The sequence below is a fragment of the Actinomadura craniellae genome (assembly GCF_003289645.1).
Taxonomy (GTDB): Bacteria; Actinomycetota; Actinomycetes; order Streptosporangiales; family Streptosporangiaceae; genus Actinomadura_D; species Actinomadura_D craniellae.
On record NZ_QLYX01000001.1, the window covers coordinates 172,218 to 287,560 of the forward strand.

Below are 115,343 nucleotides of genomic sequence, written 5' to 3' on the forward strand. Positions count from 1 at the left end.
GAAGCTCATGCGCACGTCCATCTGTGACCGCACGGCACCCTTGCCCATGGCCTTCTGAGTGGGACGTTGTGTCGCGGCGACGAGGGTGACGGCGACGGCTCGGCCTCGCCGGGCTATCGAGTCGGTGTCGCCGATGGTCTCGGGCGCGTCGTCGGCCAGTTCGGCGTACTCGTCGATGACGATCACGAGGGCGGGCATGTCGGGAGTGGGTTCCCAGGTACGGCGCCCTCGCCCGGCGAGCCACGCGGCTCGGGCTTCGAGGACGGCGACGGCATCGCGGAGCAGGACGCGGGCCTGGTCTGGTGTGGTGGCGAGCCGGTCGATGCAGCGGGCCCAGGGCCGTAGCTCCATGCCGCGCTTGAGGTCAATGGCCCAGATCACGACGTCACGGCAAGCCGAGAGGTTGCCCATGAGGACATTGATGCCACCGCTCTTGCCCGATCCGGCGATCCCGCCGATGAGCGCGTGCCGACGCAACAGCAGGACCCGCGCGGCCGTGGCGTCCTCGAACGGGCCCAGGTCGATCGGCTCGGCGATGGTCTCGACGGAAGGACCGGGCCACGCGATGGCGTCGGCGTGCGGGTCGGTGGTCAGGACGCGCAGCTCGAACCGGTCGGCCCGGTCGTCTCGGGTCGGATGGACGCGGACGGCTCCGCGATGCGTGCCGAGAGCGGACTCGATCGCGGGAATCTTGGCGGTCACCTCGGCGAGGGTCTGCCCGCGAGCGAGGGCGAGCCGGGCCCGCCACCCCCACACATCCACCACGGCCGATTGCACGCGGGAACCGGCCAAGCCGACCGCCTGGGCGATCTCGGGCCACGCGGCGAGCTGGCGGTCAACGCGCACCCTTGCGCGCCGTCGGCGATGCGCCCACCACGGGACGGCCAGTACGAGACCGCCGAGGGCGAGAGCGTGCGGCAGGTGCCACGCGGTGATGCCGTACGCGGTCGCGGCGGCGAGCCACGTTCCGACGGTCACGGTGACGGTTGCGGCGTAGAGGCGTTCGCCACGCGAGGTCAGGCCCAACCGGTCGCCGAACGCCCCCAGCGCCCAGGCCGTCGCCATGGCCGCACCAAGGATGTAAGGCCACCAACCGGGCCGCGTCGCGTGGAGAACGGTGCCGCCGATGGCCAACGTGCCGAGGATGTGTAGCGGCGCGAGTTCGGACCGGTAACGCCACAGTGCGCGGGCGATGACGACGGCGGCGAGGTCGGGCAACCGCTCGTCGTGGTTGATGACGACCATGGGCTGAAGTCCGTAGCCGCGCATCTTCCGGGCGTGACGTCGCATCTTCCGTCCCCGGTTCATGAGCGCCCCCGTAGGACGTGGCCTTGCGCGGCGAGTTCGTCTCGCAGATAGAGCAGCGGGTCGGGTTCGCCGTCGTGATGGGCGGCGAGGGCCGCGAGCGCGGCAGCGGCGAGGTTGGCCCGGTCAAGGCGGACGGTACGGGCCTCGTCGCGGAGCCGGGCGACCTCGGCGGCGAGGCCGGGCACGTCGGCGAGGGCGTCGGCGACGTACTGCCAGACATACGACGTGCTTGCGGCGGCGAAGCCGGCGATCACGTCACGGGCGACGGTGTTGCGGGTGGTGACCTCCTGAAGATCGGTCTCGGGAACGTTCGGGGCATCGGTCATGTAGGCATCACCTCCTGTCGTCAGCGGGGCGGGGAACCGGCGATCCAGCCGACGAGGCCGGTCACCAGACGGTCGATCTCGGGTGCGGCGCTCGTCGCGGCGAGGAAGAACCCGAACAGCAGGCACACCGCGGCGTGCCAGAGGCGCAACCCCATGTACCGCCATGCCACGAACGCCACGGCGGCCAGGATCACGACGAGCGGAACGGAGACCGTCAAGCCGTCTCACCTCCTTCCACGGGTCTGAGAGCGACGGATTATGAGTCCACTGCTGTGACCGGCCAGTGGGTCACAGGTCGCCATGGCGCGACCTGCGACGCCACCAGCGGGCCCGGGCACGGCACTTGCGGCACCGCCTGCTCCCGGCTTCGAGGGCCGCGCCGCACGGGCAGACCAGACGGGTCAGGGTGTGGGGAAGGCGCATGCTCACCGCCGTCCCTGGTCGGCCAGACCCGAGGACAGCAGCCGGTGCGACGCCGTCCCGCAGGGGCTCCGGTCGTCGGCGTCCGTGCGGCTCGCGCGGCGCTCTTCGGCGTGAATGCCGATGACGATGAGCGCGAACGCACCCACGGCGATACCGGCGAGGAAGACGGCGGCGATCGTGATCAGTAGTGACATGGGGATCACTCCCTCCCGTAGCGGCCGATCGGGGGTGTCGGCCTCACGGATCGAGAATCCGCCGAGAGGGCGGGACGGGATCACTACCTGACTGGACGTGTTCATGACGTCCTCGTAGGGTGGTGCGCGTCCTAAGACGTCCTGTTGATCCGGTCGGGTGCATGCCGAACGAACGTCTCCGCGCGGCCCTGCTACAACGGGGGCTGACGATCGCCGCGCTCGCTGACGACATCGGCGTCGATCAGAAGACCGTCGAGCGGTGGATCACCCAGGGCCGCACCCCGTACCGGCGGCATCGTTACGCAGTGGCTTCGCGTCTCGGTGCGGACGAGACCTACCTGTGGCCCGACGCTCTTTCGTCCGAGCAGACGGCATCGGCGTCATCGAGTGAACTCGTCACGATCTACCCGCACCGCTGGGCCGTTCCCCGGGACGCGTGGGGACGTCTCTTCGCGACAGCCGAACGAGAGATCGGCATCCTCGTCTACGCCGGTCTCTTCCTCTCCGAGGACAACAGCGTCATCCGCACCCTCGCAGAGAAGGCCGGCGCGGGCGTCCGCGTGCGCATCCTGCTCGGTGACCCGGACAGTCCCCAGGTCGCCGAACGGGGAGCCGACGAGGGCGTAGACGAGGCGATGGCGGCGAAGATCCGCAATGCCCTCGTGCTCTACAAGCCGCTCCGCAAGATCGACGGCATCGAGTTCCGCTTGCACAGCACGGTTCTCTACAACTCGATCTACCGCGCCGACGATCAACTCTTCGTCAACACGCACGTCTACGGCGTCACCGCGCCGCACGCCCCCGTCTGGCACCTCCGCAAGATCCCGGGCGGGGACCTCGCCAACATCTACATCGAGAGCTTCGATCGCGTCTGGGACGTCGCGACGCCGTTGGACGAGGGCTGAGCATGGGCCGCCGCATCGACTACTACGACGATCCCGACGCGCCCAGCGCCAACAGCCTCGTCCCGTCGGTCAACGTGATCGTCACCAACGAGCACGGCGACATCCTGATGATCCAGCGCACCGATAACGACCATTGGGCGGTCCCCGGCGGAGCCATCGACCTCGGCGAGTCGGTGAGCGAGGCGGCGATCCGCGAAACGCTCGAAGAGACCGGCATCCGGTGCGAGATCACGGGTCTTCTCGGCATCTACTCCGACCCGAAACACCTGATCCACTACACCAGCAACGACGAGGTGCGGCAGGAGTTCTCCATTGTCCTCACCGCCCGCCCCGTAGGTGGCCGGTTGACCACGAGCGACGAGTCACGCCGAGTGTGCTGGATGGCTCCCGCCGATGTGGAGACGTTGAGCATGGACCGCTCGATGCGTCTGCGGATCGGTCACTACCTCGAAGGACGGGACGCTCCCGTCATCACGTGACCGGAAGCCCGGCGGGGAGCATGCGGGACTGAACGGCTTGGACCGCACCGACGAGATGGGGCTCCGCGAGCCGGATGAACCGGGTGACGACGTGGCCCGGTCCGTAGCGCTCGCGGATCTCCGCAAGCCGCGCGCCGACCTCAATGAGCCGACCGTCGGGGGTCGTCGTCATGTCGCAGTAGATCAGCGCTTCCTTGAGCGGGCCGTCCACTAGGGGGAACTCGCGCGCAAGCTCGGCGCCGAGCCCTCGTTGTTCGGCCTCGATCAGCGCGCATGAGTGGTTGGCGACGAGGCGACACAGGATCTCGTCGGCTCGGTGGACGTCACGCAGATACCGGGCCCCGTCGAGCGGGTGAAAGCCGGTGCCGACGAGAGCAGGGGCGTAGCCGATGTCATGCAGCCATGCGGCGGCCTCCAGAAGGTCGGCACCGGCTCCCAGGATCGGGGCCAGCGTCCGGGCCTGACGGGCCACGCCTTGAGTGTGGGCCCATCGGCGGGGAAGCGGACCTTCGAGGACGGCGCGGGCGATCTCGCTCGCCCAGGCGGCTTGAGTGCTCATGACTCCGACGCTAGGCGTACGTCGGCAGACGTCCACGGACGCAGGCGGACCATCTAGGGACGTCTCCTCACGACGCGTCCCTTGCCGGGGACGGTCTCGACAAGACCGGCATCAAGCAGGACAACGAGCGCCCGATGAGCCGTCCAACGCGAGACCCCATGCCGCGCCGCAAGGGTCAACTCCCCGGGTACGGCGCCCCCGACCGGAAGCGTCCCGTCCTCGATGTCAGCGCGCACCCGATCGGCGATGCACCGATACAGAGCCTGCCTGCCGACCCGCGCGGACGATGAGGACCGGTCTCGGACGACCCTTCCCACCCCGGGAAGCACGGTGACCAACCCGTCGGCTTCCAAGGTGGCGAGGGCACGGCGGATCGTGTTCCGGGAAACACCGAACTCCGCGCACAACGCGGTCTCCGACGGCATGAGCGAACCGGAGTTGTAAGCGCCCTCGGCAACGCGCTGCCACAGTGTCTCGGCTATCCGCCGATACGCTCCCCACGGTGTCGCCGTCGGCACGTGCCTCCTCGATCGCTTCTCTGAATGGATGTCGCGGCCCAGGCCGCTCCCTTTCAGCCTGGGCCGCGACGGCTCATCACTCGCGGACGACGAGCGCACCGAGGATGCGTCGTGCGAGTCCACGGTCAGGCCGGGCATGTCGGCCTCTGGCGCCGGTCGGTGTCGACGGAGCCGGTGCGGACGGGATGAACCGCCCGTCTACCGCGTTGCGCGGGATCGGGGGCTCCGGCCACGTCGCGCGGGGAGGCGCATCCCGGGCGATACGCCGATGCCGACCCACAGGACGATTCATGCCTACCGCCGGGTGCTCGCGTGGTCGTGGCGCGGCGTGAGGTAGCCCTTGATCCGCGTGATGGCGTCCATCACCCGGTCGGCTTCCGCGATGGGCTCTTGCCACGAGGTGAAGAACCAGTAGCGGCCCGCGTCGCCCGGGTGCCGACGGCACGTGATCAGGTCGGACATCCTGCCACCCTCGTCGCAGCAGTCGGCGGCATGCGGGTTCCGCACGGCCAGTCCCTCGCGGAGCAGTCGAACGACGAAGCCATGAGCCTGGACGGGTTCGGCCAGCGCGGCGAGCCGGGCCCGCGGATTCACTGCGGCAGGAGGAACGTCGGGCCTGTTGTCGGTCTCTCGGGGACGGTCGAAGGACACGGGATCACCTCGGCGGGCAGTCACGATCAGGGCGTTTGTCGTGCTGTCGCCTGATGAACGCGAACAGCTTCGACGTTTCCGAGCCTCGCGCCAGCGCCGGGACCTCTCTACAGGCAACTAGGGACGTCTAGGGACGTCTTCTGTTAGCGTCGTTCGCGAACGCCGTAGCTGGAGGGCCACGTGAACGAACCACTCCGCCGCGCGATGACCGATGCCGGGATGGGCGAACATGACATCGCCGACAGGCTCGACGTCGATGTCAAGACCGTCCGCCGCTGGCTCGCCGGCCGAACTCCGTACCCACGGCACCGACGCGCCATGACCGCACTCTTGGGCGTGAACGAGGCAGATCTATGGCCTCGACCGGCGAGACCACGACTTCACGCCGCTGCGCAGACGAGCGAGGTCATCGCGATGTATCCGCATCGCTGGGCTGTGCCCCGAACCGTCTGGTATCACCTCTTCGCCGGTGCCCATCGGGAGATCGGCATCCTTGTCTACGCAGGTCTCTTCCTCGCCGAGGACACAGGCTTGGTCCGTCTCCTGGCCGAAAAGGCCCGCAGCGATGTGACCGTACGCATCATGCTTGGTGATCCCGATAGCCCACACATCCGCGAGCGTGGTGAAAACGAAGGGGTGGGCGACTCGCTGGCCGCAAAGATAAGCAACTCACTCGTCCTGTACCAGCCGCTGTATAACGTTGCGGGCGTCGAATTCCGACTTCATAGCACCGTGCTCTACAACTCGATCTATCGCGCCGACGATTGTCTAATGATCAATCCACACGCTTATGGCATCGCTGCCGCGCGGGCCCCTGTTTTGCACGTTCGCCAGACTGAATCAGGCGATATGGCGTCTACTTACCTCAATAGTTTTGAACGAGTCTGGGATACTGCGGTGCCGCTCGCATAGGTCCAAGAGTGAAATGCCATTCGCAACCATGTTGCAATCAGTGATCTTACATGCCCTGTCGAGAGGTCGCGGTAGCTGTATCTGTGTAACGGCGTAGACTACTCTATTTATTGTAGTGCTGGTGACCAAGGTCGTTGGGGGTGAGCCTAGGGAAGGTTACCCCGTTCTGCTGGGTAGGCATGTGGATGGTATAGAGTATGTGCTGCCCCATCGCAAAGCTCCCCTAGTCTTGGTCAGCTTATGTATGAAAATCTGATCGCTGTCGCCGAAGAGTGCTCACTTGAGGCGCGCTGCAACGAAGATTCGCTCAATATTAAACTCCCTCATTCGCCAATCTCATTGCACTTTGAAAAAGTTAGCGAAACGACGCTATTTGGTGCATTTTATCTTCGCACAAACTCATGGAATTGGCCCGGAGAGCGATCTGATCTAAATGATATATTGTCTATGCTGGTGGCGATGTTTTTTGCGGAAACTGGCACTGCTTCATGCGCCTTGATGGATGTTCCGCATCCTGCGGCGTATGTCCCTAGTGGGGAGGTTTACGCGCGATACATTTTGCTTTCCCAGCCTAGTAACGGGTATTTTCATGTCCAAGGTGAAAGCTTCCCTGAAGCCGAGAAGCTTATACATAAACTCCTTCTGCTGGAATACTTTCTTCATCAAGCTATTTCACCTCACCTCAGCCAAGAGGAGCTAGAGTCGTTGGTTGACTGGGAGGAGATTGAAGTATGGGGAAGGCGGGTGATGAAAGTGTTGGGTGGTCTAGCGAATGAATCTGAAGATACTTATAATATCAGGAATCCTCCTCGTTGGAAGTATTATCGCTGTGCTGGTGCGGATATCTCCATCATCCAGAGTGACCAAGTTTCAGATATCTTCGATTTTCTCTGGAGTATTGGAGAGCGCAAGCTGATTCAAGGAGTGACGGGAAATATTGTTCTGCGGGATGGTTTGTTTAATTTCACGCCAAGTGAAGATGTGGACCAGTTGGGCTTTCTCTTGAAAAAACTGGCCGGCGTAAGTGATCTTGGTGAGCTGCGCGTGATGCCACTGGAAAACTGCCTGGTGACTGCAAGTCAAGGGTTTGTGCTGTTTCTAGGCTCCAGTTCCGGTAGGCGTGCTTTTGACGGTGAAAAAGATAGAGTATTTCTTCGCCATCAAGATGAAGCACAATTCCTATTTCCTGCAGATTCGTACGTGTGGGCTGAACGGGTGGATGGTGAGCGTTTTGAGAGCCTTGTCTATGACTTGCTAGTTCGCGAACCTGGAGTAACGAAAGTGCGAACAGTAGGGCACGCTAATGAGAGGGATGGGGGTCGCGACCATATAGCAGCATGGCACACCCCTCCTCAGGCGGGCGGCCATGCCGTAGGCGAAAATTATCCGATAGCTCGCGCGCGTGAAGTGGTTATTCAGTGCAAGGCGCTTAACCGAACCGTCGGTAAGCGCCACGTCCTTGATATTCGGGATACGCTTGACCAATATGATGCTGAAGGCTACTTGTTGGTTGCTATGGGAAATGTTGGAACATCTGCAATAGGTTATCTTGAAGCGCTCCGGAGAAAGGGTGATTACTTTACTGACTGGTGGGGGTGTAGCGAGATTGAGCATCGTTTGCGCAGAAACCCTGATATTGTTAAAAGATATAGTGATATTGTAACGGTGGTTTCGCACTAGTTTGCATGCCTCAAGCTGGCTGCTTATTTCTTGTCTTTGTTTGATGGTCTAATGTCCTGTAGACAAAAGCCCCTATCGATCAAATGCTGATCGATAGGGGCCTGCGCCTACATAAGATTAGGTTTGTGCCGTAGCAGAGATGATCTGCTTAACTTTGCGACGGTCGATACCGTGCTTCTCGGCGAGGAACCGCTGCGACAGCGGCCGTCCGGGACCGTTGAGACTCGCAAGGTAGTCGGCGAGTACGGCTTGCTCCGGCGCCTGTACCGGTTCGGTCCGTGACTCGTCGGCTTCCTCGTCCATGCGCCGGTCTGGTTCAGCGGCCGGTTCCGCTGGCACCTTGGGAACGGCGTTGCGGGTCAAGGTCATCAGGAGTTCGAACGAGCCGACCAACGCCAGAGCCGGCCAAGCGCTGACCAGAGCACCGATGACGCCGTGGTTCAGGCCGTGCGCCACATTGGCGCCGATGGTGGCCACGATGCCGACGCCGAGACTCCACTTGGCGAGCACGGGGACGGGTTGGCGTCGGCGGTTGGCATCAAGGATGACCATGGAAGCGGCCCAGATGAGGCCGTCCACCGTGAATGGCACCAGCGTGGCGGTCACGCCGGTCTCGCCGTGGGCGCGCACCAGTTCGTAGGCGTGGCGGTAGGAGATGACGGCCGCTACCGCTGCGACCGTCACCACGGCGAGCGCCGTCGTGATTCGGGTGAGGCGGTCAGCCATGGGCCAACTCCTCACGCCAGGTGATCACGAAGGGGTCGTCGTCGCCGTGACCGGATGCGAGACGCTCGGCTAGCGTGAGAGCCGTGATCGCGGCGTTGTAGGTGAGGGGATAGGGCCACGTGCTGACGACCCAAACGGCACCAGTACGGGTGGCCGTGGCGATCTCGGTTCCGTCGAAGGTGGCCGTCATGCGGTCATCGTTGATCTTGAGCATGGGGGCTCCTCTCCCGCCCTGGGGAGGGAGCCACGGGAGCCAAAACAGGGAGCCAATGCCTTTCGGCACCCCCCGACCCGCCGCGACTCCATCAGGGCGTCGGTGCAGGTGAGGGGCTCCCCGTTCGACTCACTTCGACCTAGATCGACTTCTCTTCATTGCTTCACACCGAAGAGGTCACTGGTTCGAACCCAGTATCGCCCACCCAACGTTTTCCCAGGTCACGGACCCCATAGAGGGCCTTCTCCGATTACTCGGAGGGGGCCTTCAGTCGTTCGTGGGGCAGATTTGGGGCACGATCTTGCCCCAGGCCAAATGTGGTCATGAGAACCCATCCTCGTTTTGGTCACTCTCCGTGTTCATGTGCAGAGAAGGGACGCGGTGACCCGGTCGCTGCCGGGTCACCGCACCCCTTCGCTCGGGTGGTGGTCAGGCGCTCTTGTCGGTTCGATGTCCTGCCCCGCCCACCACAGCTCGATCCAGTCCGCGAGTAACGCCGCCCCGTCACGGGGGTCGTGCCAATCTTGTTGCCGCACCCGGGCTTCCTGGTCGTTGGCCCAGTCCAGCGCAGCCTGCTTGGTCTCGAACCCCGACTCTGATGTTGCCCCGGCCACCAGCGCCTCGTGCGGCATGGTGATCACCTGCGGTCGAATCGGGGTCTACCGGTCACGCGGTCGACGAGCAGGGGGTCATTGCCCGCGAGCATGTCGGCAGGGTCGCCGGTGCTGAGGTAGGCGTGGGTGTTGTAGCCGAAGCTCCAGCAGTCCGGCTGCTCACGGATCCGGCTGTCGTCGATGATGACGTCGTCCACCGTCCGGCGCCAGGTCTGGTCGAGCGTCCGTTCGGCGATGAGGCGCGCCTGCTCGAGACGGAGGCTGCGCTCAGGGCGTTCGAGTGCCCATCGGCGGAGCGCGGCGCGGACCAGTTCGAGGGTGCGCAGGCCGCTGTCGTTCACCAGCCACCACGACTGGGACCGCACGAACTCCGACATTTGCGCATCGGTGACGGCGGGGTCGTCGATCAGCGCATCGGTTTCGCGGACGGCGGTGCGCACCGCCAGGACGCCCAGCCAGTCCGCACCCGCGTGGACGAGTTCGTTCAGTTCGCCGTTGCTCCGGGTGAATTCCCTCAGCAGCCTGCTCAGGTTCGAGGCCCGCGGTGTGAACGGATGGGGCGGGGGCGGATGCCGCACAGTGCGGTCCAGGCGGTCGGCGACCTCCTGCAGCGTCCGGCGTCCACTGCCACCGATGAAGCGGTGGGCATGGGCCCGCACGAAGGCTGTCAGGTCGTCGTCGTCCACCCCGGGATCGGCGAGCAGCCTCTGGATCTCCTCGATCATGCGGCACGCGATGTCAGGACCTTCGGCGCTGTCCACGTAGTCACGGATCTCGTCGTCAAGCGACCCGCTGCCCAAGAGGACGGTGTCCATGAAGTGACCGATGCGGGGATAGCGGGGAGCGAGTGGGTGCGTCCATTCGTTCTCTATCCAGAATGGAAGCGGTCTGTCGGTTAACACCCTTGCCACGGTTCGGGCCTGGTCGGGGGTTAGCCTCCCGCCGGGGGCCACGGACCTGGGACCCCATTGGTTGTCGCAGACCAGAGCCCGGTTGCGGTCGTGGTGCCAGGACGGCCCTTCGTCACCGGCGAGCAGCCGGGCGGCCAGCCCGGCCGGTTCGGGGACGCCGACGCGTTCGAGCGCCTCGGCGACCGTGTCCACCGCGGTGCCGGGCATGGCGGCATCCCCCATGCACGGCAGGAACAGCAACAGCCGCCGCTCCCATTCGCTGATCCATCGGCCGTCCGGAGGTGGATGCTCGGCGATCCAGCACAATTCCGGCCAGCTCAGCCCCGGCCAGCCGGGATGGCCGTCCAGCCAGGTCACCGTGAAACTCCCTCGCCAGGCGGGATGCGAGAGTACGAAGTCGGTCCCGAAGTCGGGGTCGCTGTTGCGGTAGATCACCCGGAAGATGACACGGCCAGGCAGCTCGATGCGGAACACCGGCCACCGTTCGGTGTCCGCCAGCCGCTCGTCCAGCGCGCGGACGTCCTCGGCCTTAACACCGAACGCTGCTGGCTCGGCCTCGTCCACCTGATGCGTCCGGCTCAGATGGACGGCCCAGAAACCAGGCTCAGTCAGCAGGTCGGTGCCGTTGTAGTAGGGCATCCTCGTCTCCGGTGAGCGTCACGGCCCAATGGTGCCCCACCTACGCAAGCGTCGCTAGACCATTTGTGCGGGAATGCGGAGCTTGCGGTGATGGCCTGTTACGACGGCCGCCTGCGCTGATGGGTTCGAGCAAGGCGGTCCTGGCGTCGCACCTGTATCGCAAATATTAAGGTTGGCCACTGACACTTCTGGACTTCTTCTTGTTCCCCGAACGTCCGTTCGGGGAACAAGAAGATCATTGTTGCGGGACCGGTTGACCTGCTGATTCCTACTCGGATCTCGGGAGAAACTTGGGAGATGATGTTGCTGGTGAAGCTGCCTAAGGCCTGGTCGCTCTGGGTCAGGTAGAGGCTTGACCTGTACCTTCTTCGCGAATTCCAGGCGTGGGCGATGCAAGATCCTTGTTCACACCGAAGAGGTCACTGGTTCGAACCCAGTATCGCCCACCCGTATAACAGCAGGTCAGCACAGGTCAGGCCCCCCTTTCTGGGGCGGGCTTGGAGGGGAGCGTCTCTCTTTTTGGGAGAATTCTGGGAGGCGATCTTGGAATCGTCTTCCTTGCTCAATAGTTCGGGGACGCGCAGCTCGACCGTCAGGGTCTTGTGGGAGTGGCGCAAACCGTCCGGGGTGAGGCCAGGAGCGATCGGAGGCGGTGGCGACCGAGACACCGGCGTGCCGGGGACATCACCTAGCCGCACAACCGGCCTGCGGAGGCGTCGGCGCCCGGGCCGTGGAACACGTACTTCAGGTCGTGGCAGGGGCGGTGTCGAGTTCGGCTTTCCAGACCCGGAGCCGGTAGCTGTTGGAACCGCCCGCGTCCGCGGTGATCAGTAGGTGGGTCGCATCGGGGTGGTCGAGGCGACCGCGGGCCTGCCACCAGCGGCGGATCGAGGCGACCGCGAATGTTGAGGTGTCGTGGTCGATGCCGGTGTTCACCCAGCCGGTGTTCGCGCTGATGTCGTAGATCCCATATTGGTCGGACTTCGAAAAGGGTCACGCGATGGCCGTCTCACTTCACGACGCCACGCTTCTCACCGGCGCAAACTCATACACCGCCCCGTGGACGCAACCCCGGGCGGTGAGCTTCGGCTCACCCCTACCCGAAGGCGCACATCAGAGGCGATGCAAGACCAGACACCCGACCTTGCGTATCCGTAACCGGCCAGACACAGGGGCGTCAGGGCTTGACGATAAGACGAAGACATCCCCAAGATAGGCAAGGGTTACCTAACTAAGGCAAGCCTTGCCTAAGAAGCCGTGTCCAGGCCGACGATGGGAAGGCCCTTGAGCACCCTCGCGCTCGACCTGCCCGGCGGGCGCGTCCTGCCGGGCGCGAGTTCCGAACTGCTCGTGCGCTCGTGGAACTGCCCCTTTCGTGACAAGCGAGGCTGAGAAACGATGAAGTTGTGCATGGCGACCGTGTCGCTCGGCGGAAGTCTCATCGAGAAGATCGGTGCGATCGGGGCGGCAGGGTTCGACGGCCTGGAACTGCTCGACGACGACCTCCGGAAGTCCGGCATGACGCCGGAGGAGTGCGCCCGCCGCTGCGCCGACCTGGGCCTCACCATCGACCTCTACCAGCCGTTCCGGCGTGCGGAAGGGGTTCCCGGGGACGAGTTCCGGAAGGTCCTGGCCCGCTTCCGGCGGGAGCTCGAGGTGATGCGCAGACTCGGCGCCGACTCGATCCTGGTGGTGTCCAACACCGATGCGGACGCCGACGGCAGCCGCGACCTGTCGGCGAGCCAACTGGCCGCTCTGGGGGACGCGGCCGCGGAGCACGGGATGACGGTGATGTTCGAGGCGTTGGCCTGGGGCACCCACATCAGCCGGGTCGCCGACGCCTGGGAGACCGTCCGGTACGCGGATCATCCGAACGTCGCCCTGGTGGTGGACACGTTCCACCTGAACGCCGCGGGGGAGGACGTGTCGGTGCTGGCGGGGCTGCCGCGTGATTCCGTGGGCTTCTTCCAGGTGGCCGACGCGCCGTGGCTGTCGATGGACGTCATACTGTGGAGCCGCGGCCACCGGTGCTTCCCGGGGGAGGGGGAGTTCGACGTGCTGACTCCGGTCGCGTCGGCGGTCGCGTCCGGCTACCGCGGACCGCTGTCGCTCGAAATCTTCAACCCCGGATACCGGGAACGTCCGGCGACCGAGGTCGCCAAACTCGGCGCCGACTCCCTGCGGCAGCTCGTCGACGAGCTGGCGAAGCGGGCCGCGGGGCCGGTCGCGCCCGGGGGCGATCACGGCTGAGCCCGGTAGCGATCGAGGTACTCGGTCGGCGAGATGCCGAAATGGCTCTTGAACACGCGGCGGAAGGCGTTGGCGTTCGTGTAGCCCACCCGGTGCGCGACCGCCTCGGGGGCCGCGTTCGAGCGCAGCAGGATGGCGGCCGCCTCCATCCGGTTGCGGATCCGCCACCGCCGCAGCGTCATGCCGGTCTCGGCCTGGAACATCCGCTCGACGGTGCGCACGGAGGTGTGCACCGATTCCGCGAGTTTCTCCACGCCACGGATGTCGCCGGGGTTGAAGCGCAGCGCCTCGGCGATGGCCCGTGCCGGTTCGCTGGTCGGCATCGGCAGCACGGCGGACAGCACGGGGCTCTCCTCGATCAGGGCGAGGATCTGCCGGGCCAGGTTCGGCGTGGGCTTGATGATCGTGTTCCACGACACCGTATACGCCAGCATGAGCATCCGCAGGTCCTGGTCGACGGTGACCAGGGTGGGCTCGGTCAGCGTGGTGGCGGTGTCGGCGGCCTCGAAGAACAGCGGCATCGTCACCGAGTCGGCCCGGACCGTGAACTCGTGCCGTACGCCGACCGGGATCCACAGCGCGTACCCGGCCGTCAGCGTGCGGCTGTCGCCGCCGACGATGAGGTCGGTGTCTCCGCAGACCTGCCACAGCAGGACGTGCAGGCGGTCCTCGTGCTGCTCGGGAATGGTGACCGCCGGCATCCAGATGCGCCAGGGCGCGGCCGCGTCGCCATACGTGCGCTGAGACATTTCGTCTACCTCGGGTCCGGTTCTGTCGCATTCTGCGCGACGTCTGTCGGAATCGGTGCACAGTAGAAAGTTAGGTTCGCCTAACCTTACTTCGAGCGCATGTCGCGTAGGTACACACCAGACGGCCGGCGTCGTCGGACAACCGAGAGGACCCCCATGACCAGCTCCATATTCCGCCGCGGCAGACGGTGGCGTCTGGCCCCCGCCGTCGCGTTGACCGCGCTCCTCGCGCTCACCGGCTGCGCTTCGACCGAGGACGAGCCCAACCCGGCGAGCAGCAGGCCGGCGGGCCTGCTCCCGGCGGCCGAGGGCACCACGAAGTACCCGCTGACGCTGAAGACCTGGGCGGGGGAATCGACCCTCCAGAAGCGCCCCGAGCGGATCGCCGTCATCGGCATGTCCCCCAACCTGGACGCGCTCCAGTCGCTCAAGGTGACCCCGGTCTACACCCTCACCGAGGACCCCGTCGTCGGGTGGCGCGACAAGGCCTGGGCACAGAAGATCGAGAAGGTGGACACCGCCACCCGCAGGGACGACACCCCCTTCGAGGGCATCGCCGCGGCGAAGCCCGATCTGATCATCGCCGTGGGCGCGGTCGTGGACGAGGCCGAGTTCAAGAAGCTGGCCGACATCGCGCCGGTGCTCGAAACCGAGAAGGAAGAGGAGATCTCCTGGCAGGACCGTCAGCGCCTGGTCGGCACGACGCTGGACCTCGCCGCCGCCGCCGGCACGCTGGTCACCTCGGCCGAGCAGGCGATCGCCGCGGCCGCCAAGGCGCACCCGCAGTTCGCCGGCAAGACCATCACCATCGCCAATGACTACGGCCCCCAGCACGGCCTGTCCTACTACACCGTGGCCGGCAGCATCACCGAAGGCGTCATGACCAACCTGGGTTTCACGCCGAACCCCAACGCGAAGAAGTTCGTCGACGAGGACGTGGTCTCCGACGAGAACCTGGGCCTGCTGGACGCCGACCTGCTGGTGGTCGTCTACGCCAGCGAGGCGTTCCGCAAGACCCGCGAGGCCAAGCCCCTCTTCAAGGCGCTCAAGCCGGTGACCGAGGGTCGCTACGTCGCGCTCACCCTGGTGGAGAAGGACCCGACCAAGGTCACGAACGCCACCGGACAGCAGGTGGACAACGTGACCTGGATGCTGCGGATGGGCGCCAGCGCGACCAGCCTGCCCTGGGGCGTCAAGGTGATCGCCGACCAGTGGTTGGCCGGCGCCAAGCTGTCCTGACCCAGACCGCACGGGATGTCGGGACCAGGGGCGCCACCGCGGCCCTGGTCCCCGCCCCGACCGCTACCCGCAAGGAAGGCCGTGCCGCCCACCTCCACGCACCAGCCGCCCGTGCAGCCCGCCCTCCCGGACGCCGTGCCCGCGCCGTCGCTGTACCGCCGCCGCGCGGTGGGGCTCCTGGTCATCCTGGCGGCCCTCGGCATCGCCGGGCTGCTCAGCATCGCGTTCGGCGCCAACCCGCTGTCGCTCCCGACGGTGTGGGGAGCGCTGTGGGAAAGGGACGGGAGCGAGGCGTCCAACATCGTCTGGACCGTCCGGCTGCCCCGCACCCTGCTCGGTGTTCTCGTCGGCGCGGCGTTCGGGGTGGCGGGCGCGCTCATCCAGGCGCTGACCCGCAACCCGCTGGCCGACCCCGGCATCCTGGGCGTCAACGACGGTGCCAGGTTCGCCGTCACCGTCGGAGTCGGGTTCTTCGGCCTGACCAGCATCAACGGCTACATCTGGTTCGCCTTCCTCGGCGCGGCGGCGGCCACGGTCCTGGTCTTCCTGATCGGCTCGGCCGGGCGCGGGTCGGTCTCGCCGGAGACGCTCGTGCTGGCGGGGGTGGCGCTGGGCGCGGTGCTCAGCGGGCTCTCCAGGTTCCTGACGTTGATCAACGAGGAGACGTTCCGGGCGATGAACCTCTGGGGGCTCGGCTCGATCGCGGGCACCGGCCCGGACGAGATCCTCGCCGTCCTGCCGTTCATCCTGCTCGGCCTGCTGATCGCGATCCTGCTCGCCGGGTCGCTGAACTCCATCGCGCTCGGTGACGACCTGGCGGCCTCACTGGGCACCAAGGTCGGGCGCACCCGGGTGCTGGGTGTCGTCGCGGTCACCCTGCTGGCCGGCGGCGCGACCGCGCTGACCGGCGGGATCGCGTTCGTCGGGCTGATGGTGCCGCATGTCGCCCGCTGGTTCACCGGCCCGGACCAGCGGTGGATCATCCTGTACTCGGCCCTGGCCGCCCCGGCCCTGGTGCTGGGGGCGGACGTCGTCGGGCGGGTGATCGCCCGCCCCGGAGAGATCGAGGTGGGCATCGTGACCGCGGTGATCGGGGCACCGGTGCTGATCGCGCTGGTGCGGCGGCGGATCGCGAGCGGGTTGTGAGCGCGGGCCGCGTCGCGTTCGGGTACCGCACCCGGACCCTGCGATCGCGCTGGGTCTCCGGCCGCGTGGGCCTCCGGTCGGTGGTGGTCTCGACCGCCCTGTTCCTGACCGCCCTGGGCCTGGGCGCCGTCGCTCTCACCCACGGCGACTATCCGCTCACCCTCCAGCAGGTGTTCGCGGCGCTCACCGGCGCCGAGCAGGGCTTCGAGCGGACCGTCGTCCTCAAGTGGCGGCTGCCGATCGTGATCGCCGCCGTCGTCTTCGGAGCGCTGCTCGGCATCGGCGGAGCGATCTTCCAGTCGCTGACCCGCAACCCCCTCGGCTCCCCCGACGTGATCGGGTTCGACGCCGGCTCGTACACCGCGGTCGTGGTCACCATCCTGGTGATCGGGAAGGGCGGCTACTGGTGGGTCGCGTTCGCGGCGATCGCCGGCGGGCTGACGACCGCGTTCGTGGTCTACGTCCTGTCCTACCGGCGCGGCATCCAGGGCTTCCGGCTGATCATCGTCGGTATCGCCGTCTCGGCGATGCTCGTCTCGGTGAACTCCTACCTCATCACCCGAGCCGAGATCGAGGACGCGATGACCGTGGGGTTCTGGGCCGCCGGCTCCCTCGCCCGCGTCACCTGGACCCCGCTGGTCCCGGCCCTGGCGATCGCCGCGGTGCTCATCGTCTCGGCGGCCCTGCTCGCCCCCGCGCTGCGGCGGCTGGAGATGGGCGACGACGCCGCCGTCACGCTGGGCACCCGTCCCGGACCGGTCCGGCTGGGACTGATCGTGACGGGCGTCGCGACGGCCGCGGTGGTCACCGCCGCCGCCGGCCCGATCGTCTTCATCGCCCTGGCGGCACCCCAGCTCGCCCGCCGGCTGACCCGCTCGGCCGGGGTGGGCATCCCGGCCGCGGCCGGGATGGGAGCCACCATGCTGGCCGGCGCCCACCTGCTCTCCCTGCTCATCGCCCAGGCGTACCGGCCGGTACCGGTCGGGCTGATCACGCTGTGCCTGGGCGGCGGCTACCTGATCTGGCTGCTGATCCGCGAGACCCACCAACGGTACGGGCTCACCCGGTGAGCCCCGCGAAACCTGCGAAGGACGAGATGACCGACTCACCCGGGACGGCGGACCCCGCGGCCGGCCGTCCCCGTGTCGTCGTCGATGACGCCACCATCGGCTACGACAAGCGCACCATCTCGGAACGGCTGTCCATGGAGATCCCGGACGGGTCGTTCACCGCGATCATCGGCCCCAACGGCTGCGGCAAGTCCACCCTGCTGCGGGCGCTCGCCCGGGTGCTCGCCCCCAGCAGCGGGACGGTGCTGCTCGACGGCAAGGCGATCGGCGCCTACAAGTCCAAGGAGGTCGCCCGCCGGCTCGGGCTGCTGCCCCAGAGCTCGCTCGCCCCGGACGGCATCCGGGTGGCCGATCTCGTGGCCCGGGGCCGGGCGCCGTACCAGAACCTGATCCACCAGTGGCGCCCGTCCGACGAGGACGCCGTGGCGGCGGCCCTGGCGGCGACCCGCCTGACCGAGCTGTCGGGGTGGCTGGTGGACGAGCTCTCGGGCGGGCAGCGGCAGCGGGTGTGGGTGGCGATGCTGCTGGCCCAGGACACCCCGATCATGCTTCTCGACGAGCCCACCACGTTCCTGGACATCGCCCACCAGTACGAGCTGATGGAGCTGTTCCGCGACTTCCACGACCAGGGCAAGACCATCGTCTGCGTGCTGCACGACCTCAACCAGGCAGCCCGCTACGCCGATCATCTGATCGTCATGCGCGACGGGCGGATCGTCACCACCGGGACACCGCGCGACGTCATCACCGCCGAACTCGTCGAATCCGTGTTCGGGCTGCGGGCCCTCGTGGCGCCCGACCCGGTCACCGGCACCCCCAGCGTCACCCCCCTCGACCCCCGCACGGCGACGGTCCACCCGGTGGAGCCGCGCGACCCCGACACCGACCACGAACCCTCACCACCGCGCCGACAGGAGAAGGAGAGCACCCGATGAACCGCGAGAAACTCCCGAGGTTCACCGGCCCGAACCGGACCGGTGAACTCCAGTTCAACTACATGGACCGCCTCGTCGTCCGCGACCTGGAGGTGGCGCGGGCCGAGGACATCACGCCCCGGTACCGGCGCATCGTGCTGGTGGGCGACTGCCTCGCCGAGGGCTTCCCGCTGGCGCCCTTCGCACCCGACCACGTCCGGGTGTTCTTTCCCCATCCCGAGACCGGCGAGCTGGTGTCGCCGCGGGAGCAGCCCGACGGCCGGTGGGTCAACGTGGGCGGCGACGGCGACCCGATCCACCGCGACTACACCGTCCGGGCCTGGGACCCCGAGGCGCGTGAGCTGTCGCTCGACTTCGTCCTGCACGGCCACGGGTTCGCCAGCGTGTGGGCGAGCAAGGCGAGCGCCGGTGACCGGCTGGTGGTGAACGGCCCGAGCGCGAACTGGCTGCTCCCGCAGAACTACCCGCGCTATCTCGCCCTGGGCGACGAGACCGCCCTGCCGGCCATCGCGCGGATCATCGCCGAGGCGCCCGCCGAAGCCCACGTCACGGCCCTGGTCGAGATCCCGGACGCCGGTGAGCGGCAGCAGCTGACCGGCGCGGCCGAGGTCGACCTGCGCTGGGTCCACCGCGACTCCGCTCCGGTGGCCGAGGGGCATCTCAGCGCCCTGGAGACCGCGCTCCGGGCGTGGCGGCCCCCGGCGGACCCGGGCACCCTGTTCGTGTTCGCGGCGGGGGAGACGGAGTCCATGAAGCCGATCCGGCGGTACCTGCGGCGCGAGGTCGGCCTGACCAAGGATCAGGTCGTCGTCGACGGGTACTGGAGACGCGGTGTGGGTGGCTTCGACCACCACGACGCCGACATCGATGACAACTGACGCGCCCGCGGAGCGGAAGTGGGGCCGGTTCGAGGCCCCCGCCGTTCCCGACGACGAACCGCGGCTGCGCGTCGACCCGGCCGGGCCGCCGGCCCGGCTGACCCGGGCGATCATCACCTCGGCCTGGCAGTACGTCCTGGCGGGTTCTCTCCTGCGGACGCTGTACAACGTCACGAGCGTGCTGCTGCCCGTCGCCGTCGGCAAGCTGATCGACTCCGTCGTCGCCCCGGCGGTCGACGGCGCGAGCGCCCGGGAGATCGCCGGGCCGCTGGCCGGCTGGACGGGCGCGCTCATCGCCCTGTACGTGCTGATGAACCTCGGCTTCCGCTTCGGCGGGCGTCTGGGGTGGTACGGGGTGCAGCGCGCGCATTACGAACTCTCCCAGTACACCCTGAAACGGGTGCTCGACGAGCGGGATCTGGGTACCGCCGCGCACCCGCCGGGCCGGCTGCTGTCGCTGACGACCTCCGACACCTTCCAGGCCTGCCAGGCGATCTACGTCACGATCTACCCGCCCGGCGAAATGATCGGGCTGCTGGCCGCCGCGGCTGTGCTGTTCTGGGTGCATCCCGCCCTCGGCATCGGCGTCGTCCTGGTCCTGCCCGTCGTGCTGGGGCTGATGCACCTGGCCGCCCACCCGCTGCGCCGGCGCGGCAAGGACGAGCAGGCCGGTCTCGCCGACGCCGCCGCCGAGGCCGCCGACCTGGTCGCCGGCTTCCGGGTCGTCCAGGGCCTGCACGCCCAGCGCACCGCCACCGACCGGTACCGGAAGGTCAGCCAGGACGCGCTGCGGGCGAGCCTGGCGGCCCGGTCCGTGGAGGCGGCGTTCGGCGGCGCCAGCGCCGCGATCGGCAACCTGTTCGCCGCCGTGGTCACCATCGGGGCGGCGCTGCTGGCCTTCGGCGGGCACATCACCGTGGGGCAGGTGGTCATGGTGTCGTCCATCGCCATCACCCTGATCGGTCCGCTCGACGCGCTGATCTCCGTCCAGGGGGAGATCTGGGCCATGTCGCAGGCCTCCGCGGAACGCGTGCTCGACCTGCTCGCCACCCCCCGGAAGACGACCGGCCCGGCGACCGACGCGCCCGGCCGCGACGAGGAGCCGGCCCTGGAGTTCCGGGGCCTCGCCCTGACCGACGGCACGGTCCTGGACGGGCGGGTCGCCCCGGGCGAGTTCGTCGTCCTCGACCTGCCCCATGCCGACCGCGGGGCGCTCGGCGACCTGCTGGCGCTGCGGGCCGCACCCGCCACCGGAGAGATCACCTTCGCCGGCCTGCCGCTGGCGGAGCACTCCTCGGTCCGCTGGCGCGAGCGGGCGCTCATCGCCCCGCACACCCCGGCGCTCCTGCCCGGGACGGTACTGGACAACGTCCGCGCCACCGGGGACGAGCCGGTCCCGGCCGACGCCGCGCGGGCGGCCCTGGAGGCGGCGGCACTGGCCGCCGCGGAGCTGCCCGACGGGTACGACACGGCCGTGGGCTACGGCGGATGGCAGCTGTCCGGCGGGCAGCGCCAGCGCATCGCCCTGGCCCGCGCGGTCGCCGCCGACCCTGAGCTGCTGGTGCTCGACGAGCCCACCACCTCGGTGGACGCGGTCACCGAGCACGCGATCGCCACCGCCGTCCGGGCCTGCCGGGCCGGACGGACCACGCTCGTGCTGACCTCGGCGCCGGCCTTCCGGGCGGTCGCCGACCGGGTCATCACCGTCAGACGGGAAACGAGGATCGATGTCTGAGCCGGTCACCGCGGAAGCGCGCGAGACGCTGCCGGTCGCCTCGGGCCGCACCGTCGCGACCTGCGTCTGGCGGATGCTCGCCGGACGCCGCCTGGCGTTGTGCGGGATCGTGGCGCTCTTCCTGGCCGAGGCGGGCCTCGCGCTCGTCTTCCCGCTGGTGATCGGCAACCTGGTCGACACCGCGCAGGCCACCGCCGCTGCCGGCTCCGGCGTGCCGGGGTCGTTCTGGTGGCAGGTCGCGCTGCTCGCCGCGACCGCGATGGCGGCCGGGGCGGTGACCTGGGTCGCCGTCCGCGCCCTGGCCCGGCTGGCCGAAACGGTCGTCGCCGAGCTGCGGGAACGCTACGTCGGGGCGGCGCTGGACCTGCCGCGGGCCACGATCGAGGCGGCCGGCACCGGCGACGTCGTCACCCGCGCGTCCGACGACATCGCGCAGGTCTCCGGCACGCTGCCCGAGGTGCTGCCGCGGCTGACCGTCTCGATCCTGACGATGACCCTGGTCTCGGGCGCCCTCGCCGTGCTCGACCCCTGGTTCCTGGCGGGCTTCGCCCTCACCTTCCCGCTGTACGTCCTCACCGTACGGTGGTATCTGCGCACGGCCCCGGGCGTCTACGTCGCCGAGCGCGCCGCGGAGTCCGCCCGGGGACACGACGTCCTCGGCACCCTGACCCAGCTGCCGACGGTGACGGCGCACCGGCTCGAACACCGCCAGCTGGACCGGATCAAGGCGGCGACCTGGCTGACCGTCAGGTGGGCGATGCGCACCCGGATCGTCCAGAACCGGCTGTTCGGGCACCTCAACGTCGCCGAACTCCTCGGGTTGCTCGCCGTGCTCGGCATCGGTGTCCGGCTCGCCCTCACCGGCGAGACGACGACCGGCGAGGTCACCGCCGCGGCCCTGCTGTACCTGCGCACCATCGTCCCCATCGCGGAACTGCTGTTCCTGATGGACGAACTCCAGTCGGCCCTCGCCTCGCTCGGGCGCATCATCGGCGTCACCACCGCCCGCGCGGACGCCGCCGACGGGGCGGGGAGCGGCGCCGGGACGGAGACCGGCCCGGCCGTGGAGCTGACCGGCGTGCATTTCGCCTACCGGCCGGGCCGGCCCGTGCTCTCCGAGATCCACACCCGGATCGAGCACGGGACGACGCTCGCCGTGGTCGGCCCCACCGGGTCCGGCAAGTCCACCCTGGCCGCCCTGGTCGCCGGCGTGCACCACCCCACGGCGGGCGACGTCGTCCGCCGGGTCGATCCACGGCGGATCGTCACCGTCACCCAGGAGACGCACGTGTTCGCCGGCACCGTGCGCGACAACCTCACCCTCACCGCGCCCGAAGCCACCGACGACCAGGTGGCCACGGCGCTGAAGCAGGTCGGCGCCGACCACATCGTCGATCTGCTGCCCGACGGCCTCGACACCGAGGTGGGCGACGGCGGCCTCGCCCTCACGGCCGCGCAGGCGCAGCACCTCGCCCTGGCGCGGCTGGCGCTCGCCGACCCGCTCCTGGTCATCCTGGACGAAGCCACCGCGGAGGCGGACACGGCCGACACCGCCGTGCTCGACCGGGCGACGGCCGGCGTGACGGCGGGCCGGGCCGCTCTCGTCATCGCCCACCGGCTCTCCCAGGCCCGCGCCGCGGACCGGATCATCGTGCTGGAGGGCGGACGCCTGGTGGAGACCGGCGCCCATGACGACCTGGTCGCCGCGGGCGGCCGGTACGCCACCCTCTGGGCGGCCTGGGACGCCGGCCGGCGGTGACCCCGCCGGCCGGCGGGCCGGTCAGGCGTTCTGCAGCCCGCGCAGCACGGTGAGCCAGTGCGTCACGCGCTGGTCCTCCGCGAGCATGATGTAGTCGATCTCCATCAGCCCGGCCGCCCGCCACTTCTCCACGAGTTCCATGACCCGTACGGAGTCCATGCCCTGGTCGCGCAGATCGGCCTCGTGGTCGAGATCGCCGGGCTCCAGGTACAGCAGGTCGGCGATGTCGGCGAGAGCCTGGTCGTCGGTGATCTTCATTCCCCTTCTCCTTCAGTGAGCAGTTCGACGAGTCGGGGCACCCACCGTTGCGTGTGCTCGTCCTCAGTGATGACCTCCAGGTGGTCGGCGGGGACCGGCACCATCCGCAGCTTCGGCAGGAACGGCGACCACATCCCGGCGAGCTGCTCCGGATAGTCCTCGTGCTCACCGTCCTCCGTGGCCGCGACCAGCAGCGCCGGCACGTCGAGCACACCGGTCGTCGGTGTCGGTAGCAGCGCATCGGTGCGGGCGGCGGAGATGGCGATCGCGCGTCGCTGGGCGACGTTGAGCCCGCCGAAGAGGCGCTCGCCGAACTCCAGGCGTTCGTTCTCCTCCAGCTGGTCGGCGACGCGGTCCTGGAGGGTGACGTCGGCCAGCAGTTCCGCCATCTTCACCCCGACGACGTCGATCTCCTCCTGGAGCGGGCCCTCGGCGCTCGGGACGGCGTCGACGATCCCGAGACCGCGCACCCGATGACCGCGCGCGATCAGCTCCCGGGCGACACCGAAGGCCAGGTGCCCGCCCCAGGAGTAGCCGAGCAGGTCGTACGGCCCGGCGGGCCGCGTCTCGACGATCACGTCGGCGTAGGCGCGGCAGAGGTCCGCGAGGTCCGCGAAGTCCACCTGCAGGGTGGAGTGCGCCGGGTCCTGGAGGCCGTACACGTCCCAGTCGGCCGGCAGCAGGCCGAGCAGCCGCCGGTACATCGTGGCCAGGCCGGTGTAGTCGTGGAAGCAGAACAGCGTCCGGCCGCCTGCTCCCTCGCGCAGCGGAAGCACCACCGCGTCGTGCAGGGTGGGACCGGACGACGCCGCCCGGTCGTCCACGCTCTGCGCGAGTTCCGCCACCGTCTGGTGGGCGAACACCTGCTTCACCAGCAGGTTGTGGTCGCCCGCGGCGTTCACCCGCGCCACCAGGCGCATCGCGAGCAGGGAGTTGCCGCCGATCTCGAAGAAGTTCGCCGACGCGGAGACCCGCGCGACGCCGAGGAGCTCGGCGACCGCGTCCGCGATCAGCGCCTCGGTGCCGGTGCGCGGCGCGACGTACTCCGCGCCGGCGGTCTCGATCTCCGGCAGGGCGCGGGCGTCGATCTTCCCGTTGACGGTCAGCGGGATGTCCGCGACCGCGACCAGGCCCGCCGGGACCATGTAGTCGGGCAGCAGCCCGCGCACCCGCGCGCGGACGGCGTCGAGGTCGACGCTCGCGGGATCGCCGCCGGCGGGTACCAGGTAGCCGTACAGCTGCACGGTCCCGGCCGCGTCCCTGCGGGCGATCACGGCCGCGCGGGCCACCTGCGGGTCGGCCGCCAGCGCGTCCGCGACCTCGCCGGGCTCGATCCGGTAGCCGCGGATCTTCACCTGGTCGTCGGCCCGGCCCAGGAAGTCGATGTTCCCGTCCGGGGTCCAGCGCGCGAGGTCGCCGGTGCGGTACATCCGCTGCCCGGGCTCCCAGGGGCAGGCGGTGAACCGCTCGGCGGTCAGTGCCCCCTGCTCCCAGTAGCCGCGGGCGATGCCGGCGCCCGCCAGGTACAGCTCTCCGGCGACGCCCCGCAACGTGGGCTGCAGGTTCTCATCCAGGATGTAGGCACGGGTGTTGAAGATCGGCCTGCCCACGCTGGACGTGGGGCTGTCGGCCAGGTCGGCGCCGAGCGCGTTGATCGTGTACTCGGTCGGCCCGTACAGGTTGTAGGACTCGACGCCCGGCGCGTCGCGCAGTTGCTGCCACAACCGCTCCGGCACCGCCTCCCCGCCCAGCGACACGAACACCACGCCGGGCGCGTCGGCGGACACCGACCGGCCCGCAGGCCGGTCCCGCTCCAGCAGGCCGTCGTCGACGAGCAGCTGACCGTAGGACGGGGTCACGTCGAAACCGTCGATCCGGGCCTCGTCGTAGTAGGCCAGCAGCCGGGCCGGCTCGCGGCGCAACTCCTCGTCGATCACGTGCACCTCGTGCCCGTTGAGCAGCCAGAACAGCTGCTCCCAGGAGGCGTCGAAGGAGAACGACGTGGTGTGCGCGATCTTCATCCGCCGGCCGCCCTGGTGCGCGACGACCCGGTCGAAGATCTCCTCCACGTGGTTGGCGTACATGTTCGTCAGCCCCCGGTATCCGACCGCGACACCCTTCGGGCGTCCGGTCGAGCCGGAGGTGAACAGGACGTAGGCGAGGTTGTCCAGCGACACCGCGCCGCCGCGCTCGGCCACCGTGATCGGGCCGGTGCCATGCCCGGCGATCCCCTCCCGGACACCGGGATCATCCAGATTGACGATCCGACCGGCCCGGTTGCCGGGCTGGTGGGTGTTCCGGTCGTCGGGCTGGTTGTCGGGTTGGCGGGTGCCCTGGTCACCGAGGCGGTGGGCGTCGCGGTCGGTGACCAGGGTGACCGTCGGCCGGGCGACCGCCAGCATGTAGCCGATGCGGTCGTCGGGGTGCTCGGCGTCGATGGGCACGTACGCCGCGCCGACGGCGAACACGGCGAACATCGCGATCACCATCCGCTCGTCCCGCGGCAGCAGCAGGGCGACCCGGTGCTCGGGCCGCACCCCCTGGTCCAGCAGCATCCGGGCGTACCGGTGCACCTCGGCGGAGAACTCGCCGAAGGTGTAGCGGCGGTCACCGGCGACCAGCGCGGTCTCCTCCGGTGACAGCGCGACCTGCTGAGCCAGCAGGTCGCCGACCGTCACCTCGTCGACGGGACGCGCCACGGCGTCGCCGCCCCCCGCACCCGGCTCGTGGGGCAGCAGCGCGGGAACGCCGCCGACGGGTTCGGCGAGATGCTCGGTGAGGTACCGCAACACCAGCAGGTAGCGTTCCAGGACCGCGTCGGCCGCGTCCTTCTCGTAGGCGTCGCGGCGGAACGAGAGCCGCACGTGCACGGCCGGGACGCCCTCGGCCTCCCACGGGTTGACCGCGAACGTCAGCGGGTAGTGGGTCGCGTCGTTCAGCCCGCCGCCGGTCACCTTCGTGTCCGCGCCCTCGTCGCCGCCCACCTCGTAGGGGAAGTTCTGGACGACGAACAGGGTGTCGAACAGGGTGCCCAGGCCGGCGTCGTCCTGGATCCGGCTGAGCGAGGCGTAGGCGTGGTCGATCACGGTCGCCTGGTCGATCTGCATCCGGGACAGCAGGTCGCCGACCTTCTCGAACGGGTCGAGCCTGACCCGCAGCGGCAGCGTGTTGAACAGCAGGCCGACGATCTGCTCGGCGCCGGCGAGCTCGGGCGGGCGTCCCGAGACGGTGTTGCCGAACACCACGTCGCCGCTGCCGGTGAGCCGGCCCAGCGTGATGGCCCAGGCCGCCTGGAGCAGGGTGCCGACCGTGCTGCCGGCGGTCCGGGCGGCGGCGAAGACGCGCGCCGCGTCGGCCGGGTCGAGATCGCGGTGCAGGTCGCCGGTCTCGACCCGGCCGTCGAGGTCGCCCCCGGCCGGCCGGACGATCGACGGGCCGGCCAGGTCGGCGAGGTAGTCCCGCCAGGCCGTGTGGGTGGCCTCGGTGTCACGGCCGGCCAGCCAGTCCAGGTAGTTCCGGAACGGCACGGCCGGGACGCGGTCGGCCTGGTCCGGGTCGTGGTAGGCCGCGATCACCTCGGCCATGACCAGGTTCAGCGACCACCCGTCCATCAGGATGTGCTCGAAGGTCATCGCGAGCGTCCACGACGACGGGGCGACCTCCAGCAGAACGAACCGCAGCAGCGGCGGCCGCTCGTGGTCGAACGGCACCTCCCGCTCCGCGGCCAGGAAGGCCGCCGGGTCGCCCGCCTCCGCCTGCCACTCGGCCTGCGTGACGACCCGGTAGGGCAGCGGCGTGCCGGCCGGGACGACCTGCACCTCGCCCGCTCCCAGCGCCACGAAACCGGCGCGCAGGTTGGGGTGGCGCCGCAGCACCGCGGCGACCGCCGCACCCATCCGGGCCGGGTCGACGGCGCCGGACAGATCCCGGGTGACCTGCGAGACGTACGCGTTGTGGTCGTCGGTCTCCCGGGAGCGGAACATGTGGTACAGCAGGCCGCTCTGCAACGGCGAGAGCGGCATCAACTCGGCGTCGGCGCCGTAACGCGCGCGTACCTGGTCGGCCTCGGCCGTCGTCAGCGGCAGCCGGTCGGCCCGGCGCAGCGTGGGCCGGCCGGGCTCGGCGTCGCCGGCGACCACCCCCCGGGCCGCGAGGTCGCCGAGGACCGTCTCGGCGAACCGCCGCGCGTCGATACCGGTCCCGGACGCCACCTCGGCGTGCACCGACACCCGGCCGCCCGTCCCGACGAGCACCGTCACGGACACGGCGCTCGCCAGGGTGGACCCAATGCCTGTCGGGGCGGACGCGGGCGGGCCGTCCGGGGCGGAGCCTTCGGCGTCCGTGCGGAACAGGCCGATGCGCACACCAGGCTCGGGGACGTCGTCGAGGAACCGGCTCAGGGCAGGGTCGCGCAGCAGGGCCGCGTACTCCTCGGCGCGCCGCGGCTCCCACGACAGCGCCTCCGCCAGATCCGGCGCCACCCCCGCACCGGCCACGATGCGGTCGCAGAGGTCGCCTGTGACGGCTGCCGGGAAGCGCCGCAGCGCACCGGCCGGACCCGGCTCCTCGAACTCGATCACCAGATCGTCGGTGACCCCCAGCGCCCGCACCACCGCCTCCACCAGATGGGTGCGGACGGCGGCCCGATCCCCGGACCGCACCGGCGCCAGGCCCGCTGCGGTCCCGGCCGTACGGGACGTGCCCTCGCCGGAAGGCTCCCAGGGCTCGGCGTCGGCGAGGGCGTCGACGTGGTCGTCCCAGAACCGATCCTGCAGCGCCTCGCGCAGGGCGGCGGCGTCCAGAGCGGCTACACCGGCCTGCTCCGCCGGTATGACCGAGAGCACGGCGCCGGCCTGGTAGGACTCGACCAGTCGGGCGGCCAGCGGGGCCAGCGCGTCCAGCACCTCGGGGTTGCGGCTCGTGGTGGTGAGCCGGCCGCGTCCCTCGTCGTCGATGCTGAGGGCCAGCGTCCCGGAACCGGGCGAGGCGAGTGACAGGTGCTCGGCGGCGGCCCGCCACAACGGCGCGTCGGCGATGTCGAACCGCGGGATCGCAAGGCGATAGGCCGCCCCGAGATCCCCGGCCGCGAGGTCCCCGGCGGGGGTGGCGTCCGCGCCGTCCCGGGCCAGCCGGACCAGCTCCGCGAGCTGGACCACCGGCAGGGCCGGGTGGCGGCCGCCGAGCACCAGGAACAGCCGCGCGGTCGCCAGCAGGCGCCGCGTGGTCCGGGCCGACATCAGCTCCCGGGCGGCGTCCAGGTGCAGGCGGTACCCGCCGCCCGCCTCCCGGCCGAGGGCGAAGACCAGGTCGAACAACGCGGGCGGGGCGTTGTCGTCGTCGAGTTCGGTGTAGGTGGGCTCGTCGGGCGCGTACTGCGTGAGATGCCTTCCCGCGACGGCGTTCCACTCGTCGGTGGGGTCGAAGAAGGCGGCCATCACCTGGAAGAGCGGGCTCACCCCCGGCAGGCGCGGCGGGTTGACCGCCTCCACGACACTCTCGAACGGCACCAGCTTGTGCTCACCTGCCTCGATCGCCCGATCACGGACGGAACGCAGGGTCTGCTCGAAACCACGGTCCGCCGCGATGTCGGCACGGACGACGGCCGTGTTCACGAAGTACCCGACCAGGTCGTCCAGGACCGGGTCGTCGCGCAGGTCCACCGGGGTGCCCACCGGGACCGACGTCCCCGCCCCCTCCGACCACAACGCGAGCGCCAGCGCCCCGACGAGCGCGTGCAACGGGGTGGCCGAACGCTCGGCCAGCACGTCGAGCAGGTCACCGATCTCCTCGGCGGCGAGCTCGACCGACATCGAGCGGATCGTCCTGGTTCCGCTGTCGGCGCGTGCGTGATCGAGGGGCAGCTTTGTCTCGGCCGGCAGGCCGTCGAGTGTCTCCCGCCAGTGGTTCAGCTCGGCGGAGAACAGGGAGTCCGGGTCGTCGCGCTCGCCGAGAACCTGCCGCTGCCACACCGCGAAGTCCGCGTACTGCCCGGCCAGCGGAGCGAGTTCGGCCCGGGCGCCGCCGGTCTCCTCGGTGTAGAACGCATCGAGGTCCCGCAGCAGCGGAGCGCTGGACTGCTCGTCGGTGACGATGTGGTGGCCGTACACCGCGAGGATGTCGGCCTCCTCCGTCCGCAACAGCGTGAACCGCATCCCGGACTCTGCGGTGATGTCGATGGGCTCGTTCAGCAGCGCCGCCATCCGGTCCCGTACCGCTTCCGCCGGGACCTGTTCCACGTTCAGCAGGCCGGTGCCCGGCGCCGGGTGCACGACCTGGGCCAGCGCGCCGGAGCCGTCGAACGTGAACGTCGTGCGCAGCACCTCGTGGCGTTCGACCAGACGGCCGAGCGCCCGCTCCAGCGCGGCGACATCGGCCCGGCCGGTGAACCGGAACGCGTCACCGGTCCGGTAGATGCTCTCCCCGGCGACCTGCTCGGTGACCCACAACGCCTGCTGCCCGTAGGAGGCGGGCACCACCTCGGGCCGGGTGACCTCGGTGAAACGCTGGATGGCGGCGGCCGCGCTCCGCGCTGCTTCCGGCAGTGCGGCGAGTTTGGCGATGGTGGGGTGGTCGAACAGGTTGCGGAGGGTGAAAGACGTGTTGAGGCGGGTGTTGGCGCGGGTGATGGCGCGGGCGGCCAGGAGTGAGTGTCCGCCGAGGCGGAAGAAGTCGTCGTCCACGGAGACCGAGGGCATGTGGAGGATTTCGCTGAACACCTCGGCCAGGACTCGCTCGGTCTGGGTTTGTGGTGCTCGCCCGGTTGTGGTTCCGAGGTCGGGGGTCGGCAGCGCACGCCGGTCCAGCTTGCCGTTCGCCGTCACCGGCAGGGTGTCGAGCCGGGTGAAGGTGGTGGGGACCATGTAGTCGGGTAGCCGGGCTTCGGCGTGGGCGCGCAGTGCTTCTACCGGCAGGGCTTCTGCCGGTATCGGGGTGATGATGTAGGCGGCGAGGTATTTCCCGCCGGCGGGGTGGTCGAGTGCGATGACGGCGGCGGTGGAGACGTCTTGGTGGGTTTCCAGGACGTTGCGGATTTCGTCGAGTTCGATGCGGTATCCGCGGATTTTGACTTGGTCGTCGGTGCGGCCGAGGAATTCCAGTTGTCCGTGGTTGTTCCAGGTGGCCAGGTCTCCGGTGCGGTAGAGGCGTTGTCCGTAGTCGTCGGCGATGAAGCGTTCGGCGGTCAGGCCGGGGCGGCCTATGTACCCGTCGGCCAGTTGTACCCCGCCCAGGTACAGCTCGCCCACCACGCCGGGTGCGGTCGGTCGCAGCCAGGCGTCCAGCACGACCGCCCGCACGTTCGCGACCGGGCCGCCGATCGGCACGACCGGGACGTGCGCGAGGTCCACATCGGCGAGACTGATGCCGGTGGCGTCCACGGCCACTTCGGTGGGCCCGTAGGTGTTCCACACGTTCACACCAGGAACACCCTGCAGCCGCCGGCCCAACGCGGCGGGCAGCGCCTCTCCACCGACCGACAGGTGCCGCAACGGCGACGCGGCGAGGTCGAATCCGGTGTCCAGCATGGCTTGGAGCACGGTCGGGACCAGCTCGACGAACCCGATCGGCTCGCTGCACAGGATCTGAGCCAGGTATTCGGGGTCTCGTTCACCGCCGGGCCGGATCAGCCGGACGGTGGCCCCGGTGGTGAGGGGCCAGAAGAATTCGGGGACGGCGACGTCGAACCCGACGGAGGTCTTCTGCAGGACCCGTTCGGTCTCCGTGATGGGGAAGGTGTCCTGCCGCCAGGCGATCAGGTTGACGATGGCCTGATGGGACACGGCCACGCCCTTGGGCCGGCCGGTCGTCCCGGAGGTGAAGATCACGTAGGCGACGTCGAGCGGCGACAACGGACGCGGCGGCACTGGTTCGCCCGGAAGACCTTCCAGTGGTTCCTCGATCACCAGGGCGGGGGCGGCGTCCTCCAGGATGGTCCGCACCCGGCCCGCCGGGTAGGAGGTGTCGATCGGCACGAACGCCGCGCCCACCCGCACCACCGCGGCCAGGGTCACGACCAGGTCCACCGAACGGGGCAACACGACCGCCACCCGGTCACCGATCCCGACACCCCGGTCGATCAGAGCTTGGGCGGTCGCGTTCACCCGCGCGTCGAACCGCGCGTACGTCAGCTCCGTCCCGTCGTCGCCGACCACCGCGACCCCGTTCGGGGTCGCGGCCACCTGCTGCCGGATCAACCCGTCCAGGGTGAGCGGCTGGACTTCGAGCGCCGCGCCAGCCACCGCGACGGCGTTGCCGGTGGGCAGCAGTGGCAGCTCCGCGACCCGCATGGTCGGGGTCGCGGCGATCGCCGCGAGAACTCGCTCGAGTGTCGCGATGAACCGGTCGATCGTGGCGGGGCCGAGGATGTCGGTGGCGTAGGTGAGGTGGCCGTCGAGCCCGGTCGCGGTCTCGACGAAGTCGAGTTCGAGGTCGGTCTTGGCCGCGGCGAGGGTGGAGTCGATGTTCTCCACGACCAGGCCGTCGAGCACGACGTCGTCGGACTGCGCGTCGGTGTGATGGTCCACCAGGACCTGGAAGAGGGGGTTGCGGCCCTGGGACCGCTCGACCCCCGCCACCCGCGTCACTTCCTCGAAGGGCGCGGCCTGGTGGGCGAATCCTTCGAGCACGGTCTGCCGGGTGCGCAGGAGGAGGTCGGTGATGGTGTCGGCGGGCTTCAGCCGGTGCCGGACCGGGAGTGTGTTGACGAAGTAGCCGACGACGTTTTCGAGTTCGTGCTCGGTGCGGCCCGCGACGGGTGATCCGATCACGAGGTCGTCGCCGCCGCCGAGCGCCGACACGGTCAGTGCCGTTGCCGCGTGGACGACCATGAACATGGTGACGCCCAGGTCGTCCGCGACGGTCCGCAGGCCCGCCACGGTGTCTGCGGGGATCGTGAAGTTGACGTCGAGGCCCTGGTGGGTGGGTTCGGCCGGCCGGGGCCGGTCCAGCGCGATCGTCGACTCCGATGGTGCGCTGTCCAGCACCTCGCGCCAGTAATCGAGCTGCTGGGCGAGTTCGGACTGCGGGTCGGCGGGGTCGCCGAGGACTTTGCGTTGCCAGACCGCGTAGTCGGCGTACTGTACGGGCAGCGGTTCCCACCCGGGCCGGGCGCCCGCGAGTCTGGCCCGGTAGGCGGTCGACAGGTCGTCCAGCAGCACGGGGGAGGACCATTCGTCCACGGCGTGGTGGTGGATGGCCAGCACGAACACCCACTCCGCGCCGGTGACGCGCAGCAACGCCGCACGGACCGGGAGATCCACACCCAGGTCGAATCCGCCCTGAACGACCTCGTCCAACCGGGTGTTGCTGAACGCGTCCACTTCCAGGTGAAGCCGGGCGGTCGCGTCCTCGGCGGGGACGATGACCTGCTGTAGCCGCCCGTCCTCTTCGACGATCAGCGTCCGCAGCGCCTCGTGGCGGGCCACCACGTCGCGCAGGGCGGTGTGCAGAGCGGTTTTGTCCGGTGTGCCGGTCAGCCGTAGTACGAGCGGGACGACATAGCGGGAACCGGGCCCGCCGAGCTGTTCGATCAACCACAGGGACTGCTGCCCGTAGGAGGCGGGCAGCACCTCGGGCCGGGCGATCCCGGTGAAACGCGAGGCCATGGCCGATGACGCTTCCGGCAGTGCGGCGAGCCGGGCGACGGTGGGGTGATCGAACAGGTTCCGGAGGGTGAAAGACGTGTTGAGGCGGGCGTTGGCGCGGATGACGGCGCGGGTGGCCAGCAGCGAGTGCCCACCGAGGCGGAAGAAGTCGTCATCCACGGAGACCGAGGGAACCTGGAGGATCTCCCCGAACACCTCGGCCAGGACCTGCTCGGTCCGGGTCTGCGGTGCCCGTCCCGCCGTGCCGCCCAGGTCGGGCGTCGGCAGGGCTCGCCGATCGAGTTTGCCGTTCGCCGTCACCGGCAGGGTGTCGAGCCGGGTGAAGGTGGTGGGGACCATGTAGTCCGGTAGCCGGGCCTCGGTGTGGGCGCGCAACTCCTCTACCGGTAGCGCATCTGCCGACACCGGGATGATCACGTAGGCGGCGAGGTATTTCCCGCCGGCGGGGTGGTCGAGTGCGATGACGGCGGCGGTGGAGACGTCTTGGTGGGTTTCCAGGACGTTGCGGATTTCGTCGAGTTCGATGCGGTATCCGCGGATTTTGACCTGGTCGTCGGTGCGGCCGAGGAATTCCAGCTGTCCCTGGTTGTTCCAGGTGACCAGGTCTCCGGTGCGGTAGAGGCGTTGCCCGGAGTCGTCGGCGATGAACCGTTCGGCGGTCAGGCCGGGGCGGCCCACGTACCCGTCGGCCAGTTGCACCCCGCCCAGGTACAGCTCACCCACCACACCCGGTGCGGTGGGTCGCAGCCAGGCATCGAGCACGACCGCCCGCACGTTCGCGACGGGACCGCCGATCGGCACCACGGGGACGTGGGTGAGGTCCACGTCGGCGAGACTGATGCCGGTGGCGTCCACGGCGGCTTCGGTGGGCCCGTAGGTGTTCCACACGTTCACACCGGAAACGCCCTGCAGACGCCGGCCCAGTGCGGCGGGCAGCGCTTCCCCGCCCACCGACAGGTGCCGCAACGGCGACGCGGCGAGGTCGAATCCGGTGTCGAGCATGGCTTGGAGCATGGTCGGGACCAGTTCGACGAACCCGATCGGCTCGCTGCTCAGGATCTGGGCCAGGTACTCCGGGTCTCGTTCACCGCCGGGCCGGATCAGCCGGACGGCGGCTCCGGTGGTGAGGGGCCAGAAGAATTCGGGGACGGCGACGTCGAACCCGACGGAGGTCTTCTGCAGGACTCGTTCGGTTTCGGTGATGGGGAAGGTGTCCTGCCGCCAGGCGATCAGGTTGACGATGGCCTGGTGCGGTACGGCCACGCCCTTGGGCCGGCCGGTCGTCCCGGACGTGAAGATCACATACGCGGCATCGAGCGGCGACAACGGACGCGGCAATACCGGTTCGCCCGGAAGACCTTCCAGCGGTTCCTCGATCACCAGGACCGGGGCGGCGTCCTCCAGGATGGTCCGCACCCGGCCCGCCGGGTAGGAGGTGTCGATCGGCACGAACGCCGCGCCCACCCGCACCACCGCGGCCAGGGTCACGACCAGGTCCACCGAACGGGGCAACACGACCGCCACCCGGTCACCGATCCCGACACCCCGGCCGAGCAGCGCTTGGGCGGTCGCGTTCACCCGCGCGTCGAACCGCGCGTACGTCAGATGGAGGCCGTTGTCGTCGATGACGGCGATGCCGTCCGGGGTCGCGGCCACCTGCCGCCGGATCAATCCGTCCAGGGTGAGCGGCCGCACCTCCAGGGGCGTGCCCGTCATCTCGACCGCATCGCCGGCCGGCAGCAGCGCCAGCTCCGCCACCCGTACGTCCGGGGTGGTCGCCATCGCCGCCAGCACCCGCTCGAACATCGCGGCGAACCGGTCGACCGTGGCCCGGTCCAGCACGTCGGGCCGGTAGGAGAACTCGAGGACGGCCGAGTCGGGGCCCGGCACGATCGTGAGCGCGAGGGGGTGCGTGGTGGCATCCCGCCCGTCGGCATGCCGCAGCGTGATCCCGGTGCCCTGCTGCACCTCGGCCAGTTGCTCCTCGTCGACGGGGTAGTTCTCGTGGACGACGAGCGTGTCGAACAGCGGGTTGAACCCGGTGGCCCGCTGGACTTCCGCGAGCGGCACGTGGTGGTGGTCCAGAAGGGCGGTGTTCTGCTCCTGGACCTGGGCGATCAGCTCCCCGAGGGTGGGATTGCCGGTCACGGTGACGGGGGTCGGGACGGTGTTGATGAACAACCCCACCGCGTCCTCGATACCGTCGACCTCCGCGGGGCGGCCGGAGACCGCGGTGCCGAACACGACCGTCTCCCGGCCGGTGATGCTGTTGAGGAAGACCCCCCAGGCCGCCTGGATCAGGCTGCTGAACGTGGCGCCGGCCGAGCGGGCGGCCCGCTGCAACGCCGAGTGGGTCTCCGGGCCGACGACCACCTCGAACTCGTCCGGGAACACCGGGGACGTGATCGAGGCGCCGGGGGCGACGAGCGTCGGCTCGTCCACCGCCGCGAGCGCCCGGGCCCACCGCGCCAGCGAGGCGCGCTCGTCCCGAGCCGCCAGCCACGACAGGAACGCCGGGTAGACGCGGTCCGGCTCGGGCCGCGAGGAGGGGTTCCGGTACGCGTCCAGCAACGCCTCGACCAGCCTCGGGCTCGACCACCCGTCGGCCAGGACGTGATGCATCGTCCAGACCAGGGTGTGCCGGCCGGGCGCGGCGGTCAGCAGCACCGCGCGGGTGAGCGGCGCCGACCGCAGGTCGAACGGCTCTGCCCGGTCACGGCCGAGCACCTCGTCGAGCGGGATTCCGGGGCCGGTCGCGGTGAACGGCGTCACCGCGGCCGCGGGGATGACGGCGACGAGTTCCCCGGCGCCGGTGGCGGCGATCGCCGCCCTCAACTGCGGGAACCGTTCGAGTACCCGGTCCAGGGCGACCCGCAGCCGGTCGGGGTCGACCTCGCCGTCGAGGTGCAGGACGGTCTGGGTGATGTAGACGTCCACCGCCCCGTCCTCCGCGCCGAGGAGGGTTTCGAACGTGATGCCCCGCTGCAGGGCCGTGAGCGGCTGCACGTCGGTCAGCTCCCCGTACCGCGCCTCCCACGCGTCGACGTCCGCCTGGGTCAGGCCGGGGGAGGTCAGGTCCGACGGCGAGCGCCGCCGGTGCGCCGCCGTGCCCGCGTAGCGGCCCAGGGCGGCCAGCGCGGCCGTCCAGAACCCGACGAGTTCGCGGACGTCCTGCTCGCCGATGACACCGGCGGCATAGGAGACCGTGCCGTCCAGGACGAGGCCGCCCGCGCCGGGGACGGCGGCGATGTTGATGTCGATCACCGCCGGCAACGGCAGCTCGCCGGGGGAGTACCCGTCGAGGCCGCCGGTCTCCGGCGCCCCGCTCCAGGCGGCGGCCCGCTCCGATCCGTCGCCGCGGAACTGCCCCAGGTAGTTGAAGCCGAACTGCGGGACGCCGCCCGAGGCGAGAGCCGGAGCGGTGGCGGGGTTGAGGTGGCGCAGCAGGCCGTAACCGGTACCGCGGTCGGGAACCCGGCGGAGCTGCTCCTTGACCCGCAGCACCGCGTCCGCGGCGAGCCGCGGGTCGGCCAGGGCCCGCGTCGGATCGATGTCGTCGCTGGACAGCGCGACGGGGAACCAGCTGGTGAACCACCCGACCGTACGGGAGAGGTCCGCGCCGGGGACGAGGGACTCCTGGCGGCCGTGCCCCTCCAGCCCCACGACGGCGCGCCGGTGGTCGGTTCCGCGACGGGCACGCCAGGCGCCGATCGCGATCGTGAGCGCCCCGAGGAGGACGTCGTCGACCTCTGCCGACAGCAGGCGCGGCACCTCGGTCAGGACGGCCTGGGTGGCCTCCGCCGGCACCGACACCTCGACCGTTCCGGCGGTCCCCTCGGTGTCCCGTGCCGGGTCGAGCGGGCGCGAGCCGATCAGTGGATCGTCACCGGCGACCACGCCGGACCAGTGGGCGAGCTGGCCGGTGACGTCGGCGTCGGCCGAGCGACCGGCGAGGGCGTGCGTCCACGTGGGCACGCTCGTCCCGGCCGGCGGCAGGGGCTCGGTGGTCCGGCCGGTCTCCAGCTCCCACGCGTGCTTCAGGTCGTCGCCCAGGATGCGCCAGGACACGCCGTCCACCACCAGGTGGTGGATCACCCACAGCAGCCTGCCGCCGGACCCGGCGTCGCCGGTGAACCAGCGGGCACGCCACAGCACCCCGCCCGTCAGGTCCAGCGACTCGGAAAGCTCCGCCGTGGCGGATCGGACCCGCTGCGGCCACGCGGGTGCCGACCACGCGGCGGAGGACTGGCCGGCGACCGCTTCGGCGGAGGTGTGACCGGCGACCGATTCCGCGGAGGTCTGACGGGAGACTGCTTCGGCGGAGAACGGCCGGGTCTCGAAGCGCCACTCGTGCCCGTCGCCGCGCACGAGCCGCCCGCGCAGCGCGGGATGATGCTCGATCACGCGCCCGAGGATCCGGTGCAGGGCCGGTTCGGTCAGGCCGGGCGGGGTGACGAAGGTGAACGACTGCGTGAACGCGCCGAACCCGGGGAGATCGGCCTCGGCGGCGGCGATCGGCCACAGGCCGGACCCGGACTGCTCGGCCAGGACGGCGAACTCCCGCACGGCCGCGGCGTCGTGCCGCTCGGCCGCCCGCGCCAGCGCACCGACCGTACGGGCGGTGAACATCTCCGCCGCCGTCACTGTCACCCCGGCCCGGCGAGCCCGCGACACCACCTGGATCGACAGGATGCTGTCACCGCCGAGGCGGAAGAAGTCGTCGTCCACCGACAGCGCAGAGCCCGCCGGCAACCGCAGGACCTCCCGGAACACCTCGGCCAGGACCCGCTCGGTCTGGGTCTGCGGTGCGCGTCCGGCCCCGCCGCCCAGGTCGGGGACGGGCAGCGCACGCCGGTCGAGTTTGCCGTTGGTGGTCACCGGCAGGGCGTCGAGCCGGGTGAAGGTGGTGGGCACCATGTAGTCGGGTAGCCGGGCTTCGGCGTGGGCGCGCAGCTCGTCCACCGGCAGGGATGTGATCACGTAGGCGGCGAGGTATTTCCCGCCGGCGGGGTGGTCGAGTGCGATGACCGCGGCGGCGGAGACGCCTTCGTGGTCCTCTAGGACGTTGCGGATTTCGTCGAGTTCGATGCGGTATCCGCGGATTTTGACCTGGTCGTCGGTGCGGCCGAGGAATTCCAGCTGTCCCTGGTTGTTCCAGGTGACCAGGTCTCCGGTGCGGTAGAGGCGTTGCCCGGAGTCGTCGGCGATGAACCGTTCGGCGGTCAGGCCGGGGCGGCCCACGTACCCGTCGGCCAGCTGAACCCCGCCCAGGTACAGCTCGCCCACCACACCCGGTGCGGTCGGCCGCAGCCAGGCGTCCAGCACGAGTGCGCGCACGTTCGCGACCGGGCCGCCGATCGGCACCACCGGGACGTGGGTGAGGTCCACATCGGCGAGACTGATGCCGGTGGCGTCCACGGCCGCTTCGGTGGGCCCGTAGGTGTTCCACACGTTCACACCAGGAACGTTTTGCAGGCGGCGGCCCAGTCCGGCAGGCAGCGCCTCCCCGCCCACCGACAAGTGCCTTACGGGTGACGTGGCGGGTTGGAATCCGGTGTCCAGCATGGCTTGGAGCATGGTCGGGACCAGCTCGACGAACCCGATCGGCTCGCTGCTCAGGATCTGAGCCAGGTATTCGGGGTCCCGTTCACCGTCAGGGCGGATCAGCCGGACGGCGGCTCCGATGGTGAGGGGCCAGAAGAATTCGGGGACGGCGACGTCGAACCCGACGGAGGTCTTCTGCAGGACTCGTTCGGTCTCCGTGATGGGGAAGGTGTCCTGCCGCCAGGCGATCAGGTTGACGATGGCCTGGTGCGGTACGGCCACGCCCTTGGGCCGGCCGGTCGTCCCGGATGTGAAGATCACATACGCGGCATCGAGCGGCGACAACGGACGCGCCAACACCGGAGACTCGGCCCAGCCGGCATCGAGCACCGCCGCCACCGCAGGGTCATCCAACCGGACCCGACCCACGGTGACGTCCGCCAACCCGGCGGCGCCGGCCGAGTCGGTCACCACCAGAGCCGGGGCGGCGTCCTCCAGGATGGTCCGCACCCGGCTCGCCGGATACGAGGTGTCGATCGGCACGAACGCCGCACCCACCCGTACCACCGCGGCCAACATCACCACGAGATCCACCGACCGGGGCAACACGACCGCTACCCGGTCACCGATCCCCACGCCCCGGTCCAGCAGGGTCCGGGCCGCCGCGTTCACCCGCGCGTCGAACCGCGCGTACGTCAGCTCCGTACCGTCGTCGCCGACCACCGCGACCCCGTTCGGGGTCGCGGCCACCTGCTGCCGGATCAACCCGTCCAGGGTGAGCGGCCGCACCTCCAGCGCCGCGCCGGCCACCGCGGTGACGTTGCCGGTGGGCAGCAGTGCCAGCTCTGCCACCGGCATGGTCGGGGTCGCGGCGATCGCCGCGAGGACCCGCTCGAACGCCGTGATGAACCGGTCGATCGTGGCGGGATCGAGGATGTCGGTGGCGTAGGTGAGGTGGCCGTCGAGCCCGGTTCCGGTTTCCACGAGGTCGAGTTCGAGGTCGGCCTTCGCCGCGGCGAGGGTGGCCGGGATGTTCTCGACGATGAGACCGTCGAGCACGACGTCGTCGGTCTGCGCGTCGGCGTGGTGGGTCAGCATGATCTGGAAGAGGGGGTTGCGGCCCTGGGACCGCTCGACCCCCGCCACCCGCGTCACTTCCTCGAAGGGCGCGGCCTGGTGGGCGAATCCTTCGAGCACGGTCTGCCGGGTGCGCAGGAGGAGGTCGGTGATGGTGTCGGCGGGCTTCAGCCGGTGCCGGACCGGCAGCGTGTTGACGAAGTAACCGACCACGCTTTCCAACTCGTGCTCGGTGCGGCCCGCGACGGGTGATCCGATCACGAGGTCGTCGCCGCCGCCGAGCGCCGACACGGTCAACGCCGTTGCCGCGTGGACGACCATGAACATGGTGACGCCCAGGTCGTCCGCGACGGTCCGCAGGCCCGCCACGGTGTCCGTGGGGATCGTGAAGTTGACGTCGACGCCCTGGTGGGTGGGTTCGGCCGGTCGGGGCCGGTCCAGCGCGATCGTCGACTCCGGCGGCGCGTCGTCCAGCACCTCGCGCCAGTGGTCGAGATGCCGAGCCAGCTCGGACTGCGGGTCGGCGGAATCGCCGAGCGTCTCACGCTGCCAGACCGCGTAGTCGGCGTACTGTACGGGCAGCGGTTCCCACGCGGGCCGGGCGCCCGCGAGTCTGGCCCGGTAGGCGGTCGACAGGTCGCCCAGGAGAACCGGGGACGACCACTCGTCCACCGCGTGGTGATGCATCGCCAGCACGAACACCCACTCCGCGCCGGTGACGCGCAGCAGCGCCGCACGGACCGGGAGATCCACACCCAGGTCGAATCCGCCCTGGACGACCTCGGCGACCCGTGCGTCGCTGAACGCCGCCACCTTCAGCGGAAGCCGGGAGGTCGCGTCGTCCGCGGAGACGATGACCTGCCGTAGCTGTCCGTCCTCTTCGATGATCAGCGTCCGCAGCGCCTCGTGGCGGGCCACCACGTCGCGCAGGGCGGCGTGCAGGGCGGCCTCGTTCAGCGTGCCGGTCAGCCGCAGTACGAGCGGGACGACGTAGCGGGAACCGGGCCCGCCGAGCTGCTCGATCACCCACAACGACTGCTGCCCGTACGAGACCGGGAGTTCCGCGGGCCGGGGGACCCCGGTGAAACGCGAGGCCATGGCCGATGACGCTTCCGGGAGTGCGGCGAGCCGGGCGACGGTGGGGTGGTCGAACAGGTTCCGGAGGGTGAAGGAGGCGTCGAGGCGGGCGTTGGCGCGGGTGACGGCGCGGGTGGCCAGCAACGAGTGCCCGCCGAGGCGGAAGAAGTCGTCGTCGACGGTCACCGAGGGCAGCTGGAGGATCTCCCCGAACACCTCGGCCAGGACCTGCTCGGTCCGGGTCTGCGGTGCCCGTCCCGCCGTGCCGCCCAGGTCGGGCGTCGGCAGGGCTCGCCGGTCGAGTTTGCCGTTCGCCGTCACCGGCAGGGCGTCGAGCCGGGTGAAGGTGGTGGGGACCATGTAGTCCGGTAGCCGGGCCCCGGTGTGCGAACGCAGCGCCTCCACTGGCACGGATGCGATCACGTAGGCGGCCAGGAACTTCCCGCCCGCCGGGTGGTCCAGGGCGATGACCGCGGCGGCCGAGACGCCTTCGTGGGTTTCCAGGACGTTGCGGATTTCGTCGAGTTCGATGCGGTATCCGCGGATTTTGACTTGGTCGTCGGTGCGGCCGAGGAATTCCAGTTGTCCGTGGTCGTTCCAGGTGACCAGGTCTCCGGTGCGGTAGAGGCGTTGTCCGTAGTCGTCGGCGATGAAGCGTTCGGCGGTCAGGCCGGGGCGGCCTATGTACCCGTCGGCCAGTTGCACCCCGCCCAGGTACAGCTCGCCCACCACGCCGGGTGCGGTCGGTCGCAGCCAGGCATCCAGCACGACCGCCCGCACGTTCGCGACCGGGCCGCCGATCGGCACGACCGGGACGTGCGCGAGGTCCACGTCGGCGAGGTCGATGCCGGTGGCGTCCACGGCCACTTCGGTGGGCCCGTAGGTGTTCCACACGTTCACACCAGGAACACTTTGCAGGCGGCGGCCCAGCCCGGCAGGCAGCGCCTCCCCACCGACCGACAAGTGCCGCAACGGCGACGCGGCGAGGTCGAATCCGGTGTCCAGCATGGCTTGGAGCACGGTCGGGACCAGCTCGACGAACCCGATCGACTCGTTGCGCAGGACCGCGGCCAGGTATTCGGGGTCACGTTCTCCGGCCGGGCGGATCAACCGGACCGCGGCCCCCACGGTCAGCGGCCAGAAGAACTCGGGGACGGCGACGTCGAACCCGACGGAGGTCTTCTGCAGCACCCGATCCGACATTGCGATCGGGAAGGTCTCCTGGCGCCAGGCGATCAGGTTGACGATGGCCTGATGGGACACGGCCACGCCCTTGGGCCGGCCGGTCGTCCCGGACGTGAAGATCACATACGCCACGTCACGCGGCGACAATGGCCGCGGCAATTCCGGTTCTCCTGTGCCGCCCTCCAACGGTTGCTCGATCACCAGGATGGGGGCGGCGTCCTCCAGGATGGTCTGGATCCGGCCGGACGGATACGAGGTGTCGATGGGCACGAACGCCGCGCCCACCCGCACCACCGCGGCCAGGGTCACGACCAGGTCCACCGAACGCGGCAGGATCACCGCCACGCGGTCACCGATCCCGACCCCGCGATCGAGCAACGCCCGGGCCGTCGCGTTCACCCGCGCGTCGAACTGCGCGTACGTCAACTCCGTCCCGTCGTCGCCGACCACCGCGACCCCGTCCGGGGCCGCGGCGACCTGCTGCCGGATCAACCCGTCCAGGGTGAGCGGCCGCACCTCCAGCACCTCGCCGGCGCCGCGATCGTCCAGCAGGGCCTGTTCGGCGGGGGTCATCGTGGCCGGCAACGCGACGATCGCGGTGCCGGCGTCACGGTCGAGGGTGGCCGCCACGAAGCTCGCGAAGCGCTCCGCGTGCTCCGCCAGCTCGGCCGGCCCGATCAGCGACTCGTGGCCGGCGAGGTCGAGCCGGGAACCGTGCACCGGGTCCGAGTAGACGACCAGTTCGAGACGTCCCACCGGGCCGGCGTTGACGGTCTCCTGCCGGCCGGTCAGGTCGCCGAACCGGGCCGTGTAGTCGAACGCCTTGATGTTGATGACCGGGAGGCACAGGTAGTCGAACTCGCCGCCCGGCCAGGTGCGGGCCACCTGTTCCTCGGTCAGGCTCCGGTCGCGGCTCGTCGTGCGCAGCTGCCGCGCCACGCCGTGCACGATCTCGTCCAGCGACGACGTCCCGGACAGCCGTGCCACGACCGGCAGTGAGTTCACCAGCATGCCGGGCGTGCGGAGGGCTGCGGCGCCGTCGCGCATCATGAACGGGACACGCACGATCAGCTCGCGGCGGTTCTCGCCGAGGGCGGTGTAGACGCCCCACAGAGCGGTCAGGTAGGCCGCCCAGCTCACCCGTGACCGCCGGGCGCGGTCCTGCATCCGTTCCCACGCGCCGGCCGGCAGCGGGGCGGTGACCTGCTGCTGCGAAAGCGCGAACAGCTCGTCGACGCGGGCGTTCGCCGCGTGACCGAATGGCTCGGCCTCCCCGAACAGTGACGTCCATTCCTCGGGAAGGCGGTGGTCCGCAGCCGGTTCGGCTTCGGTTCCGGCGACGTCCGGCAGGCTGCCGAACCAGCGCGGTACGGGCGCGGCGCCGCGCAGCCGGGCCGTGTAGATCTCGGCGACCCGGCGGGTGAACAGCGACAGACCGTACGCGTCCAGCACGAGGTGGTGCGTCGTGAACGCCCAGGCCCACGCGCCGCCGTCCCGCCGGAACAGGACGGACTCGGAGCGGGACGGCTCGGCGACGTCGATGACCGTACGGTAGGCGGCCCGGACCCGGCGCCGGATCGCATCGTCGCCGGCCGGCTCGCCGACGACCGTCGTCGGCAACGACGCGGCCTCCTCGACGCTCTGGTACGCCGTGCCGTCCACCTCGGTGAACCTGGTGCGCAGCGCCTCGGACTCCGCGAAGGCGTGCTCGACCGCGTCCGCGAAGACCGCGGCGTCGATCGGGCCGTCCAACCACACCAGCTGGCCGATCCGGAACGCCGTCGCCTCGGGGACCAGGCGCTGCGCCGCCCACACGCCGCGCTGGGCCCGGGTCAACGGGACAAGTCGGCCAGACATGAATCCTCCAAGATCGATGCGATCAGATCGAAGTCACGACGGCGCCGGCCAAGGCGTCGCGCACGGCCGCGGTGACCGAGGCGTCGAAACCGAGCATCGTGATCGTGGTGGCGTCCGGGCCGAGGTGATAGCGGATCACCGCCCGGTACAGCGTTTCGACGCCTTCCGGCCGGTCCGCCGCCGGCCCGTGGACCCGGGTGATGAGCACGTGCGGCGACGGTGCCCGCCGCAGGGCGCGGCGCCCGGCCTGGTTGTGGTGGCGCAGCAGCGGGAACTCCACGGTCACCGTCCGGTCCTCGTCGTCGACGGGCACGGGAACGGTCGCCGTGAACGGACCCGGCGGGGCCGATCCGGTCCCGGCGACCAGGGCGACCTCCTCGTCGACGAGACCACCGGTCGTGCTCGCTCCCGTCGCCCACAGCGCGCGCCGGAGGGCGTTCCGGACGGTGCCCTCGCCACCCGGCCCCGCCCAGTCGAACGTCTCCGCCCGGCCCGGCGCGAAGACGTTCTGGTCGATCTCCGCACGGTGTTTCAGCAGGTCCAACCATCCGTCCAGGCCTGACGTGCCGGTGGTGGCGCCGGCCTCCTCGACGGCCTCAAGGGCGGGTGCCAGCCCGGTGTCCGTCCGCTCCGCCGGGGAACCGGACCGCAGGGCGTCGGCGAGACGGTGGATCGAGGCACGGTCCGCCGCGCCGGCGTGGACGGCAAGGGAGACGACCGTACGCGTCGGCGTCCGGACGAAGGCCAGGGCGGACGGCCTCCCGGTCGTGATGTCCACCAGGTCCGTCGCCGCCGCGCGCAGCGCCGCCGGATCGGCGTCGCCGGCCGGCGCGAGTTCGGTGACCGTCGCCGGCGCCGCCGGCAGGATGTGGCTGAGCCAGAGGCGCCGGTTCACGCACTGCACGGACATGCGCAGCGTGTCCGTTTCCGCGACGACAGCGGCGTATGCGGCACGGAGTTCCGGATGGCCGGGGACCTCGAAGGTCTCGGTGTACACCCAGGCGTTCGGGTCGGCGCCCGACTCGCGGAGACGATCGAGGGTGGCGGACACCGGGGCCGGGACGGGCTCCTGATCGACCTGGCCGGCCGGGGGAGCGGGCAGTGCCCCGGCCAGCCCGCCCACGGTCCGGTGCTCGAAGACGTTCTGGAGCGTCAGCGACAGCTCGCGGGCGAGCGCGGCGGACACGAGACGCGCGGCAAAGATGCTGTCCCCGCCCAGCCGGAAGAAGTCGTCGTCGACCGATAGTTCGCGGTCGAGGTGCAGGACGTTACGGAAGAGGTCCGCCAGTACGTGTTCGGTCTCGCTTTCGGGTGCCCGTCCGTCCGTGGTGGTGAGGTGTGGTGTGGGGAGTGCTCTGCGGTCGAGCTTGCCGTTGGGGGTGCGGGGGAAGGCGTCGAGTGTGGTGAAGGTCGCCGGGACCATGTAGTCGGGCAGGAGCCCAGTGACGTGCGTACGGAGGTCGTCGGTGTTGTCGTCGGTGTTGTCGGTGGTGGTGATGTAGGCGGCCAGGTGCTTGCCGCCGGCGGGGTGGTCCAGGGCGACGACCACCGCGCCGGTGATGGCCGGGTGCCGTTCCAGGGCGTTACGGACTTCTTCGAGTTCGATGCGGTATCCGCGGACCTTCACCTGGTCGTCGGCGCGGCCGACGAAATCCAGCACCCCGTGGGTGTTCCAGCGGACGAGGTCGCCTGTCCGGTAGAGCCTTTCGCCGTTGTCGGTGAGGGGGTCGGCGATGAACCGGTCGGCGGTGAGGGCGCCGCGTCCTGCGTAGCCCTCGGCCAGCTGCACCCCACCCACATACAGTTCGCCGATGACGCCCGGGGCCACCGGTCGCAGCCAGGTGTCCAGGACCCGGACCTGGACGCCGGGCACCGGGGTACCGATGGTGGTTCCGCCGGCGGTGGTCTCGTTGGCGTTGGCGTTGGCGTCGGTGTTGGTGGCGTCGCCGGTGACTTCGGTGGAGCCGTAGAAGTTCCGCAGCACCGCGCCCGGCGCTGCCTGCCGGATCGCTTTGATGGTGGCCGGTGCGAGGATTTCGCCTGAGCACACCCACTGCCGCAGCGATCCCAGAGAGCCCGCTGCGTTGGGGGTCCGGGCTAGTACGTCGGCCAGGCTGGGTACGGTCAGCAGGTGGGTGACCTGGTGGCGCTCCACGGTTTCGGCCAGGGCCATCGGGTCTGTGGCGGTCTGGTCGTCGGCGATGACCAGGGTGGCGCCGGCGGTCAGTGGGGTGAGGAGTTCGGTCACCGCGTCGACGAACCCGACGCTGCTTTTGGCCAGGGCCCGGTCCCCGGGACCGAATTCAAGGAGGTCGGCGCCCCAGATCAGCCGGTTCACCACCGCCCGGTGCGAGAGCACGACCCCCTTCGGGCGACCGGTGGTGCCCGAGGTGAAGATCACGAACGCCGCGTCCCCCGAGGACGCAGCGGTCTGGCCGGTCACCTCAAGCTCATCCGGGCCGGTCACCACGACGGCGGCGTCGGAGTCTGCGAGGATCTGCCGTATCCGCTCGGCGGGGTAGGCCGGATCGACCGGGACGCATACCGCGCCCGCCCGGAGTACCCCGAGTACCGCGATGACCCGGTCCACCGAACGCGGCATCACCAACGCCACCCGGCCACCGGCACCCACACCCGCCTCCACCAGAGCACTGGCGAACACATCCACCCGCGCATCCAGTTCCGCGAACGACAACGAGAATTCGCCCGCGATCACTGCTGCGGCATCGGGAGTCGCCTCGACCTGCCGCCGCAGCAACCCGTCCACCGACACCTCGGTGGGGGTGGGTGGTGTCATGGCGGGTGAGGGTGCTGGGAGCAGGTTCAGTTCGGCGACGCGGGTGTGCGGGTTGGTTGCGAGCGTGTTCAGGGTTGTGTGGAAGACGGTCAGGAACCGTTGGGCTGTGGCTGGGTCGAACAGGTCGGTGGCGTAGCTCAGGAAGCCGGTGACCGCTTCGGGGGTTTCGGTCAGGTACAGGTCCAGGTCCGTTTTCACGGCGCCGAGGGACGCCCGCTCTGTTCGGGTCTGTATGCCCGGGAACTGTGGTTTCAGCACGGTGTGGTCGGCCAGGTGCCGGTAGGTGAGCAGGACTTGGAACACCGGGTTCCGGTTCACCGCCCGTTCGCCACCGGCCGCGGCCGCGATTTGCTCGAAGGGTGCGGCCTGGTGCGCCAATCCGTCCAGGACCACGTTGCGGGCTCGGGTCAGGACGTCGGCCAGTCGGTCGCCGGGCCCGATTCGGTGCCGGAAGGGCAGGGTGTTGAGGAAGTAGCCGATCAGGTCTTCCAGGCCGTCTTCGGTCCGGCCGCCGACCGGGGAGCCGATCACGATGTCGTCCCCGCCGCCCAGCGCCGACACGCTCAACGCGACGGCGGCCTGAACGACCATGAACATCGTCACGCCCCGCGCCTCGGCCAGCGTTCGCAACGCCGTCACCGTGCCCGGGTCCACATCGAACTCGAGGTCGGCGCCGACATGCGACGGCACCGCCGGAGGCAGCCGGTCCGGGCTGATCCCCGACTCCGGCGGTGCATCCGCCAGAGCGCCGCGCCAGTAATCGAGCAGCCGATCCAACTCCGCGCCATCGAACACCGTCCGCTGCCACAGCGCGTAGTCGGCGTACTGCACCGGCAACGGCGTCCACCCTGGCGGGCCACCCTCGACCCGCGCTCGATACGCCAGCGAAAGGTCACCCAGCAGGGCCGGGAAGGACCATTCGTCCACCGCCGAGTGGTGCACCGCCAGCGCCAGCACCCACTCCGTGCCGGTGACCCGCAGCAACGCCGCACGGATCGGGATCTGCGACCCCAGCACGAACCCGGCCCGCACGACCTCCGCCAGCCGCTCCTCTGAGAAGTCCTCCACCACCAGCGCAAGCCCGGCAACCGCCTCCTCCGCGGAGACGACCACCTGGCACAGCTGTCCGTTCCACTCCACCAGCAGGGTCCGCAGCACCTCGTGGCGGGACACCACGTCCCGGACCGCCGCCCCCAGCGCGGCCTCGTCCACGTCCCCGGACAGCCGCAGCACGACCGGAACCACATAGCGCGAACCTGGCCCGCCCAGCTGATCCACCAACCACAATGCCTGCTGCCCGAACGAGACCGGCACGACCTCGGGCCGCGGAACGTCACCCACCCGCACCGGTGCCGGGCCCTCCGCGGGCCCGGCACCGACGACCCGTGCCAGCGCCGCGATCGTCCGGGCGTCGAACAGGTCCCGCAGCGACAGCCCCGAACCCAGCCGGGCGTTCACCCGCGCGACCACCCGCGTCGCCAGCAGCGAGTTCCCGCCCAGCCGGAAGAAGTCGTCGTTCACTGACAGTTCGCGGTCCAGGTGTAGGACGTCGCGGAAGAGGTCGGCGAGTTCGCGTTCGGTCTCGCTTTCGGGTGCCCGTCCGTCCGTGGTGGTGAGGTGTGGTGTGGGGAGTGCTCTGCGGTCGAGCTTGCCGTTGGAGGTGCGGGGGAAGGCGTCCAGTGTGGTGAAGGTCGCCGGGACCATGTAGTCGGGCAGGAGCCCGGCGACGTGCGTACGGAGGTCGTCGGTGTTGTCGCCGGTGTTGTCGGTGGTGGTGATGTAGGCGGCCAGGTGCTTGCCGCCGGCGGGGTGGTCCAGGGCGACGACCACCGCGCCGGTGACGGCCGGGTGCCGTTCCAGGGCGTTACGGACTTCTTCGAGTTCGATGCGGTATCCGCGGACCTTCACCTGGTCGTCGGCGCGGCCGACGAAGTCCAGCACCCCGTGGGTGTTCCAGCGGACGAGGTCACCCGTCCGATACAACCGCCCACCGTCGTTGCTGAAAGGATCGGCGATGAACCGGTCGGCCGTCAGGGCACCCCGCCCGGCATAACCCTCAGCCAACTGCACCCCACCCACATACAACTCACCCACGACACCCGGGGCCACCGGTCGCAGCCAGGTGTCCAGGACCCGGACCTGGACACCTGGCACCGGGGTACCGATGGTGGTGGCGTCGCCGGTGGCGGTGGTGGTGGCGTCGCCGGTGACTTCGGTGGAGCCGTAGAAGTTCCGTAGCACCGCGCCCGGTACGGCCTGCCGCATCGCCTCGACTGTGGCCGGCGCGAGTACCTCGCCTGAACACACCCACTGCCGCAGCGATCCCAGAGAGCCCGCTGCGTTGGGGATCCGGGTCAGTACGTCGGCCAGGCTGGGCACGGTCAGCAGGTGGGTGACCTGGTGGCGCTCCACGATCGCGGCCAGGGCCATCGGGTCCGCGGCGGCATCGTCGTCGGCGATGACCAGGGTGGCGCCGGCGGTCAGTGGGGTGAGGAGTTCGGTCACCGCGTCGACGAACCCGACGCTGCTTTTGGCCAGGGCCCGGTCCCCGGGACCGAACCCCAGGAGTTCGGCGCCCCAGATCAGCCGGTTCACCACCGCCCGGTGCGAGAGCACGACCCCCTTCGGGCGACCGGTGGTGCCCGAAGTGAAAATCACGAACGCCGCGTCCCCCAACGGCGCCGCGTCCCCCAACGGCGCCGTGTCCCCCGACGATGCCGCGTTTCCCGAGGATGCTGTGGCCCGGCCGGTCATCTCCAACTCACCCGAGCCGGTCGCCTGGAGCTCGCCCGGGCCGGTCACCACGACGGTGGCGTCGGAGTCTGTGAGGATCTGCCGTATCCGCTCGGCGGGGTAGGCCGGGTCGACCGGCACGCATACCGCCCCCGCCCGGAGTACCCCGAGTACCGCGATGACCCGGTCCACCGAACGCGGCATCACCAACGCCACCCGGCCACCGGCACCCACACCCGCCTCCACCAGAGCACCGGCGAAGGCGTCCACCCGCGCGTCGAGTTCGGCGTAGGACAAGGAAGCCCCCTCGCCCGACAGCACCGCGACCGCCTGCGGGGTCGCCTCGATCTGTTCCCGCAGCAGCCCGTCCACCGACACCTTGGCGGAGGTGGGTGGTGTCATGGCGGGTGAGGGTGCTGGGAGCAGGTTCAGTTCGGCGACGCGGGTGTGCGGGTTGGTTGCGAGGGTGTTCAGGGTTGTGTGGAAGACGGTCAGGAACCGTTGGGCTGTGGCTGGGTCGAACAGGTCGGTGGCGTAGCTCAGGAAGCCGGTGACGGCATCCGGGGTTTCGGTCAGGTACAGGTCCAGGTCTGTTTTCACGGCGCCGAGGGACGCCCGTTCCATCTGGGCCTGCATGCCGGGGAACTGTGGTTTCAGCACGGTGTGGTCGGCCAGGTGCCGGTAGGTGAGCAAGATCTGGAACACCGGGTTGCGGCCTGCTGCGTGTTCGCCGCCGGCGGCTGCGATTTGCTCGAAGGGTGCGGCCTGGTGCGCCAGCCCGTCCAGGACCACGTTGCGGGCTCGGGTCAGGACGTCGGCCAGTCGGTCGCCGGGCCCGATTCGGTGCCGGAAGGGCAGGGTGTTGAGGAAGTAGCCGATCAGGTCTTCCAGGCCGTCTTCGGTTCGGCCGCCGACCGGGGAGCCGATCACGATGTCGTCCCCGCCGCCCAGCGCCGACACGCTCAACGCGGCCGCGGCCTGAACGACCATGAACATCGTCACGCCCCGCGCCTCGGCTAGCGTTCGCAGCGCGGTGACCGTGCCCGGGTCTACGGTGAATTCGAGGTCGGTGCCGGTGTGTGAGGGCACCGCCGGAGGTGGCCGGTCCGGGCTGATTCCTGATTCCGGTGGGGCGTCGGCCAGGGCGCTTTGCCAGTAGTTGAGCAGCCGGTGTGATTCCGGGCCGTTGAGTACCGTCCGCTGCCATAGTGCGTAGTCGGTGTATTGCACCGGCAACGGCGCCCACTCCGGCGGGCCGCCCTCAACCCGGGCCCGGTAGGCGGTCGACAGGTCACCCAGCAGTGCGGGGAAGGACCATTCGTCCACCGCGGAGTGGTGGATCGCCAGTGCCAGTACCCACTGTGTGTCTGCGGTCCGCAGCAACGCCGCGCGGATCGGGATCTGCGACCCCAGCACGAACCCGGCCCGCACGACCTCCGCCAGCCGTGCCTCTGAGAAGTCCTCCACCACCAGCGCAAGCCCGGCAACCGCCTCCTCCGCGGGAACAACGACCTGGCACAGTTGTCCGTCCCGCTCCACCAGCAGGGTCCGCAGCACCTCGTGGCGGGACACCACGTCCCGGACCGCCGCCCCCAGCGCGGCCTCGTCCACGTCCCCGGACAGCCGCAGCACGACCGGGACCACATAGCGCCCGCCCGGCCCGCCGAGCTGGTCGATCACCCACAACGACTGCTGACCGTAGGAGACCGGCAGCACCTCGGGCCGCGGAACCGCACCCACCCGCACCGTCCCCGGCCGGGCAGCACGACCGGCATCGACGACCCGGGCCAGGCCGGCGATCGTCGGAGCATCGAACACATCCCGCAGCGACAGCCCCGAACCCAGCCGGGCGTTCACCCGCGCGACCACCCGCGTCGCCAGCAGCGAATGCCCACCCAACCGAAAGAAATCGTCGTTGACCGACAACTCGCGGTCGAGGTGCAGGACGTCGCGGAAGAGGTCCGCCAGTACGTGTTCGGTCTCGCTTCCGGGCTCCCGCCCGTCCGCGGTGGTGATGTGCGGTGCGGGCAGTGCTCTGCGGTCGAGCTTGCCGTTGGGGGTGCGAGGAAAGGCGTCCAGTGTGGTGAAGGTCGCCGGAATCATGTAGTCCGGCAGGAGCCCGGAGACGTGTGCGCGGAGGTCGTCGGTGTTGTCGCCGGCGTTGTCGGTGGTGGTGATGTAGGCGGCCAGGTAGGTGCCGCCGGCGGGGTGGTCCAGGGCGACGACCACCGCGCCGGTGACGGCCGGGTGCCGTTCCAGGGCGTTGCGGACTTCTTCGGGTTCGATCCGGTATCCGCGGATTTTGATCTGGTCGTCGGTGCGGCCGATGAAGTCGAGTGTGCCGTGGGTGTTCCAGCGGACGAGGTCACCTGTCCGGTACAGCCGCTCGCCGTCGTTGCCGAAGGGGTCGGCGATGAACCGGTCGGCGGTCAGGGCGCCACGCCCGGCGTAGCCTTCGGCCAGTTGCACCCCGCCCACGTACAACTCGCCGACGACGCCCGGGGCCACCGGCCGCAGCCAGGAATCCAGCACCCGGACCTGGACGCCGGGGACGGGGCCGCCGATAGTCGTCCCGTCGGCGGTGGCCTCGTTGGCGTCGGCGTCGGCGTCGGCGGTGGTGGCGTCGCCGGTGACTTCGGTGGAGCCATAGAAGTTCCGCAGCACCGCACCCGGCGTTGCCTGCCGGATCGCTTTGATGGTGGCCGGCGCGAGGATTTCGCCTGAGCAGACCCAGTGCCGTAGCGAGGCCAGGGCTGTGGTCGCGTCGGGAACCCGGGCCAGTACGTCGGCCAGGCTGGGCACGGTCAGCAGGTGCGTGACCTGGTGGCGCTCCACGATCGCGGCCAGGGCCACCGGGTCCGCCGCGGTGTCGTCGTCGGCGACGACCAGGGTGGCGCCGGCGGTCAGTGGGGTGAGCAATTCGGTCACCGCGTCGACGAACCCGACGCTGCTTTTGGCCAGGGCCCGGTCCCCGGGACCGAACCCGAGGAGGTCGGCGCCCCACACCAGCCGGTTCACCACCGCCCGGTGCGAGAGCACGACCCCCTTCGGGCGACCGGTGGTACCCGAAGTGAAGATCACAAACGCCGCATCCCCCGAGGACGCAGCGGCCCGGTCGGTTACTTCAAGCTCACCCGGGCCGGTCGCCTGGAACTCACCCGGCCCGGTCACCACGACGGCGGCGCCGGAGTCTGCGAGGATCTGCCGTATCCGCTCGGCGGGGTAGGCCGGATCGACCGGGACGCATACCGCGCCCGCCCGGAGTACCCCGAGTACCGCGATGACCCGGTCCACCGAACGCGGCATCACCAACGCCACCCGGCCACCGGCACCCACACCAGCATCCGCCAAGGAGCCGGCGAACGCGTCCACCCGCGCATCCAGTTCCGCGAACGACAGGGAAGCCCCCTCGCCCGACAGCACCGCGACCGCACCCGGAGTCGCCTCGACCTGCCGCCGCAGCAACCCGTCCACCGACACCTCGGCGGCGATATCCGGCGCCCTTCCCGCACCGGGCGGAGCGTTCCGCACGGGAAAGGCCGCTTCGGCGAGCTCGTGGAGGGTCGTTTCCGGGCCCGCATCGAGCGCCCGCTCGAGGAACAGGGTGAAGGCGGCCGCGTGCCGTTCCACGTCCGCCACCGAGATGATCGACTCGTGTCCGGCCAGCTCCAGGCGCAGCCCGGACACGGGATCGCGGTAGACCGACAGGTCCAGCTTCCCGATCTGCCCGGGGTTGACGGTCTCCACCGTCCCGACGACCTGATCGAATCGCGCGACGTACTCGAAGATCTTGATGTTGATGGACGGCAGCGTGAAGTAGGACGACTCGCTTCCCGGCCAGCTCCGGGCGATGTGGTGGTCCTCCGCCGCGGAATGCGCCTTCGCCTGCCGCATCTGCCGGCCGATGGCCTTCATCAGCTCCGCGAGCGTGTGGTGCGGACCGATCGGGGCGACCACCGGCAGCACGCGCGACATCGCGTTGGGCGTCCGCAGCAGGCCGGGGGTGTCCCGCATCATGAAGGGCACCCGCACCGCGAGGTCGGTCCGCCGCTCGGCGAGCGACGTGTAGAGCCCCCACAGGGCGATCAGGGCGTCGGTCCAGTTCGTGCGGGCGCCCCGCGAGAACGCCCGCAGCCGGTCGAACGTGCCGTCGGGCGCCGGTAGCCGGACAGGCCGGTAGGAGAACGAGAAGAGTTCGGCCGCAACGGCCGATGCCCGCTCCGGGGCGACGTCCACGTCCAACAGCCGGCGCCAGTACTCCACCGCGCCGGGCTCCGGGGCCACCTGGTCGTGTGGTGATGGCAGGACGTCCGCCAGCCGGCCGAACCAGGCGTCGGGAACGGGTTCGTCCCGGACGGCCGCCGAGTAGATCTCCGCCACGCGGCGGATGAACATCGTGACGCTGTACCCGTCGAGCAGGATGTTGTCCGCCGCGAAGAACCACGCCCAGGTCCCGTTCGCGCGCCGCAGCAACGAGGAAGCCGTGGACAGCTCCACCGCGGTCGCGGCGGGTTCGTCGAACGAGGCACGGACCAGGTCCCGGATCGCCGCATCGCCGTGCGGCTCGTCCACCACGGTCGTTTCGAGGCGCCTCGCCGGGTCGACGCGCTGGAACGGGGTGCCCTGTTCCTCGTGGAACCGGACGCGCAGGGCGTCGGTCTCCGCGAAGGCACGGCCGACCGCGGCGGTGAAGGCGGCCGTGTCCACCGGGCCCGGCAGCCAGGTGATCTCGGCCGCACGGAACGCCGCCGGCGCGGCGAACAACTTGTGTGCGGCCCAGATGCCACGTTGGCTGGCGGACAGGGCCACCCGCTCGTCAGCGTCCACCCGAAACGTTCGTCCTTTCAGTTCTGCGGAACCCGTTGCAGCCGCTTGCTCACCTTGCCGACCGCCGTCTGCGGGAACTCGGCGACGACGTCCAGCGCGTCCGGCAGCTTGTACGAGGCGAGGCCCCGGTCGCGGAGGAACTTCCGGATGGCGGCCAGTTTCAGCGTGGCCGGGTCGGCCTCCGCCCGCGGGATCACGAACGCCTTGACGCGCTCGCCCAGGATGGCGTCGGGGATCCCGACGACGGACACGTCGTGCACCCCCTCGTGCCCGAGGATGAGGTTCTCCACCTCCTCGGGCGCGACCTTCTCCCCGCCCCGGTTGATCTGGTCCTTCGACCGCCCCACCACGGCCAGGTAGCCGTTCTCGTCACGCTCGACGATGTCGCCCGTGCGGTAGAAGCCGTCGGGGGTGAAGCTGCGGGCGTTCTCCTCGGGATTGCGGAAGTAGCCACGGATGGTGGAGGGGCCGCGGGTCAGCAGGTGCCCCGGCACGCCGGGCGGTACCGCCTGACCGCTGTCGTCCACGATGAGCAGTTCGTCGCCCGGTGAGATGGGGCGGCCCTGGCACCGCACGCTCGTCTCCTCGTCGACGTCGAACCGGTTGTAGTTGACCAGCCCCTCGGCCATGCCGAAGCCCTGTTGCAGGATGACGTCGAGTTCGGGCCGCACTCGCCGGGCCGCCTCGATGCTGAGCCTCGCCCCACCGACGTGCAGGCTCTCCAGGCTCGACAGGTCGTAGCGCTCCTTGAGCGAGGAGTTCAGCCAGGCCAGGAGGAGCGGCGGGACGATCGACGACTGGGTGACCCGGTGCCGCTGGATGAGCGGGAACACGGTGTCGGGGCTGCCGTTGTGGGCCAGCACCACGGTTCCACCGGCGCTGAGAACGCTCAGGAAACCCGGGGACCGCACCGACATGCTGTGGCACAGCGGCACCGCGGTCAGCTGCACGGAGTCTTCGGTGATGCCGCAGAGCGGGATGCTCGCCCGGACGGAATGAAGGTAGGTCTCGCTGGTGTGCGGGATCAGCTTGGGCTGCCCCGTCGTGCCGCCGGACAGTTGCAGCAGGGCGACGTCGCCCGGCAGGGACCGCCGCTCGTGGGGCAGCGGATCGTGCGCCAGCAGGCGGTCGAGGTCGGCGCCGCCGCCGTCGGCGTCGAGCACCACGGTGTGCTCCAGGCTGGGCCACGTCGCTTTCAGCTCCGCCGCCAGCGCGGCCAGATCAGCTCCGTCGTGCCGTGCGACGGTGACGTAGACGCGGGCCTCGGTCACCTCGACGAAGTGCTCGATCTCCGTACGCCGGTGCGCCGCCGGCGCGAAGACGGGGATGGCGCCGAGCTCCCAGAACGCGTAGACGAACGCGATGAACTCGGGGATGTTCGGCAGGTGCACGACCACCCGGTCGCCGCGGCCGACGCCGAGGTGGCGCAGACCCGCGGCGATCCGGAGGATCCGGTCACCGAGCTCCGCGTAGGTGAGGCTGGTCTCGCCCGCGACGATCGCCGTCTTTCCGGGGACCCGCGCGACGGTGGCGAACAGCGGCTCCGGAAGCGTCTGGTCGGTCCAGAACCCCGCAGCGCGGTAGCGGGCGGCGGTCTCGGCGGGGTAGGGCACGAAACCGTCGAGGGAGAGCGGCTCGAGGACGGTCATCAAAGCTGCCTCGACGAGATCTGGTCGACCGCACCGGGCACCGGCTCCGCGGGGTCGTTCCCCAGCGCGACGATCCGGTTGTCGGCGTCGACGTGCACGATGCGCGGCTCGTAAGTGATCAGCTCGGTCTCCTCGGCGAGCATGTAGGACATGATGATCACCAGGTCGCCAGGGTTCACCAGGTGCGCCGCGGCGCCGTTGATGCAGATCTGACCGCCGCCGGCGGTCCCGGTGATGAGGTAGGTCTCGATGCGGGCGCCGTTCGTGATGTCGACGACCTGAACTTTCTCACCTTCGACGAGACCGGCGGCCCGGACCAGATCTTCATCGATCGTGATCGAACCCACGTAATGCAGGTCGGCCTGGGTGACTGTGGCACGGTGGATTTTTCCGCCGAGGACGGTGCGGAACATGGTGTTCTCCCTGGGGCGAGAAGTCGGTCAGTTGCCGGTGGGGGCCGAGTCCTGCGTCACGCCCTCTTGCTCGGCGATGAAGTCGCGAAGGGACTTGGGACGAAGGTCGGTCCAGGTCTTGTCGATCCAGGCGAGGACCTCCTGGCGGGGAGCCCCTTCGGAGGCGCCGAAGACGATCGTCCAGCCGCCGGGCACCGGCTTGAAGGTCGGCCAGAGGGAGTACTGCTCCTCCTGATTGACGAGGGCGTAGAAGCTGCCGCTGTCATCGTCAAAGGGGTTTTGAGGCACGGTTCCCCCCTAGGGGCTGGGTGAGGGTGCTCAAGGGCCTTCCCATCGTCGGACCGGACACGGCTTCTTAGGCAAGGTTTACCTTAGTTAGGCGAGCCTTGCCTATCTTGGTGATGTCCCTGTCTCATCGTCAAGCCCTGACGCCCCTTGCGTCTGGCCGGTTGCGGATGCGCTGTTGCCCTCGTTTGACGGGCACGGGTGGTGGAGAGGCACGGTTCGACGATCTTGTGAGGGAAGTGGGGGGTCGACTTCGGCGGCGTCCGAGCTCACCAGCTTCACCACCTGGGCGCAGCGCCAGATCTGCTCGCCGCCGACCCGGCCCGCCGGTCGTGGCGGGGTGGAACACCGAAGAGGCGAACGCCCCGCGCCGCCAGTGCACGGCCTTGGCGTCGTGGCCGGGGAGAGGCGCCCCGGGACGTATCCCAGTACGGCGGCTGAGGTCTGGACCCGGGCACGGGTGGTCTTGGCGACGCTTTCGGCCTGGTTCAGGGCGTCGGGTGCTGATCTTCTCATTTATGAGAGCTGCTGCCCCCCACCGTCGCAGGCCCCCTCGGTGAAGACCGCGTCGGTCACCAGCTAATGCGGCTGGGGTCGGCTGGATAGTCGGGCAGGGCCACGGTGCTGCTGACTTTCTCGCCCAGCTTGAGCATGCCGTTCAGGAACAGGCGCCGGGACAGCAGGGTGTTGCGGAGACGTATGCCGGTGGCGGTGGCGGGGGCGAGGAACTTCCCGGTGCGGTCACCGCCTGCCTGGCAGCCCTCGGCGTACTTGCGGAGCCTGTGCTCATAGCGGGCGAAGGCAGCCCGGTGATCGCCCTGGGCCCGCGCGAGTTCGCCGGCCAGGACGTACGCGGCGACCACCGCGGTTCCCGTGCCCATGCCGCCGATGGTGGCCCCGCAGGCGGCGTCGCCGACGAGGCACACGCGCCCTGTGGACCAGGTGTCCACGTCCACCCGGCTGATCGAGTCGAAGTACAGGTCGGGGGCCTGGTGCAGCGAGGCGAGCAGGTGGGGCACCTCCCAGCCGAGGCCGGAGAACGCGTTGTCGATCACACGCTTCTGCTGTTCGGAGGCGTGGCGGTCATACGACAGTTCCGGCGCGGCGAAGACGAAGAACGCCCCTGCCCGTGCCGGATCTCGGTGGTCGGCGCCGACGGAGGCCAGTCGCCCCGGCACGTTGTACCCGACGGAGGTCTTTCCCACTCCCAGGTCGTTGGGCAGCTGCCAGGTGGCGGCGTAGTAGCCAAGGTGGCTGACGTAGTCCTCCTCCGGTCCGAAGGCGAGGCGACGGACGTTGGAGTGCAACCCGTCCGCACCGATGACCAGGTCGAAGTCGCGCGAGATTCCGCTTTGGAAGTCGGCCCGCACGCCGGAGGAGGTCTCGGTGAGGCTGACGATCGAGTCGCCGAAGATGTACTCGGCCCAGGGGGCGCTGTGCTCGTGGAGAACTCGGGCCAGGTCTCCGCGGAGCACCTCTATCGCACCGCCGGTGAACTCGGCCGGCAGGTCCAGCAGGGTGTGGCCGCGTTCGTCAACAAAACGTATCGGGCTGCCGCCGGTCTGGATACGGCGCAGTTCGGGAAGCAGGCCCATGCGTTCCAGCACGGTCAGGTGCGTTTCGCCGCGGAAGTCGACGGCCTGACCGCCCTGGCGTAGGGCCGGGGCCAGTTCGACGACGGTGGGCTGGAAGCCGTGGCGCCCCAGCCAGTAGGCCAGCGCCGGACCGGCGATGCTCGCGCCCGAGATGAGGACGTTCCTGTTCACGAGTTCCCTCCGCTCGAAAAACTGTGTCCCATAGACACTGATATTTACTGTGTACTCTAGACACAGTTGATTCCGCAAGGCAGGATCGGGAGGGCCGGCAGAGATGGGTGGCGAACACGCCGAGGTGGTGCGGCTGCTGTGGGGTCCGCACCCCAAACCCGCGCGCGGCCCCAGGCCGACACTCGACCTGGAGCGCATCGCGCGGGCCGGGGTCGAGATCGCCGACTCGAAGGGGTTGACCGATGTCTCCATGCAGCGGGTCGCCGCGAAACTGGGCGTGACCAAGATGGCGCTGTACCGGTACGTGCCGGGCAAGGTCGAGTTGGTCGCTCTGATGGTGGACGTCGCGATCGGCCCCTACCCGGCGGCGAAGGCGCGGCGCGGTGGCTGGCGTGAGCAACTGGAAGAATGGGCTCGCCGGCTGCTCGCTGTCTTTCGTCAGCACTCCTGGGTGCTGGACGCCACCGCCGGGCCGCGGATCATGGGGCCTGGAGAGCTGTCCTGGCTGGAGCGTGCCGTATCCGCCCTGGACGGCACCGGATTGAGCGGCGCCGAGCGGATGGACGCGGCTGTCCTGCTGGTCGGTCACGTACGCGGCATCACCCAGCAGGCCCGTGCGGCAGGCCCCGCAGGCAACCCCGAAGCCCAACTGGGCGCCATCCTCGGCGATCTGATGCAGGCGCACGGCGAGCGATTCCCCGCGCTCGCTGTGGCCTTCGCTTCAGCCGCCCAGTCCGACGGGCAAGATCAGGCATGGGATTTCGGCCTACAGCGGATCCTGGACGGCTTGGCCGCACTCATCGACCAGCGCGCACGTTGACCGCGGTTTGGAGCACAGCCGTCCGGCTTCTGGGTTCCCCCTGATGCTGCTCCCGTTTGGCGGGCACGGGTGTTGGGAGAGATATGGTTCGACGATCTTCCGAAGGAGATCGTTCGTCGTGCCCAAGCCCTACCCGCCGGAGTTTCGGCGGCGTTCCCTGGACCCAGGGCTGATGCGTTCCCGTAGGGCGAGATGATCGGCAGGTGACCCGGGGGTGCTCTGGAGCGTCGGGATTGCCGACCCTGTCCCCTTGGGGAACCATGTGGTCATGAGCGACGCCCATGACGGCCCGGCCCGGCCCGCGCCGCGTTCGCCGTCGGGCTTGCCCTGCTGGAGGGCCGGGCGACGGCGGCCCCCGACGACCCTTTCGAGGCCGCCCGCGGCGCCCTGATCTCGGCCGTGGACGCCGGTGACCCCGAGTGGTCGCCGCGTGCGGCGTACGTCCTGGGCATGGCCCTGTTCGACCGGGGCGAGATGGCCGGCGCCCGGATCTACTTCGACCGGGCGCGGCAGGCGGGCCATCCCGAGTGGTCGGTCGGTGGTCTGATCGGCCAGGCGCACCTGGCCGCACGCGAACGCCGTCGGAGTGAGGCCGCCCGGTTGTTCGGGCAGGTGATCGACGCCGGCCGGGAACGGTTCCTGGGGTCGGCCTGGTACAACCTCGGGGCCATCCACCAGCAGGAACGCTCGTTCACCGAGGCGGCCAAGGCCTACCGCCGAGCGGTCGCGACCGGGGACGTGGAGTTCATGCCGAAGGCCGCGACCAACCTCGGGTTCGTGCTCGCCAACCACCTCGGCGACCCGGCAGGGGCCCGGCAGGCCTTCGAGGCGGCCATCGCCTCCAACGACCCCGAGCAGGCGCGGCTCGCCGCGCACAACCTACGCGCCATGGACGAGCTGGACCGATTGCGCCGCGCGGGCCTACCTCTGCCCTCAGGCGAGGACGGCGTCGATGTGTCCGTGCCTCAGAGCAAGGGCCGAGTCAAGCGCCGCTGGTGGTTCCCGCAAGGGCGCTAGCCTGCCGCATCCCTGCTCGGGAGCCAGAGCCGACGCGTCCTCTCGCTCAGGCAGTGCAGGTCAAGCGGCGCCGCACCGACACGGTGACCGGCAAGACCACCACGGGACAGGAGAGCGTTAACTGCGGGAGATCAGAACTGATCAGATCTTTCCGGAACGGCTTCCTAGAGAGCTGAGGATGGGTTTTTGAGCTGGGCGAATGCCTGGAAGCCTTGCGTCGTTGGGATGGTGGATGGTGTTCACACCGAAGAGGTCACGGGTTCGGCCAAGTCTTCGTGTGCTTGTTGTTCCAGTTCACTGCGGCGTTCGTGCGGTGTTCGCCGCTGGACGTGACCCAAACCGTCCGTACTACGAGGAGAGTCCCGGGGCAGCCCGCAGATGACGGGGTCGGCGGCGACGGTGGAAGTGGGGCTGGACGGTCCGGCGGGCCCGTCGTCAGCTTTCCGCAGGGCTTGCCGGGATGCGGTGCTGCGCGGCCGGGACCGGGGTCTTGATGCGCAGGATGCGGCGGGCGATGGCGTAGAGCCCGTGCCGGAGTTCGGCGTCGTCGAGGTGGGCCAGGAAGGGGCTGGCGGCGGCGGAGACGAGGCCGTGGCTGGTGACGAGGCCGATCATCAGGGTGTGGAGGTGGGGGTCGGGTCCGCTCAGGAGCATGCCGACGCGCTGTGCGAGGTCGAGCATGTCGGGCCGGGTTTCCATGTGCCGCCGGATGGCGGGGTCGAACTGGAACGCGAAGAGCAGGTCGCGGTTGTCGATGAGGAGATCGATGATGCCGAGCAGGACGGTGTCGACCTGGTCGGCTCGGCGGCGTTGCTTCTCGGCGGCTTCGACGACGGTGGCCAGCCGGCGGAGTTGGGGGGTCACCACCGCCTCGATGAGGTCTTCCTTGTTCTGGAAGTGGTAGTAGACGGCCGCTTTGGTGACGCCGATCTCGTCGGCGAGCATTTGGAGCGAGGTGCCGTTGACGCCGTGCCGGACGAACAGGCCGACGGCGGCTTCGACCAGCCGTTCTCGCACCACTCCCGCAGGGTTCCTCGGGGCCACCTGCGGCACCTTAGCAATACGGTGCGGTGCAGGGCCTCACCTGACGGCTTGGGCGGTGGCGGTGGGCTGTTGCCGTCGGTGGAGGTGCTTGCGTTGCTTGGGCCTGCGGCGGCGAAAGGTGAGCCGGCGGGAGCGGAGGGCGAGCTGGATCTCGAAGCGCCAGTCGGGGTCGTCGAGCAGGCCGGGGAACAGGTCGCCGAGTTGGCGCATGCGGTTGCGGACGGTCTGCGGGTGGACGTGCAACCGGGCTGCGGCTTTGACCACCGAGTTGCCGGAGTCGATCCAGACGAGGAGCGTTTCGCAGAGGCGGTCGCGTTGCTTGGCGTTGAGGGCGGCGAAGGGGGCCAGCGCGCGCCGGCGGAGGACCTGTAGGCAGAGGTCGTCGCTGAGCAGGTACATCGTGGCGAGGTGGTCTTCGCAGCGGAGGTGCTCGCCGGAAAGGAGACCTTGGGATCTCAGGGTCAGTGCCTGGCGGGCCATGGCCAGTGAGCGTGCCGTCTCCTCCAGCGGGACGGTGGCTCCGAGGGCGAACGCCACGCCCGTGAACTCGCGGTGCAGGCTGTGGAAGCGTGCCGGTGACGGGAAGCCGGGGACGAGCAGGCACGGGTCGGAGCGCTTCAGATCGGCGAGGATGTCGGGATCCAGCGCGGGAGAGATCACGTGCGGGGCGTCGTAGTCCTCGCTGATCGCCACACATGTCACGGTTTCGGGCAGGGGCCATCGCGCCTTGAGGGAAAGCTCGGCCAGGCGCGTCCGGAGGGAGTGGGCGGGTTCGGTCAGCAGCCGTCGCAGCAGCTGTTGCCGCGCGTGCTCGAGGGTGCCGGCCGTCTGGACGCTGAGCTCGGTGAACGCGCCGACCGACAGCGCGGTCATCTCGTCGGAGAAGGTGAAGACGCTGTCGGCCAGCAGGTACATCAGGTCGGAGGCGATATCGGCCTCGTGCCCGATCCGGGCGAAGCGTCGCCAGGTGACGCGGGCGCTGATCCGGTAGGCGGCCTGGAGGGAGTCGAGGCTGCGGCTTTCGAGGAACTCGCCCCGGCCGAGGGCCCGGTAGAACTCGGAGCTCTGGCTTTCGATGGGCGATCCGGCGATGAACCGGGTGAGGAGCTGGTGCAGTCCTTTCTCGATTCGGGCCCGGACGGGCTCGCAGAGCGCCCCCTTCAGCGGTGCGGCGTACTCGGGGATCTGGTCGCGGATCTCCTCGACGACCTCCGCCGCCAGCGAGGGTAGTTCGGGGTAGAGAAGGGCGGTGACCTCGAGACCTGCGGGGCCGAGGCCCACCGCGTCGTTCCAGGGTTCGAACATGGGGGTCCTCTCGCTGCTCGGCCCCAGATGTTAAACGATCGGCTAGGAATCATCTAGCCGATCGTTTAACAAAATCGAGTGGTCTTCAGCCTGACCACCGGACGTTCGCTCCCTCTGCCATGCCGGAGGGAGCGACAGCGGGGAGACGAACCCCCAGATCAGGGCATCGGTGTCGATGCTCTGCCCGGCAACGGCCACTTCCGCTTCCAGAAGTGGCCGCTACGGGTAGAGGAGCCTGCCTCTACCCGTAGCGGCACATGTAGGCCGAGGCCACGGGGTGTCATGCGAAGGATGATCCGGCTCGCGGTCTCACGCGGCGTGTCCGCGTCGGAGGCCGGTATGGGCCGTCGTCCCGAAGAGGGCCGACCGGCCGGCGGTGGGCGTTCAGCGGTTCCAGAGGTGGCACTTGTGGTCGGCGGCGAACGTGGTGAACGGCGCCGTGCCCTGGGAGGTCAGCCGCTGCACCTGGGGGGAGGCGGGGGTGAAGGCGGGCCAGTTCGGAGTGCCGGAACCGTTGGGGTTGCCGGTCCTGGCAAAGGTGGTCCAGTAGCTGACCATCTGGTTCGACAGCCGTTGCTGGTCGTTGTTGAGGCCGAGGATCAGCGGGATGCCGTTGAGGTTCTTGAACAGGTACCACACGTCGGAGGCGTGGTAGGAGCCCAGCGGCATCAGCGGGTCGAAGTCGGCCAGCGGCGGTGCCGGGTCGGCGAACTCGTAGGCGTAGACCCGCTGCCCGGGATTGGCGGCGGCGTTCTGGTTGGCGGCCAGGGCGGGGCAGGCGAAGAGGACATCGGTGGTCACCGCGGACACGGCTTCGTTGGCGTTGTCGGCGGACGCCGGCGGGTAGGCGGCCAGTACCTGCGGGGCGTTGTCCCCGGCCCTGAACCGGATCTCGGTCCTGAGGTCGTCGGCGGTGGCGTTGCGGAGTTTGGTCAGGTGGTAGTTGAGGGCCGTGAACAGCTTGCCCTCGTTCCTGGTGCTGCCGGAGATGAGCGGCACCTTGTTGTAGCGCCCGGCCGCCAGCGCGGTCAGGGTCGGTTCCCTGATCACTTTGCCGTCGATCATCGGCATCCAGCTCAGCGGTGAGGGCCCGAACAGGCCGAGCACGTCAACGGGGAAGTCTCCGGGCTGCTTGCCGCGCAGGCAGGCCACGACCGTGGCGGGGTCGGTGCAGCCCACCTGCTTCGCGAACTCCGCGCCGGTCTTGTAGGCCGTCTGGGCCGGGGCCGGGCCGAGGGTGCTGGTGCAGGCGCCGCTCTGGGAGATGGCCTTGTGGAACAGGCCCGCCGCGCCCGGTGACAGCAGTTGCATGCAGACGCTGTGACCGCCCGCCGACTCGCCGGTCAGGGTGACGTTGCCCGGATTGCCACCGAATTTTTCGATGTTGTCGCGTACCCAGCGCAGGGCGGCCTGCTGGTCGAGCAGCCCGTAGTTACCGGTCGTCCCCGACTCCTCGGCCAGCTCCGGCAGCGCCATGAAACCGAGCGGCCCGAGCCGGTAGTTCACCGTCACCACGATGACCTTGCCCTGGGCGACCAGCGGCGCCGGGTCGTACCCCGAACCCCACCCCGCCACGTAGGCGCCGCCGGGCAGCCACACCATCACCGGCAGGTTCCTCGACTCCGCCACCGGCGGGGTGTGGACGTTGAGCACCAGGCAGTCCTCACCGCCCAGACCAAGCTGGGGGCAGAAGTCGCCCTCCCTGGTGGCGTCCCGGACACCCTGCCACGGGGTGACCGGCTGCGGCGGGCGGAAACGCCGGTTCCCGGCTGTTGACGCCGCGTACGGCACCCCCAGGAACCGGCGCCCGTCCCCGTTGACCTTCCCGCGCAGGGTCCCGTCCTGCACCGTCACCGTGTCACCGGGCGCCCGCGCCCACGCCAGTACCGGTGTTGAGAGCGTCGCGACCCCGACCAGCGTCACCGCGGCCAGGGCCGCGAGCACAGCCCGAACGAACTGCATCAGACACGCACCTCCAGCAGAATTGGATTTCCAAGACCCGCTAATCGGGATCTCAAAGACACCGGATGGTACGTACATCGAAAATTGGTACGGATTGCCCAGATGGAATACTTAATTGAGATTTACTTGTCATGTTCAGCGACCCCACCGGCCTGCCATCCCAGCGCCAGACCTCAGCCCACCATCCCGAACGTGCTGGTCGTAGGCCGATACGCGGTGCCGCACCGGGACCCAACGCATGTGCTCCGGGCCAAGCGCCGCTCCGTACTGTTATTACGATGTGCAGTCGTTCTGCGGGGCAGTGGAGTGTTGATCGCAGGAGATCAGAGCTGATCTGATCTTCCTGGGACGGCTTTCTGCGGAACTGAAGGTGAGCCTTTGAACTGAGTGAGTACCCCGTGCTGCAACGGCACTCGTTCAGGGGTAGAAGATGGCGAGATGGGCGCGGATGACGGCGGCGCCGGAGCCGGTGAGCCAGTCGGTGAGGGTGCGCAGTGTCTCGATGTCGGAGTGCCAGCGGCGACCAGCCTGCCAGCGCTTTTGGTCTCGGTGATTGCGCTCCCGCACTCGTGGGGGTGGTCCCGAAACCCTCTCCCTGAAGGCGCGCAAGCTCTACTGCTCCCCGCGCACACGGGGGCGGTCCCTCTTCAGGATGGTCCTTCCCAGGCCCGCCGTCCGGGCGCGGTCACCTGATCAAGGGATCTGTGGTTCAGGGTTTCCGGCCGATCCCGCCGATGACCCAGAAGCCGGTGGTGTCGACGGTGGGTTCGCCGGGTCCGGGCCGCCAGTCGGGCAAGGGGACCATCCCAGGTGGCACCGGCTGGAGGCCGTCCATGAAACGCTCCACCTCCTTCCTGGAACGGGCGTTCCCCCGGCGTTTGCTTTTGATCACTCCCTGGTCCTGGAAGAGGTCGGCGAGTGCGGCGGTGATCTCGGGGCGGACGTCGCCGATCGGATGGCTGATCAGTAGGTACCCGCAGCCGGAGGGCAGACGGTCGACGGTGCGCCGGACCATCGTGGTGGCGAGGTCGTCCTCGGTGATGACGGCGAGCAGCGACTGCATCAGGATCGCCACCGGCCGGTCCAGGTCGATGAGCTGGACGAGTTCTGGGTGGTCCAGCATCTGGTCGGGGTCGCGGGCGTCGGCCTGGACGTAGCGGACCGAGTCGTGGACCTCGGCGAGCGCTCGCCCGTGCGTCACCACGACGGGATCGATGTCCACGCAGGCGACCTTCGCGTCCGGGGCGATCGGCCGGACCACCTCGTGCAGGCTGTGCGGGGCGGGTATCCCGCCCCCGACGTCGATGAACTGCTGGACTCCCGCCTCGACCAGGAACCGCACGGCACGGTCGGTGAACTTGCGGAGCTCGCGGATGAGCACCATGATCTCCGGCGCGATCTCCAGGGCTAGTTCGGCGAGCGCACGGTCGGGCGCGAAATTGTCCTTGCCGCCGGAGAACCGGTTGAACACCCGGGCCTCGGCGGGCATCGCGGGATCGAACCTCGGCAGGTAGGAGGGCTCCGGCGAAATCATCGAGTCATGCTAGCCCCGCATTCGCCTATGACTCGGGCAGACAAGTTTGTTCGGCACCTGTCAACCCGTACGGATTCCGCAGTTTCGTTTGCTGCCTGGAGCCGTGACAGTCGGTGGCCACCTTGGCGGACTGCGACTTGTCGAGCTTGCCGGAGGCGTTCAGGAAGCTGTTGAGGGCGCGCTGACATGGAAGATCGGCGCGGCGGCGTCACAGGGGAAGGGAGAACCGGGCAGGAAGGGATTTGTAGGCTTCGCCCAGTTCCCGGGCCGCCTCTGCCAGGGCTCTTTCCAGCGCGGCGCATTTCTCCTCGATGTCCCGCAGGTGGGACCCGAGGAGTTCCTGTACCGCGGGGTCGATCGCGGTGAAGGAGATCCTGCGGTGGATCCGGCGGGCGGAGGGCAGCTTGAAGAGCAGCGGTTGCGCTTTCCGCGCTTTGAGGAAGCGGCCTTCCCGCAGGATGATGCTCAGCCGGAGCGCGTGGTCCAGGTCCAGCAACTCGAAGAAGAGGCCGGCGGCTTTCGGGTGGGTGCGCCCGACCTCGGCCGCCAGGTCGGCGTAGCTCTCGTGCGTCGCCGGTACCGGTTCGATGGTGTCGATGTCCAGCATCCTGGCCTGCGCCGTGACCAGCCGGGCGTGCGCCAGGACGGAGTCCGTGGCGTTCTGCAGAGCGCGCACCCGTTGGCGCTGCTGCGCGAGTTCGGCGGTGAGGGCCCATCGCCGGCCGAGGATCCGGTGGATGAGGGTAACGGCGAGCATGCCCGCCAGGCCGCTCAGGAACGCCGTGTAGATGAGGTTCAACGCCGTCTCCCCGCTACCCGTCCACCAGATCGATGCCCAGGTCCGCTGCCGCGGCGAGCAGGGCGGCCTTGAGCGCGGCGCGGTCCTCGCGGGCCTGCTGCACGAGGGCGGGGGCCGGTTCGAGGATCCTGTCGACCACGTTCTGCCGGCGGAAGAGGCGTTCGTACGGTGTGGCGGCGACGCGGCCTGGGAGGCTGCGCATCCTGAGGTAGGCCCAGACCTCCGAGGCCAGGGAGAACAGGCTGTCGCACGACCTGACGAAGGCGAAATAGCGGGCGGCGATGTCGTGGTGGGAGCCGAACGCCCGCGCCATGTCCGTGTGCCGCGAGGAGAGAACGTGGTGCAACTGGCTGGGCATGCCGCCGGAGATGCGGTACTCGGCGCTCTCGGGCGAACGGTGGTCCCTGGCGGCCTCCACGTACCGCTCCGCCAGGCGCAGCAGATCCCGGCTGCTGGCGCGCAGCGTGACGAGCCGCTCGTACTGGACATTGCGGGATCTTTGTTCCTCCAACTCGAGCCGGTGGGCCATCTCCCGCTTGCGGGAGCGGCGGGTGGGCAGCAACGCGCCGATGATCGTCGCGCCCGCGCCCACGATGATGCCGATCACCGGCACGATGAGGTCGATCGCCTCCACGCCCCAACCCCCTCCACAGCGGTGCCGCGCGCCCTCTTGACGCTCTCGCACCCGTCCCGGTTCCAGCAGACACCAGCAGGGGAGGGCGGGGCAGCCGAACGACGGAGGACCTCCTGCGCTGACCGCGGCGTGGCCGCACCGGAAGAAGCCGGCGGCGGTACCCGCGCCCAGGACGTGTTACCGGAGGTGTTTGTCGGTGCGACGTGTTTGGATGCGGCTGCCGATCAGGAGGGTGATCATGGTTCGTACGACGCCGCCGCGCCCGGTGAACGTGGTCGCGGTGTTCCCGGAGGTGGCGGAGATGGCCCGGACCGCCACCCGGCTGCATCCGCGCCGGGGACACCCGACCGTGCATGACAGTTCGGTGGGCGGCCCGCTGCTATGGCCGGCCGATGAGGCTTGGCCGGTCTGCGCCGCAGGAGGGGATCACGAGGCATACGAGCTGACGACGTTGGCGGATGTGCGCACGCTGCGGCGCATCCTGGTCGCGGCGTGGGCGCGGCCCCGGTCACCGCGGACGAACCTGCTCACCGCCGAGGAAGAGGCGGTCGTCGACCGGATCCACGACGGGTACCCCCTGCGGGAGCTTCCCGGCGGTCCGTTGCCGATGATCCCGGTGGCCCAGCTTTACGCCCGGGATGTCCCGGACCTGCCCTGCCCCGAGGGCATGGACCTGTTGCAGGTGTTGTGGTGCCCGTTCCCGGATGTGGAGAACTCCTCGTCGGCGATGCACCTGCGGTGGCGGCGGTCCGCGGACGTGACGGACGTTCTGCGGCGTCCGCCCGAGCCTGCCTTCGTCGGTGGCGAGGATTACGTCCCGTTCCCGTGCCTGCTGCACCCCGAGCAGGTCACCGAGTACCAGGTGAACCCCGAGACCCATCCCGAGTTGGCCGAACGCTTCTACCGCTGGATCAGGGAGCAAGAGCTGAACTATGACGGCGATCTGTCGATCGCGCCCGGCTGGAAGATCGGTGGCTGGCCCGCCCGCTGGACCTTCACGGACCCGCCCGCCCCCGAGTATTGGCGATGTGAGGAGTGCGGCGCCCCGGTGGACGCTCTGCTCACCATCGACAGCAGTGAATGGGACGGCGCAAGCGGCAGTTGGCGGCCCTTGGAGGATGATCCGGACGAGCCGGGATATCCCTCGGCGTACTGGGCCACGATGGTGACCATCGGCCGCGGATACACCTTGCAGGTTTACCGCTGCACCAACTCGGTCGAGCACCCACCGCTCACCTTCATGCAATAGCCCCGTGCCGACGCCTGGGCGGGTGCCTTCGGCCGCATGAGGAAGTCGTTGCGGAGGCCCTGCCGAAGCGCTGCGCCATCTCCAGGAGCTGGCTCTCCCGGACTCCGCTGCCAATACGACAGCGTCATCGAGAAGGCGGATGCGGACGAGCGCGAGCCGTTCACGAAAACGTGGTACGGGTTATTGCCGAGAAATTCGCGCGGCGCTCAAGACCGTGCTGGTAGCCGGCTAATTGCGGCGAAAGACCTCCCTTGAGGGTCCCGCTTCGCCACCATGTGAGTGGCGAAGCGATCGCCGTAGGCGGTGTGGCCGTGTTGCGTACCGGTGTCGGTACTCGCGGCCTTGAGGGTGGAGGAGAAGGCGTGCCGGTCGAAGTGGGTCTGTGGCGGGTGGACGGCGGCAAGCCCCAGCGGATGAACTCGACCGGGATCGAGTTCGAGAAGCAGCTTGAGGATCTGATCGAGCAGGACCCGGCCATCCTCGGCTACCCGCTGCTCATCGTCGGCCGTCAGGTGCCGACCAAGGCAGGGGGCACCATCGACCTGCTGGGCGTGGACGAGGAGGGTAACCTGCACGTCCTTGAGCTCAAGCGTGGCCGGACGCCGCGGGAGGTGGTCGCCCAGGTGCTCGACTACGGCTCGTGGGTTTCGGGCCTCGCGCACGAGGAGATCAAGGCGCTCTACGAGGCCGGCAAGCACGACGTCGCCTTCGAGGCGGCGTTCTTCGACACGTTCAAGGCCAACCCGCCCGAGGAGCTGAATTCCTCGCACACCCTGACCATCATCGCCCACGACGCCGATGCCGCGACCGAGCGCATCGTGACCTACCTCAGCTCCTTCGACGTCCCGGTGAACGTCGCGTTCTTCCGGTACTTCGTCGACGACGGCCGAAAGTACCTGGCCCGCACCTGGCTGGTCAGCGAGACCGCGGTCGCCTCGCAGGCCGGCTCGTCGAAGAAGAGCACCAAGGAGAAGTGGAACGGCCAGGACTGGTACGTCTCCTTCGGTGCCGACAACACCGGCATCCGCGACTGGGAGGACGCCCGCAAGTACGGGTTCGTCTCGGCCGGCGGGGGCGTGTGGTACAGCAAGACGCTCCGCAAGCTGCCCGTCGGAGGGCGCGTCTTCGTCCACATCCCGCAGACCGGTTACGTCGGCGTCGGCACGGTGACCCGCGAGGCCCAACCGTTCCCCGAGGCCGTCGTCGACATCGACGGCCAAGAGCTCCCCCTCGCTGAGCAGGAACTCAACGGAAAGTACGTCCACACCGTCGAAAAGGACGAGGACATCACCGAGTACGTGGTCACCGTCGAATGGGAGCGCACGCTTCCCCAGGAGAAGGCGGTCTGGGCCTCCGGCCTGTTCGCCAACCAGAACAGCGCCTGCCCGATGCGCAGCAGCTTCACCATCGACACCCTGACCAAGGAATTCCAGCTCGACACCTGACATCCACCCGGCCGGACGGTGATCGGGGGGAACCCCACACCATCACGCGCTGGTGAGGTGGAGACCGCAGGCGAACCGGATTCTCTCCTTCTCGGCCCCGGTCTGAGGCGTCTTGTGGAGGTCAGATGTAGGTCAGGGGGCTGCCCCGGCGTAGTGAGTGCTGGGCGGCGCGTAGGTAGAGCGCGACGTAGAAGGCGGTGTCGAGGTCGGTGCTCCAGGGGCCGGGCCGGTGGGTGGCCAGTTCTTCGGCGGGGCCGTCGAGGAACCAGGCGGTGAGGTCGAGGTTGTCGGATGTGGCGGGGACCTCGGCCGGCAGGTCGACGGCCGCGGCCAGGCGCTCGGCGACCGCCAGGGCCTGCGGGGCTCCCGCGATCGTGGATTCGAGCCCGTAGGCGGACTCGACCGGCAGCAGGATCGGCTCTTCCAGCGAGATCGGCACCAGGAACGTCCAGTCGCAGAGGAGGTCGGTCTCGTGACGGGAGAGGTGTTTCCTGCACAGGGCGCCGAAGCCGTCCATGGGCGGGATGAGTTTCTCCTCGAAGGACTGCCCGGACCCGCGGACGAACTCCGCCTCTTCGGGGACCTGGTCATAGGGCGGCAGGCCCCTGCGGTGGAGCTCCTCGTTCAACCCGGACGCGATCGGGCCCCACCCGTCCTCGCCCTCCCCGAACCAGTTCGCCGCGCCGATGCTGACCAGATACATGCCCACCACGGCAATCTAACGGCGCGGCGGCCGGTCCACGAACGCCCCGACTTCGGCCGCTCGGCTTTGGCGTCGGGCAGCTGTGGACCCGAAGCGCGACTCGAACGGGCCATGCCCGGCGGGCCCTTCATCTCGTACGCTGGCCGACCATGGCGATCTTCATCCTCGGTGACCCCACGCCCCCGCCCGAAGGATGGACCAAGGGGCTCTCCAGGAATCCTGCCGCCCCCGATGACATCGTTCTGCGGCTGTTGTCCATCGGCGCCATCGACTTCTACACCAGGAAGGAATGGAGCGACGAAGTCGCCGAGGTGGCGTTGAATCACGCCGATCCGGAGGTGCGGCGGAACTTCGCGGTTTACGGCGGAGACCAGCGGTTCCGCCTGGCCAGGGACCCGGACGTGAAGGTTCGCCGGTTCCTTGCGGGCTGCTGGGAGGTCGGAAGGCGGCTGCCGGAGGAGGTACTGGAAATCCTCGCGGACGACCCGGACGATCACGTTCGATGGGAGGTCGTGTGCCACCCGAACGTGCCGCGGCAGAGCCAGATCAAGCTTCTGTCAGATCCCGTGGACGATATCCGAGCTGAGGCCTACGAGCGCTTCGGGGAAGCGGGGAGGCCGCCCGGCGGCTGGACGCCGATCACCGCTGAGGAAGCCGACGTGCTGGTCACCTCCGAGAACGCCCAGGTGCGGGAACAAGCGGCCGAGAATCCGCTGTTGCCCGCCGACGTCGTGCGGAGGTTGACGCGCGACCCGGAATTCCGGGTGCGGTTGGCGGCATCGTCCCATCCGGCGCTCACCGAGGACGAACGCGCAGCGATCGACGTCGAGATCGACCCGGAGATCAGATACCACCTGCCTGGGTGGACGCTATTTCTCCCACTCGACACCGTTGAGATGCGTCGCCATGCGACGTCCGCGCACGTGTTGATCCGGCGCGGGCTGGCCAGACGGAAGGACCTGCCGGAAGACGTGAAGGAGCGGTTCGCCGCCGACGAGGACTTCGCAGTGCGTTTGCTCCTCGCTGAGAACAATGACGATGTGCCCGTCGAACTGCTCTTGGAGATCTGGCGCGAGTGGGATGGGCTGTCGCAAAGGCAGATCAGGGAACGCATCCCGCGCGAAGGGTTGCGCCGGTTCGCCGACGACCCGCACCCCCGGATGCGGGTGCTGGCACTGGAAGACCCGCAGACACCGCCGGATCTCGTCGACAGGCTGAGCCGCGACGAAGAGCCGTGGGTGCGGTGGTGTGCCCTGCATGATCCTCGGCTCACGCCCGGACGGGTCACCGAACTGCTGGAAGACGACAACCCGAACCTGCACCGAGATGCGGCAGCCGACCCGAGGCTGCCACTGTCGCATCTGCTGGAGGCGTTGGAGGAGACGCGGCTGGCAGCCGCAGCCGCGCGTAATCCGGCACTTCCCCCGCACGTCATGCATGAGCTGCTGGACCGGGCAGGCGTAGCCGGCCGACATTGATCCGAGGCGACCGAGTGAGCCGTCGGACGGGTGCTTCCGCGAATGCCCCGACAATTTCGTCTGAATTTCCCCCGTAGCGCGGACACTGTGGGTGTTGGCGACGGCGTGCATGTGAAGGAACTGCTCCAGAGGAAGCCGGTCGCGAAAAACAGGGGGCGGGGAAAGGGGGCGGTTCGAGAGCGGGCGCTGGGTTCAGCGTCTTCTGGCGTTGAGTTCGGCCCGGAAGTCCACGATGTCGGTGATCTGGGTGGTGATGAACTCGGCCGTGGCGCTGGGGCGGGTGAACGGGGCCTGCCGGCGGTCATCTGTCCCAGGAGGGGTCGGCGGCAGGAAAACGGCTGTCGAGGGGGTCGTGGGCGGCAGGGCCTTGGTGTCGTGGAGGACGAGCATGTCGGCGACGAAGCAGGTGACCTGCCCGCCGGCGTCGCGGCCGATCCACACCGGGTAGCTGCCGTCTCCTCTGCCGCTGAGGTAGGCGGATCAGGTTGGTGCCGGTCTGCGGGTCGCGTACCTCGGCGAAGGAGGATCGGTCGCCCTCCTCCGGCTCTTCCCAGTGGAAGAGTTCCGGGAGCGTGTCGCGGCCGGTGGCGTCCAGGAAGCAGGCCGTGCCCGAGTCCACGCCGAACCCGAAGAACTCATCGGTGTCCAGCAGCCGGGCGTCCTGCCCGGGCCGCAACGCGAGTTCCCAACTGGTGGTCGGCTCATCGGTGATCCGCAGCATCGCGGCCGGGGTCTCGCCCCAGTGCCCGCCCTCGTGTTCCCAGCGCATCGCAGCGATCAGCACGGGGTAGTCGCCGGGCGGCACGGTGACGGTGAAAGGCAGGTCACGGTCGTTGACGGTGCCGGGGTCTGCGGCCAGCACCGAGCCGGTGGGCAGGCGGAGCGGACCCGCATGCTCGGGCTCGGCGACCACCGCGATGTACCCGTCGTCGCGGGCCAGGCGGCGCCCGGGGGTGAAGAGCACCTCAAGATGCCGGGGACGCAGCGGCAGCGGAGCCGACCAGGTGGGCGCCGTACCGGAGGCCGGGGCGTCCACCACGTCCGGTGCCGGTGCCAGGGTGATCGGGTCGTCCAGCCCGAGCATGGGCGCGTCGGCGTAGGCCGTCCACGCACCGAACTCCGCCTTGGCCACCGTGCGGTGCTCGACCGGGACGTCCGCCCCGATGTGCAGCGAGCCGCCGCCCTCGTCGTCCAGGATCCGCTGGGCGCGCCCGTCCGGACCGATCGTCATCGTGAAGCGCCAGCCATGCTCGGGGAACTCCGGCTCGGTGTCGGAGACGTGCCGCCATTCCCGGTAACGCCGCAGGTGCAGCCGCCCCGGCTCCAACTGCCGGTAGGTGAACTCCCTGGTCCGCCGTGCCTGCGCGTCCAAGAGGAACAGCCCGAGGTAGCCATGCCCCCAGTCGACCTGGAACAGGGCCTTCGGTACCCCCTGGGCGCGAAGCAGGACCGCATATGGTTCACCCGACTCATCCCGGCCACGAGCCTGCCGCTCACCCATCGGGGCGACGACGGTACGAACCTGCGGATCCCAGCCCTGGCAGTACCCGACCTCGACCATGCTGGCGCCCTCCGCCGTCACGCCGCTCCCTTCCCGAACCCGTTCGTGATCATCGGGTTGTTCCGGGCATCACGGTAGCGACCGGCCGGGACATCCGGAAGATCATGCAGGCAGGGCGGGATCCAGCCGGCTGAGCCGGGACGCCCCGGTGGGGAAGGATCCATGACCGGCCATGACGAGGGCGAACGAACAGGTGGGCCGAGGCCCGGCCCGGTGGTGTGGCCGGCCGCCACGCAGGACAGCTCTGTTACGGGAGCGAACCCGACGGTACCCCCACCGAACCCTGGAACTGGGAAGACCTGGAATGAAACGCTCACTCCGACGCCCCCCGCTCACCTCGCATCGCCCCCCGCTCACCTCGCATCAACCAGCGCGTCGCTTGCAACTACGGCGCCGAGCACAAGAGGGCCGAACTTTCCGGCTCCGGCACCAGGTGGGCGGGCAAGGTGTCCTACGTGGTGAGTGGTCGTCGATCATGGTGTGCCGAGTTCGTCCGCGACCTGAATGATCGTCTTGCCGGGCGTGCGGCGGTGGCGGGCGAACGCGGAGGCCGTTTCGGAGAGCGGCAGTACGGCGCCGACGATGGGGTTGAGCCGTCCGGCCCGGAGGCGCTGGGCGAGGTCGGTCAGCCGGGTGCGGTCGGGTTCGACAACGAAGAAGATGGCTCGCCCGTCCTTGGGCTGCACGGTGGGTGGCATGGTGAGGGAGACGAGGGTGCCGCCCGGGCGTACCAGTTCGGTCGATCGCTTGAGGATGTCGCCGCCGATGGCGTCGAACACCACGTCCACCTCGCCGACGTGCCGCAGATCGTCGGTGTCCAGGTCGAGGAAGGTCTGCGCGCCGAGGCCGAGCGCGACGTCACGGTCGTCGGCCCGGCCGGTGCCGATCACGCGGGCGCCCACCTCTCGCGCGAGCTGGACGGCGATCGAGCCGACGCCGCCCGCGGCGCCGTGAACGAGGACGGTCTGACCGGTCGTGAGGTGGGCGTGGTCGAACAGGCCCTGCCATGCGGTCAGTCCGGAAATGGGCAGCGCGGCGGCCACGGTGTGGTCGATGTCGGCCGCGAGGGGAGCGAGGTTGCGAGCCTCCACCGCGGTGTATTCGGCCAGGGATCCGTTGCGGGCCCAGTCGGTCAGTCCGAACACCCGCTGGCCCACGGTGAGGCCGGTGGTTCCGTAGCCGAGCTCGACCACGGTTCCGGACAGCTCGTGTCCGGGGATGCTGGGTGTCCGGTCGCGGCCGGCGCGATCGGACCACGTTCCCGGCCAGTCGAGCTCTCCGGGGGTGAAGCCCGCGGCGTGCACGTGCACGATGACGTCGTTTTCCGCGGCGTGGGGGTAAGGCATGTCGGTCAGGGTGAGGCCGCCGACACCCGCGTCACGGTCTCGCACAGTGATCGCTCGCATGCTCGGATCCTTTCGGAACGTTCGTCTCCAGCTGATCCTGTTCCAGTCCGTCCAGGCCAAAGCCGAGTGCGCCGCCTTCTTTTGGCCAGGAATCACTTAAATCCGGACAGGGCGCAATCACGGCCACATGCTCCACCAGCGCCCGCCGCCGGTTGATCGCCCCGTCATCTCCGGTGACGGTGTGCTACCAATGAATGGTGTCCAGGCCTCCTGCATCGCCGCCCCGACGGTGGTCAGCGCCGCCGGGCGGGTCCAGCTCGGCGGCGCGTCACGCGCCGCCGCGACCGCCCGGCGATCCACGAGAGTTTTGCCGTCAGTTGATGCGTGCGCGCTGAGCGGGGCGTCGACAGCTTTCGGATCGTCAGCGAGGACGTCGTCCGGCCGGCGGCTGGTCGATGCCGGGCCCGCCGGTGTGCGGCGTCTGGACGTAGCCTTCAGCCGGGATGGGCAGCGCGTCGATGCAGGTCGTCGAGCAGGCGTTGACCAGCAGTGGCAGGACGTCGGCGCCCGATGTCCGTAGTGAGATCCAGACCTGGCGGAGGTTGACGCCCTCGATGCGCTGATCGCAGACGCTGCATGTGCGGATCGCGGTGGCACCCCATATACCGGGGTCGAGGTTTTCGAGGTCGGTGTCCTGGGTGTCGGTTGGTGCGGCGGGCAGCGACGGAAACGGTGGTCGTCGCTTGTAGTTGCCGTAGATGGCGCGGGTGCTCACCGTGCTATGCCGCAGGTCGGGGCATCGGGTGACCTCGTACGGGAACCAGTGCAGGCGGTAGGAGGTGTACGGGGTGAACTCCTCAAGGCTCTTCATCGCGCCGATCTCAGGCGGAATACGCACCAGGTTGCTGCCGTACAGCACGAGGTGTTTCACCGAGGTGAGTTTGGCGATGGTCGGCGGGAGCGTGACGACCTGGCGCCGTTGTTCCGCTGTGAGTTCCACCAGCGGCTTGAAGACTTCCCGTCCGTCGGTCGCCGCCTCTTCAACCAGTTCGAGAAGGCGGACCCATCCCGGTGCGGTGGTGTCCTGGCGTTCCGGATGGAAGCGGGTCGGTCGCTGCGGCTTGGTGCTGATGTGCTCGATACACCTGCAGAAATCACGAGGTGAACCGTGGTCGCTGGGCCCGACGGCGTCAGCCCAGCGGTTCGAAAACACCTGCGGATTCAACTCCTCACTCATCCGCTCACAGTAGATGGCACAGATGGGAGGTGTAAGAGCGATTGAAGCGTCTTGATTTCTGGGCTTTCCGCTGGTAGGAGCGGTCTTCTGCCGTTCGGAGTCTTTGGTGGTCGACTGGGAGGGGCTTGGGAGATCATCTTTCTCCTGGGTTCCCCGTGGCTCGGACGGCTGCCTTGAGGTGACCGGTAGGTCACTGTGGGGAGGGGCGTTCGTGCTACGGGGGAAGCCCGGTATCCGTCAGCCCGGGTAGCGGGTGGCCTCATCGAGCTTGGTGTTTCCCGGTTCGGCCACCACCTGGGGCTTGGGCGGTACCTCTTGTTCGGCCACGAGATCTTCGAGGGGAGTGCGTGGTGGCAGGGCCCGCCACCGCTCCGTTGTGCTCTGCTGATCGTCACTCATGTGACCATCATGCACAGACCGGGTCCGATACGTCAGTCCGCAGAGGCCACTGGTTCGAACCCAGTATCGCCCACAGTGTTTCAGCAATTTCAGAGGGGGTTTCGGAGTTCTTCCGGGGGCATTTTCGATCTTGTGGGGCCGGTAAGAGCCGAGCGGGGAGCCACCGTCACGGGGCTTGGTACGCCAGGTGAAGATCACGATCTTCACCTGGCGTAGTAGGGGTGGGGCGGACGGGAGCCGCCCCTGCGCTGTTCTTCAGGTCGCGTCGAGGACGGCGAAGACGACCTTGCCGGCCTGCCCGGCGATGGGCCGGACACCCCAGCAGCGGCAGAACTGGTCGACGATGTACAGGCCCCGTCCTGCCTCGCTGGTGGTGTCGGCCCGCTGGATGCGCGGCAGGTCACAGGATGCGTCCTGGACCTCCATCCACAGCGCGCCGTCGTCGGTGAGTCCGATCCGGAACGTCACGTCGTCGTCGGGCGCGGACGCGTGGCGGAGCACGTTGGTGACCAACTCACTCGCCACCAGGCACGGCACGAAGTCGTCCATCCCGTACTCGCCGGTGACCAGCCGCACGAACTGTCGAACCTCTGCGACCACCTTGAGGTCCTGCTTCAGCACCAGCTCGTTCTCCGCCGCCTGGCCCATAACCTCTCCTCACTTCGTGTGGTGAACACGACACATTGAGCCACTATCCGGGCTACGGTTTGGCTTGCCGACTTCAAGTGGCTTGGGCCGGTAAGAGGGTCAACTCGGCAGTAAGCTGCCGAGAGGGGAAAGTGATCATGGCTGCGGTACGACGGCAACGCCCGAGGGAGTCGGCTGCGCTCATTGCCTTTGGTCGGCAGATGCGCCGACTGCGGGAGGCCAAGGGCATCAAGCAGGAGACGATCGCTCATCTCACGAAGGTCAGCCCTGCGCAGGTGAGCCGTATCGAGGCAGGGAAGAAGCGCGCCACCCGTCCCTTCGTGGAGATCGTGGACGACCACCTGGAGGCGGGTGGAGCGCTGATCGGCCTCTGGGAGGACCTGAACAAGGACGGTCACCCTGTGCCGGTCTGGTTCGACTGGCCGCAGATAGAGGGCGATGCGGCGATGCTGGTCTGCTGGGAGCACGGCGTGATTCCTGGGCTGCTCCAGACCCCGGCTTATATGTCAGTCCTCCTGAGGGGGAACCAGGAAGCGATAGATCTCCGCCTGCGCCGCCAGTCCGTCCTTATCAGGGACGACGGAACTCCCCCCACGCTCTTTGTGCTGCTGCTTGATGAGCATGCCCTTTACCGGCAAGTCGGTTCCGCCGAGACGATGAAGGAGCAGTTGGAGCACCTGCTCACCATGGGCATGATGCCGAACATCACGGTCCAAGTAGTCTTGGCAAGCGGTGAGCACGCCGGCAACTCAGGTGACTTCATGATTGCAACGATGGAGGATCGCAGCGAGGTTGCCTACGTCGAGACGGCCATCCGCGGCATCGCAACGGACAACCCAGCGGACCTGGCCACTCTGGCGCGAACTTTGATCGAGCTTCGTGCACGAGCGCTCACGGAAGATACGTCGCACGAGGTCATGAGGAAGGCAATAGAAAAATGGACCTGAGCAACGTTGCCTGGCGCAGGAGCAGCCGCAGCACATCCAGCGGCGGTAACTGCGTCGAACTGGCGGACGTGGCCGGTGCGGTGGTGGCGGTGCGGGACAGCAAGGACCCGGACGGGCCCGTCCTCCTGCTGACCCGTGCGGCCCTGCGGACGGCCCTGCGGTCCGCCGCCGACACACACTGACCGCCCGGTACCGATCACCCTCTGGCCCGCCGACGAGAATCGACTCCTAGGACCGGCGCTGGGTTACCGGCGCTCAGCGGCTTGCAGGGCGTCCGCAGCCGTCAGCAAGGAGGCTCCGAGGAGCACGACGTCCTTCACCAGGAACTGCCCCGCGAGGGACAGCTTCGGTTCCCCGCGTGTCTCCTGCCACGCCTCGGGTGTCGTTGCCAGGAAGCTGAGGGTGGTGGCGAACATGCCGACGGCGGCGAGGCTGCCGAGGGCTGATGCTCTCGGCGCGATCGGTTTTGCCCCGATCAGCGAGCCCAGAACGATTTCAGTAACGCCGATCAATCTGGCGACCTTCTTCTCTCCCAATCTGGCGACAAGCCACGAGAGCGGAGGGCTTGAGGCTACGAGGGGGCGAATATTTTCTACCTCGTAGTCTTCGAATTTTAGTCGCCCGATCTCCAGAAGGTTGATCACAAGTCCATGTCGAACGGTCGAAATGCCTACGCTATGCACTATTTTTCCGATGCGGTGTGTTTTCATGAAATCCTCGTCTGGCGTGTCGGGTATCACGGTCGGGCACGGACGGCGGTGGGAATCCAGCGGCCCTCCTCGGTGAGCCGGTCGGCGCCGGAGGGCCCCCAGGAGCCGCGTTCGTACCGCTCCGGCGGCGCCTCGGCGTCGAGAACGGGGGCGACGATCCGCCATTCCTCCTCCACGTTGTCCTGGCGGGCGAAGTGGCGTGGGTCGCCGGAGAGCGCATCGGTGAAGATCCGTTCGTACGCGCTGTCCACCTGACCGGGCTCGCCCTGAAAGTCGACCGACACCGGCACCTGGCGAACCGCGTCGATCTGTCCGGGGGCCTTGGCCAGCAGCTCGAACGTCACACCCGGATCGGGTTCCAGGCGGAAGCGCACGATGTTGGGTCGCGGCCGGGGCCGGTCGGCGGCGCTGGACGCGAACAGCATGCACGGCGGCCGGCGGAGCCGGACCGCGATCTCGGTGCTCGTGACCGCGAGCGCCTTACCGGTTCTGATCAGGAACGGCACGTCGGCCCAGCGCCAGTTGTCGATCCACAGTCGCGCCGCGGCGTAGGTCTCGGTGGCCGAGCCGGTGGCGACGCCCGGTGTGTCGAGATAGCCGGCGTACTGGCCGCGCACCAGGTCATCGGGGGCGATCGCGCGTATCGCGTACATCAGCCGGCGTTTTTCGCCGCGTTCGCTCTCGGCGCTGTGGTCGGCCGGAGGATCCATGGTCAGGTACGCCAGGACCTGCAGCAGATGGTTCTGCAGGACGTCGCGGACGGCGCCCACCTCGTCATAGAACGCGCCCCGGCCGGCGACGTCGAACGCCTCGGCCATCGTGATCTGCACGGTGGCGACGTGACCACGGTTCCAGATCGGCTCCAGCAGGCTGTTGGCGAAGCGGAACACCACCAGGTTCTGCACCGTCTCCTTGCCGAGGAAATGATCGACCCGCAGCAGCCGCTCCTCCGGGAAGTACCGGTGCAGCACGGTGTTGAGCCGCCGCGCGGAGGCAAGGTCGTGGCCGAACGGTTTCTCCACCACCAGCCGGCCGCGGGTGTTCAGCCCCGCGGCCCCCAGCCGTTCGGCTATCGGCCCGAACAGCGCGGGGGGCATGGCCAGATAGTGGACCGCGAACGCGTCGCCGGGAATGTGGCGCGCGATCTGCACGTAGAGGGCCGGTTCGGTCACGTCGCCGGTCACCGGCACGAGCTTGGCGACGAGCGCGCCGAACACCTCCTCATCGACCCTGCCGCAGGCGGCCGCGACGCTGCCGTGCACGTGGGCGCGCAGCGCGACCGAGTCCAGCGGCCCGCGATCCACGCCGATGACCGGAACGTCGAGTACGCCGCGGGCGGTGAGCCGATACAGGGCGGGAATGATCATCTTCTTGGCGAGATCCCCGGCAATGCCGTACAGCACCAGGACCTGTCCTCGCGGAATGCTCATGATGCCCCCAGTCGGGGCACTGGCCTGGCCTTGGGCGTGCCCCCGAATACGTCTGACGCGTGGCCGCCGGGTAGGTGCGTTGCGAAGCCGTATGCCGGATGAGCGACCTCATCGTCTGCATACCCGGGAGCCGGTCGACTACCTCCGGTGAACCCGCTCCGCCATACGCGGCCTTGTCCCCACTTCACGCCTTTGCCGCGACTTTCCCGGTATGCGCGTAACACCGCCGTCCTCCCCGGGTATCCGGAGCACTGATGAGCAGTACACCCATCGCCGACCTCGCGTTGGTGTCCGATCGCCATTCCGCCGGCCTGATCAGCCGGGATGGATCGGCCGAGTGGCTGTGCTTTCCCCGGTTCGACGGGCCGTCCGTCTTCGCCCGGCTGCTGGACGACGAGGCCGGGCACTGGGCGATCCGCCCGGCCGTCCCGTACGAGACGACGCGCCGCTACCTACCGCAGACGATGGTGCTGGAGACGGCCTTCCGCACGGGGAGCGGCACGGTCGTTCTCACCGACGCCCTGCTCACCGGCCCGCACGACGGCGGCCACCGGCTCGGCGTCGGTGTGCCGCACCTGCTCGCCCGTCGGGTGTCCGGCGTCGGCGGCGAGGTGCCGATGGAGATCGAGTACCGGCCCCGGCCGGAGTACGGCCTGATCTACCCGATCCTGTCCGTCGTGGACGGCGGCGTGACCGCTCGCGGCGGTGCCGAGTGGCTCGTGCTGACCACGCCGGTCCCCCTCAGCATCGGCGACTGCAGCGGATACGGCGTGTTCACGGTGCGAGAGGGCGAGACACGGCACTTCGGGATGCACCGCTCGACGCTGCAGGAGACTCCCGCGCGGGTGTGGGACCAGGCGGAACTGGCGGCCCGGCTGGACGGCACGATCGTCGCCTGGCAGTCGTGGTCCAGCCTCCACCAGACCTACGACGGCCCGTGGCGCGACCTGGTGCACCACAGCGGGCGGGTGCTGCAGGCGCTGTCCTTCCAGCCCAGCGGCGCGATCGTCGCGGCCGCCACGACATCGCTGCCCGAATGGGCCGGCGGCGAGCGCAACTGGGACTACCGGTACACGTGGGTACGGGACGCGTCACTGACCATGGGCGCCCTGTGGGTCGCGGCCTGCCCCGACGAGGCGAGCGACTTCTTCGCCTTCCTCACCACCGCCGCCCCGTCCCTGGGCAAGGACCGCGCGCTGCAGATCATGTTCAGCGTCCGCGGTGAGCACGACCTGAGCGAGCGCACACTGCCGCACCTGCGCGGCTGGCGCTCCAGCCGCCCGGTACGCGTCGGAAACGACGCGTGGAAGCAACGGCAGATCGACGTGTACGGCGAGCTGCTCGATGCAGCCGTACGCCTCCGACGGCAGATCGGCGACATCGACGACGACGTCCGGCGCTTCCTCGTCGCCTGCGCGGACACCGCCGCCGAGCGCTGGATGGAGAAGGACCAGGGCATCTGGGAGATACGCGGGGAGCCGCGGCACTTCCTGTACTCCAAGCTCATGTGCTGGGTGGCGCTCGACCGCGGCGTCGCCCTCGCCGGCCTCCTCCGGGCGCAGGAGCGTGTCGAGCCTTGGCGGCGGGCCCGCGCCGAGATCCGCGACACCCTGCTGCGCGAGGGCTGGAACGACCGCGTGGGGGCGTTCACGCAGACCTTCGACTCCGACGAGCTGGACGCCAGCGCCCTCATGGTGCCGATCGTCGGCTTCCTACCCGCCAGCGACCCGCGGGTGCTGTCCACGATCGACGCCGTCGCGGACCGGCTCACCAACGACCAGGGCCTGGTCTACCGCTACCGCACCGCGGACGGCCTCGCCGGCGAGGAGGGCACCTTCCTGCTGTGCTCGTTCTGGCTGGCGCAGGCGCTCGCCATGTCGGGGCAGGCCGGCCGGGCCAGGCAGACATTCGAGCGAGCCGCCGCGTACACCAACGACGTGGGCCTGCTGTCGGAGGAGGTCGCCCCCGGGAACGGCGAGCTGCTCGGCAACTTCCCACAGGCGTTCAGCCACATCGGGCTCATCAACGCCGCCTGGGCCATCGACGAAGCCGAACGAACCGCACGGGCCGGCGCGGGCCGCAGGAACGGCGATGGCCGGATGGCGTGAGATCACCGCCGAGTTCGCCGGCACGGCGCTCCTGCTCCTGCTCGTCGTCAGCGCGACCGTCGCGGGTTTCGCACCCGGCTCGCCGCTCGTCGATACGGTGCCGGACGAGGACCTGCGGCGGCTCCTGACGGGCGGCCTGATCGCCACCGACCGGGACCGATCGGACGGTGCCACGCGTGGTGGAGCGGCCGATCCCGACTCCGCTCCGCCGGTGTCAGAGATGCGCAGCGGCCTCGGTGAGCACGGAGCGGAGGATCTGCTCCATCTCGTCGAACTGGTCCTGGTCGCAGATGAGCGGCGGAGCCAGCTGGACGACCGGGTCGCCGCGGTCGTCGGCGCGGCAGTAGAGGCCGGCCTCGAACAGGGCCCCGGACAGGAATCCGCGCAGCAGCCGTTCGGACTCGGCCGCGTCGAGGGTCTGCCTGGTGGCCTTGTCCTTCACCAGTTCGATCGCGTAGAAGTAGCCGTCCCCGCGCACGTCGCCCACGATCGGCAGGTCCAGCAGCTTGCCCAGCGTCGACCGGAAGGCGGCTTCGGTGGCGCGCACGTGCTCCAGGACCTGCTCGTCCTTGAAGATCTGCAGGTTGCGCAGCGCCACGGCCGCGGCGACCGGATGACCGCCGAAGGTGTAGCCGTGGGCGAAGGTCGCGGTGCCGTGCTGGAACGGCTCGGCGAGGCGGTCGCTGGCGATCATGGCACCGAGTGGTGCGTAGCCGGACGTGATGCCCTTCGCGCACGTGATGATGTCGGGCTGGTAGCCGTACCGCTCGGCGGCGAACATGTGGCCGAGCCGCCCGAAGGCGCAGATGACCTCGTCGGAGACCAGGAGCACGTCGTGGGCATCGCAGATCTCGCGCACCCGCGGGAAGTAGCCGGGCGGGGGCGTGAAGCAGCCGCCGGCGTTCTGCACCGGCTCCAGGAAGACCGCGGCGACCGTCTCGGGGCCTTCGTTCTCGATCGCGACGGCGATCTGGTCGGCGGCCCAGCGGCCGAACGCCTCCGGGTCCGACCCGTCCAGCAGGCCGCCGGTGATCTCACCGGCGCGGTAGATGTTGGTGTTCGGTACCCGGAAGGTGCTGGGGACCAGCGGTTCGAACTGCTGCTTGAGGCCGGGCAGGCCGGTGACCGAGAGCGCGCCCTGGGTGGTTCCGTGGTAGGCGATCCTCCGGCTGATCACCTTGTGCTTGAGGGGCTTGCCGACGAGCTTGAAGTAGTTCTTCGCCAGCTTCCATGCCGATTCGACGGCTTCCGACCCGCCGGAGGTGAAGAACACCTTGTTGAGGTCGCCGGGCGCCAGGGCGGCCACCTGCTCGGCGAGGTCGATGGCGGCCGGATGGGCGTAGGCCCACAGCGGCATGTAGGCGAGGTCCTTGGCCTGCGTCATCGCGGCTTCCACCAGGTCGGCACGGCCGTGGCCGAGTTGCGAGACGAACAGCCCGGAGAGGCCGTCGAGATACCGCCGGCCCCGCGCGTCGTAGAAGTAGGCGCCTTCACCACGAACGATCACGGGGATCTCGGCGGACTCGTACGATCCCATGCGGCTGAAGTGCAGCCACAGGTGGTCGCGTGCGGCGGCCTGCTGCCTGTCGATCGAGTGCGGAGCCGCCGTGTCCGTCGGCCGCGGAGGGATGGTGTCGGTCATGAGCGTCACGTCCTTTCGACATGAATGTCGTGCGCGGCGGCGCGACCCTGGTCGGGTGCGAACGTTCCTCGCGGACTGCTCCGGGAGATGACCCCATCGTGACGGTGTTCACCCGCCCCCGCGGCCGACAGATCGTCCGATAACAGCGATCTACACAACGAACTGTAAATTTCGCACGCCATGGAGCAGCTACGCCCGAAACTCGAGCTCGCCGAACCGACCAGGGCCGGTGAGGACCGCGACGCCGCCCTCACCCGCGTCCACCGGCCTTACGACGGGGGAGCCTCGGTCACCAGGGTGGGCCCCGCCTGCTCTTCCCAGCGGTCCAGGTAGGTGACGTCCGCGAGGGGGCGGCGGCGGACCGGGCCGTGGTTGCCCTGAGGCCAGCCCACGACGACGTGCCCGGCGAGCATCCAGTCGTCGGGTACTCCGACGGCTTCGCGCAGCAGCGGTTCGCCTCCGTACGAGGCCCAGCTGGTCATGCACGCCCCGAGCCCCTGGGCGCGCGCCGCCAGCAGGAAGTTCTGCATCGCCGGAAAGATCGATCCGCCGAGCAGCAACTCCGACGCGGTGGGAAAGCGCTTCTGGGTGAACAGCACGGACGTGAACTCACCCGCACGATCATGCAGCTCGTACGTCGCCCGGTTGGTTCGCGCGCGCCGGCTGTCGTCGTGATCGTCTGGACGGGTCATCCCGTAGACCGGTTCGATCACCCGCAGCGCCTGTTCCGCCGCCTTCGCGACGACGGCCCGCGACTCCGGCGACCGGAGGACGACGAACCGCCATTCCTGCGCGTTCGCACCGGACGGCGCCCAGGTCGCGGCCCGCAGGCAGCGGCCCAGGGTCGCCTCGTCGACCGGTTTGTCGGTGAACCGGCGGATCGTCCGCGCCGTTGACATCACCGTCCACACGTCGGTGGCTGGTCCCGTCATTCCCGCTCCCACCATCGGCTCCCGTGGCGAAAACAAAACTTACACCACGCAGAAATCTCGTTCTCGTGGGTGGGTGGAATCCCTCCGTGGCACGGTCGCCCGTTGATGTCGCCCCCGTCCGGCGGGCACGGGTGCGGCTCCGCACGCCTTGACGGCACGCCCTAGCCGACCAGGCGGCGGCGCCAGTCCACAGGGGTGACGGTGATGGCCTGGCCAGGATCGTGGTCCCACTCGGCAGGGAGGCCGGCCGCCTGGAGGGCGGCCACGACCTCGTGGCCGACGGCCGCGGTGGTCTCGGGCGAGCCGTCGAAGCCGCCGTACAGGAGCGTCAGTCCGTGGCCGGCCGCGGCGGAGTCCGTGCACTGGGTGTGGAAGTAGACGAAGCCGCGGGCGCCGGGTTCGCTTTCGCCGCCGATCTCGGCCTGGCCGCAGCTGCGGCAGCAGGTGAAGTTCTCGCGGGCGGTGATACCGGACTCCTCCAGGGCGGTGAACGCGCGGGTGAGCCGCTCGGGGTCGGTCTCGCCCCGCCAGCCGGCCTGCTCCGCGACGCGTTCCAGCCACAGCCGGTCGACCAGCGCCGCCGCCTGCGCACGCGAGACGGGCCGGCGGTTCTCGGTGACCAGGTAGTCCTCGGCGATCTCGGTCAGTTCGGGGCGGGAGGCGTAGCCGCCGGCCAGCACCTCGCGGACGCGCCTCTCCAGCTCCCGGCGCTCACCTTCGTCGAGGTCGAGCGGCGGCACCTCCTGGACGGGGCCCAGATCCAGCCGCGACCAGGCCAGCCCGGCGTCCCAGCCGGCCTCCTGACGAGCCCAGGCGGTCAGCGCCCCGATCACCGTCTCGGGCCCGCCGGCCGCCGCCTGGAAGTGCCGGTCGGCGGCACCGTCGCGGTGCTCCAGCGTGTAGTCGCAGTCGGCCTCGTGCCAGACCTGGGCGAAGACGCCCGGCAGGTCGGGTACCCGCTGGAGGACCAGGAACCGGTCACCGGCACCGCCGATCCGCCGGACCAGCCCGGCCAGCCCCTCGGCGGACACCCGGACGTGCCGCTCCTCGTTCTCCGTCTTCACCACGATCTCGAGCATGCGCGAACTCTGACACACCCGGCCGAGGCCGTCATCCGAGCCGCCCGCCGGCCGTCACCGCGAACCCCGAGCCCGGTAGTAGGTCACCTCCGGCGCGCCGCTCAGCAGGGACTTCAGACCGTCCAGAAGCGCCTCGCCCGCCGGGGACGTCAGAGCCCGCTCCGGCGCCTGATCATCGACCCAGTCGATGATCAGGACCACCTCCTGCCCGCCCTCCTGCACGAGGACGCGGGACGCCGCCAGCTCCGCTTGCGCGAAGTACGCGTGACCGTCCAGGAACGCGAGCAGCGCGTCCTCACCACCGGCCGCGACCGGCATCCGGACGGTCTCTACCAGGCGAAACAGTTCGGACATGGACCCACTGTACGCAGCCCGGGAACCGGGCGAACCGGCCCGGCGCCGATCACCGCCCACGCCCGGGGTACACTCGGCCGGCCCGGTCGTCGATGTGATCGTGGTGAGCTACCGCCGGCATGTTGAAATCCGGCAAGTCAAAGGACTACCATCAGTCCATTAAATAACTGAAGATTGCTGACGACCCGAAGCGGGAGAGTCCGCCCCCGCAAGGGAGCGGCGCCGAAGGAGCAACTCTCCCCAGAATCTCTCAGGCCCCGTACCGCTTCGGTGAGGCGACTCTGAAAAGTCCGGATCCGGCGATCCGGCACCCACGGTGCAAACCATCCATCCGGTGGTGAACCTCTCAGGTACCGATGACAGAGCGGGGAGGCCCACGCTCCGCGCCGCACCCCGGCGCGCCGACCAGGGAGGCCTCCCGCCGTGTCCCCATCCTCTCCTGCCCGCGGGTTCGCGGACCCGGACGCGCCGCGCAACGCCAGGACGACCCCGCTGCACGAGACCCACCGCCGGCTCGGGGCGACCTTCACCGACTTCTCGGGCTGGACGATGCCGGTCCGCTACGGGTCCGAGATCTCCGAACACCACGCCGTGCGCACCACCGCCGGGCTCTTCGACCTCTGCCACATGGGCGAGATCGAACTCACCGGCCCCGAGGCCGCGCGCGCCCTCGACCACGCCCTGGTGGGCAGGCCCTCGCGGATCGCCGTGGGGCGCGCCCGCTACACCATGATCTGCGACGAGAGCGGCGGGATCCTGGACGACCTCGTCGTCTACCGCCTCGCCGAGCAGCACTTCCTGGTCGTCGCGAACGCCGGCAACGCCGAGGTGGTCGCGGCGGAGCTGGGCACCCGCGCCCGCAGGTTCGACGCCGTCGTGGCGGACACGTCGGCGCGCTGGTCCCTGCTCGCGGTCCAGGGCCCGCGCTCCGCGGCGATCGTCGCCGAGGTCGTGCCGCTGGACGTGACCGGCCTGAAGTACTACGGGATCGACGCCACCACGCTCTCCGGCCGGGACGTGCTGATCGCCCGCACCGGCTACACCGGCGAGGACGGCTTCGAGGTCTACTGCGCGCCCGAGGACGCGGCCGCGATCTGGAAATCCCTCGCCGAGGCCGGCGACCGGCACGACCTGGTGCCCGCGGGGCTGGCCTGCCGGGACACGCTGCGCCTGGAAGCCGGCATGCCCCTGTACGGCCAGGAGCTCGACCGGACGCGCACCCCGTTCGACGCCGGCCTCGGCCGGGTCGTGGTTTTCGACAAGGACGACGGATTCGTCGGTGCCGCGGCGCTCGCCGCCCGCCGGGACCGGGCACCGGAGCAGATCCTCGTGGGGCTGCGGGCCGCGGGCCGGCGCGCGCCGCGGGCCGGTTACGACGTCCTGGACCCGGCCAGCGGCCGTCCGGTCGGCCGGGTGACCAGCGGCGCGCCCTCGCCGACCCTGGGACACCCGATCGCGCTGGCCTACGTGCCGGCCGAGCTCGCCGAGCCCGGCACCCCGCTCGCGGTCGACATCCGGGGGACCAGCGCCGCGGTCGAGGTCGTCACCCTCCCCTTCTACCGGCGCGGCACCTGACCCGCGCCCCGAACAGACACCAGCGAAGGAGCAGTTCATGCCCGTCCCGGCCAACCTCCGGTACACCGCCGAGCACGAGTGGGTCGACCTCTCCGGCGACACGGCGACCGTCGGCATCACGGCGTACGCGGCCGACGCGCTCGGCGACGTCGTCTACCTGGAGCTCCCCGCGGTCGGTTCGGTGATCGCCGCCGGCACGGGGTGCGGCGAGATCGAGTCGACCAAGTCCGTCAGCGAGCTCTTCGCCCCGGTCGACGGGGAGGTCGTCGAGTTCAACCAGCAGGCCGTGGACGACCCCGGCCTGCTGAACACGGACCCGTTCGGCGCCGGCTGGCTGTTCCGCGTCCGCCTCACCGGACCCGCCGACCTCCTCGGCGCGGACGAGTACGCCGCGCTCACCGGGGGTGCGTGAGATGAGCACTTTGCACCGGTCGCTCGCCGACCTCGACCCCGCCGTCCACGACGCCATCCAGGCCGAGCTCCGGCGGCAGCAGGAGACGCTCGAGATGATCGCGAGTGAGAACTTCGCCCCGCGTGCCGTCATGCAGGCGCAGGGCTCGGTCCTCACCAACAAGTACGCCGAGGGGTATCCCGGCCGGCGCTACTACGGCGGCTGCGAGCACGTGGACGTCGTCGAGCAGCTCGCCATCGACCGCGCGCGGGCGCTCTTCGGCGCCGAGTACGCGAACGTGCAGCCGCACTCGGGGGCGCAGGCGAACGCCGCGGTGATGTACGCCCTGCTCGACCCCGGTGACCAGATCCTCGGGCTCGACCTCGCCCACGGCGGGCATCTCACCCACGGGATGCGCCTCAACTACAGCGGGAAGCTCTACCGCGCGGTCGCCTACCACGTCCGGGAGTCCGACTTCCGGGTCGACATGGCGGAGGTCGAGCGGCTGGCCCTGGAGACCCGGCCGCGGCTCATCGTGGCCGGGTGGTCGGCGTACCCGCTGCACCTCGACTTCGCCGAGTTCCGGCGGATCGCCGACCTGGTCGGCGCCTTCCTCATGGTGGACATGGCGCACTTCGCCGGCCTGGTCGCCGCGGGTGAGCACCCGAACCCGGTCCCGTACGCCGACGTCGTCACCACCACCACCCACAAGACCCTGGGCGGTCCGCGGGGCGGCGTGATCCTGACCAACCGCGCGGACCTCGCCAAGAAGTTCAACTCGGCGGTCTTTCCCGGGCTGCAGGGCGGTCCGCTGGAGCACGTCATCGCCGGCAAGGCGGTCGCCTTCCACGTGGCCGCGACCGAGGAGTTCCGCGACCGGCAGCGGCGCACGGTCCGCGGCGCCCGGATCCTCGCCGAGCGGCTGACCGCCGAGGACGTGCGCGCGGCAGGGATCTCCGTGCTGACCGGCGGCACCCAGGTCCATCTCGTCGTGGCCGACCTCCGCGAGTCCGCTCTCGACGGCCGCCAGGCCGAGGACCGGCTCCACTCGATCGGGGTCACGGTCAACCGGAACGCCGTCCCCTTCGACCCCCGGCCGCCGATGGTCTCCTCCGGGTTGCGGCTGGGCACCTCGGCCCTGGCGACCCGTGGCTTCGGTGATGCCGAGTTCTCCGAGGTCGCCGACATCATCGCGCGGTCGCTGGCGGGTGAGCCGACGGCGGACGCCGCCGGCGGGCTCCGCGCCAGGGTGGCCGGGCTGACGGCTCGCTTCCCGCTCTACCCCGGGCCGTCGGAGTGACCGGCGCGGCGCCGGCCGCCGGGGCCGCGCCGGACGGGCGCAGGCCGCTCCGCCTGGAGGTGCGCAATGCGGAGACACCGATCGAGAGGCGGGGCACGACATGCCGCTGAGCGCGTTCGACCTGTATTCGATCGGGATCGGGCCTTCGTCCTCGCACACGGTCGGCCCGATGCGGGCGGCGAAGCGCTTCGTCGACGGTCTCGGCGCCGACGGGCTCCTCGGCTCGGTGGTCCGGGTGCGCTGCGAGCTCTTCGGTTCCCTCGGCGCGACCGGTCACGGCCACGGGTCGGAGAAGGCGGTGATCCTCGGCCTGGAGGGCGAGACACCGGCGATGGTCGACACCGCCACCGCGGACGGCCGGGTGGCCGCCGTGCGGGCCGGGGCCGGCATCGCGCTGGCCGGGCACCACCGGGTCGCCTTCGACGCCGACCGGGATCTGGTGCTCCACCGCCGGCGTTCCCTCCCGGCGCACCCGAACGGCATGCTCTTCACCGCGTTCGACACCTCGGGCGTGCTGCGCGAACGCACCTACTACTCGGTGGGCGGCGGGTTCGTGGCCGACGAGTCCGCCGTCGGCGCGGACCGCGTCGTCCTCGACACGACGCCGGTGCCGTACCCCTTCACGACGGCCGCGGAGCTCCTGGAGATCTGCGCCCGGGAGGGGATCCGGATCAGTGACGTGGTGCTGGCGAACGAGCTGGCCTGGCGCAGCGAGGCGGAGGTACGCGCCGGTCTCCTCGAGATCTGGTCGGTGATGCAGTCGTGCGTCACCGCCGGCTGCGGCCGCGAGGGCATCCTCCCCGGCGGGCTCCGCGTCCCACGCCGGGCGCCGGCGCTGTACCGGGACCTGTCGGCGCGGACCGGTACCGGCGACCCGTTGCAGGTGCTGGACTGGGTCAACCTGTTCGCGCTGGCCGTCAACGAGGAGAACGCCTCCGGGGGCCGCGTCGTGACCGCGCCGACGAACGGGGCGGCCGGGATCATCCCGGCGGTCCTGCACTACTACGTGCGGTTCGTGCCCGGCGCCGACGACGACGGTGTGGTCCGCTTCCTGCTCACCGCCGCCGCGATCGGCATGCTCTTCAAGGAGAACGCGTCCATTTCCGGGGCGGAGGTGGGTTGCCAGGGCGAGGTCGGCTCGGCCTGCTCGATGGCGGCCGGTGCCCTGTGCGAGGTGCTCGGCGGTGCGGCGGCCCAGGTGGAGAACGCGGCCGAGGTCGGTATCGAGCACAACCTGGGTTTGACCTGCGACCCCATCGGCGGGCTGGTCCAGATCCCGTGCATCGAGCGGAACGCGATCGCGTCGGTGAAGGCCATCAACGCGGCCCGGCTCGCGATCAACGGCACCGGTGCGCACAAGGTGAGCCTCGACGACGCCATCCGCACGATGCGCGAGACCGGCCGCGACATGCACGTGAAGTACAAGGAGACGGCGCGGGGCGGGCTCGCGGTCAACGTCATCGAGTGCTGAGGGGCGTCCGGACCTCCGGGCACGGGCCGGGGGACCGCGCGCCGAAACAAATGGTAGGATTCTCGACCATTAGAACGGTTTGCGATCTCGAGTAGCCCGTGCACCGGGGTCGCCGCGGCAATCGACCCGAAGGTGCATGCCCGTGATGAGCAGCAAGAACCCGCGCCTCCTCAGCCTCGACGACCTCAGGGACCGGATCGGTGCGGGCGCGATCGACACGGTGGTGGTCGCCTTCACCGACATGCAGGGGCGCCTCCAGGGCAAGCGGCTGCACGCGGCGTACTTCCTCGACGTGGTCGCGGAGCACGGGAGCGAGGGATGCAACTACCTGCTCAGCGTCGACATCGAGATGAACACGGTCGCCGGCTACACGATGAGCTCCTGGGAGCAGGGCTACGGCGACATGGAGTTCGCACTGGACTTCGACACGATCCGGCTGCTCACCCACCTGCCCAAGACCGCGATGATCCAGTGCGACCTCCGCTGGCCCGACCACAGCACTGTGGTCCAGTCACCGCGGTCGATCCTGCGCGCCCAGGCGGAGAAGGCCGCGCGGGCCGGCTTCCGCGCGCTCGCCGGGACCGAACTGGAGTTCATCGTCTTCGACACCACCTACGAGGAGGCGTGGCGCTCCCACTACCGGGACCTGCCGCCGGCGAACCAGTACAACGCCGACTACTCGATCCTCGGCACCACCCGGGTCGAGCCGCTGCTGCGTGACATCAGGAACACCGCGTACGCGGCCGGGATGAACGTCGAAGGCGCGAAGGGGGAGTGCAACCTCGGCCAGCACGAGATCGGGTTCCTCTACGACGACGTGCTGGTGACCGCGGACAACCACGCCGTCTACAAGACCCTGGCCAAGGAGATCGCCGCCCAGCACGGCAAGGCGCTGACCTTCATGGCGAAGTACAACGAGCGCGAGGGCAGCTCCTGCCACATCCACCTGTCGCTGCGGAACGAGGACGGCTCGATCGCGTTCGGGGACGAGGCCGGCCCCACCCCCGTCCACGACCACTTCGTCGCCGGGATCCTCGCCACGATGCGTGACTTCACGCTGCTCTACGCGCCCAACGTCAACTCCTACAAGCGGTTCGTCGAGGGCTCGTTCGCGCCGACGACGATCGCCTGGGGCACCGACAACCGGACCTGCGCGCTGCGGCTCGTCGGGGCGGGCGCGAGCGCCCGGGTGGAGAACCGGGTTCCCGGCGGCGACACCAACCCCTACCTCGCCCTGGCGGCGATGCTCGGCGCCGGACTGCACGGCATCGAGAACCGCCTGGAGCTCGAACCCGAGCAACGGGGCAACGCCTACGCCGCGGACCGGCCGAAGATCCCGACGACCCTGCGGGACGCGCGCAACGCGTTCCACGGCTCCGCCGTCGCCCGGAGCATCCTCGGCGACGAGGTCGTCGACCACTACACGAACATGGCCGATGTCGAGCTGAAAGCCTTCGACGCCGCCGTCACCGACTGGGAGCTGCGTCGCAGCTTCGAGCGGATGTGACCGAGCCGCGCACCCGAACACCAACGCATCCATCCCCCGAGGAGACGTGTTGAGCGACACCTACACCGTCGTCAACCCCGCGAACGAGCACGCGATCGCCGAGGTCGAACTGGCCGACCTCGCCGCCACCGACGCCGCCATCGAGCGTGCCGCGGCCGCCTTCCCGTCCTGGCGCGCGATCGCGCCGGGCGAACGCGCCCGGCTGCTGCGGCGGTTCGCCGCGGTCGTCGAGGAACACCTCGACGAACTCGCCGAGACGGAGGTGCGCAACGCGGGGCACACCTGGGGCAACGCGCTCTGGGAGGCGGGCAACGTCCGCGACGTGCTCAACTACTACTCGGCCACGCCGGAGCGGCTCACCGGTCACCAGATCCCGGTCGCCGGCGGTCTCGACGTCACCCATCACGAGCCGCTGGGCGTCGTCGGCGTGATCGTGCCGTGGAACTTCCCGATGCCGATCGCCGCCTGGGGCTTCGCGCCCGCGCTGGCCGCCGGCAACACCGTCGTCCTCAAGCCCGCCGAGCCGACCCCGCTGACGGCGATCCGGCTCGGGGAACTGGCTCGCGTGGCGGGCATCCCGGACGACGTGTTCATCGTGGTGCCCGGGCGAGGGGAGGTGGTCGGCCGGCGGTTCGTGACCCACCCCGCCGTACGGAAGGTCTGCTTCACCGGCTCCACCGAGGTCGGCAAGCAGATCATGGCGGGCTGCTCGGAGCAGCTCAAACGGGTGACGCTCGAACTCGGCGGCAAGAGCGCCAACATCGTCTTCGCCGACGCCGACCTGGCCAGGGCGGCGGCGTCCGCGCCGGGCGCCGCCTTCGACAACGCCGGGCAGGACTGCTGCGCCCGGTCCCGGATCCTGGTCGAGCGCCCGGCGTACGACGAGTTCCTCGCGCTGCTGGAGCCGGCGGTGGCCGGTGTCCGCGTGCTCGACCCGGCCGATCGGGCCAGCGAGATGGGACCGCTGATCTCGGCACCGCACCGGGCCAGGGTGCGGAGCTACCTGGACGGTGCGGAGGTCGCGTTCACCGGTTCGGCGCCGGACGGTCCCGGCTACTGGTGCGCGCCCACGGTGGTGCTGACCGAGGATCCGGGTGCCCGGCTCTGGCGCGAGGAGATCTTCGGCCCGGTGGTGGCGGTGATGCCGTTCGACGACGAGGCGCACGCCGTCGAGCTCGCCAACGACACCGAGTTCGGCCTCTCGGGGTCGATCTTCACCCGCGACGTCGGCCGGGCCCTGCGGGTCTCGCGCGCCGTCGAGGCCGGGAACCTGAGCGTGAACTCGCACGCGTCGGTGCGCTACTGGACTCCCTTCGGCGGGTTCAAGCAGTCGGGCATCGGCCGTGAGCTCGGCCCGGACGGCGCGCACTCCTTCACCGACGTCAAGAACGTCTTCTTCTCCACCGACTGAAAGAGAACGATCAGCATGGCAGGACGCATCGAGGGCAAGACCGCCGTCGTCACCGGCGGCTGCTCCGGCATCGGCCGGGCGACCGTCCGGCGCTTCGCCGCGGAGGGCGCCAAGGTCGTCATCGGCGACCTGGACGACGTCCGGGGACCGGAGGTCGCAGCCGAGGCCGGCGGTACCTACGTGAACGTCGACGTCACCGACCCCGCTCAGGTGGACACGCTGTTCAAGGTCGCCAAGGACACCTACGGGACCGTCGACATCGCGTTCAACAACGCGGGCATCTCGCCGCCGGAGGACGACTCGATCCTGGAGACGGATCTGGACGCCTGGAAGCGGGTGCAGGAGGTCAACCTCACCAGCGTCTACCTGTGCTGCAAGGCGGCGCTGCCGTACATGCTGGAGCAGCGGTCCGGCTCGATCATCAACACCGCGTCGTTCGTCGCGGTCATGGGCGCCGCGACCTCGCAGATCTCCTACTCCGCCTCGAAGGGCGGGGTGCTCTCGATGAGCCGGGAGCTCGGCGTCCAGTTCGCCCGCGACGGCGTCCGGGTGAACGCGCTGTGCCCGGGGCCGGTGAACACCCCGCTCCTCCGGGAACTCTTCGCCAAGGACCCGGAGCGGGCGGCCCGGCGCCTGGTCCACGTCCCGGCCGGCCGTTTCGCCGAGCCCGAGGAGATGGCCAACGCCGTCCTGTTCCTGGCCTCCGACGAGGCCAGCTTCATCACCGCCTCGACCTTCCTGGTGGACGGCGGCATCTCGGCCGCCTACGTGACGCCGCTGTGACCCGGCCGGTGGTCGGCATCTCGACCTATCGCGAGACCGCGCGCTGGGGCGTCTGGTCCACCACGGCGGACGTGCTGCCGGCCGACTACGCCCGCTCCGTCGAGGCGGCCGGAGCGGTGCCGGTCCTGCTGCCGCCGAACGACCCGTCCGGGGCGGCCCGCGTGGTCGAGCGGATCGACGGCCTGGTCATCGCCGGCGGGTCGGATGTGGAACCGGCCCGGTACGGGGCCGAGCCGCACGCCCGGACGAAGGGCTGGCGTCCCGGCCGGGACGCCTGGGAGCTCGCCCTCCTCGACGCGGCGGCGGCGCGGCCCGACCTTCCGGTGCTCGGCATCTGCCGGGGCATGCAGCTCATGGCGGTCCATGCCGGCGGGACCCTCGACCAGCACGTGCCGGACCTGGTGCGGTCGCAGCTCCACTCACCCGGTGGGGACTCCTTCGGGCGGGTCGCGGTGACCACCGTCGCCGCGACCCGGGTCCGGGCGATGCTGGGGCGGACGGTGGAGGTCGGCTGCCACCATCACCAGTCCGTCCGCGACCATCCCGGGTTCGTCCCGGCGGGGTGGGCCACCGACGGGACTCTCGAGGCGATCGAGGACCCGGACCACCCGTTCCGGATGGCGGTCCAGTGGCATCCGGAGACCCGCGCGGACGCCGGGATCTTCGCGGCGTTCGTGGCCGCCGCCAAAGGTCGGGAACCGAGCCATGGAACGCCGGATCGTCGTGCCAATTCGGCCTCGGGGTTTGTCATCGACCGGTCAGCGAGTCAAGAATGGCCGGGTGTTCGCTAGCCTCCCGTGGTCGGTAGACCACCCATTCGACCTCCGACCGGCGCGCGCCGGCTCCAGCGGGACGTCCGGGGGGAGGCCATGAGCAGCATCCCGGCCGAGTCGGCGAGCGACGCGCTCCTCCGCCCGATCCGATCAGGGAACGCGTTCGAGGAAACAGTCGAGCGCCTGCTGCAGATGGTGCGACTCGGGGTGTACGCCCCCGGGGAGTCGCTGCTGCCCGAACGTGAGCTGGCCAGGCGCCTGGGGGTCAGCCGGGACACCGTGCGCGAGGCGATCCGCTCCCTGGCGGAGGCCGGCTACCTGGTCACCACGCGCGGCCGGTACGGGGGCACGTTCCTCGCCGAGAACCTGCCGAAGGCCGAGCCCGTGACCCCCGGCCACCGGACCGAGGCCGATGTCGATGATCTCCTGACCGTGCGTGAGCTGCTCGAGGTCGGAGCGATCAGGATGGCGTCGCGGCGTTCGCTGAGCGCGGCGGAGCGTGACCTGCTCTGGACGCGCCTCACCGACGTGATGGAGGCGACGCCGGAGGCCTACCGTCGGCTCGACTCCCGGTTGCACCTGACCTTCGCCGAGCTGGTCGGGGCGCCGTCGCTCACCGCGCTGGTCGCCGACAACCGGATGCTGATCAACCAGATGCTCGACCAGATCCCGCTGCTCGAGCGGAACATCGCCCATTCCAACGAGCAGCATCACGTGATCGTGCTCGCCGTTCTCACGGGTGACCAGGACCGAGCCGTCCAGGCAATGGAAGAACATCTGGCCGGTACGGCCGCTCTTCTCCGCGGCTTCCTGGGCGATTCGACGGCCATTGATCGGACTGCGACGCCGAGCGACTGCTGATAAGTGCAGGTCCTCGCCGTTCCAGCCGGTCCGGCAGGGCGGGAAGATGTGCGTTATCGAATCGTAATGGATGGTTGAAATACCTTTGGGGTAGCATCCTGCCCATTCAGCCAGGCAGGACAGGCCTACCCCGAGGGACGTGCCAGATGCCCTTTGACGGACCAGCGTCCGACGCGGTGCTCGCGGACGACCACGTGCCGGCGCACCGCGGCCCGGTCGCCTCGGTGCGCGATCTGGCGGTGGCGTTCCACCGGGACGGCGCGGACCTGTACGCGCTGCGCGGCGTCAGCCTCGAAGTCCGGGCGGGGGAGGTGCTCGCCATCGTCGGCGAGTCCGGATCCGGCAAGAGCGTCCTCGGGTCCGCCCTGATGGGCCTGCTGCCGTCGAACCTGCGGGCACTGTCGGGCGAGGTCACCGTCGACGGGGTGGACATGCTCCACGGTCCCGAGCGGGCCCGGCGCCGGGTCCGGCGGCTCAGCCTCGGCGGCGTCTTCCAGGACCCGATGAGTTCGCTGAACCCGACGCAGCGCATCGGCCGCCAGCTCTTCGAGGTGACGCGCTCCGACGAGGAGTCGGTGCGGCTGCTCCACGCCGCGGGCGTGCCCGAGGCGGAACAGCGGCTCCGCAGCTACCCGCACGAACTCTCCGGCGGCCTCCGCCAGCGGGTGATGATCGCGCTGGCGATCGCGGGCGACGTGAAGCTGGTCATCGCCGACGAGCCCACGACGGCCCTGGACGTCAGCGTGCAGGCGCAGATCCTGGAACTCCTGCGCGAGCTGTGCGACCGCCTCAGCCTCGCGATCTTCTTCGTCACCCACGACCTCGGCGTCGCCAGCCGGCTCGCCGACCGGATCGCCGTCATGTACGGCGGCCGGATCGCGGAGATCGGCTCGGCCCACGACGTCCTGGCCCACCCCTCGCACCCCTACACCCGGGCACTCCAGCGGGCGCGGCTCACCCTCCAGACGGAGCGCGACCGCGAGGTGGTGGCGCTGCCCGGCGAGCCCCCGGACCCGTCCCAGGTGATCGCCACCTGCCCGTTCGCGCCGCGCTGCGGTCACCACCTGGAGGTCTGCGACGACGGCCTGCCAGTTCTCCGGCCGTCGGTGACGACGGCGGCGCTGACCGCCTGCGTCCGTGCGGCCGACCTCCCGGCCCTCGCGACCGGCTCGCCGCACGGTGACGTCCTCGCCCCGATGCCACCGGTCACCGACCCGACTCCCGTCGTCGAGGTCACCGCCGCCCGCAAGTCCTACACCCTCGGCCGCGGCCGGCACGCCCTGGTGACGCACGCCCTCGACGGCGTCGACCTCTCCGTCGGCCCGAATGAGGCGCTGTCGATCGTCGGGTTGAGCGGATGCGGGAAGTCCACCCTGCTGCGGGCGATCGCCGGCCTGCTGCCCCTGGACTCGGGCTCGATCACCTACCACGTGCAGACCCGCCCGCAGATCGTCTTCCAGGACGCCGGTTCGTCGCTGACACCGTGGCTCACCCTCGGCGAGCTGATCGGCGAGCGGCTCCGCGGCAACGACATGACCAAGGCCGAGCGCCGCGAGGCCGTCGCGGCGACGATGCAGCGGGTCGGGCTCAACCCGCGGCTCGCCTCCGCCCGGCCGGGGCAGCTCTCCGGCGGGCAGCGGCAGCGGGCGGCGATCGCGCGGGCCGTGGTGGTCCCGCCCAGCCTGCTGCTCTGCGACGAGCCGACCTCGGCGCTGGACGTCTCGCTGGCGGCGACCGCGCTCAACATGCTCGCGGAGCTCCGCCGCGAGCTCGGCATGGCGATGCTCTTCGTGACCCACGACCTCGCGGCCGCCCGGCTGGTCGGCGACCGCATCGTGGTCATGGAGGCCGGCCGGATCGTCGAAAACGGGCCCACCGACGAGGTGGTGTCCAGCCCCCACCACGAACTCACCCGGCAGCTCCTCGCCGCGGTTCCCCAGGCGCGCGCCACCGGCTAACCCGTGAACGGATAACAGCGCCGCGCCGGCCCGCCCGGTGACCACCGGAACGAACACCCCGAGTACGTGCCTCACCATGCCTGCTCAACGAAAGGTTGGACCCATGACCCGTATCCGAGGCCGCGTGCTGGCGGGATCGGTAGCGCTGATCGCCGCGTTCGCGCCGGCCGCGTGTTCGTCCGGGGACGGGGACTCCTCCTCCGGCGCCACCATCGGTTCGGACTCCCTTCCGCAGACCAAACTCACCACCCTCAAGGTCGGCTGGTCCTACCAGGACATGACCCTCGACCCGGCCACCTTCTACGGCAGCGTCGGTTTCGCCACGATGGGCGCCCTCTACGAGGGGCTGGTCGCCTACGCACCGCGCAGCGGTGAGATCGTGCCGCAGCTCGCGACCAAGTGGAAGGTCTCTCCCGACGGGCTCACCTACACCTTCACCCTCCGCGAGGGCGCCACCTTCCACGACGGCACCCCGGTCGACGCCGAGGCCTTCCGGTACAGCTTCCAGCGCTTCATCGACGTCAAGGGCGCGCCGTCGTACATGCTCGGCGACGTCGCGAAGTTCCAGACTCCCGACCCGAAGACCTTCGTGATCGAGCTGAAGAAGCCGAACAACGCGCTGCTCGACTACCTCGCCTCCTACGTCGGGCCGAAAGCGATGAGCCCGACCCTGCTGAAGGCGAACGCCGGCCGCGACAACGGCCAGACCTTCCTGGTGAAGAACGACGCCGGCTCGGGCCCGTACGTCCTCTCCGACGTGGTCATCGACAAGGGCCTGACCCTCAAGGCGGCGCCGAAGTACTGGGGCGAGAAGCCGAAGATCCCGCAGATCCAGGTCTCGGTGGTGCCCGACATCACCGACCAGGTCCTCCGGCTGCGCAACGGCGACCTGGACCTGATCGACTCGCAGGTGCCGCCGAACCTCGCCCAGCAGCTCCGCAAGGACGGCAACCTCTCGGTGACCGCCTACGCCTCGGTGGTCAAGCCCACCGTCTGGATCAAGGACAGCGGGATCTTCCGCGACAAGGCGACCCGCGAGGCGCTGATCCAGGCGGTCGACCGCTCGGTGATCGCCAAGGGCGCCTTCGGTGCCGAGGCGACCCCGTCGAAGAGCCTGATCCCGATCACCATGGTCGGCGGCGACATCACCAGCGACGACCCCGGGTACGACCCGAGCAAGCTGAAGTCGATCGTCGGGGGCCTGGGCTCGATCCAGCCGATCGTGGTCGGCTACCGGGACAGCCTGGCCCGCGACGCGCTGGCCGCCCAGCTGATCCAGACCCAGCTGCAGGCGGCCGGTCTCAACGCCACCGTGCGCGGCTACGGTCCCGAGTTCTACGGGTTCGCCGCCGACACTTCGAAGGCACCCGACCTGATGGTGCTCGGCATCAACTCCGACGCGAACACGCCCGCGGCCTGGCTCAAGGCGTACTTCGCGACGGGCGGGTCGCTGACCATGAACGGCGTCTCGACGCCGGCCGGCGACGAGGCCCTGAACAAGGCGATCGCGGCCACCGACCCGGCCGAGGCCAAGCGCCTGTACGGCGAGGCGGCGACCGCCTACGCGGACTCGGCGTTCTTCTTCACCCTGGCCGACGTGAAGTCCTACATCTACGCGCACAAGAAGGTCGGTCCGGTTCCGTACACCGCGGCCAACCCGTTCGGGCCCTACTACGCCGAAGTGGGCGAGGCTCCGTGAGGGTTCTGCCCCTGGCCCGGCGGCGACCGATGACGCGCAAGGCCCTGTGGCTGAGCGCCGGGTCGCTGGGGGTGATCACGGTGTTCGCCGTGGTCGCCCCCGCGCTGGCCCCTCATGATCCGGCCCTTCCGATCGGGGTCCCGCTGTCCCCGCCGTTCGGTGACACCGGTGTGCTCGGCACCGACCAGGTCGGGCGGGACGTCCTCAGCCGGGTGCTGGGCGGCATGTCCGCGAGCTGGCTCGCCGCGCTCGCGCTGGTCGTGGTCATCGCCGGCGTCGGCAGCCTGGTCGGTGTGGTCGCCGGCTACCTGGGCGGCTGGGTCGATCGCGCGCTGATGGCGCTCGTCGACTTCTTCCTCGCGCTGCCCGCGGCCATCCTGGCGGTCGTCATCGCCGCGGTGCTCGGCCCGTCCCTGCGTAACGCCCTGATCGCCATCGGCGTGCTGAGCTGGCCCTACTACGCCCGGCTGGTCCGCGCGGAGGTGCGCGCGATCGCGGCGCGGCCTCACCTCGAAGCCGCCAAGCTGGCGGGGAACGGCCATCTGCGGCTCATGCTCCGGCACCTGCTGCCCGGAGCGTGGCCGGTCATCCTGGTGACGATCACGCTCGACCTCGGCGGCATCATCACGATGCTGGCCGGGCTCTCGTTCCTCGGCCTCGGCCGCCCGGCGCCGGCGCCGGAACTCGGCGCCATGGCCGCGCAGGGGCTGCCCTACCTGCTGACCCAATGGTGGATCCCGGTGGTCCCGGCCGTCGCGGTCACCTGCCTGGCGCTCGTCGCGAACCTGGCCGGCGACGCCCTCCGATCCCAGCTGAAAGCGCAGTGACAATGGCGAGGTTCCTGGTTCGAAGGCTGGCCACGGCCCTGGTCGTCCTGGTGCTGATGGTCGCGGCCCTGTTCGCGCTCCAGCAGTTCAGCCCGGCCGATCCCGCACGTGCCATGGTCGGCGACCGAGCGACTCCCGAAGCGCTCGAAAACGCCCGCGCGGAACTCGGGCTCGACCAGCCGTTCGTGCCCCGGCTGACGACGTATCTGGGCGACGTCGCGCACGGCGACCTCCAGACGTCGTACCGGACGAAGCAGCCGGTGGCCGCCGACCTGCGGTCCACCCTCCCGGCGACCCTGGAGCTGCTGGCCGTCGCGGCCGTCTTCGCGGTTCTCGCGGGGATGCTCCTGGGTCTCCTGACCGCCCGCGGGGGGTGGATCGTCGGCGGGGTGCGCGCGACGATGCTCGCCGGCGCCTCGGTCCCGATCTTCCTGCTCGGGCTGCTCTTCCTGCTGGTCCTCTACGACGGGCTCGGCTGGCTGCCGGGGTCGGGCCGGAGTTCGGGCGAGCTCCCGGAGGGTCCCACCGGCTTCCTGACGATCGACACGCTGCTGCACGGTCAGCTCGGTGGCTTCTGGGACGCCCTCACCCACCTGATCATGCCCGCGGTGGCCCTGGCCGCGGGCCCGTCGGTCGGCATCGGCCGCTCGTTCGGCAGCGCGCTGACCACCGCGCTCAATTCCGACTACGTCAAGACCGCCCGCCTGAAAGGGCTCAGCTGGACCGGGATCGTCTTCAAGCACGCGTTCCGCAACTGCCTGAACTCCGCGCTGGCCATGACCGGCCTCATGTTCGGGGTCATGCTCGGAACGATCGCCATCGTGGAGCAGATCTTCGCCTGGCCCGGCGTGGGCAACTACCTGTCGATCTCCATCCGCACCACCGACGTCCCCGCGATCACGGGTGTGGCGATCGTCTTCGGCACGATCTTCATCACGCTCAACGCGCTGGTCGACATCCTGCAGACGGTCGCGGACCCCCGGATCAGCCTCGATCCGGTCAGCTGACGAGGAGCCAGTTGATGCAGCATCGCCATGCCGACGTCGTCGTCGTCGGAGCCGGCCTCGCCGGCCTCTCCGCGGCCCGGCAGGCCCGTTCCCGGGGTCTGAGCGTGGTCCTCCTGGAGGCGCGCGACCGTGTCGGCGGGAAGACCTGGAACCGGGAGCTGCCGGACGGGCTGGCCGTCGAGGGCGGCGGCCAGTGGATCGGCCCGGACCAGCACCACGTGAACCGGCTCGTCCGCGAGCTCGGGCTGGAGACCTACCCGACCTTCATGGCGGGCGACAGCATCCGCCTGGTCGGCGGCACGGCCCGCCGGTTCGATCCGGACGCCGACCCGTGGACCGACGCGGAACGGGCCGACATCGAAAGCGCGATCAAGGCGCTGGAAGAGCTGGCCCGGTCGGTCGACCCGCGGTCTCCGTGGGACGACCCGGTCGCGGTCGACCTCGACAAGATCACCTTCGACGCCTGGCTCACCGCGACGGCGCGGACCCCGGCCGCTCGCGAGTTCTTCGCCGGCTTCCTCGCCGGCATCTGGGCGGCGAACGTCTGGGAGGTCTCGCTGCTGCACATCGTCCTCGGCGTCGCCGGCGCGGGTGCCGACATCGCCCGCATGACCGGGGTGGCGGGCGCCGCGCAGCAGGACCGCATCCTCGGGGGCTCGCAGCAGATCGCCCTCGCGATGGCGCGCGAGCTCGGGCCGGACGTGGTGCTCGGCGCCCCGGTCCGGGCCATCGAGCAGGACGCGGCGGGCGTCGTCGTCCGGGCCGACGGCATCGAGGTCGGCGCGGCCCACGCCGTCGTGGCGGTCGCCCCGGCGCTGGCCGCCCGGATCCGGTACACCCCCGACCTGTCCTTCGGCCGGGACCTATTCACGCAGCGAGCCGCGATGACCACGACGATCAAGATCCATGTGGTGTACGAGACGCCGTTCTGGCGGGCGAGCGGCCTGTCGGGTGAACTGCGCTCGCCGGGGTCCACGCTGGCGCTCACCTTCGACAACACCCCCGCGGGCAGCGACCTCGGGGTGATCGTCGGGTTCGTGGAGGCGGCCCGGGCCACCGCGTTCCGCAGGTGGGAGGAGAGCCGGCGCCACGAGCTGGTCCTGGACCAGCTGGCCCTGGCGTTCGGCGAGCGCGCACGGACACCGCTGCGGATCATCGAGGTCGACTGGACCGCCGAGCCGTGGTCCCGCGGCGCGCACCAGCTCGTGATGGCGCCCGGCACCTGGTCGAGCCTCGGACGCCACACCCGCGAGCCGGAGGGGCGCATCCACTGGGCCGGCGCGGAGACCGCGACCGAGTGGATGTGCTACATGGACGGTGCCGTCTCCTCCGGAAAGCGGGCGATCGACGAGATCGCCGGCGCCGCGAAGGCACGCTGATGCGCCGCCTCCTGCGGGCCTTCCTCAGATGGCGGGCGAAGGAGATCGCCGATCAACGGGACTGCCGGCACGACGGGAAGCCGCCGTACTGCATGAACTGCGCGTGCCTCCGGTCGCCGATGCCCTGAGCGGGCGCCGAACCAACCCATGCCGCGATCGGTCCGGCCGATCGCGCTGCTGCCGACGAAAGGGCATTCCATGGACATGCACCGGGAGGACCTCCCGTCCTACTGGCTTTATGCGGCGGAGGCACGGGCGTCCGACGCGCTGCAGGGTGACCGGGAGGTCGACTACTGCATCGTGGGCGCGGGACTGACCGGCCTGTGGACGGCGTACTACCTCTCGGTCGCCGACCCGGGCGCCCGGATCGCGGTGGTGGAGCGGCGGATGGCCGGGTTCGGCGCCTCCGGGCGCAACGCGGGGTGGTTGAGCTCGGAGTTCGACGGCAGGTTCGAGGACATGGCCGAGCGCGGTGGCCGCGCGGCCGTGGCGGCGATGCATCACGCGATGAACGAGACGTTCGACGTGGTGGTCGAGACCTGCCGGGCCGAGGGGATCGACGCCGACCTCCACCACGGCGGCATCATCCGGTTCGCCCAGAACCGGGCCCAACTGGTCCGGGTGCGGGCGGCGTTCGAGAAGCGGCAGGCATGGGGGGCCGACGCGGGCTACTCCTGGCTCTCCGGCGGCGAGGTGCGCGAGCGCGTCGGCGTCCACGGCGTCCTGGGCGGCTACGCCAACGAGTACGGCGCCCGGGTGCAGCCGGCCAAGCTGGTCCGCGGTCTGCTGGAAGTCGTCCGGCGCCGTGGCGTCCGGGTCCACGAGGACACCGAGGCACAGCGCATCGAGCCGGGCCGCGTGGTCACCGCCCGGGGCACCATCACGGCACCGATCGTCGTACGCGGGGTCGAGGCGTATCTGGTCGGCCTCCCGGGGCACCGCCGGGACGTGCTGCCCATGCAGTCGTCCGTCATCCTCACCGAGCCGATCCCGGCCGAACTCCGCCCCGGGGTCGCCTGGTCGAACGCGGAGCTGATCGCCGACGGCGCGAACGCCTACGCGGCGGCCCAGCTCACTCCGGACTGGCGGATCGTGATGGGCGCGCGCGGCATCCTGCCGAAGTACGGGTACGGCTCCACCCTCGATCACGAGGGCGTGACCACCGAGCGGGCGCGACGCCATCTCTTCGAGGCGGTCGTCAACTGGTTCCCGCAGCTACGCGACCTGGGCATCAGCGACTCCTGGTGCGGAGTCCTGGCGATCCCGCGGGACTGGACGCCGTCGGTCGACTTCGACCCGGCCACCGGCCTCGCCGGCGCCGGCGGGTACGTCGGCAGCGGCGTCAGCACCACGAACCTGGCCGGCCGGACCCTGGCCGACCTGGTGACCGGCAAGAGCACCGAGCTCACCACGCTCCCGTGGGTCAACCGCCCGACCCGGCGGTGGGAGCCGGAGCCGCTGCGCTGGGCCGGAGTGAACGCGATGACGAAGCTCTACCGCGCCGCCGATCGGCGCGAGCAGGCCGGCCTCGACCGCCCGAGCCGCCTGAGCCGGATCGGTGCCATGGTCACCGGCCGCTGAGCGACCTCCGCCGGGAACATCGAAGGGAACCTTTCATGACCACCTCGATCGAGCTCGTCCGGTCGTACCTGGAATCGCTGCGCGGGCGGCGGGAACCCGGCTTCGAGGAGGCGCTTCGCCGTCACCTCACCGAGGACGCGATCTGCGTCGAGGCCGAGATGATCCCCTGGGGCGGTGTCTGGCGGGGGATCGACGGCTATCTGGGTGTCTTCGACGCGCTCCAGGAAGCCGTCGAGAAGGCGCCCGGTGTCGATGCCACCCGGGTCGGCAGCGAGATCGGCGTCCTCGTGGGGGAGGGCGACACGGTCTTCCGCGAGTTCACGTTGACGCTCGGCGGAACGGACGGCACCGACCACGTCATGCCGGGCGCCGAGACGTACACGATCACCGACGGCAGGATCTCGGCGATCCGCGTCTACTTCCAGGACACGGCGTACCTGAACCAGATCCTGTCCGCCGACATCCGGGGCCGGCAGAACCTTTAAAGCACGACAAACCAACCTATTGACATAGTGAAGGTTCTTCGATGTACTGAAGATGTATTCGGAAGGAAGGCGAGCCCGTGAGCGACGAAGCGCCCGGCACCTCCACGGCGGCGAACGCGAACAAGCGTGAGCTCGTGGAACGGCTGGGCACGGAGTTGCGGGCTCTCCGCAAGGAACGCCGGCTGACGCTGGAGGGGCTGAGCAAGCGCGCCGGCGTCAGCATGGGGCTGCTGAGCCAGATCGAGCGCGGTAACGGCAACCCGTCGTTCAACACTCTCGCCGACCTGGCGCACGCCCTGGAGGTGCCGATCGGCCGCCTCCTGCACAACTCCGACCTGCAGTCCCCGGTGGTGCGCGCCGGGGAGCGCAGGACCCTCGACCTCCACGAGCCGGACTCACAGGCGGTGCACCAGCTGCTGACTCCGTCGCTCCGCGGGCCGCTCGAGGCCCTGTGGGTGGAGGTGCCCCCGGGGCACGACACCTCGAAGACCCCCTACGTGCACGAGGGGGTCGAGTTCGGCCTCGTGCTGCAGGGCACCCACGAGGTCACCGTGGACGGGCAGGTCCACGTGCTCGAAGCGGGTGACTCGATCACCTTCCAGAGCTCGCTGCCCCATTCCTATCGGAACATCGGCAACGAGCGCGTGATCGCCGTCTGGGTGGTCACACCGCCGACCTTCTAGCTGCACACCCCCACACACCTTCACCCGCACGACCTCATCGGACGCCGAGCACGGCGCCCGCTGGTCAAGCGCGCGTGAAAACGACGGCACAAACTCCGGTTTCGACTGAGATGGGAAGATTCAAGTGGCGAGCAGGGTGCGAACCAAGGCGGACTACCTGGCCGGGCTCCGCGACGGCAGGCGGGTCTACGTCGGTGGCGAGCTGGTCACCGACGTGACGACTCACGACGCGTTCAAGAACGCGGCCGACAGCATCGGCGACATTTACTCGGCGGTGTCGGACCCGAAGAACGAAGACCTCACGACGTACGTCGAGGAGGAGACCGGCGACCGGTGCAGCCTGACCTTCCTCCGCCCGCTGGACCGCGCGGACATCGCCGCCAAGCGGCGGTTCCACCAGGTCGTGGCGGAGACCAGCAACGGCCTGATGGGGCGCACCCCGGACCACGTCGGCTCGTCGGTGACCGGGATGGCCTGCCAGGCGGACGTCTTCACCGACGGCGGGTACCCCGAGCACGTCCTGGACTACTGGCGGTACGTGCGTGACCGCGACCTGTACGTCGCGCACGCGGTGGCGCCGCCGTCAGGCACGCGGGCACTGGGCTCGCTGGGCGACGGGAACAAGTCGAGAGAGCCGGTGAAGAACCCGAACGCGCTCCGCGTGGTCGACTCCGACAGCGAGGGCGTCACCGTGCACGGCGTGAAGGTGCTGGCGACGTCCGCGGTCCTCGCCGACGAGATCTGGGTCGGCAACATCCTGCCGCTGCGGCCGGGGGACGAGGCGCACTCGGTCTCCTTCGCCGTCCCGGTCGCGACCGAGGGCCTGAAGCTGATCAGCCGGACGCCGTTCGAGGCCCGCGCCCGCAACAGCTACGAGTACCCGCTGGCGGCGAACTTCGACGAGACCGACTCGGTCCTGGTGTTCGACCAGGTGAAGGTGCCCTGGGAGCGGGTCTTCACCTTCGACGGGATCGCCACCTCGATCGCGGCCTTCAACAGCACCCCGGCGCACGCGCTGGCGAACCTGCAGGCGCACGTACGGCTGCTGACCAAGACCGGAACCATGCTCGGCCTGACCCGTCTGATCACCGAGGTCATCGGCACCTCGGGCATCCCGGGCGTGCAGGAGGAGCTCCGCCGGATGGCCCTCTACGTCGGCATGCTCGACGGCCTGATCCAGGGGCAGGAGACCCGGCCGGAGCGGTGGCCGGGCGGGTTCGTGAGCAACAACCGCGAAGTCCTCTACGCGACCATGGCCTGGAGCTCGCAGTCGTTCCCGCAGTTCGCCCTGCGGATGCGCGAGCTGATCGGCGGGCACCCGTTCCGCCAGCCCGCGGACGTCAGCGCGTTCGCCGACGCGGAAGCCACCGACGCCTACCTGCGCACCTCGGGCCAGGCCGACGCCGGGAGCGCCAAGGAGCACTACCAGCTCATGCGGACGGCATGGGACATGATCGGCAGCGAGTTCGCGAGCCGGCACCTCCAGTACGAGATGTTCTACGCGGGACCGCCGCACGTGACCAACGGCCACCTGGGCCGTGCGTTCGACTGGAACCGCGTCGACGGGCTGGCCGAGCGGCTGACCCGGCGGATCCGCGAGAAGACCGATGCCCAGCACGCCTGACGCCGGGCCGGTCGCCGCCCGGCCGGACCCTTCGGCCGCAGGGACCCGGCTGGGGACCCGCACCGTGTTCAGCCGGTGCGCCGCGACGGTCAACCTCATCGCCTGCCTTCAGGACGGCATGGCCACCGGGATGACCGCGACCTCGGTCTGCTCGCTCTCCCTCGACCCGCCGTCGGCGCTGATCTGCGTCCACCGGGAAGCGCGCACCCGCGACGCGATCGTGGCCGCGGGCACCTTCGTGATCAACGTCCTGAGCCGGGGGCAGGAGGAGCTCGCCAACCGGTTCAGCAGGCCCGGCTCGGACAAGGCGATCCCGGCCGAGCTGCTGAACACCCATGCCGGCCCCGATGCGTCCTATCCCGTCCTGAACGGCGTCGCCGGAGCGCTGATGTGCCGGCTCGCGAACGTCGTCGACTTCGGCTCGCACTCGATCATGATCGGCCTCGTCGAGCAGGTCATCGAGGGCCCGGCGGACGCCGAGCCGCTCGTCTACCACGACCGCAGATACGTCACCACCGTCGCCGACCTCGACCACCTCGCCCGCCGGATCACCGACGAGAGCCTGATCTCCGCCCTCGGGTGGTAGCCGGCTCCGGCGGCGATCGGCAGTCCCCACCGACAAGCGCGCCCACGACGAACAAGGAGCAGCTTTGACCGACAACACCTATTTCTCTGTGGCGGCGATGCAGCCGAACATGCACTACGCGGCGAATCTCGAGGAGCTGTGGGACAAGAACCTGAACCGCTGGCTGGAGCTCATCGACCACATGGTGCCGTACTGGTCGATGATCACCGGGGCGCCCTGCCGGCTCCTGGTGTTCCCGGAGTACGGCTTCATGAGCCTGCCGCGCACGCCCGACGGCAGCTGGAACGGCGTCTCGATCAAGATTCCCGGTCCCGAGACCGACGCGCTCGCCGAGAAGGCCAGGAAGCACGGCGTGTACATCGGTGCGCACGCGTGGGTCGAGTACGACGACCTCCCGGGCCGCCCGATGAGCGTCGCCTTCCTGATCGCGCCCGACGGCTCGATCCCGCTGATCCACCACAAGGTCGTGACCAGCAAGTCCTACGAGGCCGGGAGCGCGGCGCCCGGTGACGTCTACGACTGGTTCGTCAAGAAGTTCGGCGACGGGCTCGACGCGTTCTTCCCGGTCGCGCAGACCGAACTCGGCGGCATCGGCTTCCAGATCTGCGGCGAAGGCCAGTACGCCGAGACCTCCCGCGGGCTGATGCTCAACGGCGCCGAGATCCTGCTGCGGCCGAACGCCTGGATCGAGCCGTGGATGGCCGAGCCGCAGGACCTGATGTCGGTGATCACCCGGTTCCACGCGTTCTCGAACATGACCTACGTCGTCGAGGCGAACCGCGGCCACCTCTACCACCCGGGCCGGGCCGTCGACTTCGGTGCGGGACGCTCGATGATCGCCGACTACACGGGACGGCTGCTGGCCCGGGCCTCGGCGCACGGCGAGATGGGCGTCGCGGCGGAGGTGAACATGGAGTCGCTGCGCCGCTACCGCGAGGAGAGCGGTTTCTGCTCGCGCACGGTCTTCATGCCGACCGAGATCTTCGCCAAGGTCTACACCGATTCGGGCCGGATGTGGCCCAGCAACACCCTGATGGGCCGGGAGACCTCGATGAGCTCCGAGGAGTGGGAGGAGATCCGCCGGCAGGTGATCGAGTCCCGCCGCGACGTGTTCAAGGAGTCCGCGTACCGCAGGAGCCTGCGTGCCTAGCCCGTACCGGAGCACGCGGTCCGCAGGCAGCCGAAACCCGGAGAGGTCCACCCGATGATCGAGAGCAGTTCGAGAGCCGAGATCCGCGCTCTGTGGGACTCGGCCTGGCCGGCACCCGTCGACCGGGAAACCGCCGAGAACGCGACCGTCCTGACGCTGACCATCCTCGACACCGAGTTCGAGATACGGCTGCTGGCGGGGCCGGCGCCGCAGACCTGCGCGGCGGTCCTCCAGGAACTCCCGGTGACGGGATACCTGGTCCACGCGGCCTGGTCGGGGGACGTGGTCCGCGGCCTCGGCCCGGTCGACCTGGGCGAGGTCGACGCCACCGAGAACGCGACCGCGTGCTGCGCGCCGGGGGACGTCGTCTTCAGCCCGGAGCACCGGGAGTTGTCGATCATCTACGGCGACAACGACATGCGGATGCCGACCGGCCCGGTCTTCGCCTCCGTCTTCGGGCGGATCGAACGGAAGGTCGGGGTTCTCCAGCAGATCGGACGGGACATCAGGGTGTTCGGCACCGTCCCGTTCACGATCTCGCGTTAGGCCCGGTTGCCGGTGGCCGGACAGGGTGAGGCCACGGCCACCGGCAACCGTCCCCGCACCCCGGGCGCGCGCCCGGGGGAAGGACTCACGGCAGGAGGAATCCGTTGACCATCGGAAGTCTCACCGGCCGGGTGGCGATCGTCACCGGCGCGGCGGGAGGCATCGGCCGGGCCTGCGCGGCGGCGCTGTCCAGGCGTGGTGCCGTCGTGATCGGGGCCGACCTCCGTGATCGTCCGGTGCCCGGCGGTCCGGCGATCACGGAGTTCCGCCGTCTCGACGTCACCGATCCCGAGGCGGTCGACGCCCTGGTCGGCGAGGTCGCGGCGGCGCACGAGGGGCTGAGCATCCTGGTCAACTCCACGGGTCTCTACCCGAGCGCGCCGCTGACCGGGATCGGCGCGGGGGAGTGGGACCGGGTCCTGGGCGTCAACCTGAAGGGGCCGCATCTCTGCGTGGCCGCCTTCGCCCGGGCGCTGGTCGCCGCCGGGCGGCCGGGCACGGTGGTCAACATCTCCTCGACGGCCGCCGCGCGCGCCCGCCTCGGGGCGGCGCACTACTCGGCCTCGAAGGCCGGGTTGGACATGCTGACCAGGTCGCAGTCGCTCGAACTGGCCCGGCACGGCATCAGGGTGAACGCGGTGGCGCCCGGATACGTGAAAGTGGACAGCAGCGTCAACCCGATCTCGGCGGAGTACGAGGACGCGGTGCTGTCCGGAATCCCGCTGGGCCGCGTCGGCCGCCCCGACGACGTCGCCGAGGCGGTCGCCTTCCTCTGCGGCGACGCCGCCGCATGGATCACTGGCGAGGTGCTCGTCGTCGACGGCGGGGCGAGCGCCGGCAACGCCGGCCTGCCGCCGAGCGGGCCGGACGGCCGGGTGCGGAGCCCGCGATGAAGATCGTCCGTGTTGCGGGAACTCCGTTCGCCCGGGGCCTGGCCCACGGCGAGCAGGCACGCGAGGAGATCCACGAGGCGATCCGGGTCTACCGCCGGTGGTTCGAAACGTTCGCGCGGCTCTCCTGGGAGGCCGCCCGCGACGCCGCCCGGGCGCACCGGCCGTGGCTGGAAAACCGGGACCCGGCCGCCCTGGAGGAGATGCGCGGGATCGCGGCGGGGGCCGGTGTGCCGACCACCGAAATCGTCGCGCTCAACTTCCGCACCGAGATCGCCTACGCGGCGGCGGGGGACCTGGCGCTGACCGAGTGCACCGTGCTCGGGGTCGACGCGTCGGCATCGGGAGACGGGCACGTCTATCTCGCCCAGAACTGGGACTGGCTCACCGAACTGCTCCCGCTCACGATCATGCTGGACTGGGAGTTCGACGGCGGGCGCGCGGTCTCGGTCACCGAGCCGGGCATGCTCGCGAAGTTCGGGGTGAACTCCGCGGGCGTCGCGCTGTGCGTGAACCTGCTCGGCAGCGACGCCCATGGTCGGGGCGGGAGCTTCCACACGCTCGCCCGGCGGGTGCTGGAGTCCGCGACGGTGCTCGACGCGACCTGGGCGGTCACCGGCTCGGAGCGGGCCGGCTCCGGCAACTTCCTCATCGGCGGCGCATCCGGTGAGCTCATCGACGTCGAGTACAACCCGGTGCGCTGCCGGCTCCTGTTCCCCGCGAACGGGACGCTGGCGCACGCCAACCACTTCGTCGGCCCCGATCCCGGCGTACGTGACCGCCTCGACGTCCTGCGCGGGCTGTCGCCCGGGACGTACTTCCGGCAGTGGCGCGCGGAGCAACTGCTCGCGGCCGGGCCGGGCGCCGGGCTCGCCGGAATGCAGGCGATCCTGCGGGACCACTACGGCGCTCCGGAGAGCATCTGCCGGCATCCCCAGCCACCCGGGCGACGGGAGGTGCTGGGTCAGACCAACGTCTCGTTGATCATCGACGTCACCGCCTCCGCGTTGCACTACACGCTCGGCTGCCCGTGCCGAAGCGACTACGAGAGGATCTCGCTGCCATGGGCCTGACCGCGTCCGAAGAGCCGTGGCGCTGGGACGAGGCCGTCTGGCGCGGCCATCTCGACCTGGTCCGGGCCGGTCGCTCCCTGAAGCCGGCCCGCTGGCCGGGGGAGGCGCGGGTCGCGGTGGCCGTGTCCTTCGACTCCGACCATGAGACGATCCCGCTGCGGGACGGCCAGACGTCCCCAGGGCAGCTCGCCCAGGGCGAGTACGGCGCGCGCGCCGGCGTGCCGCGGATCCTGCGGATGCTGGAGCGCCACGGCATCCCGGCGACCTTCTTCATGCCGGCCGTCTCGGCACTGGCACACCCCGAAGAGGCCCGCGCGTACGTCGCCGCCGGGCACGAGATCGCCGCGCACGGCTGGATCCACGAGCGGACCACGCTGCTGCCGCCCGCGGACGAGCGGGCCCTCACCGAGCGCTCGCTGGACACCCTGGAGCGGATCTGCGGGGTGCGCCCCGTCGGGATCCGGACGCCGTCCTGGGACTTCAGCCCGAGCACGCTGTCGATCATCCGGGATCTCGGCCTGACCTACGACTCGTCGCTGATGGCGGACGACGAGCCGTACGAGATCCTCGCAGGCGGCGAGCCGACCGGGCTGGTCGAGATACCCGTCGACTGGATCCGCGACGACGCCCCCTATTTCGTGATGGACCGGTTCGGCTCCGCCCGCCCGTACATCGCGCCGCGCGACGTGCTGGAGATCTGGCGCGACGAGTTCGACCTCGCCCGCGCCGAGGGCGGGCTGTTCCAGCTGACCCTGCACCCGCACGTGATCGGGCACCGTTCGAGGATGCGGGTGCTCGACGCGCTGCTGAGCCATGTGACCGGCTACGACGACGTGTGGTGTGCCACCCATGCGCAGGTCGCGGAGGTGGTGAGAGGTTCGCTTCCAGCACCCGCCATCAAAGGTTGATAATACGTCCTTTAAATTCCAGGATCGCGACTGCCGCCGACGCGCGCTCGATGCCGCTCCCGGCTGGCTCCGCGCAGATCCGACACCGCAGGAAGGACCCCACGTGCGCACCCGAGCCGACTGGGAGCAACTGGCGCGAACCCTCCGATTCCGGCGGAACGCGTTCATCGACGGCTCCTTCGCCCCCGCCGCGGCCGGCGAGGAGTTCGAGACCCGCAACCCGGCCACCGGCGCAGTGATCACCACGGTCGCCCGGGCCCGGACGACCGACGTCGACTGGGCCGTCCGCGCCGCCCGCCGCTCGTTCGAGGCGGGGTCATGGTCGCGGGCGAAGCCGGCGCACCGCAAGGCCGTCCTCCTCCGGCTCGCGGACCTGATCCGCTCGAACGCCGACGAGCTCGCGTTGCTCGACACCCTCGACGGCGGGAAGCTCATCGCCGACACCTGGTCCTACGACGTCCCGGACAGCGCCGCCACCGTGCAGTGGTACGCCGAGACCACCGACAAGCAGTACGGAGAGGTCGCCCCGACCGGGCCCGGCGACCTGGCGATCGTCACCCGCGAACCGGTGGGTGTGGTCGGCGCCGTCGTGCCGTGGAACTACCCGCTGGGCATGGCGATCTGGAAGATCGCCCCAGCGCTCGCCACCGGCAACAGCATGGTGGTCAAGCCCGCCGAGGACTCGCCGCTGTCCGCGCTGCGGCTCGCCGAACTCGCGGCCGAGGCCGGACTTCCGGACGGCGTCCTGAACGTGGTGCCCGGCTACGGGGCCGAGGCCGGACGCGCGCTCGGTGAGCATCCCGACGTCGACGCCATCGGCTTCACCGGCTCGACCGCCGTGGGAAAGCTCTTCCTCGGCTACGCCGGCGCCTCCAACATGAAGCAGGTCTGGCTCGAATGCGGCGGGAAGAGCGCGAACGTGGTCTTCGCGGACGCCGCGGACCTGGACGTCGTCGCGGACAAGGTGGTCCTGGGAATCTACTCCTGCGCCGGCCAGATCTGCTCCGCCGGCTCGCGGCTGCTGGTGGAGGAGCGGGTCGCCGACGACCTGACCGACCGGATCGCGACCCGGGCCCGGGCCCTGCGGGTCGGCGACCCACTCGACCCGGAGAGCACCATGGGCCCGCTGGTGAGCAGGACCCAACTGGACCGGGTCATGGGATACGTGGCGGCCGGGCGGGCCGAGGCGAGACTCGCGTTCGGCGGCCACCGCCTGCACCAGGAGACGGGCGGCCACTACCTCGAGCCGACGGCGTTCACCGAGGTCGGCCCGACCGCGACGATCGCGCGTGAAGAGATCTTCGGGCCGGTGCTGGCGATCACGACGTTCCGCGAGGAACACGAGGCGATCACGCGCGCGAACGCCACCGACTACGGGCTCGCCGCGTCCGTCTTCACCACCGACATCCACCGCGCCCACCGGATGGCGGCGGCCCTGCGCGCGGGCACGGTGTCGGTGAACACGGTCGACGCGCTCGACGTCACCACGCCGTTCGGCGGGGTGAAACAGTCCGGCTTCGGCCGCGACCTCTCGCTGCACGCCCTGGAGAAGTACACCTCGCTGAAGACCACATGGTTCGCTGGCGCTACGAAAGGACGACCGTGACCTCCCCCGAAGCCCCGCCGCTCGTCGACTACCTCGTGCTCGGCGGCGGAACCGCCGGCTGCATCGTGGCCTCGCGGCTGAGCGAGGACCCCGAGGTGACGGTGTCGCTGGTCGAAGCCGGACCGAGCGACGCCGACGAACCGCGGGCGCACCGGATCCAGCGGTGGCCGGAGATGCTGGAAGGGGAGTACGACCTCGACTACCGCAGCGTTCCCCAGGAGCGCGGGAACTCGTTCATCCGCCAGGCCCGGCTGCGGATCCTGGGCGGCTGCTCGACCGCGAACACCATGATCACCTGGCGTCCCTTCCGCGGCGACCTCGACGAGTGGGTGGCCTTCGGTGCCGACGGGTGGGACTACGAGACCGTCAACCCGTACTTCGACCGGCTGCGCGCGCCGGTCACCCCCATCCCCCCGCAGGACCGGAACCCCTACCTCCGGGACGTGATCGACGCCGCGGCGGCGGCACTCGACCTGCCCGTGCGCGAGTCCTGGAACGACACCGAGTTCCGCACCGGCGCCGGCTACTTCGAGATCGGCTACGACCCGGCGACCAACCACCGGTCGTCCGCGTCCTCCACCTACATCCGCGGCGGAGCCGCCGACCGGGAGAACCTGCACCTCCTCCTCGGGGCACTGGTGGAGCGGGTGATCGTCGAGGACGGCCGCGCCGTCGGAGCGGTGGTGCGCCGGGCCGACGGCAGGCTCCGCGAGCTGAGGGCCCGCCGGGAGGTGGTCGTCTGCTGCGGCGCGATCGACTCTCCCGCGCTGCTGATGCGCTCGGGGATCGGCCCGCGCGCGGTCCTCGCCGCCGCCGGCATCGACGTCCTGGTCGACCTCCCCGGTGTCGGCGAGAACCTCCAGGACCACGCGGAGGGCCTGGTCATCTGGGAGGCGACGGGGGAGCGCCCCTCGACCCGGGCGACCGGGTGGGACGCCGGCTACGTCGCGATCGTCGACGAGGACAGCGTGGTCCCCGACGTGTCGACGCACATCC

At 69.9% G+C, this 115,343-nt stretch carries 84 protein-coding genes, 2 pseudogenes and 1 riboswitch (2 of these 87 cut by a window edge); of the genes and pseudogenes, 46 read left to right on the forward strand and 40 right to left on the reverse strand.

Annotated elements, in window-relative coordinates; all coding sequences use genetic code 11:
• From DPM19_RS00730 to DPM19_RS00745, 4 genes are all read right to left on the reverse strand, one after another.
• Positions 1-1,245: the 5' portion of an FtsK/SpoIIIE domain-containing protein gene (locus tag DPM19_RS00730; RefSeq protein ID WP_233509734.1), read on the reverse strand. It extends 519 nt beyond the left edge of the window; 1,245 of the gene's 1,764 nt are visible here — the first part of the coding sequence; it begins with the start codon at positions 1,243-1,245; the stop codon falls past the left edge of the window.
• Between the two features lie 59 nt (positions 1,246-1,304).
• Positions 1,305-1,634, reverse strand: a complete 330-nt coding sequence (locus tag DPM19_RS00735) for a hypothetical protein (RefSeq protein ID WP_111862782.1) — start codon at positions 1,632-1,634, stop codon at positions 1,305-1,307.
• A 20-nt stretch (positions 1,635-1,654) separates the two neighbouring features.
• Complete coding sequence (locus tag DPM19_RS00740; RefSeq protein WP_111862783.1) at positions 1,655-1,852, reverse strand: hypothetical protein; 198 nt, start codon at positions 1,850-1,852, stop codon at positions 1,655-1,657.
• A gap of 207 nt (positions 1,853-2,059) precedes the next feature.
• A complete protein-coding gene (locus tag DPM19_RS00745) occupies positions 2,060-2,251 on the reverse strand; it encodes a hypothetical protein (RefSeq protein WP_146778707.1) in 192 nt (63 codons plus the stop codon).
• A gap of 161 nt (positions 2,252-2,412) precedes the next feature.
• On the opposite strand from DPM19_RS00745, the gene DPM19_RS00750 reads away from it, so the two are divergent.
• Together DPM19_RS00750 and DPM19_RS00755 are read left to right on the forward strand one after the other, a co-directional pair.
• Positions 2,413-3,156: an XRE family transcriptional regulator gene (locus DPM19_RS00750; protein ID WP_111862785.1), complete on the forward strand. Its 744-nt coding sequence runs from the start codon at positions 2,413-2,415 to the stop codon at positions 3,154-3,156.
• 2 nt (positions 3,157-3,158) lie between these two features.
• Positions 3,159-3,635: an NUDIX domain-containing protein gene (locus tag DPM19_RS00755; RefSeq protein WP_111862786.1), complete on the forward strand. Its 477-nt coding sequence runs from the start codon at positions 3,159-3,161 to the stop codon at positions 3,633-3,635.
• Here the strand turns inward: DPM19_RS00755 and DPM19_RS00760 are convergent.
• The 3 genes from DPM19_RS00760 to DPM19_RS00770 all read right to left on the reverse strand — a co-directional run bounded on the left by DPM19_RS00760 (position 3,628) and on the right by DPM19_RS00770 (position 5,306).
• Positions 3,628-4,194: an HD domain-containing protein gene (locus tag DPM19_RS00760; RefSeq protein WP_111862787.1), complete on the reverse strand. Its 567-nt coding sequence runs from the start codon at positions 4,192-4,194 to the stop codon at positions 3,628-3,630. The genes DPM19_RS00755 and DPM19_RS00760 overlap by 8 nt on opposite strands.
• 53 nt (positions 4,195-4,247) lie before the next feature.
• Positions 4,248-4,850, reverse strand: coding sequence for a GntR family transcriptional regulator (locus tag DPM19_RS37000; protein WP_111862788.1), 603 nt, complete (start codon positions 4,848-4,850; stop codon positions 4,248-4,250).
• Between the two features lie 156 nt (positions 4,851-5,006).
• Positions 5,007-5,306, reverse strand: a complete 300-nt coding sequence (locus tag DPM19_RS00770) for a hypothetical protein (protein ID WP_111862789.1) — start codon at positions 5,304-5,306, stop codon at positions 5,007-5,009.
• A gap of 237 nt (positions 5,307-5,543) precedes the next feature.
• On the opposite strand from DPM19_RS00770, the gene DPM19_RS00775 reads away from it, so the two are divergent.
• Entirely contained in the window at positions 5,544-6,275 is a 732-nt protein-coding gene (locus DPM19_RS00775; protein ID WP_111862790.1) for a helix-turn-helix domain-containing protein, read from the forward strand.
• Positions 6,276-6,515: 240 nt separating this feature from the next.
• Entirely contained in the window at positions 6,516-7,955 is a 1,440-nt protein-coding gene (locus tag DPM19_RS00780) for a restriction endonuclease (protein WP_111863322.1), read from the forward strand.
• A gap of 117 nt (positions 7,956-8,072) precedes the next feature.
• Here DPM19_RS00780 and DPM19_RS00785 read toward each other — a convergent pair whose 3' ends face one another.
• The 5 genes and pseudogenes from DPM19_RS00785 to DPM19_RS00805 all read right to left on the reverse strand — a co-directional run.
• Complete coding sequence (locus DPM19_RS00785; RefSeq protein WP_111862791.1) at positions 8,073-8,681, reverse strand: DUF2637 domain-containing protein; 609 nt, start codon at positions 8,679-8,681, stop codon at positions 8,073-8,075.
• On the reverse strand, positions 8,674-8,895 hold the full coding sequence (locus DPM19_RS00790; protein ID WP_111862792.1) for a hypothetical protein: 222 nt from the start codon (positions 8,893-8,895) through the stop codon (positions 8,674-8,676). The genes DPM19_RS00785 and DPM19_RS00790 overlap by 8 nt, the downstream gene beginning before the upstream one ends.
• A 401-nt stretch (positions 8,896-9,296) precedes the next feature.
• On the reverse strand, positions 9,297-9,527 hold the full coding sequence (locus tag DPM19_RS00795) for a hypothetical protein (protein ID WP_146778708.1): 231 nt from the start codon (positions 9,525-9,527) through the stop codon (positions 9,297-9,299).
• A 5-nt stretch (positions 9,528-9,532) separates the two neighbouring features.
• A complete protein-coding gene (locus DPM19_RS00800; RefSeq protein ID WP_111862794.1) occupies positions 9,533-11,059 on the reverse strand; it encodes a YrhB domain-containing protein in 1,527 nt (508 codons plus the stop codon).
• Positions 11,060-11,827: 768 nt separating this feature from the next.
• Positions 11,828-12,043: pseudogene (locus tag DPM19_RS00805) on the reverse strand (ISAzo13-like element transposase-related protein); the annotation flags it as partial.
• A gap of 426 nt (positions 12,044-12,469) precedes the next feature.
• Between DPM19_RS00805 and DPM19_RS00810 the strand changes: the two are divergent.
• Positions 12,470-13,309 (forward strand): sugar phosphate isomerase/epimerase family protein, encoded by an 840-nt coding sequence (locus tag DPM19_RS00810; RefSeq protein ID WP_199484757.1) that lies wholly within the window; start codon positions 12,470-12,472, stop codon positions 13,307-13,309.
• Here the strand turns inward: DPM19_RS00810 and DPM19_RS00815 are convergent.
• Complete coding sequence (locus tag DPM19_RS00815; protein ID WP_111862796.1) at positions 13,300-14,058, reverse strand: AraC family transcriptional regulator; 759 nt, start codon at positions 14,056-14,058, stop codon at positions 13,300-13,302. The genes DPM19_RS00810 and DPM19_RS00815 overlap by 10 nt on opposite strands.
• A gap of 156 nt (positions 14,059-14,214) precedes the next feature.
• On the opposite strand from DPM19_RS00815, the gene DPM19_RS00820 reads away from it, so the two are divergent.
• The 7 genes from DPM19_RS00820 (at position 14,215) to DPM19_RS00850 (ending at position 22,820) form a co-directional block, all read left to right on the forward strand.
• A complete protein-coding gene (locus DPM19_RS00820) occupies positions 14,215-15,297 on the forward strand; it encodes an ABC transporter substrate-binding protein (RefSeq protein ID WP_111862797.1) in 1,083 nt (360 codons plus the stop codon).
• Positions 15,298-15,378: 81 nt separating this feature from the next.
• On the forward strand, positions 15,379-16,443 hold the full coding sequence (locus DPM19_RS00825; protein ID WP_233509735.1) for a FecCD family ABC transporter permease: 1,065 nt from the start codon (positions 15,379-15,381) through the stop codon (positions 16,441-16,443).
• Positions 16,440-17,513 carry a FecCD family ABC transporter permease gene (locus tag DPM19_RS00830; protein WP_111862799.1) on the forward strand — a complete coding sequence of 358 codons (1,074 nt, stop codon included), beginning with the start codon at positions 16,440-16,442 and terminating at the stop codon, positions 17,511-17,513. Before DPM19_RS00825 ends, DPM19_RS00830 begins: the two co-directional genes overlap by 4 nt.
• A 26-nt stretch (positions 17,514-17,539) precedes the next feature.
• Positions 17,540-18,448 carry an ABC transporter ATP-binding protein gene (locus DPM19_RS00835; RefSeq protein WP_111862800.1) on the forward strand — a complete coding sequence of 303 codons (909 nt, stop codon included), beginning with the start codon at positions 17,540-17,542 and terminating at the stop codon, positions 18,446-18,448.
• On the forward strand, positions 18,445-19,326 hold the full coding sequence (locus DPM19_RS00840) for a siderophore-interacting protein (RefSeq protein ID WP_111862801.1): 882 nt from the start codon (positions 18,445-18,447) through the stop codon (positions 19,324-19,326). Before DPM19_RS00835 ends, DPM19_RS00840 begins: the two co-directional genes overlap by 4 nt.
• Positions 19,316-21,061, forward strand: a complete 1,746-nt coding sequence (locus DPM19_RS00845) for an ABC transporter transmembrane domain-containing protein (RefSeq protein WP_111862802.1) — start codon at positions 19,316-19,318, stop codon at positions 21,059-21,061. Before DPM19_RS00840 ends, DPM19_RS00845 begins: the two co-directional genes overlap by 11 nt.
• The gene (locus DPM19_RS00850) at positions 21,054-22,820 is read left to right on the forward strand and encodes an ABC transporter ATP-binding protein (protein ID WP_111862803.1); all 1,767 of its coding nucleotides are present in this window, start codon (positions 21,054-21,056) and stop codon (positions 22,818-22,820) included. Before DPM19_RS00845 ends, DPM19_RS00850 begins: the two co-directional genes overlap by 8 nt.
• A 21-nt stretch (positions 22,821-22,841) precedes the next feature.
• On the opposite strand, the gene DPM19_RS00855 is transcribed toward DPM19_RS00850, so the two are convergent.
• The 7 genes from DPM19_RS00855 to DPM19_RS00885 all read right to left on the reverse strand — a co-directional run bounded on the left by DPM19_RS00855 (position 22,842) and on the right by DPM19_RS00885 (position 57,890).
• Positions 22,842-23,078, reverse strand: a complete 237-nt coding sequence (locus DPM19_RS00855) for a phosphopantetheine-binding protein (protein WP_111862804.1) — start codon at positions 23,076-23,078, stop codon at positions 22,842-22,844.
• Positions 23,075-43,420, reverse strand: coding sequence for a non-ribosomal peptide synthetase (locus DPM19_RS00860; protein ID WP_111862805.1), 20,346 nt, complete (start codon positions 43,418-43,420; stop codon positions 23,075-23,077). Before DPM19_RS00860 ends, DPM19_RS00855 begins: the two co-directional genes overlap by 4 nt.
• 22 nt (positions 43,421-43,442) lie before the next feature.
• Positions 43,443-53,777, reverse strand: coding sequence for a non-ribosomal peptide synthetase (locus DPM19_RS00865; protein ID WP_111862806.1), 10,335 nt, complete (start codon positions 53,775-53,777; stop codon positions 43,443-43,445).
• A gap of 17 nt (positions 53,778-53,794) precedes the next feature.
• A complete protein-coding gene (locus DPM19_RS00870) occupies positions 53,795-55,426 on the reverse strand; it encodes a (2,3-dihydroxybenzoyl)adenylate synthase (protein ID WP_111862807.1) in 1,632 nt (543 codons plus the stop codon).
• A complete protein-coding gene (gene panD, locus DPM19_RS00875) occupies positions 55,426-55,839 on the reverse strand; it encodes an aspartate 1-decarboxylase (protein WP_111862808.1) in 414 nt (137 codons plus the stop codon). The genes DPM19_RS00870 and panD overlap by 1 nt, the downstream gene beginning before the upstream one ends.
• 27 nt (positions 55,840-55,866) lie before the next feature.
• Positions 55,867-56,127, reverse strand: a complete 261-nt coding sequence (locus DPM19_RS00880; RefSeq protein ID WP_111862809.1) for an MbtH family protein — start codon at positions 56,125-56,127, stop codon at positions 55,867-55,869.
• A 569-nt stretch (positions 56,128-56,696) separates the two neighbouring features.
• Positions 56,697-57,890, reverse strand: a complete 1,194-nt coding sequence (locus DPM19_RS00885; RefSeq protein WP_111862810.1) for an FAD-dependent monooxygenase — start codon at positions 57,888-57,890, stop codon at positions 56,697-56,699.
• A gap of 103 nt (positions 57,891-57,993) precedes the next feature.
• On the opposite strand from DPM19_RS00885, the gene DPM19_RS00890 reads away from it, so the two are divergent.
• Together DPM19_RS00890 and DPM19_RS00895 are read left to right on the forward strand one after the other, a co-directional pair.
• Entirely contained in the window at positions 57,994-58,710 is a 717-nt protein-coding gene (locus tag DPM19_RS00890; RefSeq protein WP_111862811.1) for a TetR/AcrR family transcriptional regulator, read from the forward strand.
• Positions 58,711-59,040: 330 nt separating this feature from the next.
• Positions 59,041-59,727 carry a tetratricopeptide repeat protein gene (locus DPM19_RS00895; protein WP_267900864.1) on the forward strand — a complete coding sequence of 229 codons (687 nt, stop codon included), beginning with the start codon at positions 59,041-59,043 and terminating at the stop codon, positions 59,725-59,727.
• A 435-nt stretch (positions 59,728-60,162) separates the two neighbouring features.
• On the opposite strand, the gene DPM19_RS00900 is transcribed toward DPM19_RS00895, so the two are convergent.
• From DPM19_RS00900 to DPM19_RS00930, 7 genes are all read right to left on the reverse strand, one after another.
• Positions 60,163-60,747 carry a TetR/AcrR family transcriptional regulator gene (locus DPM19_RS00900; RefSeq protein WP_233509736.1) on the reverse strand — a complete coding sequence of 195 codons (585 nt, stop codon included), beginning with the start codon at positions 60,745-60,747 and terminating at the stop codon, positions 60,163-60,165.
• Between the two features lie 60 nt (positions 60,748-60,807).
• Positions 60,808-62,076, reverse strand: a complete 1,269-nt coding sequence (locus DPM19_RS00905) for a PucR family transcriptional regulator (RefSeq protein WP_111862813.1) — start codon at positions 62,074-62,076, stop codon at positions 60,808-60,810.
• 384 nt (positions 62,077-62,460) lie between these two features.
• Complete coding sequence (locus DPM19_RS00910; RefSeq protein ID WP_111862814.1) at positions 62,461-64,038, reverse strand: carboxylesterase/lipase family protein; 1,578 nt, start codon at positions 64,036-64,038, stop codon at positions 62,461-62,463.
• 417 nt (positions 64,039-64,455) lie between these two features.
• Positions 64,456-64,605, reverse strand: a complete 150-nt coding sequence (locus tag DPM19_RS00915; protein ID WP_199484759.1) for a hypothetical protein — start codon at positions 64,603-64,605, stop codon at positions 64,456-64,458.
• A gap of 142 nt (positions 64,606-64,747) precedes the next feature.
• Positions 64,748-65,572, reverse strand: a complete 825-nt coding sequence (locus DPM19_RS00920; protein WP_111862815.1) for an SAM-dependent methyltransferase — start codon at positions 65,570-65,572, stop codon at positions 64,748-64,750.
• Positions 65,573-65,780: 208 nt separating this feature from the next.
• Positions 65,781-66,371 (reverse strand): hypothetical protein, encoded by a 591-nt coding sequence (locus DPM19_RS00925; protein ID WP_111862816.1) that lies wholly within the window; start codon positions 66,369-66,371, stop codon positions 65,781-65,783.
• A gap of 13 nt (positions 66,372-66,384) precedes the next feature.
• Positions 66,385-67,005 (reverse strand): hypothetical protein, encoded by a 621-nt coding sequence (locus tag DPM19_RS00930; RefSeq protein ID WP_111862817.1) that lies wholly within the window; start codon positions 67,003-67,005, stop codon positions 66,385-66,387.
• A 211-nt stretch (positions 67,006-67,216) separates the two neighbouring features.
• Between DPM19_RS00930 and DPM19_RS00935 the strand changes: the two genes are divergently transcribed.
• A complete protein-coding gene (locus DPM19_RS00935) occupies positions 67,217-68,254 on the forward strand; it encodes a hypothetical protein (protein ID WP_233509737.1) in 1,038 nt (345 codons plus the stop codon).
• A 362-nt stretch (positions 68,255-68,616) separates the two neighbouring features.
• Positions 68,617-69,699 (forward strand): endonuclease NucS domain-containing protein, encoded by a 1,083-nt coding sequence (locus tag DPM19_RS00940; RefSeq protein WP_111862818.1) that lies wholly within the window; start codon positions 68,617-68,619, stop codon positions 69,697-69,699.
• A 121-nt stretch (positions 69,700-69,820) separates the two neighbouring features.
• Here the strand turns inward: DPM19_RS00940 and DPM19_RS00945 are convergent, their stop codons facing one another.
• Positions 69,821-70,408: a hypothetical protein gene (locus DPM19_RS00945; RefSeq protein WP_111863325.1), complete on the reverse strand. Its 588-nt coding sequence runs from the start codon at positions 70,406-70,408 to the stop codon at positions 69,821-69,823.
• Positions 70,409-70,551: 143 nt separating this feature from the next.
• On the opposite strand from DPM19_RS00945, the gene DPM19_RS00950 reads away from it, so the two are divergent.
• Positions 70,552-71,880, forward strand: coding sequence for a hypothetical protein (locus DPM19_RS00950; RefSeq protein ID WP_111862819.1), 1,329 nt, complete (start codon positions 70,552-70,554; stop codon positions 71,878-71,880).
• Between the two features lie 192 nt (positions 71,881-72,072).
• On the opposite strand, the gene DPM19_RS37005 is transcribed toward DPM19_RS00950, so the two are convergent.
• The 6 genes and pseudogenes from DPM19_RS37005 to DPM19_RS00975 all read right to left on the reverse strand — a co-directional run bounded on the left by DPM19_RS37005 (position 72,073) and on the right by DPM19_RS00975 (position 77,071).
• Positions 72,073-72,321, reverse strand: a complete 249-nt coding sequence (locus DPM19_RS37005) for a hypothetical protein (protein ID WP_111862820.1) — start codon at positions 72,319-72,321, stop codon at positions 72,073-72,075.
• A gap of 97 nt (positions 72,322-72,418) precedes the next feature.
• Positions 72,419-73,441 (reverse strand): annotated as a pseudogene (locus DPM19_RS00960) (DUF4241 domain-containing protein); the annotation flags it as partial.
• A gap of 473 nt (positions 73,442-73,914) precedes the next feature.
• The gene (locus tag DPM19_RS00965) at positions 73,915-74,847 is read right to left on the reverse strand and encodes an NADP-dependent oxidoreductase (protein ID WP_111862822.1); all 933 of its coding nucleotides are present in this window, start codon (positions 74,845-74,847) and stop codon (positions 73,915-73,917) included.
• Between the two features lie 361 nt (positions 74,848-75,208).
• Complete coding sequence (locus DPM19_RS00970) at positions 75,209-76,024, reverse strand: hypothetical protein (protein WP_199484760.1); 816 nt, start codon at positions 76,022-76,024, stop codon at positions 75,209-75,211.
• A 237-nt stretch (positions 76,025-76,261) separates the two neighbouring features.
• The gene (locus tag DPM19_RS35105; RefSeq protein WP_158566663.1) at positions 76,262-76,423 is read right to left on the reverse strand and encodes a hypothetical protein; all 162 of its coding nucleotides are present in this window, start codon (positions 76,421-76,423) and stop codon (positions 76,262-76,264) included.
• Between the two features lie 255 nt (positions 76,424-76,678).
• On the reverse strand, positions 76,679-77,071 hold the full coding sequence (locus DPM19_RS00975) for an ATP-binding protein (protein ID WP_111862823.1): 393 nt from the start codon (positions 77,069-77,071) through the stop codon (positions 76,679-76,681).
• Positions 77,072-77,208: 137 nt separating this feature from the next.
• On the opposite strand from DPM19_RS00975, the gene DPM19_RS00980 reads away from it, so the two are divergent.
• Together DPM19_RS00980 and DPM19_RS00985 are read left to right on the forward strand one after the other, a co-directional pair.
• A complete protein-coding gene (locus tag DPM19_RS00980) occupies positions 77,209-78,018 on the forward strand; it encodes a helix-turn-helix domain-containing protein (protein WP_146778709.1) in 810 nt (269 codons plus the stop codon).
• Complete coding sequence (locus tag DPM19_RS00985; RefSeq protein WP_111862825.1) at positions 78,009-78,200, forward strand: DUF397 domain-containing protein; 192 nt, start codon at positions 78,009-78,011, stop codon at positions 78,198-78,200. Before DPM19_RS00980 ends, DPM19_RS00985 begins: the two co-directional genes overlap by 10 nt.
• A gap of 63 nt (positions 78,201-78,263) precedes the next feature.
• On the opposite strand, the gene DPM19_RS00990 is transcribed toward DPM19_RS00985, so the two are convergent.
• Together DPM19_RS00990 and zwf are read right to left on the reverse strand one after the other, a co-directional pair.
• Complete coding sequence (locus DPM19_RS00990; RefSeq protein ID WP_158566664.1) at positions 78,264-78,728, reverse strand: YkgB family protein; 465 nt, start codon at positions 78,726-78,728, stop codon at positions 78,264-78,266.
• Positions 78,729-78,754: 26 nt separating this feature from the next.
• Positions 78,755-80,158 carry a glucose-6-phosphate dehydrogenase gene (gene zwf / locus DPM19_RS00995; RefSeq protein WP_111862827.1) on the reverse strand — a complete coding sequence of 468 codons (1,404 nt, stop codon included), beginning with the start codon at positions 80,156-80,158 and terminating at the stop codon, positions 78,755-78,757.
• A 254-nt stretch (positions 80,159-80,412) separates the two neighbouring features.
• Here zwf and DPM19_RS01000 point away from each other — a divergent pair, with 254 nt between their 5' ends.
• On the forward strand, positions 80,413-82,266 hold the full coding sequence (locus DPM19_RS01000; protein ID WP_111862828.1) for a glycoside hydrolase family 15 protein: 1,854 nt from the start codon (positions 80,413-80,415) through the stop codon (positions 82,264-82,266).
• Positions 82,267-82,480: 214 nt separating this feature from the next.
• Here the strand turns inward: DPM19_RS01000 and DPM19_RS01005 are convergent, their stop codons facing one another.
• The 4 genes from DPM19_RS01005 to DPM19_RS01020 form a co-directional block, all read right to left on the reverse strand.
• Positions 82,481-83,908 (reverse strand): aspartate aminotransferase family protein, encoded by a 1,428-nt coding sequence (locus tag DPM19_RS01005; protein WP_111862829.1) that lies wholly within the window; start codon positions 83,906-83,908, stop codon positions 82,481-82,483.
• 269 nt (positions 83,909-84,177) lie between these two features.
• Complete coding sequence (locus DPM19_RS01010; RefSeq protein ID WP_111862830.1) at positions 84,178-84,840, reverse strand: nitroreductase family protein; 663 nt, start codon at positions 84,838-84,840, stop codon at positions 84,178-84,180.
• A 161-nt stretch (positions 84,841-85,001) separates the two neighbouring features.
• Positions 85,002-85,919, reverse strand: a complete 918-nt coding sequence (locus DPM19_RS01015; RefSeq protein WP_111862831.1) for a DUF6891 domain-containing protein — start codon at positions 85,917-85,919, stop codon at positions 85,002-85,004.
• Between the two features lie 54 nt (positions 85,920-85,973).
• Positions 85,974-86,273 carry a putative quinol monooxygenase gene (locus tag DPM19_RS01020; protein WP_111862832.1) on the reverse strand — a complete coding sequence of 100 codons (300 nt, stop codon included), beginning with the start codon at positions 86,271-86,273 and terminating at the stop codon, positions 85,974-85,976.
• Positions 86,274-86,454: 181 nt separating this feature from the next.
• Positions 86,455-86,548, forward strand: a riboswitch (glycine riboswitch).
• 148 nt (positions 86,549-86,696) lie between these two features.
• Between DPM19_RS01020 and gcvT the strand changes: the two genes are divergently transcribed.
• The 26 genes from gcvT to DPM19_RS01150 all read left to right on the forward strand — a co-directional run.
• The gene (gene gcvT / locus DPM19_RS01025; protein WP_111862833.1) at positions 86,697-87,848 is read left to right on the forward strand and encodes a glycine cleavage system aminomethyltransferase GcvT; all 1,152 of its coding nucleotides are present in this window, start codon (positions 86,697-86,699) and stop codon (positions 87,846-87,848) included.
• A 37-nt stretch (positions 87,849-87,885) separates the two neighbouring features.
• Positions 87,886-88,260, forward strand: a complete 375-nt coding sequence (gene gcvH, locus DPM19_RS01030; RefSeq protein WP_111862834.1) for a glycine cleavage system protein GcvH — start codon at positions 87,886-87,888, stop codon at positions 88,258-88,260.
• A gap of 1 nt (position 88,261) precedes the next feature.
• Entirely contained in the window at positions 88,262-89,539 is a 1,278-nt protein-coding gene (gene glyA / locus DPM19_RS01035) for a serine hydroxymethyltransferase (protein WP_111862835.1), read from the forward strand.
• Between the two features lie 100 nt (positions 89,540-89,639).
• Positions 89,640-91,010 (forward strand): L-serine ammonia-lyase, encoded by a 1,371-nt coding sequence (locus DPM19_RS01040; protein WP_111862836.1) that lies wholly within the window; start codon positions 89,640-89,642, stop codon positions 91,008-91,010.
• Between the two features lie 145 nt (positions 91,011-91,155).
• Entirely contained in the window at positions 91,156-92,517 is a 1,362-nt protein-coding gene (locus DPM19_RS01045) for a glutamine synthetase family protein (RefSeq protein WP_111862837.1), read from the forward strand.
• A gap of 49 nt (positions 92,518-92,566) precedes the next feature.
• Complete coding sequence (locus tag DPM19_RS01050) at positions 92,567-93,928, forward strand: aldehyde dehydrogenase family protein (protein ID WP_111862838.1); 1,362 nt, start codon at positions 92,567-92,569, stop codon at positions 93,926-93,928.
• A 15-nt stretch (positions 93,929-93,943) separates the two neighbouring features.
• The gene (locus DPM19_RS01055) at positions 93,944-94,711 is read left to right on the forward strand and encodes a 3-oxoacyl-ACP reductase (protein WP_111862839.1); all 768 of its coding nucleotides are present in this window, start codon (positions 93,944-93,946) and stop codon (positions 94,709-94,711) included.
• Entirely contained in the window at positions 94,708-95,502 is a 795-nt protein-coding gene (locus DPM19_RS01060; protein ID WP_111862840.1) for a gamma-glutamyl-gamma-aminobutyrate hydrolase family protein, read from the forward strand. Before DPM19_RS01055 ends, DPM19_RS01060 begins: the two co-directional genes overlap by 4 nt.
• Positions 95,503-95,580: 78 nt before the next feature.
• A complete protein-coding gene (locus DPM19_RS01065) occupies positions 95,581-96,345 on the forward strand; it encodes a FadR/GntR family transcriptional regulator (protein WP_111862841.1) in 765 nt (254 codons plus the stop codon).
• Positions 96,346-96,491: 146 nt separating this feature from the next.
• Positions 96,492-98,303 carry a dipeptide ABC transporter ATP-binding protein gene (locus DPM19_RS01070; protein ID WP_111862842.1) on the forward strand — a complete coding sequence of 604 codons (1,812 nt, stop codon included), beginning with the start codon at positions 96,492-96,494 and terminating at the stop codon, positions 98,301-98,303.
• 103 nt (positions 98,304-98,406) lie between these two features.
• A complete protein-coding gene (locus tag DPM19_RS01075; protein ID WP_158566665.1) occupies positions 98,407-100,002 on the forward strand; it encodes an ABC transporter substrate-binding protein in 1,596 nt (531 codons plus the stop codon).
• Positions 99,999-100,829, forward strand: a complete 831-nt coding sequence (locus tag DPM19_RS01080; RefSeq protein ID WP_146778710.1) for an ABC transporter permease — start codon at positions 99,999-100,001, stop codon at positions 100,827-100,829. The genes DPM19_RS01075 and DPM19_RS01080 overlap by 4 nt, the downstream gene beginning before the upstream one ends.
• Before the next feature lie 2 nt (positions 100,830-100,831).
• Positions 100,832-101,836 (forward strand): ABC transporter permease, encoded by a 1,005-nt coding sequence (locus tag DPM19_RS01085; RefSeq protein WP_158566666.1) that lies wholly within the window; start codon positions 100,832-100,834, stop codon positions 101,834-101,836.
• A gap of 14 nt (positions 101,837-101,850) precedes the next feature.
• A complete protein-coding gene (locus DPM19_RS01090; RefSeq protein ID WP_111862846.1) occupies positions 101,851-103,215 on the forward strand; it encodes a flavin monoamine oxidase family protein in 1,365 nt (454 codons plus the stop codon).
• Positions 103,216-103,413: 198 nt separating this feature from the next.
• Positions 103,414-104,796 (forward strand): NAD(P)/FAD-dependent oxidoreductase, encoded by a 1,383-nt coding sequence (locus tag DPM19_RS01095; protein ID WP_158566667.1) that lies wholly within the window; start codon positions 103,414-103,416, stop codon positions 104,794-104,796.
• Between the two features lie 35 nt (positions 104,797-104,831).
• Complete coding sequence (locus DPM19_RS01100; protein ID WP_111862848.1) at positions 104,832-105,281, forward strand: nuclear transport factor 2 family protein; 450 nt, start codon at positions 104,832-104,834, stop codon at positions 105,279-105,281.
• 77 nt (positions 105,282-105,358) lie between these two features.
• The gene (locus DPM19_RS01105; protein WP_199484761.1) at positions 105,359-105,964 is read left to right on the forward strand and encodes a helix-turn-helix domain-containing protein; all 606 of its coding nucleotides are present in this window, start codon (positions 105,359-105,361) and stop codon (positions 105,962-105,964) included.
• 136 nt (positions 105,965-106,100) lie between these two features.
• Positions 106,101-107,588, forward strand: coding sequence for a 4-hydroxyphenylacetate 3-hydroxylase family protein (locus DPM19_RS01110; protein ID WP_146778711.1), 1,488 nt, complete (start codon positions 106,101-106,103; stop codon positions 107,586-107,588).
• Complete coding sequence (locus DPM19_RS01115) at positions 107,572-108,174, forward strand: flavin reductase family protein (protein WP_111862850.1); 603 nt, start codon at positions 107,572-107,574, stop codon at positions 108,172-108,174. The genes DPM19_RS01110 and DPM19_RS01115 overlap by 17 nt, the downstream gene beginning before the upstream one ends.
• 64 nt (positions 108,175-108,238) lie before the next feature.
• A complete protein-coding gene (locus tag DPM19_RS01120; RefSeq protein WP_111862851.1) occupies positions 108,239-109,324 on the forward strand; it encodes a nitrilase-related carbon-nitrogen hydrolase in 1,086 nt (361 codons plus the stop codon).
• Between the two features lie 54 nt (positions 109,325-109,378).
• Positions 109,379-109,870, forward strand: a complete 492-nt coding sequence (locus tag DPM19_RS01125) for a DUF3830 family protein (RefSeq protein ID WP_111862852.1) — start codon at positions 109,379-109,381, stop codon at positions 109,868-109,870.
• Positions 109,871-109,974: 104 nt separating this feature from the next.
• Positions 109,975-110,763, forward strand: coding sequence for an SDR family NAD(P)-dependent oxidoreductase (locus DPM19_RS01130; RefSeq protein WP_199484762.1), 789 nt, complete (start codon positions 109,975-109,977; stop codon positions 110,761-110,763).
• Complete coding sequence (locus DPM19_RS01135; protein ID WP_158566668.1) at positions 110,760-111,833, forward strand: C45 family autoproteolytic acyltransferase/hydolase; 1,074 nt, start codon at positions 110,760-110,762, stop codon at positions 111,831-111,833. The genes DPM19_RS01130 and DPM19_RS01135 overlap by 4 nt, the downstream gene beginning before the upstream one ends.
• Positions 111,824-112,741 carry a polysaccharide deacetylase family protein gene (locus DPM19_RS01140; protein WP_111862854.1) on the forward strand — a complete coding sequence of 306 codons (918 nt, stop codon included), beginning with the start codon at positions 111,824-111,826 and terminating at the stop codon, positions 112,739-112,741. The genes DPM19_RS01135 and DPM19_RS01140 overlap by 10 nt, the downstream gene beginning before the upstream one ends.
• Positions 112,742-112,844: 103 nt before the next feature.
• Positions 112,845-114,347: an aldehyde dehydrogenase gene (locus DPM19_RS01145; RefSeq protein WP_111862855.1), complete on the forward strand. Its 1,503-nt coding sequence runs from the start codon at positions 112,845-112,847 to the stop codon at positions 114,345-114,347.
• Positions 114,344-115,343: the 5' portion of a GMC family oxidoreductase gene (locus DPM19_RS01150; protein ID WP_199484763.1), read on the forward strand. The gene runs 563 nt beyond the window's last position; the window shows 1,000 of its 1,563 coding nt (coding positions 1-1,000); its start codon is at positions 114,344-114,346; its stop codon lies off the right edge, out of view. The genes DPM19_RS01145 and DPM19_RS01150 overlap by 4 nt, the downstream gene beginning before the upstream one ends.

Excerpts from the sequence above, each read along its gene's own strand:
- DPM19_RS00735 (WP_111862782.1), bottom strand. The coding sequence starts at position 1,634 with ATGACCGATGCCCCGAACGTTCCCGAGACCGATCTTCAGGAGGTCACC.
- DPM19_RS00745 (WP_146778707.1), bottom strand. The coding sequence starts at position 2,251 with ATGTCACTACTGATCACGATCGCCGCCGTCTTCCTCGCCGGTATCGCC.
- DPM19_RS00750 (WP_111862785.1), top strand. The coding sequence starts at position 2,413 with ATGCCGAACGAACGTCTCCGCGCGGCCCTGCTACAACGGGGGCTGACG.
- DPM19_RS00755 (WP_111862786.1), top strand. The coding sequence starts at position 3,159 with ATGGGCCGCCGCATCGACTACTACGACGATCCCGACGCGCCCAGCGCC.
- DPM19_RS00760 (WP_111862787.1), bottom strand. The coding sequence starts at position 4,194 with ATGAGCACTCAAGCCGCCTGGGCGAGCGAGATCGCCCGCGCCGTCCTC.
- DPM19_RS37000 (WP_111862788.1), bottom strand. The coding sequence starts at position 4,850 with ATGCCCGGCCTGACCGTGGACTCGCACGACGCATCCTCGGTGCGCTCG.
- DPM19_RS00780 (WP_111863322.1), top strand. The coding sequence starts at position 6,516 with ATGTATGAAAATCTGATCGCTGTCGCCGAAGAGTGCTCACTTGAGGCG.
- DPM19_RS00785 (WP_111862791.1), bottom strand. The coding sequence starts at position 8,681 with ATGGCTGACCGCCTCACCCGAATCACGACGGCGCTCGCCGTGGTGACG.
- DPM19_RS00790 (WP_111862792.1), bottom strand. The coding sequence starts at position 8,895 with ATGCTCAAGATCAACGATGACCGCATGACGGCCACCTTCGACGGAACC.
- DPM19_RS00795 (WP_146778708.1), bottom strand. The coding sequence starts at position 9,527 with ATGCCGCACGAGGCGCTGGTGGCCGGGGCAACATCAGAGTCGGGGTTC.
- DPM19_RS00800 (WP_111862794.1), bottom strand. The coding sequence starts at position 11,059 with ATGCCCTACTACAACGGCACCGACCTGCTGACTGAGCCTGGTTTCTGG.
- DPM19_RS00810 (WP_199484757.1), top strand. The coding sequence starts at position 12,470 with ATGGCGACCGTGTCGCTCGGCGGAAGTCTCATCGAGAAGATCGGTGCG.
- DPM19_RS00815 (WP_111862796.1), bottom strand. The coding sequence starts at position 14,058 with ATGTCTCAGCGCACGTATGGCGACGCGGCCGCGCCCTGGCGCATCTGG.
- DPM19_RS00820 (WP_111862797.1), top strand. The coding sequence starts at position 14,215 with ATGACCAGCTCCATATTCCGCCGCGGCAGACGGTGGCGTCTGGCCCCC.
- DPM19_RS00835 (WP_111862800.1), top strand. The coding sequence starts at position 17,540 with ATGACCGACTCACCCGGGACGGCGGACCCCGCGGCCGGCCGTCCCCGT.
- DPM19_RS00840 (WP_111862801.1), top strand. The coding sequence starts at position 18,445 with ATGAACCGCGAGAAACTCCCGAGGTTCACCGGCCCGAACCGGACCGGT.
- DPM19_RS00845 (WP_111862802.1), top strand. The coding sequence starts at position 19,316 with ATGACAACTGACGCGCCCGCGGAGCGGAAGTGGGGCCGGTTCGAGGCC.
- DPM19_RS00850 (WP_111862803.1), top strand. The coding sequence starts at position 21,054 with ATGTCTGAGCCGGTCACCGCGGAAGCGCGCGAGACGCTGCCGGTCGCC.
- DPM19_RS00855 (WP_111862804.1), bottom strand. The coding sequence starts at position 23,078 with ATGAAGATCACCGACGACCAGGCTCTCGCCGACATCGCCGACCTGCTG.
- DPM19_RS00860 (WP_111862805.1), bottom strand. The coding sequence starts at position 43,420 with ATGTCTGGCCGACTTGTCCCGTTGACCCGGGCCCAGCGCGGCGTGTGG.
- DPM19_RS00870 (WP_111862807.1), bottom strand. The coding sequence starts at position 55,426 with ATGACCGTCCTCGAGCCGCTCTCCCTCGACGGTTTCGTGCCCTACCCC.
- panD (WP_111862808.1), bottom strand. The coding sequence starts at position 55,839 with ATGTTCCGCACCGTCCTCGGCGGAAAAATCCACCGTGCCACAGTCACC.
- DPM19_RS00890 (WP_111862811.1), top strand. The coding sequence starts at position 57,994 with ATGGGTGGCGAACACGCCGAGGTGGTGCGGCTGCTGTGGGGTCCGCAC.
- DPM19_RS00905 (WP_111862813.1), bottom strand. The coding sequence starts at position 62,076 with ATGTTCGAACCCTGGAACGACGCGGTGGGCCTCGGCCCCGCAGGTCTC.
- DPM19_RS00910 (WP_111862814.1), bottom strand. The coding sequence starts at position 64,038 with ATGCAGTTCGTTCGGGCTGTGCTCGCGGCCCTGGCCGCGGTGACGCTG.
- DPM19_RS00920 (WP_111862815.1), bottom strand. The coding sequence starts at position 65,572 with ATGATTTCGCCGGAGCCCTCCTACCTGCCGAGGTTCGATCCCGCGATG.
- DPM19_RS00935 (WP_233509737.1), top strand. The coding sequence starts at position 67,217 with ATGCGGCTGCCGATCAGGAGGGTGATCATGGTTCGTACGACGCCGCCG.
- DPM19_RS00950 (WP_111862819.1), top strand. The coding sequence starts at position 70,552 with ATGGCGATCTTCATCCTCGGTGACCCCACGCCCCCGCCCGAAGGATGG.
- DPM19_RS00965 (WP_111862822.1), bottom strand. The coding sequence starts at position 74,847 with ATGCGAGCGATCACTGTGCGAGACCGTGACGCGGGTGTCGGCGGCCTC.
- DPM19_RS00970 (WP_199484760.1), bottom strand. The coding sequence starts at position 76,024 with ATGAGTGAGGAGTTGAATCCGCAGGTGTTTTCGAACCGCTGGGCTGAC.
- DPM19_RS35105 (WP_158566663.1), bottom strand. The coding sequence starts at position 76,423 with ATGAGTGACGATCAGCAGAGCACAACGGAGCGGTGGCGGGCCCTGCCA.
- DPM19_RS00975 (WP_111862823.1), bottom strand. The coding sequence starts at position 77,071 with ATGGGCCAGGCGGCGGAGAACGAGCTGGTGCTGAAGCAGGACCTCAAG.
- DPM19_RS00980 (WP_146778709.1), top strand. The coding sequence starts at position 77,209 with ATGGCTGCGGTACGACGGCAACGCCCGAGGGAGTCGGCTGCGCTCATT.
- DPM19_RS00985 (WP_111862825.1), top strand. The coding sequence starts at position 78,009 with ATGGACCTGAGCAACGTTGCCTGGCGCAGGAGCAGCCGCAGCACATCC.
- DPM19_RS00990 (WP_158566664.1), bottom strand. The coding sequence starts at position 78,728 with ATGAAAACACACCGCATCGGAAAAATAGTGCATAGCGTAGGCATTTCG.
- zwf (WP_111862827.1), bottom strand. The coding sequence starts at position 80,158 with ATGAGCATTCCGCGAGGACAGGTCCTGGTGCTGTACGGCATTGCCGGG.
- DPM19_RS01000 (WP_111862828.1), top strand. The coding sequence starts at position 80,413 with ATGAGCAGTACACCCATCGCCGACCTCGCGTTGGTGTCCGATCGCCAT.
- DPM19_RS01005 (WP_111862829.1), bottom strand. The coding sequence starts at position 83,908 with ATGACCGACACCATCCCTCCGCGGCCGACGGACACGGCGGCTCCGCAC.
- DPM19_RS01010 (WP_111862830.1), bottom strand. The coding sequence starts at position 84,840 with ATGACGGGACCAGCCACCGACGTGTGGACGGTGATGTCAACGGCGCGG.
- DPM19_RS01015 (WP_111862831.1), bottom strand. The coding sequence starts at position 85,919 with ATGCTCGAGATCGTGGTGAAGACGGAGAACGAGGAGCGGCACGTCCGG.
- DPM19_RS01020 (WP_111862832.1), bottom strand. The coding sequence starts at position 86,273 with ATGTCCGAACTGTTTCGCCTGGTAGAGACCGTCCGGATGCCGGTCGCG.
- gcvH (WP_111862834.1), top strand. The coding sequence starts at position 87,886 with ATGCCCGTCCCGGCCAACCTCCGGTACACCGCCGAGCACGAGTGGGTC.
- glyA (WP_111862835.1), top strand. The coding sequence starts at position 88,262 with ATGAGCACTTTGCACCGGTCGCTCGCCGACCTCGACCCCGCCGTCCAC.
- DPM19_RS01040 (WP_111862836.1), top strand. The coding sequence starts at position 89,640 with ATGCCGCTGAGCGCGTTCGACCTGTATTCGATCGGGATCGGGCCTTCG.
- DPM19_RS01045 (WP_111862837.1), top strand. The coding sequence starts at position 91,156 with ATGAGCAGCAAGAACCCGCGCCTCCTCAGCCTCGACGACCTCAGGGAC.
- DPM19_RS01055 (WP_111862839.1), top strand. The coding sequence starts at position 93,944 with ATGGCAGGACGCATCGAGGGCAAGACCGCCGTCGTCACCGGCGGCTGC.
- DPM19_RS01065 (WP_111862841.1), top strand. The coding sequence starts at position 95,581 with ATGAGCAGCATCCCGGCCGAGTCGGCGAGCGACGCGCTCCTCCGCCCG.
- DPM19_RS01070 (WP_111862842.1), top strand. The coding sequence starts at position 96,492 with ATGCCCTTTGACGGACCAGCGTCCGACGCGGTGCTCGCGGACGACCAC.
- DPM19_RS01075 (WP_158566665.1), top strand. The coding sequence starts at position 98,407 with ATGACCCGTATCCGAGGCCGCGTGCTGGCGGGATCGGTAGCGCTGATC.
- DPM19_RS01085 (WP_158566666.1), top strand. The coding sequence starts at position 100,832 with ATGGCGAGGTTCCTGGTTCGAAGGCTGGCCACGGCCCTGGTCGTCCTG.
- DPM19_RS01090 (WP_111862846.1), top strand. The coding sequence starts at position 101,851 with ATGCAGCATCGCCATGCCGACGTCGTCGTCGTCGGAGCCGGCCTCGCC.
- DPM19_RS01095 (WP_158566667.1), top strand. The coding sequence starts at position 103,414 with ATGGACATGCACCGGGAGGACCTCCCGTCCTACTGGCTTTATGCGGCG.
- DPM19_RS01100 (WP_111862848.1), top strand. The coding sequence starts at position 104,832 with ATGACCACCTCGATCGAGCTCGTCCGGTCGTACCTGGAATCGCTGCGC.
- DPM19_RS01115 (WP_111862850.1), top strand. The coding sequence starts at position 107,572 with ATGCCCAGCACGCCTGACGCCGGGCCGGTCGCCGCCCGGCCGGACCCT.
- DPM19_RS01125 (WP_111862852.1), top strand. The coding sequence starts at position 109,379 with ATGATCGAGAGCAGTTCGAGAGCCGAGATCCGCGCTCTGTGGGACTCG.
- DPM19_RS01135 (WP_158566668.1), top strand. The coding sequence starts at position 110,760 with ATGAAGATCGTCCGTGTTGCGGGAACTCCGTTCGCCCGGGGCCTGGCC.
- DPM19_RS01140 (WP_111862854.1), top strand. The coding sequence starts at position 111,824 with ATGGGCCTGACCGCGTCCGAAGAGCCGTGGCGCTGGGACGAGGCCGTC.